Here is a 115,343-nt window from a genome sequence, read left to right on the forward strand (position 1 = left end):
GGCCGTGGCCGGTGGACTCGCCCTGCTGCTGCCCTGGGCCTGGTTGGGCGCCCTGGGCGGTGTACTGGAGACGGTCTGCGCGCTGCTCGCCTCGGCCGCGGTCGGCTGGCTGGCCGCCGCCATCCTGGATGGACGGTTCTGGGCCGGCTACGAACGACCGGCCACGAGCGGCGGCCCCGCCCCGGAACGCGCCGCGAACCGCGGTAGCGGCCCCGCCCCGGAACAGGTGACGAGCCACGGCGGCGGCCCGGCACCGGAGCACGCCGCGATCCACGGCGGCCCGGCACCGGAGCGGGCGGTGGGTGGGATCCGGCTGGTCCTGGTCGGCGGCCTGGTCGCCGGGGTGGCGCTGGCACTGGTCGCGGGCGGGATCGGCCAGTCCGGCGCGCAACTCGCCGCGCTGCTCGTCCTCCCACCGGCCGGTTTCGCGATCGCCGCCCTCCGGGTGACATCCCGGGCCCGGTCGACGGCCGGGACCGGCGCGGCGGAAGCCGGGCACCGGCCGGTCGGCTCCGCCCCGGTCGGTTGGCTGGTCGGCCTCGCCGCCGCCGGTCCGCTGGCCCTGGTCGACCCGGAGGAGATCACGCTGCTGCTCTCCACCGCCCGGGACGTGCCGTTCTGGGCCGCCGTCGCCGCCGGCTGCTCGCTCGCCGTCGCACTGCTGCTCGGCATCGGGTACGGCGTCGGCCTCGGCCGCCCCTCCGCACCGATCCCGCGCCGGCCGGTCGCCGCCGCCGTCGCCGGGGTCCTGCTGCTCGCCACCGGTGCGGTGTACGCCGGGCTCGGCGCCCCCGGTTGGCACGGTGAGCGGCTCTTCGTGGTCCTTCGGGAACAGACTGACCTGACCGCGGTGCCTGCGCTGACCGGGCCGGCCGGTCGACAGGCCCGGGGTCGGGAGGTGTACCGCCGGCTGGTCGAGACCGCCGAGCGTTCCCAGGCGGACCTGCGCCGGGAACTCGACCGGCTGCACCTGGACTACACGCCGTACTACCTGGTCAACGCGGTCGAGGTGGCCGGCGGCACGGCGGTACGGGCCTGGCTGTCCCGGCGGCCGGACGTCGACCGGGTACTGGTCAGCCAGCGGTTGCGCCCGCTGCCGGCCAGCGGGTCCCCGGAGCGTGGTGCCGAGCCGGCACCGGCGGTACCCAGCTGGAACCTGGGCCTGATCGGCGCGGACCGGGTCTGGTCGCAGCTCGGCGTCGACGGCTCGGGCATCGTGGTGGGGAGTTCGGACTCCGGAGTGGACGGCCGGCACCCCGCGCTCGCCGCCGGTTTCCGGGGCGGTGACGACTCCTGGTACGACCCGTGGAACGGCTCCCGATCCCCCACCGACCTGGGCGGGCACGGTACGCACACCCTGGCCACCGCCGTCGGCGGGCAGCGGGTCGGGGTGGCGCCGGGCGCGGAGTGGGTCGGCTGCGTGAACCTCGACCGGAACCTCGGCAATCCCGCGCGCTACCTGGACTGTCTCCAGTTCATGCTGGCGCCGTTCCCGCCCGGCGCGGACCCGTTCACCGACGGCCACCCGGACCGGGCACCCCAGGTGCTCAGCAACTCGTGGGGCTGTCCGGCGATCGAGGGCTGCGCGCCGGACACCCTGCAGCCGGCCACCTCGGCGCTCGCGGCGGCCGGCGTCTTCTTCGTCGCCGCCGCCGGTAACACCGGCTCCGCCTGCGGCTCGATCGACGACCCGCCCGCGCCGTACCCGGACGTCTTCACCGTCGGCGCGGTCGACCGGCAGCGCCGGGTCACCTACTTCTCCAGTCGGGGTCCGGTGCCCGGCGGGATGACCAAACCGGACCTGGTCGCGCCGGGCGACGACGTGCTCTCGGCGCTGCCCGGCGGCGGGTACGGCAAGCTGAGCGGCACCTCGATGGCGGCACCGCACCTGGCCGGGGTGGTCGCGTTGATGTGGTCGGCCAATCCGGCGCTGGTCGGCGACCTGGAGACGACCCGACGCATCCTGCTGGACACCGTCACGCCGGCCAGGCCGACCGCCGAGCCGGGCGAGCGCACCGACACCTGCGGCTCGATACGCAACATCACCGGTGCCGGCCTGGTCGACGCGTACGCGGCGGTCCAGGCCGCCCGGCAGGCCGGCCAGCCGAACCGGTAGCCGTGGCCCGGCCGTCGCCGCCGACCGGCGATCTCGGCGGGTAGGGTCGGCGACCATGACTGCCGCGCCGTCGCTGACCGAGTTGACCGACGACCAGGTGCCCGCCGTGGTGGAACTCTGCCGGGCGGCGCTGGATCTGCCCGACGACTCGGCCGAGGCGGCGGAGATCGTGGCCCGGCTCCGGGACGACTCGCCGCTGCCGGGTGCCGCCGGGCGACGCCGTACCGTAGGGGTGGTCGCCTGGCAGGACGGCGCGCTCGCCGGGGTCGCGCTCGGCTCGATGGCCGACCGGGGCTCGGACCGGTCCACCGGGCACCTCGACCTGGTCGCGGTGCATCCCGACCGGCGACGGCGGGGCATCGGCCGGGCGCTGGTGTCGCGGGTGGAGCAGGCCCTCGCCGGGCTCGGTGCGTCCCAGGTACGCGTCGTCGGCAATCCGCCGCACTACGTCTGGCCCGGCATCGACGTCCGGTACACCCCGGCGATCTGCACCGTGCTGGCCCTCGGGTACAGCCCCGAGGGCACCGCCTGGAACATGACCGTCGACCTCTCCACCGAGTCCGCTCCTGGGCTGCGTCCCACCGAGGCGGCCGAGCGACGGTTGGCGGAGCAGGGCGTCACGGTCCGCCGAGCCGAGCCGGCAGATCTGGAGATGTTGACCGGGTTCGCCCGGTCGACCTTCGGCGGCAGTTGGGACGTCGAGTTGCTGCACTCGGTCGGTCGAGCGGGCGCCGGCTGCCACGTCGCCGTCCGTACGCCCACCGGTGGCGGTACGCCGGAACTGCTCGGCTTCGCCGCGTACGGCTCGTCCCGGCCGAGCTGGTTCGGTCCGATGGGCACCGCACCCGCCGCCCAGGGGCTGGGGATCGGCGGCGTGCTGCTCCGCCGCTGCCTGCGCGACCAGTGGGCGGCCGGACATCTGCGGGTCGAGATCGGCTGGGTCGGGCCGGTGCCGTTCTACGCCGGCAGCACCGGGGCGCGGATCGAGCGGGTGTTCTTCCTCTACCGCAAGCAGCTCTAGTCGGATGTCAGCTGCACCGACGACGGCGGCCACGGTTTTCGACCGGCTGCGACGGGGAGAACCGGACCGAACGGCTCAGGTCACGCCTCGGGTGCGGAGTTACGCTGCCGGCATGCTGCCTGGCCCGGACATGCTGCCGCTGATCGGGCGCGATCGCGAGCTGGCGGTGGTGACCCGGGCGGTGTTCGGCGGCGGCCGCTGTGGCGCCCTGATCGCCGGGACACCGGGGGTGGGCAAGACGCGACTCGCCCAGGAGGTGGCGTCGGGCACCGAGGCGGCCGGCCACCGGATGCTGGTGGCTCGGCCGGCCGCAGGAAGTTCCCGACTGCCCCTGAGCGGGCTCGCCGGCCTGCTGCCCGCCCCGACCGGGGCACTCCCGCCGGACGCGGCCGCACCGGTCGGACTCGTCGAGCGCGGGCTGCACGTGCTGCGCGGGCTCACCCGGGGGACGCGCACCGTGCTTCTCGTCGACGACCTGCACCAACTCGACGAGATCTCGGCGATCGTGATCCACCAGCTCGTCGCCGAGCGTGCCCTCACCCTGCTCGCCACCGTACGCGCCGAAGCGGCCGTACCCGGTCCGCTCACCGCGCTCTGGAAGGACCACGGCGTTGTCCGGGTGGACCTTGACGCGCTCACCGCCGCCGAGACCGACAGGCTGATCGGCGCCGCGTTGGGCGGTCCCGTCGAGGGTCGCACGCTGCGCCAGCTCCGTGCGGCCACCGGAGGCAACCCGCTCTTCCTGCGCGAGTTGCTGATCTCGGCCCTGGACGGCGGCAACCTGCGCCTGGCGGACGGGGTCTGGCGGCTGACCGCCTCGCTCGGCCGGGCGGCGCGGCTGGTCGAACTGCTCCGCGACCGGCTCGCCGTCCGGGATCCGGCCGAACGGGACGCGTTGGAGACGCTCGCGCTCGGTGAACCCCTGCCGCTGCCGGTCGCGGTCGAACTCGCCGGTGAGGCCACCCTCGAAACGCTGGAGCGACGTGGCCTCGTCACGGTCGGCACCACCGGTCGGCGCCGCGTCGTCCGGCTCAGCCATCCGCTGTACGGCGAGTTGTTGCGCGCCGATCTGCCCGGGCTGGCCCGGGTGCGGCACAGCCGTCGGCTCGCGGACGCCATCGACGGCACCGGTGCGCGGCGCAGCGAAGACGTGATGCGGACCGCGATCTGGCGCCTCGACGGGGGTGGCACCGTACACCCGCAGCGGATGCTTCAGGCCGCCGAGCAGGCGGCCCTGATCCGGGAGTACGCGTTGGCCGAGCGGCTGGCCTGGCACGCCTACGACAACGGTGCCGGGGTCGCGGCAGGGTTGACCGAGGTACGCGCCATGCTCTGCCTCGGGCGCATCGACGAGGCCCTGCTGCGCTGCGCCGATCTGGCCGGCAAGGCCACGAACGCCACCGAGCGGCTGGAGATCGCCGTCCAGCACGCCGCCGCGCTCGCACATCATGCCGACGACCTGGCGGCAGCGCGGGTGGTCCTCGACGCGGCCGAGGTGGCCGGGCCGGAGTTGGCCGGACAGCTCGACGTGTCCCGCCTCTACCTGCGCTCGTACGGGTTGGACTGCGCGACGGTCGACGCGGCGCTGGCCGTGTTCGAGACGACGGCGCAGGGTGCTGGTCCGGGTTCGCCGGGCGACGACGCGGACCCGGTCGAGTCGCGGGTCACGGCGGCCAGCGCGGCCGCGGCGGCGCTGATGCTCGCCGGCCGGTACGCCGACGCGGCCGGGCTCATCGCGCGGGCCGTCCCACTGGCCGCGCGGCACACCGGCCCGAGCCTGGTGCACGCCGACAGCATGCGGCCGGCGGGCGGCTGGCTGCGTTGCGTCCTGGGTGACCCGGCCGGCGGGTTCGCCCAGACCGAGGCGTCGTACCAGTCGAGCCTGCATCCGCCGGACCGGACCGCGCAGGCGCTGAGCGCCTTCGCGCTCGGCATGATCGGCCTGATGCTCGGCCGGCCGGCGACCGCGTTGCGCTGGGCCAGGGAGTCCTTCGTCGTCGCCGAAGGGTCGCTGCGGCCGGTGTGCCGATGGGCGGCGGCGGTGCGGGTACAGGCAGCGGCGCAGTGCGGCGACGAGGAGGAGCTCGCCGCCGCCACCGCCGACCTGGACCGCTACCGGGGCGGCGAGCATCCCAACCGCCTGTTCGAGATGGAGGTGGCGCGCGCCCGGGCCTGGCGGGCCAGCGTCCGGGCCGATCCGGCGAGTGTGCGAACCCTGCTCGGCGACGAGATCGCTCGCCACGGTGCGGGCGGCGCCTTCGGCAGCACGACCCTCGGCGCCCTCGACCTCGTGCGGCTGGGCGCGGCCGACCTCGCGGTACGCCTGCTGACCGCCTATCCCCCACCGGCGGGATGGGTGCTGGGTGAGGTGGTCGTGCGGTACGCCGCCGCCGCATCGACCGGCGACGGGGCGGGGCTGCTCGCGACCGCCCAGCGGTTCGCCGGCTTCGGCATGCCCCTGCACGCCGCGGAGGCGGCGACGCTGGCGGCCGCCGCATGGCAACGAGCGGGCGAGCCCCGGGCCGCGGCCCGGGCCCGGCTGCTGGCCGTACTGCAGTCGAGGGCCGCCGAACCCGCCGGCACACCGGCGCTGGCGGCGGCCGGCCCGCTCATCGGGTTGACCGAACGGGAACGGGACGTCGTGCTCGCCGCGGCGCGCGGCGAGTCGACCCGAGCCATCGCCACCCGGTTGCACGTGGCCGAACGAACGGTGGAGAACCACCTGCACCGGGCGTACGGGAAGCTCGGTGTCTCCGGACGGACCGGGCTGAGGGACGTCCTCGGGCCGGCGGGCTGAGGTTGCTGACGGCTGCACCGGGTCCGCAACCGTCCGCTCGCCACGCCGGTCCGGTCGACCATCGTGCCGTCGCCGACCCGGCGCAGGCCGGCGCCTGAGTACCCGCCCCGCGCGATATGAGTGCCCCGGGACTCATGCCAGCGGCGCGGCGCTGTGCTGGAGTAGCTCGGTCCGGGGTGCGGTGCCCCCTCGCCGTGACCTGCCACCGTCGTTCCAGCCGAAGGTTGTTTCGTTGATGCGTGTCCCCACCTGGTTGCGTAGCCTGCTCGCTGCCCCCGGCGCCGCCGTCCTGCTCGCCGGTGGCCTCATCCTCGGCTCGGCGTCCCCCGCGCACGCCGATCCGCCCCCCATCACGTTGACCGAACGCTGCGGCGTCGCGGTGCTCAGCTGGGACACCGGCACGATCGGCGGCGAAGAGACGTGGGCGACGACCGTGCTGCGCAACGGTGTGGCGGTCGACCGGTTCGAGATGCGCGAGCGCGGCAACCGCCGGTACGGCGCCGCCGACCGGGACGCCTTCGTCGTGCGGCGTGCCGGGCTGCCGGACGTGAACCTGATGTTCCGCGAGCCTGACGGATGCGCGGACGTCCCCCGGCTGACGGTCACCGCCGGGGCCCAGTGCCACGTGCTCGAACTGCGCCTGTCGAACGAGGGCACCACCGCGGTCACCGGGCTGCGGCTGTACACCCCGGCGAGCCCGGCGGCGGAGGAGCTGGCACCGGTGCCGCCGGGCGCGGTGACGCTGGTGCGTCGGCTCGCCGACGGTGACAACTACGCGCTCGTCGGCGGGGCACCCGGGCCCGAGCAGGTCACCTGGATGGTGGGAACCTACCGGGAACCCGCGGGCTGTGGTCCGGACGCCATCGCGGTGGAGGTCGCGGACGCCTGTGCCGGGGTGCGGGTCGCACTGAGCAGTCGGGCCGACGGAGCCACCCGGGTCACCGTGCTGGTCGACGGCGTCGCGGCCGTGCACCGGGTGGTGCCGGCCCGCGCGAACGACACGTTCACCGTGCCGGCCGGGCCTGGTGCGGTCGTGGTAGTCCGGAACCCGGAACTCGGCCTGGACCTGGCCACGCACACGGTCCGGGCGGTGCCCTGCGGGTCACCGACCCCCGACGGCAGCGCCGGTCCGGGCAGCGGTCCGGGAGGTGGCGACGACGATGCCGGCGCGGGCGGTGGCCTGCCGGTCACCGGTACGCCGGCCGTCGCGCTGCTGGTGGCCGGAGGGCTACTGCTGGCCTCCGGTACGGCGGTCCTGCTGGTCGCACGTCGTCGCCGGATCCGCTTCACCGGTGGGGACTGAGCGGCGATGGCCCGGGAGCTGCCGGGGTACGCGGCGGCCGCCACGGCGTACGTCACCGTCTGGCTCCAGAGTGCACAGACGCCGCCCGATCCGGGGCTGGGTGAGGCTGTCCGTCAGCTGTCCGAGCTGATCCGGCGGCGACTCGACGACGACGACGCCATCGGCGCCACGTACCTGTTCCAGAGCCCGCGCAGCGGCAGGGCACGCCGCACGTTCGCCCGGGATGTCGAGCTGGCGGCGCAGGAGCACCCGGGATTCGCCACCGCGCTCCGCGCCGCGGTCGACGGACTCGGCGCGGCCCGAGGGCTCGAGTTCCTGCTCTCGTCCGGCGGGGCGGCCGTCGTCCACTCGGTCGTTAAGGGCGACCGGCGAAATCCCGACACGTTCCGGCCCGGCCTGGTTGCGGCGTTGGGCGGCGCGGCGCCGGATCTGATGCTCGGCGCCGCCGGCCAGGCGGCCGCCGCCGAGGAAGCCGCCACCCGCACCGGTACGGCGCCACGGCAGGCACTGTTCCGGACGCTGTTCTCGATCTCCGTCGTCAGTTTCACGGTGATGTGGGTCGCCGGTGTCCTCCGGGCGATGCCGCTCTGCTACGGCGCGGGCGTCGTGTTCCTCCTCGTCGCCACACCCACCGCCGTGTGGCATCGGACGCGGCGCCGGCGGGCCTGACTCCACCGCCGGCAGGAGATCCGGGTACGCGGTCGTCGTCGGCGTCGACGGTGCGGTCGCAGGGCGGCGTACATCGAGACCGCGCGATTTGCCGATGTAGCCGGCCCGCGCCTCCTACCGTTGCGGTGGAGGAGGAAGTATGACGGAGGACGACTACGGGGACGCCGAGTGGCGGGCAGCGGTTGACGGGGGCGACGACCTGTCTCCCGAGGAGCCGGTGGCGCCGGCGGACGACGCGCCGGTCTCGATCCGGGAACCGTTCAGCCAGGCGGAGAAACGACGGAACCAGCGGCGGATGCCGACATGACGAAGGGGCGGACCGCTGACGCGGCCCGCCCCCACGACGTGGAGCCTGGACTCAGAAGTCCATGTCCCCGCCGCCCGGCGCGGCCGGGGCAGCCGGGGTCTTCTCCGGCTTGTCCGCCACCACAGCCTCGGTGGTCAGGAACAGGGCCGCGATCGACGACGCGTTCTGCAGCGCCGAACGGGTCACCTTGGCCGGGTCGATGATGCCGGCCTGGAGCAGGTCGACGTACTCACCGTTGGCCGCGTTGAGGCCGTGCCCGGCGTCCAGGTTGCGGACCTTCTCGACCACGACGCCACCTTCGAGGCCGGCGTTGACGGCGATCTGCCGCAGCGGGGCGTCCAGCGCGATCTTGACGATCTGCGCGCCGGTCGCCTCGTCGCCAACCAGGTCCAGCTTGTCGAAGGCGGTCTTGCCGGCCTGCACCAGCGCGACACCACCACCGGGGACGATGCCCTCCTCGACGGCGGCCTTCGCGTTGCGCACCGCGTCCTCGATGCGGTGCTTGCGCTCCTTCAGCTCGACCTCGGTGGCCGCGCCGACCTTGATCACCGCAACACCGCCGGCCAGCTTGGCCAGGCGCTCCTGCAGCTTCTCGCGGTCGTAGTCGGAGTCGCTCTTCTCGATCTCGGCACGGATCTGGTTGACCCGACCGTTGATCTGGTCGGCGTCACCGGCACCGTCGACGATGGTGGTCTCGTCCTTGGTCACCACGACCTTGCGGGCCCGGCCCAGCATGTCGAGGCCGACGGCGTCCAGCTTGAGGCCGACCTCCTCGCTGATCGGCTGTCCGCCGGTCAGGATGGCGATGTCGCCCAGCATGGCCTTGCGGCGGTCACCGAAGCCCGGCGCCTTGACGGCGACGGACTTGAAGGTGCCCCGGACCTTGTTGACCACCAGGGTCGCCAGGGCCTCGCCCTCGACGTCCTCGGCGATGATGGCCAGCGGCTTACCCGACTGCATGACCTTCTCGAGGATCGGCAGCAGGTCCTTGACCGTCGAGATCTTGCTGTTGACGATCAGGATGTACGGGTCGTCGAGCACGGCCTCCATCCGGTCGGGGTCGGTCATGAAGTACCCCGAGATGTAGCCCTTGTCGAAGCGCATGCCCTCGGTCAGCTCCAGCTCGAGCCCGAAGGTGTTGCTCTCCTCGACGGTGATGACGCCTTCCTTGCCGACCTTGTCCATCGCCTCGGCGATGATCTCGCCGACGCTGGTGTCACCAGCGGAGATGGACGCGGTGGAGGCGATCTGCTCCTTGGTCTCGACGTCCTTGGCGAGCTTGCTCAGCTCCTCCGAGACGTTCGCGACGGCGGCCTCGATGCCCCGCTTCAGGGCCATCGGGTTGGCACCGGCCGCGACGTTGCGCAGGCCCTCACGGACCAGCGCCTGGGCGAGGACGGTCGCCGTCGTCGTGCCGTCACCGGCGACGTCGTCGGTCTTCTTGGCGACCTCCTTGACCAGTTCCGCACCGATCTTCTCGTACGGGTCCTCGAGCTCGATCTCCTTGGCGATGCTCACACCATCGTTGGTGATGGTGGGGGCGCCCCACTTCTTCTCGAGCACGACGTTGCGGCCCTTCGGGCCCAGCGTCACCTTTACGGCGTCGGCGAGGGTGTTCATGCCCCGCTCAAGGCCGCGGCGCGCCTCCTCGTCGAACGCGATCATCTTGGCCATACGGCGTTGTCCTCCTGGACACTCACGGCCGCCGGAGCCTTGTCGACCCCGACCTACCGCCTGGTTACGCACCTTCGGACGTCACTACGGCACTGGCGGACGGGGTCTGCCGACACCCAAGGGTGCCTGCTCGACTCCGTCGCGCTGTGCGACAGTGACGTCCGCCGGCCGGGCCGGACAGCCCGCGACGACCGGCCATGTGCCGCACACCCGCTCCACGGGCCCGCGACCGTGGCCCTACCGCCCCGACCTTGGCACTCACGGGGTGCGAGTGCCAACCACTTGTTTAGCACTCTCCCATGCCGAGTGCAAGCGAGTGGGTCGGTTGACCCGAGTCCCAGGGCGGGCCGGCGGCGGCCGGGGGATCGACGGGAGACCGGCGCCCGGACGGGACCGGAAGTAGGGTCGAACGGGCAGCCGAACTGGGCAGCCGGACCGGGGCGCCAGGACCGAACCCCGGGGGCCGGAACGTGGACCCGTCCAGCGTCCTGGCGCGGACCCGTCCCGCGACCTGGTCCGGCCGGACCGGCCCGCCGCGACCTGGCCCCGCAGTGGACCGGCCCGCAGTGGACCGTCAACCGGCCGGCAGTGGACCGTCAACCGGCCGGCAGGCGACCTCCGTTGTGCAGGCACACCTGCATGGCGTGTCGGCGCAACGGGGGGAGTCCGGACTGGGCCGGCAAGGGAATCCCCGACCGGGGGTGCACCGGCGGTGGGATGGTGACGGAACGGGGTCGAGCCCTCAGCGGCGGGCCGGTGGCCCGACAGCTCAGGCGATGACCCGGACCTTTTCCGCCTGCGGGCCCTTCTGCCCCTGGGCGATCTCGAACTCGACGCGCTGACCGTCGTCAAGCGCCTTGTAGCCGTCCATCTCGATCGCGGAGAAGTGGACGAAGACGTCCTGCCCGCCATCGACCGCGATGAAGCCGTAGCCCTTTTCGCTGTTGAACCACTTCACGGTGCCCTGCGCCACGGTGCACTTCCTTACTTCGGTCGCGTCGGAGCTGCCCGAGCTCCGGCGACGCCGTATGCCTGCCGGGGCCAACCGAGTCGCCGTTCTCCAAATGGATCATGTATTTGGAGTCCAACAAATCGAGCGGCCGAATCCGCACGGTACACCAAGGTCGGGTCGCAGCGCACTAGGCCAAAACGGTCACCGGTCCCCCATCCGGGCGGTCCTTTTCCGGCCCGACCCATTGGCGATCGTCGCTACGCAGCTCAACGGGCCCGTACAGAAACCGAACGCGGCACCGTCACCCCCCGGAACTGGTCGCCGTACGGCGTGCGACCATGACGGACGTGCCGGCTTCCATCCCGCAGACCGCCGCCGAGCCGGAGTCCGGGCACTCCACCGACCGGGCCGGAGCGGCTCCCCCGGACCGGTCCACCGGGACGGGCAGTTCCGGTCTCCGGCCGAACGCCAAGAGCGGGCCGGCGCCCGGCGCCGGGAAGGCCGGTGTCGGGTGTCCCGGCCGCGACCTGCCACCGGTCCGCCGGGTACGCCCCGCCGACGCCGCCCGGGTCCGGGCGATCCGCCTGGAGATGCTCGCGGACTCGCCACTGGCCTTCCTGGAGACGCTCGCCGACGCGGCGGCCCGGCCGCACGCCGAGTTCGCGGCCCGGATCGCCGGGATGTCGACCGGGCACCGGACGGCAGCCTTCGTCGCCGAGGTCGACGGTCGGGTCGTCGGGCACGCGGGTGGCCAGGCGGCGCCCGGTCAGCCGGAGCTCACGGTGGTCTTCGCGGTCTACCTCACCCCGGCCTGGCGGGGCAGTGGCCTGCTGGACGCCCTGGTCGAGGCGGTGGCCGACTGGTCGAGGGCGGCCGGTCGGCAGGAGTTGCTGCTGGAGGTGGTGGTCGGCAACGACCGGGCGGTACGGGGCTACGAGCGGCTCGGCTTCGTCGACACCGGGGTACGGGTGGCACACCCGACGGTGCCCACCCTCCGCGAGCTACAGATGCGCCGCGCCGCCTGACCCGGCACCCCACCAGCGCCCAGCCCGGTCGGGAAGGGGCCCTTCCGCTACCGGAAGCGATAGCGGGGGCCCTTCCTTACACGTGCCGGCGGGCCTGCACCACCCGGAACCGGCTGGCGACGTAGGCGCCGTCGGTCAGCGCGGCGTTCGCCGCCGGGTTGGCGCCGCTGCCGTGGAAGTCCGAGAACGCCGCCGACTGGTTGACGAAGACCCCGCCGGTGAGGTTGCAGGAGAGGTGCACCCCGGTCTCGATCGCCGCGCTCTCGGCCGCGTCCAGCACCCCCGGGTCGGTGGAGTAGACCGAGGCGGTCAACGCTCCGCGCTCACCGACGGTCTGCCGCAGGATCGCCAGGCTGTGCGGGGTGGAGTCGGTGGCGATCACGAACGAGATCGGCCCGAACCACTCCCGCCCGTACGTGCCGACGTCGTCCGCGCCGAGCTTAGCGATCAGCGGCGTACGCACCACCGCGCCCGGGTAGTTCGGGTGCTCGACCGGGCGGGACGGCAGTACCGGCTCACCGATCCCGGCGACCTCGTCCAGCCGGGCCAGCACGCCGTCGTTGACGATTGCGCCGATCAGCTCGACCGCCCGGGCCGGGTCGCCGGTGAGCTTGCCGACCGCCCCGGCGATGCCCTCGGCGACCTCGTCGAGACTCTTCTGCCCCTGGTCGGTCTCGATCCCGCCTCGCGGCACCAGGATGTTCTGCGGGGTGGTGCACATCTGCCCGCTGTAGAGGACCAGCGAGAAGCCGACGTTGCGGCACATCCCGGCGAAGTCGTCGGTCGAGTCGACCACGACCGTGTTGACACCGGCCTTCTCGGTGTAGACGACGGCCTGCCGGGCGTTGGCCTCCAGCCAGTCGCCGTACTCGGTGGAGCCGGTGAAGTCGACGATGCGTACCCGGGGGTGCAGCGCCAGGGTGGAGGCGAGCCTCTCGCCCGGCGCCTCCGGGGCGAGCAGCATCAGGTTCGGGTCGAAGCCCGCCTCGGCGAGCACCTCGCGGGCGTACCGGACGGTGATGGCGAGCGGTAGCACGGCCCGGGGGTGCGGCTTGACCACCACCGGGTTCCCGGTGACCAGCGAGGCGAACAGCCCGGGGTAGCTGTTCCAGGTCGGGAAGGTGTTGCAGCCGATCGCCAGGGCCACGCCGCGCGGCACCACGTGGAAGTTCTTGGTCATCCGCAGCGGGTCACCCCTGCCGGCCGGCTTCTCCCAGTCCGCCGTCGCCGGGTGCCGGGTCATCTCCCGGTATGCGTAGGCGAGCGCCTCCAGCGCCCGGTCCAGCGCGTGCGCGCCACCGGCCTGGAACGCCATCACGAACGCCTGCCCGCTGGTCGCGTGCACCGCGTTGGCCAGTTCGAAGATGTTGGCGTGCAACCGGGCGAGGATCTCCAGGCAGACCCCGACCCGGGTCTGCGGCCCGGCGTCCCGCCAGGCCGGCAGCGCGGCCGCGGCGGCGGCCAGCAGCACCTCCGGGTCGGCGTGCGGGTAGGTCACCCCGAGGTCGATGCCGAACGGGCTCGCCTCGGTGCCGACCCAGTCGCCGGTGCCGGGCTGGTCGAGCGGGAACTTGCCACCCAGGTACGCCCGGAACGCCGCCTCACCCTCGGCGGCGGCGGTCTCGCCGTAGACGCGAGGGCTGGGTGACTCCGGGTAGGCGGACCAGTAGGAGCGTTCGGTGATCGCGGTGAGTGCCCGTTCCAGGGTGTCGGCGTGCCGGGCGTAGTGGGGGTGCGGGGTCTCCGTCATCCCGCCATCATGCCGCACCGGCCCGGCCGGTCCCAGCCTTCCGCACCCGGGGCGGGCGGCGCTGGTCAGAGGGTTGCCTGCCAGCTGTTCATCCCGGCGACCGCACGGAATCCCAGCGCCTCGTTGATCGAGATCATGTGGCCGTTCACCGCGGCGTTGAAGGTGTCGAGGACCCGCAGCGCCGGCTCGTGCTCCCGGATGTGCCGGAGGTTGTCGACCTTGATCACGATGCCGAGGCGGTGTCCCCGGTGTGCCGGCTCGACCAGGGTGATCTGCTGGAACCCGTGCCAGTCGCAGCCGGCGCTCATGCCGATCGCGGTCCAGGCCACCAGGGTGCCGGTCGCGTCGTGCCGGGCAGCGCTGTTGTACCAGTGGTGGCCGCGCTCCTGGTGCGCCTGCTCCATCTCCCGCAACCGGGTCACCTCCGGTCGGGCCGCCTCCCAGGTGAGGTCGCCGAGCGGTGCGTCGCTGATCAGGCGGCTGTCGAGGTAGGCGATGTCCTCGGCGTACTCGTCGGGGGTCGGGCCCTGCCAGCGCACGACCGAGTAGCCCTCGGCCCGGGCCAGACCCTCGGCCAGCAGCCGGTCGAGTTCCGCGTCGTCGAGGGTGGTCAGGTCGAGCCGGCGGCGTACGTCGGCCAGCGCCGCCTTGGCGCCAATCGCGGCGGCGAAGGCGTCGCCCGGCGCCGTCGGGGCTGCCTCCGGGCTCGTTGTCGCCACCTCGCCGATGACCCGCTTGCGGCCCTCCTCCCGGACGATCCGCACCGCGTACTCGTAGAGAGCGCGGCCGACACCCCGGCGTCGGTACTCCGGGTGGACGGCGAGCACCAGCCCGGCGTTCTCCAGGTTCTCCCGCTGCGGCAGCGAGATCCCGAGGTAGCCCACGGCCACGCCGTCGAGATGACCCAGTGCGTGCCGGTCGTCGTCGCCCGGCCAGGGGCGCCGGAGTCCCGCGAAGAAGCGCTGCCGGGAGAGCCTGGGCAGGTCCGGCTGGTCGGCGGCCCTAGCGGCGGCCTCGATCTCGTACGCCCGCTCGGTGGCGGCGACGTCGGCGACGTCCAGTGGGGTGACCACGATGTCCATGGTCCTCGAGGGTGCCGGTTGACCGAGCCGGGCGCGACCGAATATCGAGGGAGCTAGGCGGGGGAATTCGATTGATCGACGTCGAAGGATGCGGGTCAGGGTTCGTTCGACGAATGCGCGTCAGGGGAGCCGCGTCGCGCAGAACGGCCGGGCGACGGCGTCGGCCCGGCCGGGAAGAATTTGGTCGGGAGGACGCCCGCACAACGCCTCCGGCGCTGGGTCGTTAGAGCTTTGAAAGTCTACGGCGGTGCGTCCTCCCGCATGGAGCATCTTGCGTCGTGCAGATGCAGGCGTCAAGCCCTCCTCCGTGCGTTTTCGTCACCCGTGGCAAAACAGCAGCTACGCACCGCATCTGTACCGCCGGGCCCGGCGTGCTCCCGGCGACACGGAACGACCTCACCTGCAAGTTGCACGTGCATCTGCCCGGGCAGGCCAGGGCCGGTGCCGAAAATTTCCCCGAGAAAAATTCAGCCGAGCAGCCCGGCCTCGCGGGCCGCCCGCAGCGACGGCTTGACCCGGTACGTCGGACCGACCAGCGCCGCCACCGCGTCGAGGGTCTTGAGTCCCTCGCCGGTGTTGTAGACCACCGTCTCGGCGTCCGGGTCCAGCCGGCCGCTCGCCACCAGCTTGCCGAGCACGGCGACCGTCACCCCGCCGGCCGTCTCGGCGAAGACTCCGGTGGTGCGGGCCAACTGCCGGATGCCGGCGCGGATCTCGTCGTCGTCGGCGTAGTCCATCCAGCCGCCGGTGCGGCGGACCGCCTCCAGGGCGTAGAGCCCGGCGGCCGGGTCGCCGATGTTGAGCGACTTGGCGATCCCGGTCGGCCGGACCGGGGTGATCACGTCGGTGTCGGCGTGCAGCGCGGCGGCGATCGGGTTACAGCCGGCCGACTGGGCGCCGAAGACCTTCCACCCGTTGGCCGGCGCCTCGACCAGACCGATCTCGACCAGCTCGCTGAACGCCTTGTCGATCTTGGTCAGCAGTTCACCGCTGGCCATCGGGATCACCACCTGCTCGGGAATCCGCCACCCCAGCTGCTCGGCGACCTCGTAGCCCAGCGTCTTGGACCCCTCGGCGTAGTACGGCCGGACGTTGACGTTGACGAACGCGGTGTCGGCGAACTCGTCGGTCTCGACCAGCTCCCCGCAGAGCCGGTTGACGTCGTCGTACGAGCCGTCGATGGCGACCACGTCACCGTCGTAGACGGCGGTGGTCACCACCTTGCCCTGCTCCAGGTCGCCGGGAATGAAGACGATCGACGGTACTCCGGCCCGGGCCGCGTGCGCGGCGACCGAGTTCGCCAGGTTGCCGGTCGAGGCGCAACCGAACCGGGTGAAGCCGAGACCACGGGCGGCGGTCAGCGCCACCGACACCACCCGGTCCTTGAACGAGTGGGTGGGGTTGGCGCTGTCGTCCTTGATCCAGAGCGGTGCCCGGATGCCCAGCTCGGCGGCGAGGCCGGCCGCCGGGACCAGCGGGGTCAGCCCGGGGTCGAGGGTGACCCGGGCGCTCGGGTCCTGGCCGGTCGGCAGCAGGGCGGCGTACCGCCAGAGGTTCTTCGGGCCGGCCTCGATGTCGGCCCGGGTGACCCGGGCCAGGGTCGCGGCGTCGTAGCCGACCTCCAGCGGGCCGAAACACTCGTAACAGGCGTGCTGCGCCACCAGCGGGTAGTCCGTGCCGCAGCCGCGACAGACGAGCACGCGGGCGGGGTTGGGGGTTACCTGGCTGGTCTGGCTGGGGGTCGCGTCGATGATCGACGTCATGGCGACTGCCGTCCTCTCATCTTTCCCTGGCGCCGCACCGCGCGGCGGGGACGGATTTGGCACCTGCTCCGCCGTGGAGTGGTTGCCGGGGCGTCGTCGGGCCGTATCCCTCAGCCCCTCTGGATGAGGTATGAAGTTGTGCCGTCAGTCTACGGGTCCGGGGGGCCGCTGTCCCGGGTCTGTTTTCGGTGTGAGCAAGATCCCGGTCCGGGGCGCCGGCTCAGAGCGCCCGGGACTGCCGCAGCAGGGCCCGACCCACCCCGGCCACCGCGACCACGCCGACCAGCCCGAGCAGCAGGAAGTACGGCCAGGCGCCGGCGAAGCCGCGCAGCAGCGCCTCGCGCAGCGCGGTGACCCCGTAGGTGACCGGGTTGACGGCGGCGAGGATCCGCTGCACCGGCCCCAGGTTCTCGATCGGATAGAACGACGGGCTGGCGAAAAGCAACACCGGGGCCAGCACGTTCACCAGCACGGTGAACCGCTGGAAGTCCTGCACCAGGGTGGCGAGCAGCAGGTAGAGCGCGTTGAAGGCCAGTGCGGCGAGCAGCGCCCCGCAGAGCAGCGCCACCCACCTCTCCGTCGGCCAGCGGCCCCGGAAAAGAGCCGCCGAGACCGCCAGCGCGGCGACGGTCTGGGCCAGTACCAGGGCGGAGCCGGCGAGCAGCTTGCCGGCGACGTACTGCCGGCGGGTCAGCGGGTACGACCACAGTTCCAGCGCCATCCCGCTCATCCGCTCCTGGAACAGCGCCGTACCCGAGGTGGTGGCGGCCGCCAACAGCGAGGAGAACATCAACGCCGGGATCGCGAAGTCCGGGTAGCTGACCGGCCGGCCCCGGTAGTTGACCTCGCCGACCAGCGCGGTGAGCGAGGTGGCGAAGAGCGCGATGTAGACGGCGGTCGGCACCACCGCGAGCAGCAGGTTGGTGCGGTTGCGGGTGAGCAGCAGCCACTCCCGCCGCAGCGTCGCGGTGAGCCCCGAGCCCTGCCAGGGCGGTGGGGCGGCGGCGTCCCGGTCGACCGGACCGGGTGTGGTCACCGGGCCGTCACCTCCGACCGTCGGGGTCACCGGGCCGTCACCTCCGACCGTCGGGGTCACCGGGCCGTCACCTCCGACCGTCGGGGTCACCGGACCGTCACCTCCGACCGTCGGGGTCACCGGGCCGTCACCTCCGATCGGGTCAGCGCCACGAAGGCGTCCTCCAGCGATGCCGTCGCCAGCTCCATGCTGTGCACGGGGATCTCCAGCTCGGCCAGTTCGGCCAGCAGCCGGGGCAGCCGCTGCCGCAGGTCCGGCCCGGTGAGCATGATGTCGTCGCCGCCCCTGACCGCCGCCAGGCCGAGCCGTCGCGCACCGGCGGCAACCGCCGGCCAGGCATCCTCCGATCCGGTACGCAGCCGCGCCCGTGCCTCGCCGCGTTCGTCCCGCAGCTGGTCCGGGCTGCCGTCCCGGACCAGGCGGCCGTGGTGGATCACCAGTACCCGCTCGGTGTTGCGTTCCACCTCGTCGAGGTAGTGGCTGGTCAACACGATGGTCAGCTCGTGCCGGGCCCGCAGCTCGTCCAGGGTGGCCCAGACCCGGCGCCGCCCCTCGACGTCGAGCCCGGCCGACGGCTCGTCCAGCAGCAGGATCCTCGGCACCCGCAGCAGGGCCCGGACCACCTGGAGCCGCCGTCGCTGCCCGCCGGAGAGGGTGAAGACGAGCTGCTCCTCGCTGCCGGTCAGCTCGAAGGCGCCGAGCAGCTCCTCGACCCGGGAACTGGCGCTTCGCCAGGACAGGCCCCGGAACGCGGCGGCGATCTTCAGGTTGTCCCGGACCGTCAGCATCATGTCGAAGGGTCCGGACTGGTGCACCACCGCCACGTCCCGCTTCGCGCCGGCGTCGGGGCGGCGGCCGTGCACCAGGATCTGCCCGGAGCTGGGCGGGCAGGCGCCGCAGACCATCTTGAGCAGGGTGGTCTTGCCTGCGCCGTTCGGGCCGAGCAGTCCGACGGACTGGCCGGGCGGCACGCTGAAGTTGAGCCCGTCGACGGCCGGGGTCGCGGCACCGGCGTACGTCTTGCACAGGTCGGCCGCGACGATCGCCGGGCTCATCGCGCACCGCCGATCGCCGGCTCGGCCGAGAACCCCGACGGCGGTACGCCGAGCGTGGCGAGGACGATCCGGATCTCGTCCTGCGGACCGGTCTCCCGCAGGGGTGGGCCGGTCCGCAGGTGGTGATCGACGTCCTCCGGGGCGACCACCGGTTCGACGCCGTCACTTCCGTCGCCCCATCCGTCGCCCCAAGCGGCGCCCCACCCGTCGCCCCAAGCGGTGTCGCGTCTGGTGTCGCGTTCGGTGTCGCGTTCGGTGTCGCGTTCGGCGGGTCCGGCTGCCGGGTGTGCTGCGGGCCGCCCGAACCGGCAGCCGAGCACGATGTCGAGCCGGTCCACCGGACGGGCCGGGCGGCTCCGGCCGACGAGCCCGGTACGCAGGTCGTCCACCGGTCGTACCGCCGCCGGGGAGATGCCGACGGTCACCCCGCCGAGCGCGTCGAGCGCGTCGAGCGCCCGGCGTACCCGGTCGGGGAGGGCGGAGCCGGCCGCGAGGTGGCGTACCCGGACCAGGGTCGCCGAATGGCTGGCCCCCGCTGCCGGGAGCCGGTGATCGGTCTCCGGTACCGCCCAGGCCGCCGCCCCGGCCAGCCAGAGCGTGACGCCGTCCGGGAGCGGTACCGCCGCTTCGGTACCGTCCCGGGCACCCGGGGCGCGCGCCGGGACCTGCGGCACCCGGCCGAGTACCGCCGCCCGGGGCACCGGTGGGTCGTACAGCGGCAGGTTGTCGCCGGCCGTCAGCAGGTGGTCCGGCCGCCAGACGACCACCCGGTGCACGACGATCCGCTCACCGTGCTGGTAGGCGACGACCTCGCCGGGGCGGAGCCGGTCGAACTCGACCGGTTCGACCACGACGGTTCCGGCCTGCAGCGCCGGCAACATGCTGGAGCCGCTGACCGGCACCCGGGCGGTACGTCCGGCGGCCAGCGCCGCCCGGACCAGATCGGCGAAGCCGGCTCCGCTCACCGGTCACCGTCCCCGCCGCCCGGCGCCGGTTCGGGGGTGCCGAGCAGGTTGCGGGCCTGGAGCAGCGCGACGAACTCGCGGACGTCCCGGCCGATGACGTCGCGTTCCCGCTCGTCGTCGCTGCCGAACTCGTCGGCCAGCTCGCGGATCACGGTCTCGACGTCACTGCCGGCGGCGAGCCGCCGCCAGATCAGCGCGGCGCTCGCGTTGAACGTCTGGAACTCACCGTCGTCAGGGTTGTAGAGCCGGACCTCGTCCTCGTTGTCGACCCAGACGATCTCGGGGTTGATTCCGACCGTCACGCGGCACCTCCCGCTCCGGTGACCAGCAGCGGCAGCGACCGGCGGGCCCCGGCGGGCGGGGACCAGGTGCGCCAGTCGTCGTACACCGGGTGCACCGAGCCGTCCCGGACCAGTCGGGGCACGGTCATCTCGGACTCCCGTTCCAGCAGGTCGGCACCGCCGAAACCGGTGGAGCGCCAGATGTTGGTGATCATCGAGTGCCGGAGGATCCGGCAGTGGTCGCGGCTGTTCCGCTTCACCGAGCCGGACTCGGCGGCGTGGTACGCCCGGCAGCCGCCGCCGCAGGCCGCCCGGATGTAGCAGCGCCGGCAGTCGGCGAGGTTCTCGCCCTCGAAGACGTTGTTCGCCCGCAGGTCGGCCAGGACGGGTGAGGCGAAGACCTCGCGCAGCGGCTGGGTCCGGACGTTGCCGGCCTTGTGCAGCGGGCCGGTGACCAGCTTGCAGGGGTAGACGTCGCCGAGCGAGTTGATGTAGATCTCGGTGCCACCGAGCCCGCAGTTGGCCCGGATCGAGCAGGGCTTGACCGCCTTCGGGCCCTCGGTGAGGATCTTCCGGGCCACCGGGTTCGTCCAGGTGAAACGCTGCACCGCGAGGTGGTGCTCCCAGCCGAAGTGGACGCCGTCGGAGGCGCCCCGGCCGATCCCGGTGTGGTTCATCATCCGGACCTTGCTGAACTCGATCCCGTCCAGGAACGACATCAGGTCGTCCAGCCCGGACAGGTTCTCCGGCGACACCACGTGGTTGATCGCCGGTTTGACACCGGCGGCGTTGAGCAGGGTCAGCCCGCGTACGGTCTGCGCGAAGGTGCCCTCGCCCCGGGTCTTCTCGTGCGTCTCGGCGGTGCCGCCGTCCAGGCTGACGGTGACGCTGGCGAAGGTGTCGGCGATCCGCCGGGCGGTGGCGGCGTCGCGGATCCGGGTCCCATTGGTGATCATGTTGACCCGCAGGCCACGGCTGCGGGCGTGGTCGGCCACGGCGAAGAAGTCGCGGCGCAGCATCGGCTCGCCGCCGGTCAGGATGAGCAGCTCCGCACCCATGTCCGCGATCTGGTCCACCAGGTCGAGGGACTCCGCCGGCTCCAGTTCGCCGGGGAGCTTGCGGGTGGAGGATGCGTAGCAGTACGGGCAACGCAGGTTACAGCCGTCGGTGATGGCGTAGTAGACCATCTTCAGCGCGGGTTCGGCCGGCCGGACCCGGGGCTGCTGGCCCGGCAGGTAGACCAGCCAGTTCAGCACCAGGGTGGCGAGCACCCGTTCGAGTTCGGTCCGCCCGCCCGGCTCGGTCGCCGCCGCGGTCGGTCCGGTGGCCCAGGCCGGCGGCGGGGCATCACCGGCGAGCGCCCGCAGCAACCCGAGTTCGTCCTCGGTGAGCACCGCCCAGGCGGCCAGGCCGGGATTCTCCACCAGATACCGGTCCCGGCACTGGAAATAGACGAGGTCGTCCGGGACGACCAGCGAGTTCCACATCGTCGACAGCCGCATGACCACTCCCTTCCCCGCCGGGGGAGCCGCCGTCGGGCGGCTCCCCCGGTCAACCGTCGGACGTGGCTACTGGGCCTGGCCGGAGCCGGCGCCGGCCAGCGCGCCACAGGCGCACGCGCAGCCGAGCTGGGCGGCGAAGTCGGCGGACTGGATGGCGGGCTTCACCCATTTGGTCATTGCGGTGTCCCCTCTTCCTGGCGAGATCCCGGGCGGCGGGGTCTGGCCCCACACGGTGAACCCGGGCCCCCGTGATCATCACTGACTGTGATCGACGTCTGCCAGAGAGCAAAAGTGTCGTCTTGACAGCCGGTCGACCCGGACCTAACGTCCGGTTTCTCCCGCCACCCGTCCCACGTTCCGGGTCCCCTCCCCGGCGGAAGGTAGGTGCCGTCTCCCGTGCCCGTGATCTCGGTCTCCGTGGTCGACGACGACCGGATGCTGCTGGACGGCATGGCCGCCTGGCTCGGCTCAGTACCCGACCTGCGGCTGCTCGGCACGGCTGCCACCGTCGACCAGCTCCTCGACACCGAGCCCGGCCGGGCCGACGTCGTCGTCCTCGACCTGCTGCTGGCGGACGGGTCGGCGCCGGTCGAGAACGTACGCCGACTCGTCGCCACCGGCCGCCCGGTGCTGGTGGTCAGCGTGGTACCGCACGTGGTGCACGGCGTGGACGTGATCCGGGCCGGCGCGTCGGGCTACCTCACCAAGGACCACGACCTGCCGAGCCTCGCCGAGGCGATCCGGACCGTCGCCCGGGGCGACGTCGCACACTCCCCCGAGCTGGCCTTCGCCTGGTCCTGTGACGAGCGGCCGGACCGGCCAAGGCTGGCACCCCGGGAACGGGCGGTGCTGGTCGCGTACGCCTCCGGGATGACGCTGACGGCCGCGGCCCGCAAGGTCGGGATCCAGCCGGCGACCGCCCGGCAGTACCTGGACCGGGTCAAGGCGAAATACTGCGAGGCGGGTCGGCCGACGTACACGAAACTCGACCTCGCCGACCGGGTCCGCGAGGACGGGCTGCACCGCTACCCGTCGGCGGCCGCCGGGGGTGGCACCGACCAGAGCAGCTCGACGCTGGTGCCATGACCGGGCTCGGAGAAGAGCCGCACCTCCCCGCCGATCTCGGCCATCCGGTCGACGATGGAGCGGCGCAGCCCGAACCCCGCACCGGTGGCGGTGGTGTCGAACCCGACCCCACGGTCGACGACCCGTACCCCGAGCACCTCGTCGTGCCAGTCCACCGTGAGCCACGCCTCGCCGGTCCCGGCGTGCCGGGCCACGTTGTTCAACGCCTCCCGGGCGGCGTCACAGATCGCCTGTACGACGTGTCGGGGCGGCTGCGCCGGCACGGTGCCGGAACGCAGGTGCACCCGCAGGCCGAGCGCGGTCGCGTCGGCCGCCACGTCGGCCAGGCTGGCGCCGAGCGTGCTCACCGCCGCCGTCCTGTCCTCGGTGACCAGCCCCCGGATGTAGTCGGCCTCCCGGCCGCAGCGCCGCCGCACGTCGTCGGCGCGATGGTCCAGCCCGCCCCGGGCGATCGCGGTCAGCGTCGCCAGCGCGGTGTCGTGCAGCCGGCGGTGGTGGTGCAGGCGTTCGGCGTACCGGGCCGACACGGCCGCCGCCGTCGTCTCGGCGGCGAGCCGGCGCTGGGTCGCCTCGTCGACCGCGCTGGCCTGTGCGCAGAGGTAACGGCGCATGAAGTGCAGCAGCAGCGCGAACCACAGGCTGGAGTTGACGTGGTTGACGAAGCCCGACTCCCAGGGCGGTAGCCCACCGATCTGCACCGACGCGGCGGCGACCGCGGTCAGCACCAGCAGCGCCAGCCCGACGAGCAGCGCCCGCAGGCTCAGCACCGCGCCGACCAGCGCCGCCGAGCCGAGGGCGAACTTGCTGGCCCAGTTCGCCGCCGACAGCTCGTAGCCGGGCAGGATGTTGACGTTGACCACCACCAGCAGCCCGCAGGTGATCGCCACGTCCACCGCGACGTGCCCGTAGCTGAACCAGCCCCGCCGCCACACGGCCGCGGCGAGGAGGACGTTCCAGAGCACCACGGCGAGCAGCAGCGCCGTGTTCAGCGCCGGGCTGTGGTAGCGGCCGGCTCCGCTGGTCATCCCGGCCAGCGCCGGCACGACGTAGCTCGCCCGCTGTCCGAAGAGCAGCACCGCGAGAAAACGCAGCGCCCGTTCCCGGCCGGGCATCGCGACCATCAGCCGGGCGTCCACCCAGCCCAGTCGCGCCTCGGCGAGGAACCGGCTGATCCGCCGGGGCGGTCGCCCGACCCGGGCGACACGGTCCAGCACCGAACCCCACCCCCGTCACAGAGTCACCGGACGGCCACCCACAGCCTCGAACCGCCGACTATAGGGCAGCCGCGCCGCCCCGCAGCGGGCCGAGTTCGCGTCGACCCGCTAGGACACCACGTCCTTGCGGGTGAAGCGCCAGAAGGCCAGTCCCCAGAAGACGGTGGCGTAGCAGATCGCCGAGATGGTCCCCTTGACGAGGTCGTCGGTCTGCACCGGGGTGGAGAGCAGGCCGAGCCAGGCCGAGCTGTAGTGCGTCGGCAGGAAGTCCCGGAGCACCCCGAGCGCGGTGATCTGGTCGAGGATGCTGGAGAGGATCCAGAGCAGCACCGCGCCACCGACCGCGCCGAGCGCCGCGTCCGTGGTCACCGAGAGCAGGAACGCCAGACCGGCCACGACCAGCAGTACCACCGCCAGGTAGCCGAGGACGCCGAGCAGCCGCAGCAGCCCCTCCCCGGCCGGGATCTGTGCGGCCACCGTGCTGGACAGCGGCGCCCAGCCGTACCGCAACGTGCCGGCGAGCAGCGCGGTGCCGGCCAGCAGCAGCAGGGCCAGCAGCGAGTACCCGAGCGCGACCACCAGCTTGACCGCCAGCAGCCGGGCCCGGGGCACCGGTACGGCCAGCAGGTAGCGCAGGCTGCCCCAGCTCGCCTCGCTGGCCACCGTGTCGCCACAGAACAGCGCCACCACCACGACCAGCAGGAACGACGAGGAGACGAGCAGCGCGAAGAGGGTGAAGTTCAGCCCGCCGGTGGTGGCCAGCTCGATCAGGCTGCCGAACTCACCGCCGCCGTTGTCGTCGTCGCCGGATCCCTCGAACTGGAACGCGACCAGGATGATCAGCGGCAGCAGCACCATGAAGCCGAGCGCGAACTGGGTACGCCGCCGCGACGCCTGCCGGCGCCACTCCGCGACGATCGACAACGTGGCCCGGGGCCGGTAACCGGCGGCACCACCGGACGCGTCCGGTGGTGCCGCCGGAGTCTGCGTCGCGGCCATCAGCGGTCCCCGCTTCCCCGAGAGTTCTCGCCGACCAGGGCGAGGAAGGCGTCCTCCAGGCGGCGGCGCGGCACCACCCGGTCCACCCCGACGCCGGCCCGGACCAGTTCGGCCACCACCGCGCTGCGGGCGGTGCCGTTGGTGTCGACCACCAGTGCCCCGTTGGTCTCCGGCAGGACCCGGACACCGTCGAGCCGGTCCAGCACCGCCCGGGCGGCGTCGACGTCGGAGACGTCGAACTGGGTACTCGGCGACTCGCCGACGATCTCCTCCACCGCGCCGGCCGCCACGATCTGCCCCTTGTGTACGACCACCGCGTGCGTACAGGTCTGTTCCACCTCGGCCAGCAGGTGGCTGGAGACGAGCACCGCCCGGCCGTCGGTGGCGTACCGGCGCAGCACCCGGCGCATCTCGGCGATCTGTGGCGGGTCCAGCCCGTCGGTCGGCTCGTCCAGCACCAGCAACTCGGGCAGGCCCAGCATCGCCTGTGCGATGGCCAGCCGCTGCCGCATGCCGTGGCTGTACTTGCGGGTCCTGCGGTGGATCGAGTCGCCGAGCCCGGCGATCTCCAGCGCCTCCTCGAAGTGCGCGTCCGCCTCGGGGCGCCCGGTGGCCCGCCAGTACGCCCGGAGGTTCTCCAGGCCGGTCAGGTGCGGCAGGAAGCCCGGCCCCTCCACCAGCGCGCCGATCCGGGACAGCACCGGCGAGCCGGGCACCAGCCGGTGTCCGAAGACGTGGATCTCGCCGGTGGTCGGCTGGGTCAGCCCCATCAGTACCCGCAGGGTGGTGGTCTTGCCGGCCCCGTTCGGCCCGAGCAGCCCCACCACCTGCCCCCGGTGCACCTCGAAGTCGATCCGGGAGACCGCGACGAAGCCGTCGGCGTACTCCTTGCGCAGGTCGCGGACGACGAGCGGGATGTCGGCGTACTCGGGATGCACCGAGGTGTCGTGCCGGCGGTGCCGGCGGCGCAGCACGGCGACCAGCACGACGAGCCCGAGCACTATCGCGGCGACCAGGCCGGCGAGCGCCCAGCGCCAGACCACCGCCGGGGTGGCGATCGGCTCGCCGGGCACGGTCGGCAGCGACACCTCGGCGCCGGTCAGCGCGGCCCCGGCCGGCAGCCCGGGTACGCCTCCGGTCGCCGGCCCGGCCAGCGCCACGGTGTAGGTGACCGGCTCGGCCGGGGTGGCGTAGCCCTGGTCGGAGGTGGCGACCACGATCCGCAGCCGGTGCCCGGCCTCGATCCGGCGCACGATCGCCGGCAGGGTGACCGTGACCGGGGTGGCCGCCGCGACGTCGGTGGGCAGCCCGGTCAGCCGGACCGGCGCGACCAGGCCGTTGGGGAGCGCGGCCGGGCCGTTCGGGTCGACGTCGTAGAGCTTGACGAAGAGCACCGCCTCGCCGGTCGGGGACGCGGCCCGGATGGTGACCGTCGGCGAGCCGACCACGTCGACGGCCCGGGGAAGCGGTGCCGACTCGAACCGGGCGTGCTGGCCGGGCAGGTCTGCGGCGACCCCTTCCAGCAGCGACGAGAAGCCGCTGGCGAACGGCAGCGCGGAGATCGCCGCCGGGTTGCCGGCCGGCGGGTTGGCGATCCGCTGCGCCGGCCCGGTCACCGCGATCGACTCGCCGGCGGTGCCACCGACGCCCGGGTAGTCGGCGACGGAGAAGCCGGAGGCGACCAGGCCCCGGTCCAGGGCGTCGAAGCCGGCGATCCGGGACCAGGTGAAGCTGGCCGACGGCGCCTCGCCGGAGCCCTTGACGTAGTGCTCCAGCCACTGCGCCATCAGGAAGCGCAGCCGGTCCCGGTCGGTCTGCGGGCCCTCGCCGCCGTCGTGCCCGCCGGTGAACCAGGCGACCCGGACCGGGGTGCCGCCGGCCGCGATGCCCCGGGCGTTGGCGTCCGCCTCGGCCAGCGGGAAGAGGGTGTCGGCCGCGCCCTGGATCAGCAGGGTGGGTGCCTTGATCCGGTCGAGCACGCCGGCCGGGCTGGACCGGCGGAGCAGCTCGACCGCCGCCGGGTCGGCCCGGCCGGTGGTGGCGATCCGCAGGTACGCGGCACAGACGTCGGCGGCGAAGCGCCCGCAGGCCGGATCCGCCGGGGTACCGCCCGGAGCCGCGCCCGGTGCGGCGCCGAGCACCGGGTCCCGGTCGCCGGCCGGACCGTCGTCGTCCTCCGGTCCCGAGTCACCGGCACCCGAGTCACCGGCGCCGGGGGCGCCGCCCGGTGCGGCGCCGAGCCCGCCCGGGCCACTCCCGTTCCCGCTGCCGCCGCCGAAGAAGATTCCGGCCCAGCCCCTCTTGAAGACGCCGTCGACCGGCTCCCGCCCGGTGGACTCGGGCAGGAAGGAGCGGGCCAGATCGTTCCAGGTGATCATCGGCACGGCGGCGTCGACCCGCTGGTCCTGGGCGGCGAGCAGCAGGGCCAGGGCGCCGCCGTACGAGCCACCGACCACGCCCACCCGGGGGTCACCGGCCGCGTCCTTGCGGACCTCCGGCCGTGCGGCGAGCCAGTCGAGCAGCCGGGACGCGTCGCGTACCTCGTAGTCGGGGTGGTCCAGGTGGATCTGCCCGCCGCTGCGCCCGAATCCCCGCGCGGTGTACGTCAGCACCGCGTAGCCGAGCTCGGCCAGGTCCTCGGCGTCGGACTCGACGGACCGTTTCGTGCCGCCGAAGCCGTGTGCCAGCAGGACCGCCGGTACCGGCCGGGTCGCGCTCGCCCGGTCCGGCAGGTAGAACCTGGTGTCCAGGTCGACCGGCTGGTCGCCACCGGGTCCGGAACGGACAGTGATCATGGAGTCCGTTGTGGAGAAGGGTGGATTCTCCGGCCACACCGCCCAGCCGACCAGCGCGGCCAGCAACACCAGCGCGGTCGATCCGGCGACCATTCGGCGCCGGGTCGGCCGGGCACGGCGCAGCCGCGCCAGCAGTCGGGAAGGCATGGATCACACCGTACGGTGCCGGAGCTGAGCGTTCGCTGAGATCCGCCGTACGGCTGTCCGGCTGGCCCGTTCGGACTCCGTGAGTCATCCTCCTCGTCCCACCAACGGGTATCCGGCGCAGCAACTTCGGATCCTGTGAATTCCGATCTTTCGTGCAGCGTGCCACTAATCAATACATGCGCCTGGGCAACTATGTACGAGGAGTCACAATTTCGGTCACCCGGTGTTACCCGTACCCAAGTGACGCATAACTGACTGCTCGGCCCGGATCGAGCGGGTCCGACGTCCACTAGTTTTCCGGTCCGGTGGACGGGACCGGGCGGCATCCCCACGCCCACTACCCGGATCGACCCCTCGCGCCGATGGAGATGGACTATGACAGTTCCCGCGCAACGGTCCCGGCGCGCGCCGAACCGGACCGGTACGGCGCTGCGAGTACTGCTCGCGATCGCCCTGCTGCTGCCGGCAGGCGTGCTGTTCAGCGCGGCTTGGCGCAGCAACGACGACCGGCTCACCGTCGCCGGACGCGAGCGGCACGGGGTCGAGTACCTGCGTTCCCTGGGACACGTGACGCTGGCCCTGGTCGACGCCCAGTCCGGTGCCGTGGCGGGCCGGGCGGCGGCGGCCGCCGCGCTGCGCAGCGCGGTCGAGCAGACCAGCGGGATCGACGTCCGGTACGGTGCCGAGCTGCGTACCAGCGAACGCTGGGCGGGGCTGCGTGCCAAGATCGAGGCGCTGCCGGACCGCCCGCCGGCCGACCCGCAGGACGCGTGGACGGTCTACACCGAGACCACCGACCTGCTGCTGGCGCTCTACGCCAAGGTGCGGGAGAGTTCCGGCCTGATCCGGGATCCGGAGTCGGACTCCTACCACCTCCAGGACGCGGTCGCCGAGGAACTTCCGGAGGCCCTGGTCGCGGCCGGGCGCCTCGCCGACCGCGCGGTACTCGCGGCGGACCGCTCCGGTGGCGACCGGGCACGTGCCGCCAGCGAGCTGGCCCTGGGCCGGGCCGCCGTACTCAGCCCGGCGGCCGACCTGGTCGAGAACCTGCGCGCGGCGGTGGAGAACACCGCCAGCCGGACGCTCGGCGGCAACCTGCTCAGCCGGCTCGACGGCTACCAGCGCGCGGTGGAGGACCTGGCCGCGCTCACCCGCGACTCGGCCGCACCCAACCCGATCCAGGTCGGCGCCGCCCGCGCCTCCGCCCAGCTCGCCGGATCCGGCCTGGCCACGATCATCCTGACCGAACTCGACATCCTGCTCCGGGAACGGATCGACGGGCTGACCGGTGAGCGGCGGATCGTGGTCGGCGCGCTGGTGCTGGCCGTACTGCTGGTGCTCGCCCTCGCCGCGCTGTCGGCGCTGGGAACCAGGTTCGGCGGCCGGTCCGCTGGCGCCGGCGAGCCGACCGTGCACGGGCTGCCCCCCGCCGCCGATGCCGAAGGGCCGCCGCTGACCGGACCGCCGCCGACCGGGTCACCGCTGCCGGTCGGGCCGCCGACCAGCGGGCGGCCGCCGCTGCCGGAACGGCGGCCGCGTCGGCCCGAGCCGGCGGACGCCCCGGGCCGACGGTCCCCGCTGGCGGACTGGCAGGATCCGGTACCCGCCGGCCAGGCCGGCCAGTCGACCGCGCCGGAGCGCCAGGCGCCGTGGGGACGTCCCGATGCTCGGTAGGCTCCGGATCCGGGGCCGGCTGGCCCTGCTCGTCATCCTGCCGCTGCTCAGCACCATCGGCCTCGCCGTCCCGGTGCTGGCCGACCGGGTCTCGTCGGCTCGGCGGGCGGCCGACACCGCCGACATCGTGCGCCGGGCCGGCCAGGTCGGCACCCTCCTACAGGACCTCCAGCGGGAGCGGCTGCTCTCCGTCGGCTACCTGCTGAACGTGGTGGACCGCTCCGAACTCGTCCAGCAGGGCGCGCAGGTGGGCGACCGGATCGCCGACCTGCGGGCCGACCTCGGCGGGCAACTGACCAAGGAGATCGACGACGCCATCACCGGCGTCGGGCGCCTCGCCGACCTGCGGACCGGCGTGCTGAGCCGACGGGCCAGGCCGGACCAGGTGATCGGCGGGTTCGGGCAGGTACACACCGCGATGATCACGTCGCTGGGACTGACCCGGTACGCGGACGCGACCACACCCGAGGGTCGCCAACTGATCGCCCTGGACGCGGTGCTCCGCTCCGACGAGGGGATCAGCGCCGCCGCCTGCCTGATCGTGCTGGTCGCCGCGACGAAGGCCCCGGCCGCCGGCATCGCGTACGTCGGCACCATGGCCAGGCTCGAAGCTCACCTCGCCCGGTTCCGCAGCTTCGCCACACCGGCCCAGAACGAGCTCTACAGCCTCATCGAGCGGGCCACGGCGGCGCGGACCAGCCCGGAGTTCCTCAGTGCCGGCGCCGCCGACCCGACCGAGGCGATCGCCGGGCTGAACCTGGCGGACCTGTTTCCGGCCGCCTCCTCGCTGATCACGCTGGGCCAGTTCATCGAGAAGAAGATCGTCACCGACGTGGTCGCCGAGGTGACCGACCAGCGCCAGCGGGCCATCGCCGGGGCGTACACGGTCGGGCTGCTGGTGCTGTTGATCATTGCGTTGATGATGCTGCTCAGCCTGGCGGTGGCGCGTACCGTCGCCCGGCCGCTGACCCGGCTGACCGTCTCCGCCGACCGGATGGCTCGGGCCGCCGAGGAGGAACTGACCCGGATCGTCGACGACGAGTCCGAGTCGTACCAGCCGATCCGGCTCGACCCGGTGGACGTGGACGGCCGCGACGAGATCGGTGACCTGGCCCGGGCCTTCGAGCGGGTGCAGGCCACCGCCGCCCGGCTGGTGGAGCGGCAGGCCGCCAGCCGGCGGAACGTGGCCCAGATGTTCGGGCACGTCGGGCGGCGTACCCAGAACCTGGTCGGCCGGCAGATCGCCCTGATCGACCGGCTGGAACATCAGGAGACGGACCCGGGCCGGCTCCAGCACCTCTACCGGCTCGACCACGTCTCCAGCCGGCTGCGCCGCAACGCGAGCAGCCTGGTGGTGCTCTCCGGCGGTGCCGGCGGGGACGGGCACGTCGCCCCGCTGCCGCTGGGTGACGTGGTCCGGCTGGCGCTCGGCGAGATCGAGGACTTCACCCGGGTCGACGTGCAGGTCCGGCTCGACGTCGGGGTGGCACCCGGAGTGATCGGCGACCTGGTGCTGACGCTGGCCGAGCTGATGGAGAACGCCACCGCCTTCTCCCCGCCGCACACCCGGGTCACCGTCCTCGCCGAGGTCATCCCGGGCGGGGTACGCCTCAACCTGGTCGACCACGGCATCGGGATGACCCCGGAGCGGCTGGCCGAGGAGAACGCCCGGCTGACCCGGCGAGAGCGGCTGGACCTGGTCCCGACCGAGGTGCTCGGATTGTTCGTGGTGGGCCGGCTGGCCCGCCGGCACGGCTGGCGGGTCACCCTCTCGGCGACGACCCCCGGCGGTGGGGTCACGGTCGGGGTGGAGATCGACGACCGACTGCTGGTCACCCGTCACCCGGAACCCGAGGTGCCGACGCCCCGGGCGAGCGCGTCGACACCGCTGCCGGTCCGGCCGGTGCGGGTCACCGAGAGCGGTCCGCCGGTCGGCCGGGCCACCGCCCCGACCGCCACGCCGGCACCGGTCGGGATCGCCATGCCGACCACGGCCGGGACCGGCACGCCGGCACCGGCCACGGCTCGGACTCCCGAGCCGGCACCCGTAAGCCCGGAACCGGCGCCCGCGATGCCCAAGCCGGTGGTCCCGGAACCGGTGCCCGCGATGGCCGAGCCGGTGGTACCGGAACCGGTGCCCGCGATGGCCGAGCCGGGGCCGGCGTTCCGGCTGCCCGAACTGATGCCGGTGGCGGCGCCGGCCGGACCGGTCTTCGACGAGGAGTTGATCAAACGCGCCACCCGGTCGCTCAGCTCCGGCCAGCCCTGGAACGCCTTCCTGACCCGCCCGGTGGCCACCGCCCGGCCCGGCACCACCGGAAGCGGAGCGGACCCGGCGGTACGACTGGCCGGCACCGCCCCGGCCGATCCGCCCGGCCGCCCGGACGCGGAAGGAGGTACGGCGTCCTCCGGTGCGCCGACGACGCCTTCCGTCGACAGCAGCCCGGGACCCGCCTCGCCCGGCCCCGGCACCGGGCTGCGCCAGCGGGTCCCGGGCGCCCAACTTCCGAACACCAGCAGCAGGGCCCGCCCCGAACCGACCCCGGCGGACCCGTCCGTCGTCCGGGCGCTGATCGAAGAGTTCGAAGCCGGGGTACGCCGGGCGCAGCGCGAGCAGCAGTCCAGGCAGGTCGGCCGGAACCAGCCGCGCGAGCAGCGGTCCGGGGCAGCCGGCCGGACCCAGTCCCCGGAGCGGACCGGCGCGGGCCCGGAGGGCGGTAGCGTCAGGGCCGCCGGAGGGTCGGCATCCCGAACCAACGGCACCGCGGCGGCAACCCCCGCCGCCACGGGCGCTCCACCGCCGCGACTCAACCGGCGGGTCCCCGGAGCCAATCTGAGCGTCCCGCCGCCGACCACCCCGCTCGGCCAGCCACCGTCCATCGCCATCGCCGCACCGGGCGACCCCGACCAGGTACGTGAGCTGATGATGCAGTTCGAGTCCGGTGTCGCCCGCGCGCTGAGCGAAGTCCGAACAGAAGACCGCCACGAAGAGGGAACCCCACGATGAGCACTCCCTTCATCCGTACCGAGCAGGACCAGCAGGGCGCGGGCACCGGCGAACTGAGCCAGGAGGCGCGTACCTTCAACTGGTTGCTGGACTCGTTCACGTCCGGCACGGCCGGCGTACAGGAGGCGATCGCGGTCTCCTCGGACGGACTGCTGATGGCCATGTCGTCGATCAAGGACCGGTCGAACGCGGAACGACTGGCCGCGGTGGTCTCCGGGATGACCAGCCTGGCCAGCGGCGCCGCGAACTGGTACACGCTGGGCGCGCTCAACCGGGTGGTGGTGGACATGACCGACGGTTACCTGCTGGTCAGCGCGATCAGCAGCGGCTCGGTCCTCGGGGTGGTCGCCGACCGGTCGGCCAACCTCGGCACCGTCGCCTACGAGATGACCCTGTTCGCCGGTCGGGCCGGAGGCGCGCTCACCCCTCGGCTGATCGTCGAACTGAAGAACTCCGTCCAGTCATGACCACGGGTGCCGTGGTGGGCGGCGGCCCGCCGCGCCGTACCCCTCGGAAGGCCCTCGGGCGGAGTGAGGAACCGGCATGACCGAGCGGAGCGAGGTGCCGGAGCCGGACGCCGAGCCGGAGCCGGACGTACTGCCTGCGGTCCGGATCCGTCCCTATCTCCAGGCCGTACTGCCGGAGGACGCGGCCGAGCCGGAGGCCGACACCGGGGAGTTGCCGACCGTGCCGCCGGTGCCGCTCGGGCTGCGCCCGTTCGTGCTGACCTCCGGGCGGGTCTGCGGGGCCGACCCGGCGATCGGGCTGGAGACCCAGGTGACGGCCAGGATCGACGCTTCGTCCTGGACCAACCCGGTCGACCGGCTCTCCTCGGAACTCCAGGAAATCGTCGCGCTGTGCGCCGAGCCGATGTCCGTGGCGGAGATCTCCGCGCGGCTCCGGATGCATCTCGGCGTCACCAAGATCCTGGTCGGTGACCTGCGGGCCGCCGGCCACCTCGACGTGCACGTCTGTCCCGTCGAGGATGCCCACGACCCCGACCTCATTATGCGAGTGATCGATGGACTTCGTGCGATCTCCTGACTGGCCCGCCTCGCCGACCGGCCCCCTGGCGAACAGCGCACCCGGCCGCTACGGAAGCCCGGCCGGACACGGTGTCGGGGGCGGTCGAACGCTTCCCGCCGGGTACGCCCCGCCCGCCCGGCCCGTGCCGCCCCGGCATGCCCGGGAGACCGGCACCGACCCGGCCGGGGCGCACCGGCCCGAACAGCGGCGCGGCGCCGCACCGCCGATCCCGGTGAAGATCCTGATCGCCGGCGGTTTCGGGGTCGGCAAGACCACCACGGTCGGCGCCATCTCGGAGATCGCGCCGCTGACCACCGAGGCAGAGATGACCACCGCCGGGATCGGCGTCGACGACCCGGGAATCCGCTCCGAGAAGACCACCACGACGGTGGCGATGGACTTCGGCTGCGTCACCATCGACCGCAGTCTCAAGCTCTACCTCTTCGGCACGCCCGGGCAGTCCCGGTTCGGCTTCATGTGGGACGACCTGGCCCGGGGTGCGCTCGGTGCGCTGGTGGTGGTGGACTCCTCCCGGCTCGACGACTGCTATCCCGCGATCGACTACTTCGAGCGGGCCCGTCTACCCTTCGTCGTCGCGGTGAACGCGTTCGACGGCCAGATCGCACACGACCTGACGGCGATCCGCTGGGCGCTGGCGATCGGGGAACACGTGCCATTGGTCCAGTTTGACGCCCGAGATCGACTTTCGGTACGCGATGCCTTACTGATCGTGCTGGATCGGGCTCTGGATCGAGCGATCCGGGAGCGGGAGACTTAGCCCGCGACGGGTCGGCCGCCACGGGTCGGCGGTTGGCCGGGAAGGGTGACACGATGAGGGGCGAACTGGACGACGCACTGGCACGGATGGAGCGCCGGGAGGCGCTGCAACGACGGCGGGCCCAGGAGGCGGCGGCCCGGGCCGGGTCACCGGTCGAGGAGGTGACCGACGCGGTCCAGCGGGTCGTCGCGCAGCATCCGAACGTGGCGGTCACGATGTGGGTCGCCGACGGGCCGAAGATCTCGGCGATGCACGTGGCCTGGTCGGACGGGGTGGTCACCGTACGCCCCGCCGCCGAGCCGGCGTTGCCGACCGCCGGAGAGCCACCGCGCTCCTGGCCGATGTCGGTGCGGACGGTGCCGAACTGGGCCGATCCGGAGGATCCACCGGCGCCGGACGCCGCCGCCCGGCTCGCCGACCTGATCCGCCGGGACCCGTCCCTGCTCGGCCCCGACGACCACGGCTGACTCCCGCGGGCGGACATCCTCCGGGTTTCGGCGAATCTGCCGCCCGTCTCCCGGTCGGTCCCGTCCTCGGCGGACGATGGAGTCAGACATTCTGCATTGGTAGATGTGTATGTGATCGATACCATCCTCGCCATGCGTGCTCGCCGCGTCACCGCCGTCTCCGTCCTCGCCGCGCTGCTGAGCCTGCTTGCCGTCGGCGTCGCCCGGGCCGACGACCCGCCGAGGCTGACCACCCCCGGCGTCCCGGTCGTGCTGGCCAACGAGCCGCACGCCCTCACCCTGACCTGGGCGCCCGCGACCTGGGCCAGCGAGCCGGCCGGCGAGGACCCGATCGGCTACGAGGTGCGGGTGCTGATCGGCACGAACGTCTACCGCAGCCTCGGCCGCACCGGCACCACCACGTTCACGGTGACCGACCTGGCGCCCGGCACCGAGTACCGGATCGCCATCGGCGCCTACGCGACCAACGCCTACTCCGACAACTCACCCGAGATCACCATCCGCACCGCGTACGGCCGGGCGAAGGTCAGTTACCTGAACCTGGACTGGGCCCCGACGAACAACCAGATCCACTACGCCCTCCAGATCGTCAACACCGGCAACGAGCCGCTCGACCTCAACTACGTCCGGGTGCGCTACCACCTGACCTTCGAGGGCGGCAACACCGACCTGGTGGGCAGGTGCGACTGGGCGGCGCTCGGCTGCGACCGGATCCGGCACACCCTGCAGTACTTCCCGCCGCCCGGGCCACCACCGCCGCCGCCCGGTGGGCCGAGCGGCGCGCCGACGCCGACCCCGACCGTGTTCCCGCCGCCGGGTACCCCGATTCCCGGTTGGGTGGAGCTGACCATCCCCGGCGCGGTGCTCGCCCCCGGCGCCTCGTCCGGCCCGATCTACCTGCGCTTCCACCGGCAGAGCTGGGGTGCCATCGACGAGCGCGACGACCGGAGCTGGCGGACCGCCACCGGCGCATGGATCGAGAACGGCCGAATCACCCTCGACGTCGACGGGGTACGCGAGTTCGGCGACACGTCCTCCTGAACGGCGCGGACGCCAGGTGGATTCCGGTCCGGCTCGCTCCCGGCCGGTACTCTCGGCCGGTGACTGGTCCGGATCTCACGCTCACCGCCAGCCTGCGGCCGGCCGCGCTGGACGCCCGCCGGGGCATCGTCCGGCTACATCCGGAGGTACTCACCGCGCTGGACCTGCACCCCGGCGCCCCGGTACGCCTCACCGGGCGCCGGACCACCGCCGGGATCGTGGCCCGGGCGGAGCCGTCGGCGAGCCGCGCCCTGCTCTACGCCGACGACCTGGTCCTCGGGAACCTCGGGGTACGCGACGGCAGCCAGGTCACCGTCACGCCGATCGCGGTGGTGGCGGCCCGCCGGGTGGTGCTGACCGGCCCGCCGGAGATCGTCGCCGTCGTCTCGCCGGAGATGCTCCGCCTCGCGCTGCTCGGCAAGATGGTCACCGCCGGCGACGACGTCTCCCTGCTGCCCCAGGACGTGCTCCCGGACGCCGCGGTGCGGACCCTGGTCGAGGCGGCCCGGCGCAGCCTGGCGAACACCGTCGGCTACGCCTGGACCAGCACCCTGTTGACGGTCGCCTCGGCGGAGTCCGCGGACGGGTCGGCCACCGGCGACGGCGGGCCGGACTCGGTGCTGGTGACCATGGACAGTGTGGTCGGCTGGCGGGACGGCCACGCCACGCACGGCACGACCACGGCCGAGCCGCATGCGGTCACCGGCGGCCGGAGTCCGCGGGCGGCGACCGGGCCGGCGCCCGATCCGGCGCCGGGCCTGGACGAGCTGCCCGGGCTGCGGGCCCAGGCGGAGGAGTTGACCGAACTCCTGGACCTCGGCTTCCACCACCACGAGGTGCTGGGTCGGCTGGGCACGACGGTCTCGCTCGGCGTACTGCTGACCGGCCCGGCCGGGTCCGGCAAGTCGGCGCTGGTCCGGGCGGTCTCCCGGAAGGTGGGCGCCCGGTTCGCCGCGATCTGGGCGCCCGAGGTCGCCGCGCTGACCAACGACGCCGCCGCCCGGCGGCTGCGCGAGGCCGTCGCCTCGGTCCGGGGCACGCCCCCCGCGGTGCTGCTGGTCTCCGACGTCGAGGCGCTGGCGTCGCGCGACACACCCGGACCGGTGGGTACGGTCTTCCGGCAACTGCTCGCCGAGACGGTACGCGCCGGTGCCGCCGTGGTCTGCACGACCAGCCGGCCGGAGTCGGTGGATCCCGCCCTGCGCTCCCCCGACCTGCTCTCGCTGGAGATCGCGATTCCGCTGCCGGACGCGGCGCTGCGCCGGGAGCAGTTGACGGTGCTGACCCGGGGCATGCCGCTGGCCGAGGACGTCCGGCTGGACGAGGTGGCCGCCCGTACGCCCGGGTTCGTCGCCGCCGACCTGGCCGCGCTGACCCGAGAGGCCGGGGTACGCGCCGCGCTGCGCCAGAAGGAGGCGGACGCCCCGACGGTGGCGATGGCGGACTTCTCCGCGGCGCTGGAGGTGGTCCGACCGACCTCGATGGCCGAGTCCTCGGTGCTGGAGCTGGCCAATGTGACCCTGGACGACGTCGGCGACATGGCCGAGGTCAAGGAGGTGCTGACCGAGTCGGTGCTCTGGCCGCTGAACTATCCGGACACCTTCGCCCGGCTCGGCGTGCAGCCGCCGCGCGGCGTACTGCTCTACGGCCCGCCGGGCTGCGGCAAGACATTCCTGGTCAGCGCGCTTGCCGGTACCGGGCGGGCGAACGTGCTCTCGGTGAAGGGCGCGGAGCTGCTCTCGAAGTGGGTGGGTGAGAGCGAACGGGCGGTCCGGGAGCTGTTCCGCCGGGCCCGGGAGGCGGCGCCGACCCTGGTCTTCCTGGACGAGGTCGACGCGCTGGCCCCGCTACGCGGCCAGGCCACCGACGGCGGCACCACCGACCGGGTGGTGGCGGCGCTGCTCACCGAGTTGGACGGGGTGGAGCCGCTGCGCAACGTGGTGGTGGTCGGCGCGACGAACCGGCCGGACCTGGTGGACCCGGCACTGCTGCGGCCGGGCCGGCTGGAACGGCTGGTCTATGTGCCGCCGCCGGACGCCGCCGCGCGGGCCGAGATCCTGCGGGCGGCGGCCCGGTCGGTGCCGCTGGCCGACGAGGTGGAGTTGGCGTCGCTGGCCGAGGAGTTGGACGGCTTCTCCGCAGCGGACTGTGCGGCGCTGGTCCGGGAGGCGGCGCTGGCCGCGATGCGGGAGTCGCTGGAGGCGAGCACGGTGCACGCCGGGCACGTGGCGGCGGCCCGGGCCCGGGTCCGGCCGTCGCTGGATCCGGGCCAGGTCGCCTGGCTGGCCGCGTACGCCGCGCAGCGGTGAGCAGGGGGCCGGCCCGGTGGTACGCACCGGCCGGCCGCCGAACGCCGTCAGGACTCGAACGCCGTCAGGACTCGAACGTCCGCAGCCAGTCGGCGACCGGGCGTACACAGCCGTTCGACGCCTGCTCGTCGGGGCAGTAGCCGTTGTTCCAGGACCAGAGCCACAGCACACCGAGCAGGATCACGAAGAAGGCGTGCATCCGGGCCGCGCGGGCGAAGGCCGGTGCGGCCAGTCCGGACAGCCGGGTCAGCCCGATCGCCAACTCCCCCACCAGGTCGCCGTAGCCGTAGGCCGCTCCCGGGGGCGAGCCGCCGGTACGTCGGTAGAGGTAGGAGACCAGCAGGTCCGGCAGGAGCAGAACGGCGCCGACCGCGACGGTCAGGACACCGAGCGCGCGTCCGACGAGCCGTCCCAGCCAGGGCAGTACCCGGCGCACCAGCAGTAGCAGGCCGCCGATCACCAGCACGACGAGCAGGGGGAGCCAGAGCACTCCGCGGGCCGCTCCGGGAAGTACCGGAACGTCCCGGATCCATCCCGCCAGCCCGTCGAGGGCGCCCATCGGAAACCCTCGGGACCCGCTCACGGTTCCTCCCCGTCGCCGCTCGCCGGCGGCGCGGCCCCGTCGTTCCGCTCCGGCGCGCTGGACAGCTCGCCGGCGATCCGGTTCGACATCGACTGGCCGCCGCCCTGCGAAATCATCCCCTTGAAGCGTTCGACCACCGCCTGCACGGCGCTGTCCATCTCACCGAGCCGGATCTGGTCCCCGTCCATGATCACCTTGAGTGCCTCCACGGCCAGCTTCTGATCCTGGTCATAGAGCGACATCATGAATTTGGCGGCCTCGGTCGCCTTCGTCGGATCCTGGGCCACGATGCTGCCGGCGAGCGCCGCGCCGCCACCGGAGAGCAGCCGCTCGTGGAACGCCGCCCGCTCCTGGTGCCGGGCCAGTTCGGCGTCCTGGTTCAGCTTGGTCAGGACGATACGGTCCGTCTCGGTACGCATCGCGAGCTGCTGCCGCAATGTCTGGATCTCCAGATCCTTGGCAAGCTGCCCCTGCTCGGCGTTGATGGTCAGCTCGACGCGCAGGTCGGTGATGCGCAACCCGTTCGCGAGGTCGGTCGGTGCCTCCGCCAACATCGACCTGATCGCCCGTTCGGCCGCCTCGGGCTGCATGGCGGTGAACTTGCGGGTGACGGCGCGCAGCGGATCCATCAGGTACCGCCGGCAGTCGGCGATCGGGTCTGAGACCTGCTCGCGGACCACACTCACCGGATCGGAGACGGCGAACGAGAACCGCACCGCCGCGTCGAAGAAGAGCGTGTCACCGGCGCACGGAAGCGTGCAGGTGAAGTACGCCGGCTGTGGCGACGTGTAGATCACGTAGACCGCTCGCGGCCCGCGCCACCACACGTCCCCGGTGGTGTAGGGATGGGCCGGCGCCACCAGTTGACCGCTGGACATCTGGAACACGAGCCGGGTACCCGGCTCGGCGATCGGCCGCCGTTGGAACGGCAGACGGCGGAGTTCCTTTCGTTCGAGGACGGGGCCACGAATCACCACACACCAACCCTTCGGCTCAGTAGGTTCAGCAATCTGGCCGCCAGGTCCGGCGCCAACGGCTGGGGATCGCGCCACCGGTTGGCGTGCGCGGTCAGCAGTCGCCGCTGCCGGTCGGTGCCCGCGGCCTCCATCAGCAGGCCCACCAGGACTGGACGAAGCACCGGGGCTTCCTCGGCCGCCTGGGCCCACCTGCGCAGTACGTTGTGAACGGCAGTGTCGACACCGGGGGCGACCAGAGCCCGCCCCCAGAGCCGGGCGACGATCCGGCCCGCCTCGGACCAGCCCTCGGCCAGCGGGACGGCATCGTCCGAAGATGTCACCGGTTGCCCACCGTCGCTGGCCAGCCAGAGCAGGGTCGGCCAGGCCACGTCGCCGTCCGGGGTCCTCTGGTTGGTCCAGAGCGTGGCCGCGACCTCGAGAAACCCCACCACACCCGCGTAGAGGCGGCCCGAGCGACGCTCCACCGACCACGCGTCGAGCAGCCGGAGCAGTTCGGTCTGCCGGTCGAGCGTCGCCTCGGCCATCAGCTCCGCGATGCTGTCCCCGATGGCGAGCTGGACGGCCGTCTCGGCGCCCTCCGCCAACTCGGCGAGATGCTCGTCGGGGCCGCCGTCGAGTACGGCGCCGACGCTCGCGCCCAGCGCCCGGGCTGCCGTCAGCCGCAGCGCGAGACTGTCCCGGTCCGCCCAGTCCAGGACGAGCCGGATGACCCGGCTGGCCGTCGCCGGCTCCCGGGCCGGCAACGCGAGGGCGGCAACCGCCCATTCCCGCTCGTTCCCCCGGCCGCTGCCGGCCCACGGCGTCACGATGTCCCGGCGGATGGTGTCGAAGGCGAACTGGCTCAGGTAGCCGATCGCGGTCGCCGCGCGGATCCCGACCGCGCCCTCCACGTCGTCGGCGATGCTCCTCAGCCAGTCCAGCAACAGCCTCCGGTCGTAGTAGTGCTCGTGCCAGAGGTGGTGGAGCAGCCGGCGCGGGTAGCTCGGGTCGACGAACGAGACGACCTCCAGCTCCGCCCAGCCGTACCGGGTGCGCCGTACCTCGTCGCCGATCCGGGCCCGGGCCGTCTGGAGCCGGCTGCGCCGGGTCTGCCGCGACCGTGGCGGTGCCGGTCCGTTGCCGGCCTCGTCCTCCCGCCACGCCTGTTCGAGCAGCGTGGCGGCCCGGGAGACCGCGTCGAAGGACATCCGGTCCAGTACGGCGATCGCGACGACCAGCGCACGCTCGTCGAACGTGGCGAGTTCGTCGTACCAGTCCTCGACGTCCCGGCGGGAACGGTCCTCGAACCGCGCCATGGCCTCCGCCACCGTGCCCGTACCGCCGGCCGCCTCCGCGAGGTCCTTCGCCAGTTCCACGAGCTGCGGCGCGTCGAACGACTCCGGCGCGATGTCGGCCAGCCGGGTACCGACATGCTCCTCCGCCAGCAACCGCTCTGCCTCGTTGTCCGAGCCAAGCAGCTCCGCCAGGTGGCTGGTGACCAGCTCCAGTGCCGCAGGCGGTGCGGCGATCTTCCGGGCCAGCCGGTCGACCGCGTGGTCAGGGGTGCGCGCCGAGTCGTCGACGATCACCACGAGCTTGCCGCGGCGCCGGGTCAGCCGCTCCTCCAGCATCGGCAGTTCGCGGGCATGTAGGGTGCCGAGCTGGTGCGTGGTCAGTCGTTCGATGACGAAGCCGCACCCCTCGGGCAGGTCCTCGATCGGCAGCGCGGAGAGCGCGTCGGCGAACCGCAGCTCGTGCACGGTCTCCATGTCGGAGAGCAGCCGGACGGCAGTCGTGGTGCTGCCCCAGCGCCGCCGCGCCCTGATCAGCAGTACCGGGCTGCTGTCCAGGGCGTCAGCGAGGTCGTCGAACCCGTCCGGCAGGACGTACACCCGGGCGGTGCCGGCGACGAAGCCGGCGGTGAAGGTGCTGAGTACGGCCCTGGACCGGTCCGCGCCGGACCGGCTGTCCCCGCCGGTGACCGGGCCGCTGAAGGTGTGCCCGTCGCCGACCACGATGACGCCGGAGGAGCGGCTTCCGAAGGAGTTGAGCGCCGCCGCCAGAGTTTTCCGGATCTCCTGCTGCTGCCAGGTCCGCTCCTCGTCGCCAGCCCCGTCGCCCGGCGACCGCGCGGCCGACCTGGCACCGCCGAGGCTCGCGGCGAACCCGTCGGCCGTGTCGCCGGAGGACCTCGCGTCCGGTCCGGATCCGTCGGCCGGGCCGGCGGCGGGAGGGCCGGGCGACGGACTGTCCCGGGCCGGCGCCCCGGACGCCTTGCCGGAGACGTCCGGGGCGGTCTGTGGAGGTCTCGCGAAACGGTCGGCCTTCTCAGGCATGGCTGTCACCGCCGGTGATCGGGCCGTTGAAGACCTGACCGTCGCCGGTGATGCGTACGGCGCTGTACCGGCCACCGGGCGGTGGCGCCGGAACGCCCTGGCTCGTCTCCGGGGTGGCGACGGATGCGGGGGCGGATCCGTTTCCCGAGCCCGAACCGGCGCGCGGCACGATCCTGGCCAGTTCGTCGACCAGTCGTTGGAGGTCGACCAGCAGGTTGCGGGTGTGCAACGGCAGGAACTGCCGGCGGGCCAGCCGCCTGATATCGGCGGGCAGTTCCTCCTCGGTCGGCATCCGCCCCCCGTCCAGCAGCACGGGGATGACCCGGATGTCCCGCTTGAGCGCCCGTCGGATCTCCCGGCGAACGTAGTCCTTCGGATCGTCGATCCGGCGATTGCCGGAGTCGTCGGTCAGTTGGAGCCAGCGGGGACCGATAAGCGCGAGCAACACGACGCTGCGCTTCAGGTGGTACCAGATCTCGGGCGGAAAGTCGAGGCCCGGTTCGAGCGAACGAGAATCCCGGAAGACGCGATCGTCACCGAATTCCCTCCGCAGCCGCTCGTCGATCACTGGTGCAGCGAATGTCTCATCACCGGTTCGATAGTTGATGAAAATCCCGGTCATCGGGTCGCCTTCCGGCCGAAGCGGTCGGGTACGTCGTGCCTATTGCCGAGGGATGAATTGCGACTGCGCGCCGTCATGCACGATTAGCGGACCGGCGCCTTCCGCCACAGTTCAGACTGTCAGTGCGGCAAGGGACTGGCAATATGTTGTCCTCGCCCATGCGGTCGGACAACAGCAAACGAGCGGTAGTCGGCGTGGCCGGGACGGGCCGCCCACAAACTGGTCGGCCAGTGGGCACCAATTCCGACGTATTACAGCAGGTAGTCTGAAGGTGGCTTACTGTCGCTACGAAGGACGTCCAAGAGAAGCGGCATGACCTCCCGGACCACCTTTTCGGTACGCCAGCGACGCAACGTTCGGCTGAGGTGCCGCAGGTCGTGCCGCACTGTCGCCGAGTCGACAGTCGACGCCTGGTCGAGCACCGATCGGACGACCTCGCAGGCCCGCTCCAACTCCCCGCTGCTGGCGAGCGCGAGCGCGAGGCGGGCGCCGTACCGGGAGCGGGTCCGGTGCATGGTGGCGGGCAGCCGGTCGAGTTCGGCGCCGAGGATTTCGGCGGACTCCGCCGGTCGGCCGAGGTCGAACAGGCACCACCCGGTCGCGAAGGCGACCGGGTCCCGCATGGTGATACTGCCCAGCACCGGTTCGGCACTCGTCTCGCCCGTGGCGTCGGTCACCAGCGTCACCGCCCGGTCGAGCGCCCGGCGACAGGCCCGCTCGTCACCGGCCAGGGCGTACCCCTGCGCAGCACGCTGGGCGGCGAAAGCCGCGACCCGACTGCTGGACGCCCGCTGCTCCGCCTGCTCGGCGAGCGCCACCACCGAGCGGGAGTCGTCCCGGTAGAGCGCCAGTTCCGCCCGGCGGACCAGGGCGTAGGCGGGTAGTTCGTGGTCTCCACCGGTCACGGCGAGTTCCACGGCGCGCTGGGTCCACCACCACGACGCAGCTTCGTCGCCCTGCTCCTGCGCCATCCAGCCGGTGTACTCCGCGAATCTGGCCGCCAGGCGCAACGTGGACGTCCGGGTCTCGCCCCGGGCTTCGGCGGCGAGCGTACGAACGCTGTTGGTGGCCCCGACCAACATATGGATCATGGTCGACGGATCCACCCCCTGGCCGAGCAGGCGCATCTGGTCGAGCCAGCTACGGAAGGTCGGCAGGGCGAACTCCGCCGCCTCCGGTCGCCCCCCTGTCGGGATAATTGCCCAACTCATCATCGAGGCGGCTGCGGTCAACACCGTACGCCGGTCGAAAGCTCTGAATTCGCCACTGCCGTCCGCGTTCATCCGCATCACCCAGACCTCGCTCGGAGTCGCTGTCTCCGGCGGCGGATCGCACGACGGTGCGTCGACCAAACGGGCGAGGGACCCACCGGCATTCAGTTCCTGATCGCATCGGCGCGCCAGGTCCACACTCGGCCGCTTGGCGCCGGATTCAATCTTGCTCAGGTGGCTCTTGCTGTAGTTGATCCGTCCGGCCAACTTCGTGAGGCTGACTCCCTCTCCGGTTCGCCGCCGGCGGAGTTCTCCGGCAAACGTTATCGGACCGGGTACCTCGCTCACCATGGCCACCACCGCGTTTCCATTGTCCGGCCGGAAAGGACGTGGACAACACTAACCGGCGACCACAAATGTCGCAGTCCCCAAACGCAATGTGCGTTCACATCAGCCTTGTGGATCTCCGCTACTGTGGTGACACCCCGACCGGTGCGCCAGGTGGGCGTGCCGGCATCTTCCAGGAGGCGCACTTGGCGCACGAGGACGAACTCCGGCTACGCCACCTCGCCGACGTGCAGGCGGCGGTCGCCCGGATGTCCCAGCATTCGTTCGTCATCCGCGGCTGGTCGGTCACGCTGGTGTCCATCGTCTTCACCGTGCTCGGCACCCAGGGGCAGAACCTTCGCCTGCTGGCGGTGGTGGCGTTGGCACCCGCAGTGATCTTCTGGGGACTGGACGCCTACTATCTGCGCCAGGAACGCCTCTTCCGGCGGCTGCACGCGGCGGTCGCCCGCCGGCTCCTCGACGGCGCGGACGCACCCGACGTACGACCGCTGGACATGGTCGTGGTGCGGTACCACGACGAGGTGCCGGGATTCTGGCGTACCGTCGTCACCCTGCACGTGCTGGCGATCCCGGCGACCCTGATCGTGCTCACCCTGGGCTACACGCTGCTGCTCGACTGACCGGCGGACACCCGGCTCACCAGGCGCCGGCCACGTCCTCGTTGACACCGAGCCGGATCTCCGCCCGGACCGCCGTGCCGTCACCGCAGAGCACCGCGCCGCACCGCGTCAACAGGTTCACCGCCGGCACGTTGTCCGGTTGGGTCTCGGCCACCACCCGTCGGGCGCCGGCCTCGATCGCCTCGGCGAGCAACAGCCGCAGTGCGATCAGTCCGACCCCCTGCCCCCGGGTGGACTTACCGAGCCACATCCCGGTCTCCAGCGTGCCCGGCTCGGCGTGCCGAGCCAGCCGGGCCATCCCCACCACGTCGCCGTCCTGGACGATCGCGTACATGAGGTTGCCGGTCGGCCCGTCCAGGCCACCGAAGTTGGCCCGGTGGAACTCCCGGAACGCCTCTCGCCGGGCCTGCGACCAGCCGGCGGGCGCCTCGACCGGCGGCATCACCTCGTCCGGCTCGGTCTCGGCCACCGCCACCGACAGCAGCGGTTCGAGATTCTGCTCGTCTACCGGCGTCAGCCGGATCTCACGGGTCACGATCTAGATGCTTCTCGCCGCCTCGCCGCCGCGTCCACCGGTTTACCAGACCCGCGCCGTTCGGGCCATCCCGACCCGACCGGGTGACCCCCTCACCGACTGGCTGGTCGTGCCGCCCCCGACACCGGCCGGCCGACCCCGATTAATCCGGCCATCAAGGCCGAAAGCGGGGGTCGGCGGACGATCGGGGACGACCCGTCAGGACGCGCCGATCACCGCCGCCACCACCGCCGGCAGCGGGTACGGGCGCTCGGTCGGGAGAAGCGCGGCTGCCCCGTCCCGATCACCGGCCCGCAGGCGGGTCCGGATCGCCCGCGCGGTGTCGGTGACGTCGCGCAGGCCGACGATCCACTCGTCGACATACCGGACAACGGCCGGGCCGGTCAACCCCACCTGGAGGGACCGGTGCGGCAGCGGTGCCAGCTCCAGGGAGCGCTCCGGATCCCACTGCACGCGTACCGGGCTCGTCCTCAGGAGCGCGGCCCAGTCCGCCCGGCTCGGGTACCGGTCCGGGTCGTGGTGGCTCAGGCAGGCGCGGCCCAGCGCCCACTCGAAGCCCTCCCGGGTGATCTCGACCGCGAGTACCCGCTCCTGACCGGGCTTCTCCGCCCAGCCGCAGCGGTACATCATCCACCGGAAGGACGGCTTGACCCAGGTCATCCGCTCCCGCTTGAACGGGGCCACGAACCGGCCGGCGACCAGCGCCGGCTCGGCGATCGACGGCGGGTACGCCTGGTAGACCGTGATCGTCTCGTCGGTGAAGCCGGCCCGGACCTGCCGCTGCGGAATCGACACGACGCCGATCGTCGCCGTACCCGAGACTCACCGCCACCCGGTTTCCACCCGGCACCCGCCGCCGGACCCGGACCGCCCGGGGCCAGCGCGACGCCGAGCCGGTGCCCCTGCCGAGCCGGTGCCCCTGCCGGGCCGGCGCTCAGTCCTCGAACTCGCAGAGCACGGCGGTCGCGTCGTCGTGCCGCTTGAAGCCGCTGCGACGCTGGCCGTCGCCGGCCTCGACCAGCCGGACCCGGCGGATCAGCTCGCCCGGCCCGGCCGCACTGAGCAGGTCGAGTAGCCCACGCCAGTCGAAGAGCCCGAACTGCTCGACCGCGACCGAGGCGCCGTCGGTGAGCAGCGCGGCCCGGCGGACCCGTTCCGGGCCGCGCAACGACAGGCTGCCGGCGACCGCGTGGTACGCCGCGTCCGGGTTGGCGGCAGCCACCCAGTAACCGTGCGATTGGTTCATCTGCTCCCGCTGCAACGCCACCGCCCGGCGGAACCGGGTCGCCCGGTCCGCCTCGCCGCCGACCCGGGCCAGATTCGCCTTCTGCCGCAGGTCGGCCATTGCCGTCCGGAGCCGCTCGTCGGAGATCACCTGGACCCGCGCGCCGAGGTCGAGCACCAGTGGGCTGTCACAGAGCACCAGGTAGTCGACGTGATCGCCGCCGTGCCGCAGCAGGCAGACGGTCGCCGACGGGGTGCCGGGATGGTCGAGGTCGCAGGCGCCCTCGTGGTCGGCGCGTACCGCCAGGATCGCGGCGGCGAGGTTCCCGGTCAGCGCGGCGGCGGGCCGGTCCGCGGCGGCCAGCCCGAGCCGCGCCGCGAGCCGTCGGACGTACCAGGCCGGTCCGTGTACGCAGCCGGTGTCGAAGCCCTCCGGCACCGTCGCCCCGTCGAGTACGCCGACCAGGTTCCCGTACCGGAAGACGTGGTCCTCGTTTTCCGGCCGCCCCGGGGCGGGTGCCGAGGCGGATCGGACGCGCATCATCGGTGCGGCTCCGGCTGCTTTCGACCAAGCGGTGTCATCGGCGGCTCCCCCAGCGCTTCCACGGCGGTTCCTCACCATGTCTACCGCGAATCGTCAGCCGGTCCAGCCGGAATCGACGCCGTCGCCGAGCGGTTCCGGTGCCGGTAGCGGGCCGCCGCTTGCCGATGCCGGTGCCCTCGGCGAACTCGGCCGACCGGAGCAAGCACGGCCGGGGCGGGTCAGGGAACCCGCTCGCGGTCCCGGCACCGGAACGCATCCAAGCAACTCGCCAACCAGCGGCGATTACCGACGGTAGCGTCGGTGGTGGGTTCGACGTGAGGGGGCGGCAGAATGTTGGAACACCTGCACCGGATGGGCCTGCGGGCCGAACACATGTACATGGCGGGGGCGGCCAGCATCGGGCTGTCGTTCCTGAGCTGGATGCTGTCGAAGCAGATGGAGAATGCCGGGATCGACCGGGCCGACCGGTGGGGCATCTTCATCGGCGAGTGGGCGCCGACCTTCATCGCACTCGGCAACGGGCTGCGCACGTACGAGAAGTGACCGCTACCGGGCGAAGCGCGGTCAGCGGCGGCGATTGCGGCTGCGGGCCGCGCGCAGCCGGCGGAGTCGGGCGACCAGCATCGGCTCGGCCTCCAGCGCGGCGGGATTGTCCAGCAGTCCGTTGAGGACCTGGTAATACCGGGTGGCGGAGAGGTCGAACGCGTCCCGGATCGCCTGCTCCTTGGCGCCGGCATGCTTCCACCAACGCCGTTCGAAGGCGAGGATCTCGCGCTCCCGCTCGGAGAGCGCCGGGTCGGCCGGCGGCGCCGGGGCGGGAATCCCGGGTGCCTCCGCCGACTCGGCACCGGGCGCGGACCGTGGCTGCGGGACGTGCGCGGCCTCGGCGGGCCTGCTCGCCTCGGCGGGCCTGCTCGCCTCGGCGGGCCCGGTCGCCTCGGCGGGCCCGGTCGCCTCGGCGGGCCCGACAGCGCCAGCGCGCCCGACAGCGTCTTCATTCCCCGCAGCCTCGGCGTGTCCGGTGATGTCGGCGCGCCCGACAGCGTCGGCGTCTCCGATGGTGTCGTCCGCCTCGTCGTCGGCCGGAGCAGAGGCGTTCCGCATGGTGCTCCTCCGGGAGTAGACACGGCCCGACCTGGAACTCACCAGCCTACCGACGCCCGGCCAGGACCGCACCGCTCGGCGCGGCGACGACCGTCACCCCGGAGGACCCGGCCCGGACGCAGTGCCGGGGACCATGCCCGGACGCGGTGCCGAGGACCATGCCCGGACGCGGTGCCGAGGACCATGCCCGGACGCGGTGCCGGGTTCCGCCTCGCCACCGCCCCCGGCGACCGCCGGGGGCGGCGCCCCCCGGCCGCCGCCCCCGACCCCCGTCACCCGGCCCCCGGACCGTGGCAGGTCAGGTGATGTCCCGCCGCCGCATCGACCAGATCGCCCCGCCCAGCACGACCACCAGCGCGACGGCGAGCAGGACCGAGGAGTTCTGCCAGGTGATGTCCTTGGTCAAGGGTTGACAGTCACCGGTGTACGACACCTGGCAGGCATCCCAGTCCTGCAACGTCACCTTCTTGTCCATCCAGGCCAGCAGGTACGTCGGCAGCAGCCAGCTCTCGATGAACTTGACCTTGGCCATCGCCATGACGACCCCGAGGCCGAACTGCCCGACCACCATCACCCCGAGCACCCCGCCGAGGGCCAGCGCGGTGTGCCGGCCGAGCGAGGCGAGGCCGAAGCCGAGCACCCCGGCCACCAGGATCAGGGTGAGCCCGCGCAGCCCGGTCAGGCCGATCGACTGCCAGGTCCCGGAGGTCATGCCCGTGGTGCTGCCCCGGAGGCTGCCGGTCGCCCAGAACGCCGCCGTCCAGAGCGCGCCGGTCAGCACGGCCACCCCGAAGAGCGCGGAGAGCAGCGCGCCCAGCTTGGTCAGGAGTACCCGGATCCGCTGTGGTCGCCAGAGCAGCAGGTTCATCATTCCGCCGGTGCTCCACTCGGCGCCGACGAACGAGGCACCCCCGACGAACGCCACCAGCGCGAGTACGGCGGTGAGCGTGGTGATGGTCCTGGGAAACTCCTCCCGGAAGTCGAAGCTGGCCGGCAGGTGCCAGTCGGACTGGAACGCCTCCCGGGGCGGCGGCTGGATGACCGCGCAGTCCTCGGGGAAGTTCTCCGCGGCGGCGTTTCCGGCCCCCTTCGCCCGCTCGCACGCCTGCCGGTGCTGCTCGGTCATCGCGATGCTCTGCTGGTAGTCCCGCTCCGCGGCACGTTCCGCCTCGGCGATCTGGGCCGGCCCGATCTTCTGGTTGGTGAGGAACATCCCGACCGCGACCGCAACCAGCACGAGCAGCCCGGCCAGGGTCAGGTAGCGGATGAACCGCCGCTTGGCGAGCCGGCGCAGTTCCGTGGTGTAGAGGTTCACACCCCCCACCCCCCGTTCCCCCTGGCGTCGGTCGCGGAGCTCGGATCGTCGACCACCACGGACTGGTCCACCTGACGGTGCTGGCCCGGCACCGGCGCGGTGGCGGTCAGCTCCAGGAAGACGCTCTCCAGGTCGACGGTGACCGGGGCCAGCTCGCTGACGTAGAGGTTGGCGGCGGCGAGCGTACGGGTGACGGTGGCGGGTTTGTCCACCTCGTACACCAGCAGGTGGTCGTCGTGCGGGCTGACCCGGGCACCCGCCCGGCGCAGCAGGTCGGCGGCGGCCGGCAGGTCGGTCACCGCCTCCAGCCGGACCCGCAGCCCGCCGCCGGAGTGCTCGGCCAGCACCTCGGCGACCGGACCGGCGGCGACCCGGCGCCCCAGCGAGATGATGGTGACCGAGTCGCAGATCAGCTGCACCTCGCCGAGAATGTGGCTGGAGACCACCACCGTCATGCCGGAGGCGGCGAGGTCGCGCATCAGGCTGCGCATCTCCCGGATGCCGCCCGGGTCGAGGCCGTTTGCCGGCTCGTCCAGGATCAGCAGCTTCGGCTTCTTCAGCAGGGCGGAGGCGACCGCGAGCCGCTGCTTCATGCCCAGCGAGTAGGTCTTGACCCGGTCCTTGGCCCGCTCCCGCAGCCCGACCAGCTCAAGCACCTCCATCACCCGGATCTGCGGCACGCCGCCGGCCCCGGCCAGCAGCGAGAGGGTGTCCCTGGCGGAGAAGTGCGGAAAGAACTGCGGGCTCTCGACGATCGCGCCGACCTGTCCGGCGACCGACGGCAGCGCGGCCGGCACCTCCTGGCCGAGGATCGCCATCCGGCCCCCGTTGGGCCGGATCAACCCGAGCAGCGTACGCAGGGTGGTCGTCTTCCCAGAGCCGTTGGGGCCGAGGAACCCGTGCACCTGGCCCGCCTCGACCCGCATGTCGAAGCCGTCCAACGCCTGCCGGGTCCCCCGGCGTCTGCTCCGGTAGGTCTTGCGCAGACCTTCGATCTCCAGTACGGCAGCCATCTCGGCCTCTCTGCTCTGTCCGCTGTCGGCTCTGTCCGCTGTCGGCGACACCGTACCACCGCTTTGCACGCTACCGCGTTATACACGCTACCTTCGCTGGCGATGGTCGAGTAAGCCGGCAGGCATCCGGGCCAGTCGGATCGGTCACCTGTACGCCAGAGGCGTTATCCGGGTCCGGTAACGCCTCTGGCGTACAGGTGAAGGGCGGTTCACGCTTACACCGCCCTTCGGTCGCGTCGACGGCCTACCGGTTGTCCGCTCTCCACAGCTCCCAGGCCAGCCAGGCCGAGCCGATCCCGATGAGCAGACCATGGGTGATCCGCACCGCGGCGGGCGTGAAGAACTGCGGCAGGAAGAGGGCGAACCCCAGCGCGAACGGAATCCCGCTGTGCCGGGTCAGCCTCGCCGAGCGCCAGACCGCCACCGCGGCCAGCACCGCGCCGACGCCCAGGGCCAGCAGTCCGATCACGAAGGTGGAGGCGGCGGCCGGGCTGAAGCGTACGGTCTCGACCGCGGTGAGCAGGTCGAACCGCTGACCGTCGGCTGCCTCGCGGGCGAGGGCGTGCAGGCCGAAGTCCTCGGCACCGTAGTACGGCAGGACCAGTCCGGCGCCGATCCACCCGGTCAGCAGCGCGGCGGTGGCCGGCCGTTCCCCCGCGGTGCCGTCGACCGCCCGGCGCAGCGCGAGGAGCCCGAGCGGCAGCAGGATGAAACCGACCATGGCGAACAGGTGCGACGCCACCCACGCGGTGGAACCCATCGCCGCGACCGCTCCGGCCACGGTGGATTCGTCGTCCCAGGGCCGGGTGGCCGGATAGAGGATGAACAGGGCGCCGGTGGCGGCGAGCAGCAGAGCACCGGGCCGGGTGCGGGCGGCAGCCGTCGCGTCGAGCCTCGGACTAGTCATAGCTAATAAGCTAATGATATTAGCCGAACGGTGTCAAGGTACCCGAGAGGGCGACGCTCACGCGCAGGCGACGCTCACGCGTACGCGACGCTCACGCGCAGACGACGTTCACACCGGCGTCCCGGAACGCCTGGAGCGTCGCCGGGTCGGCACCCGAGTCGGTGACCAGGGTCTCGACCCGCTCGATGGGGCAGATCCGGGCGAAGGCGTGCCCGCCCAGCTTGGACGAGTCGGCAATGATCACCACTCGTTTGGCCCGGGCCACCATCAGGTTGTTCATCGACGCCTCACCCTCGTGATGCGCCGCCGCACCGAGCTGCACGTCGATGGCGTCCACCCCGAGCAGCGCGACGTCCAGGGTGACCTCGCGGAGCAGCGCACCGCCGAGCGGGCCGACCAGCTCGAAGGACTGCGGCCGGACCACCCCGCCGGCCACCACGATCTTCATCCGGGACCGGACCAGCAGCTCGTTGGCGATGTTCAGCGCGTTCGTCACCACGGTCAACTGGGCACCGTCGGCGCTGCTGTTCAGGTCAGGGCGTACGGCCAGCCCCCGGGCCACCTCGGTGGTGGTGGTGCCGCCGTTGAGCCCGACCACCGTCCCCGGGGAGACCAGGGCCGCGGCGGCGGCACCTATCCGCTGTTTCTCGGCCGAGTGCTTGGCGGTCTTGTAGCGCAGCGGAAGGTCGTACGAGACGCCGTTTGCTACCGCCCCACCCCGGGTACGCGTAATCATCTGCTGCTGGGCGAGCTGGTCGAAGTCACGCCGGATGGTCGCCTGCGAGACGCCGAGCCGTGCGGCGGCGTCCTCGACGGTGACCCGACCGGCGTCGGTAAGCAGTTCGAGCAGCGCGTTCCATCTGGCGTAGCGATCCACTCCGGGCCTCCAACTGCATACGGTGCGGAGATTTCGTGCACAATAGTGCGCGAAACGCGCAGCCGCAAAGCATGGTCCTGCGCGAAGCTGCGCGCAGTTGCCACCACCGTCGTCTTTCGCGCAGAATGACGCGCGAAAGATCGTCAAACCGAGCCGTATTGCGCAGGCCGGTCCGCCGTCACATGGCGCCGCCCCGCCGGTGCGGTCTCCCGTCCGCGAGGAGCAGCGATGAGCCACGTCGACGCGGAGATCGCCAGCCAACCCGAGTGCTGGCGCCGGGCCGCCGGACTGGCCGCCGACTCCACCGCCGCACTGCCCCGACCCGGTCAACGGGTCGCCGTAATCGGCTGCGGCACCTCCTGGTTCATGGCGATGGCCTACGCCCGGCTGCGCGAGAGCGCCGGGCACGGCGAGACCGACGCCTTCCAGGCCTCCGAGTTCCCTCTCGACCGCCGGTACGACCGGGTCGTGGCGATCACCCGGTCCGGCACCACCACCGAGGTGCTGGACGTCCTCACCACGCTGGGCGGGCGCCGGCCGAGCACCGTGATCGTCGGCGACCCTGGCTCGCCCGCCGTCGATCTCGCCGAACAGGCCGTCGCGATGCCCTTCGCCGACGAACACTCGGTGGTGCAGACCCGGTTCGCCACCAGCGTCCTGGCCCTGCTCCGGGCCCACCTCGGCACCGGGATCACCACGCTGGCCGCCGACGCCGAGGTGGCGGTGCGCGCCCCGCTGCCGTTCGACCCCGCCCGGGTCGAACAGATCACCTTCCTCGGCCGGGGCTGGACGGTCGGGATCGCCCACGAGGCGGCGCTCAAGTGCCGCGAGGCGGCTACCGCCTGGGCCGAGTCCTACCCGGCGATGGACTACCGGCACGGCCCGATCTCGATCGCCGCACCGGGTCGGGTGGTCTGGGCGTTCGGTGAGGTCCCCGAGCGGCTGGCCGAGGACATCACGGCCACCGGCGCGGCGTTCGTGCACAGCCGGACCCACGGCGTACACGCGATGATCGGCGGCTGGGCCGCCGGCCGTACCCCGCTGGACCCGATGGCCGACCTGATCCTGGCGCAGCGCTTCGCGGTCGCCCTGGCCAAGGAGCGCGGTCTCGACCCGGACGCACCCCGGCACCTCACCCGCTCCGTGGTGCTCGCGTGACCGACCCCGCCGCGCCAGCGGGCGGAGCCGGGCCGACCGGCGAGGTGGTCGCGGGCGGCACGCCGGCCGGAGCGGTGGTCGTCGCGCTCGACGTCGGCGGGACCGGGATGAAGTGCGCCCTGGTCCGGCCGGACGGGCGCGTCGCGCACACCGAACGACACCACACCCGGGCCGAGCGGGGCCCGACGGCCGTGGTGCAGAGCATCCTCGACGTCGCCGAAGGGCTCGCCGGAAAGGCCCGGGCCGACGGGCTCACCCCGGTCGCGGTCGGGCTCGCCGTGCCGGGAGTGGTCGACGAAACCACCGGCCGGGCCGTCTGGTCGGCCAACCTGGGCTTCCGGGACGTACCCCTGCGGGAGCTGGTCACCGCGCGGCTCGGCCTGCCCACGGCGCTCGGCCACGACGTGCGCTCCGGCGGGCTCGCCGAGGCCCGGCTCGGCGCCGGACGGGGCACCCGGCACGTGCTCTTCCTCGCCATCGGCACCGGGATCGCCGCCGCGCACGTGGTGCACGGGTCGGCCTTCGCCGGCGTGCACGGCGCCGCCGGCGAGCTGGGCCACGTCGTCGTACGCCCCGACGGGCCACGCTGCGGCTGCGGCCGGCTCGGCTGCCTGGAGGCGGTCGCCTCGGCCGCCGCGGTAGGCCGGCGCTACACGACGCTGACCGGGACCCCGGCCACCGCCGCCGAGGTGGTCGCCCGGGCGGCCGGTGGCGAGCAGGCCGCGACCCTGGTGTGGCGGGAGACCGTCGACGCCCTGGCCGACGGGCTGGCCATCGCCCAGGCGCTCTACGACACCGAGGTCGTCGTGCTCGGCGGCGGGCTGGCCGAGGCCGGCGCCGACCTTCTCGACCCGCTCGGCGCGGCGCTGCGACAACGGCTGACCTTCCAGACCGAGCCCCGGCTGCGGCGCGCGGCCCTCGGCGACGAGGCCGGCTCCCTCGGCGCCGCGCTGCTCGCCCTCGACGCCCTGAACCGGCCGTGAACGGACGCACCACCCCACCGGCCGGCACCTCAGCGCTGCCGCCGGCACGTCAGCACCGCCGCCGGCACGTCAGCGTCACCGGCCGGCACGTCAGCACCGCCGCCGGCACGCCCCGGCTCCCGAGCCGATCCGGCCCACCGGCGCGACGGGAGGGCGACATGATCGAACCTGACGAGACCGTCGGTCCGTCCGGTCTGATATGTCATGGCGACGACGAGCGCAGCAAGGAGACGACATGACCGTCCGGGTCAGTGGCAAGGTGGTAACCCCGACCGGTGTGATCCGGCAGGGATGTGTGGAGCTGGACGGCGAGCGGATCTCCGCCGTCGCCGAGTACCCGTCGATCCGGGACGGACACTGGATCGTGCCCGGCTTCGTCGACATGCACAGCCACGGTGGCGGCGGGCACACCTTCACCACCGGGGACGCCGACGCGGCCCGGGCCGCCGCCGCGTTCCACCTGGCGCACGGCACCACCAGCATGATGGCCAGCCTGGTCAGTTCGCCGTACGAGCTGATGCGGGACGCCACCGAGGCGTTCGCCCCGCTGGTCAAGGAGGGCGTACTGGCCGGCGTCCACTACGAGGGGCCGTACCTGTCGGCGGTGCGCTGCGGGGCACAGAACCCGGCGTTCCTCCGCGAGCCGTCCCTGGACGAGTTGACCGAGCTGCTCGCCCTCGGCGACGGTACGGTCCGGATGGTCACCCTCGCCCCCGAACTGCCCGGCGCGCGCGCCGCGATCGAACTGCTCGTCTCCCGCCGGATCGTCGCCGCGATCGGGCACACCGACGCCAGCTTCGAGCAGACCGCCGCCGGGGTGGTCGCCGGGGCTACGGTGGCAACCCACCTCTTCAACGGCATGCCCAGCCCGCACCACCGGGAGCCCGGGCCGGTGTTCGCGCTGCTCGGCTCCCCCAACGTGGTCTGCGAGCTGGTCGCCGACGGCGTACACCTGCACCAGGGCACCCTGGCGTTCGCCGCCGGGGTGGCCGGTCCGGACCGGGCCGCGCTGATCACCGACGCGATGGCCGCCGCCGGAATGCCGGACGGCGAGTACGAACTGGGCGGCCAGCCGGTGGTGGTGGCCGACGGGACGGCCCGGCTCTCCACCTCGGACTCGACACCGGGTGCGATCGCCGGCAGCGTACTGACCATGGACGCGGCGCTGCGCGCGGCGGTGGAGGCCGGGATCCCGATGGTGGACGCCTGCCGGATGGCCGCGACCACCCCGGCCCGGGCGACCGGGCTCGGCGAGCGGGTCGGCGCGCTGATGCCCGGCTGGCGGGCCGACCTGGTGGTGCTGGACGACGACCTGAACGTCGTCCGGGTGATGCGCGGCGGCGAGTGGGTCGATTAGCCGGAGATGCCGCGCCTGGCGCCGCTCCCGCCGATGCTGAGCGGGTGCGACGCGCTCGGTCCAGAACTCGTGCGAGTCATGGTCGGGCCGGTGCGGATGGCCGGGTGGCCGGCTCGGCGGGGTCGCCGCCCCGAGGTGCCGTCCGACCGGGGCCGGCACCTCGGGACACGCTGGTCGCCCTATCCGTCGGACGTCTGCTGCCGGTCACGATCGGCCGGTGGCGCCGCAGGTTCAGTCCTGCCGGCCGATGCTTCGGGCTTGCCGACCGATGCCGAAACCGGAGCGGCGTGGCGGCCGGAGCGGGGCTCCGGGACACTGCCGTCGACCGCCGCCGCACGGGGACCGCGCAGTGCCTGGCGGAGGCCGACGATCACCAGCGCCAGGCCGACGACCAGGAGCGCGATCGGACCCCACAGTTTGACCGTCTGGAGCAGCCGCCGGTTGGAGCCCGCCGCCTCGGCGCTGCGCGCGATCGTGTCGTCGGTGTAGGTGAAGACCGCGTCGAGGATCACCGTCTCCTGCCCGTTGTCGCCGACGAGGTTCTTGCGCTGCGTCTCCTGCACCTTGATGAACTGGCCGGTGGTCGGCTCCACCCACACCGAGCGGGTGTTGCTGTAGCGGATCTGGCCGGTGGTGGCGCCGGGCAGCAGTTGGCTCGCCAGGAGTTGGAGGCGGTCGGCCGGCAACGGCTGCGTCGCGTCGCGGATCTCCTGGGTGAACTGGTAGGTCTCCAGCCCGTTGATCTGCTCGGTCTTGACGAAGTGCGCCGGCTGGGTGGCGTTGATGTCCCGGTCGAAGATCTGGTAGGTCTTCTTCTCGGTGCCGAACGGGAACTTGTAGATCTGGCCCGAGTAGTTGACCCGCTGCCGGTCGTTGCCGGTGTCGAGCCACTGCTTGTCCCAGGACCGGGCGGCGCCGGTCCGCCGGTCGAGTGCCAGGGCCGTACTGTAGGCGCTGATCAGATCCTCGGTGTCGGTCCGGATCACCTCCTGGCCGACCAGCCAGACGACGGCCTCGCCGTCGAGCGGGCCATCCAGGTTGGCGGTCTCCTTGGCGTCCGGCTGCACGGTGACGGTCGAGCGCAGGGTGGCCTGGTTCACCTCGGCCCTGCCTTCGGTGATCTGTAGGAAGCGGGCGTTGGGCGCCTCGGCGACGGACTGGGTGCGTTCCAGGTCGTACGGCAGGCGGTCGACCTGGGGAGCCACGACGAACGCGAGACCGCCGGCGAAGACCAACACGAGAACACCGACGCCGAACAGCGCCGCGCCGATGACGCGGGACCTCATAGTGCCTCCACGATTTTGGGACGGTTATTCGGCACGCGGACTGCTTGCCGGCTGCCAGAGGTTACTACCGAGTCACTTCCGGATGCGACCCCTGCACGGCTGGTTCCTGCTCCCGATCATCGGGTTTCGCGGTCTTGCGGAGCACCATCGTGAAGTTCCAGGTGAGCGTCTCCCGTAGCACGGGGACCCGGGCCACCCACCGCGCCCACCCCGGGTGGTACCGGGGCAGCACGTCGACGATGTCGATCGCGCCGGCACGCCGGGCAGCCCTGGCCCACCGCATCGCCCGCGCGGCGCTGACCGGAAACAGGGTGTGTCCGATCCGGTTCTTCGGTTCCCGGCCGTTGCGGCGCAGGTAGCGCCGCCGGGCCCGCTCGCCACCCAGGAAGTGCCACGGCGACGTCTCGTGGCCGCCCCACGGGGACAGCCACGGGGTGAACGACACGAAAACCGTGCCGCCGGCCCGGGTCACCCGGACCATCTCGGTCAGCATCGCCTCCGGTTCGGCGACGTGTTCGAGCACATTGGACGAATAGCAGACCTCCACCCCGCCGGACCGTACCGGCAGCGCCGTCCCACTGCCCCGCACCATGCCCGACACGGCGGCGCCGGCCGCGGCGAAGTCACCAACGGCCGGGTCCAGACCGACGTACGCCGCGCCGGCTCGACGGAACTCGGTGGCGAAGTAGCCGGGGCCGCCACCCACGTCGAGGACCCGCGCGCCGGCCAGGTCCAGGTAGGACCGCAGTTGCCGCACGGAGTCCTCGGCGAGCAGCGAGTAGAACCGGTCCGGATCGGACTGTTCGTGCAGGAAGCCCCGGAACAGCGCCACCGACCGACCGAGCGTCGCCCGGTGCCGCTGCCCGTCCGACGACTCCGGCGACTGCTCCAGCTCTGGCGCCGCCCGCCCGGCGACGGTGTCGATGTCGGTGCCGGTGCCGCTGTCGGACCCGGGTCGGGGGCCGGCGCCGGTGCCGGACCCGGGTCGGGGGCCGGCGCCGGTGTCGAACCCGGGTCGGGGGCCGGCGCCGGTGTCGAACCCGGGTCGGGGGCCGGTGCCGGCAACGGTGTCCGCGACGGTGTCGGCGTCGGCGTCGGTGCCTGCTCGGGGGCCGGTGCCGGGCTCGGTGCCGGTGCCGCTGTCGGACCCGGGCGGGCGGCCCGCGGTCGGCGCCACGGTCGCCGCGACGGCGCACACCGCAGCGAGCATCGCCGTCTGCACGACGGCGCCGTACACCCACTCCTGCCCGTGCCCCAGCAGCCGGCCCAGGACGGCCGCCGCGATGCCACCGGTACCGGCGACGACGGCTATCCCGGGCAGTGCACCCGGCCGCAGTAGGCGTACCAGCATGGCGGCGAGCAGGAGCGCGGCCGCCGCCGCGCCGCCGAGGGCGACCGCGAGCGCCACCAGCGGCACCACCACCCACCACCCGCCGGCGCCCGACGACCGTTCCGTCGCCCGGCCGCCGGCCGGTCGGCGGCGGCGAGCCGGCACGAGCGCGGCGAGTCCGACCAGGAGTACGGCGCCGGCGCCCGCCGCCAGCCCGGCCCGGTACGGCCGATCCGGGGCGAAGCTGAGCGTCACGGTGCCGCCGGCCCCGGCCGGCACCTCGAACGCCTGCTGCCAGCCGTCGACCCGTTCGGCCCGCAGCCGCTGACCGCCCAGCGTGGCGGTCCAGCCGGCGTTGAAGTTCTCCGGCACGACGAGCAGCGCGGCCTCGCCCGCGCCGATCGTGACCGTCCGTTCGGCGGCCCGCCACCGGTCGACCTGCACGTCGCGGGGGCGGATGGGCGCCGCCGGGCCGGTCCCGGCCGGCACGAGCGTCACCGAGTCCACCACGAACGCGTCCGACGGGACCGTACGCAGCCGGTGTTCGCCTGCCGGGAGCTGCACCCACTCACTCGCGAAGTCGTCGCAGACGGTCACCGTGAGCGACCGGCCGGCGCGCAGGTCGGCGAGGGTGCCGGAGACCGACGTCGGGTACCCGACGCCGTCGAGCGTCACCGTCGGCCCGTCCCCGCACGGCACCGCCACCGGCGGGTCGGCGTCGGTCGCCGCCAGCAGGTCGGCGAGCGCGGGGACCTCGACCTCGGCGACACCGACCGGCGCCGGCCACGCGCTGCCGCGGGGGTCGGCCACCGCGCCGTCGAACGCGGTCACCGTGATGTCCAGTCGGTCGGTGTTCCACTGCGGGAAGCGGATCCAACCGTCCGGGTCGACGTGCGCGCTGGTCGATCCGGTCCGGCTGCGCAGCAGGACCTGCCGGGGTACGGCGGAGACCGGCGCCGTCGGCGCGACCAGTCGTACCCGGTCGATCGTCCGCCGCTCCGTCCAGCGCAGCCGCAGCGTCGGCCGCTCGTCCACCGGCTCCGCCAGCCATGCCGTGGTCGGATCGCCGTCCACCGCCGCGTCGGCGCCGACCGAGACGTCCCCGGCGAGCACCGACGACGCCGACGCGGTCACCGGGCGCCGCACCGGCATCGACCCGTTCGGGCGCGGTCGCGCGGTCAGGCTCAGCGTGTACCTCGCCGCCACCGGCGTCGCGAAGAACCGGTGCACGCCGAGCGGCTCCTCGCCTGCCCGAGCCAGGAACTGGTCGCAGCGGAGTCCGTCCGAGCCGGTGAAGCAGGCGCCGCGCTCCTGCGGGGCGCGGCCGAACGCGTACGCCGGTGCCGGCCCCCCGGTCAGGTCGGCCGGGGCGCGCAGTGCACGGTGGGCCGTCAGCCCTGGAATGCCCAGCTCGCGCAGGGCCACCGCGCCGCCGCGGTAGCCCTGGCGAAGGGCGAGCACCGTCACCCGTACGGTCGTGGTCAGGCCGGGAAGCGTTTCGAGCCGGTGTGGCCCGGGGGTGTCGGGCAGTGCCCGGTCGACCTCGCCCTGGTCGGTGCCGACCCGTACCAGCCCGACCGGGAGCGCCGCCCGCAGGTCGTCGGAGAAGTCCACGGTCACCTCGGTCACCCGACGTGGCGTGTCCAGGGTGACCTCCAGCCACTGGCCGGGGGCGGGCTCGAACGGGTCGGAGCGCCAGGCGGTGCCGGTGTCGCCGTCGAGCGCCGCGAACGGCAGGTAGGACGGCTCGGTGCCGCCGAGCGAGTCGGCGAAGCTGGCACCGCTGGACGCGTCCACCGAACGGATGCCCTCGTACGCGGCGACGGTCTGGTGCCCGGCGGGGGCGAACGGCAGCAGGTCGCTACGCGGCCGTCCCTGCCGGGTCGCCTCGTCGGCGGTCAGGGTGTGGCTGATGTTGTCGCGCATCCGGCCCACGTTCAGCTCGCGTCGACGCAGCCCGTCGGTGACGATCCGGGGGCCGGTCGCGTCGGCCGGCTCCGCGTCGCCGGCCAGCAGGACCGGCTGCCGCGGGTCGAGCAGTCCCTGCTCGAGGACCCCGAGCAGCGACTCCGGTCCGCCGCTGAGCACCGGCACGTCGGCGCGGGCCGACGCCGACACGGTGGGCACGGCACGGTCGACCGCGAAGATCTCGATCGCGGGTACGGACACAGCCGCGTCGACCGGGCTGCGTCGCGGATCGTCGACGCCCACCGCCGGACCGAACGACGCGGCCCGGCGCAGCCCCGGGGAGTTCACGATCGCCTGCCGGATGACCGCGACCGGCGGTGCGCCGCTGGCCGCCCGGTCGATGTCATGCCGGACCAGCAGGTAGCGGTATCCGGAGCGGGCGAGGAAGTCGGCGAGCGCCGGTGAGCCACGGCCCTGCGCCAACACCGCCTCGACGGTGTCCATCACCCGGATGTTGCCCTCGGAGCCGAGCGGGATCTGGTGCCGGGTCGCCCACGGTGCACCGGCCAGCGGCTGGATCGGCTCGTCGACCGTCCGCCCCCAGGTGTGCTGCGCGAACCCGGATCCGGGGACGACCAGGGTGCGCGCCTGCGAATCCTGCCCGGCGAGCCAGTCGGCCGCCTGCCGCCAGTGGCTGGGCAGGTCCGTCCAGCCCGGACCCGGTCGCAGCATGAGCAACCACGCGGGCGCGGACGCGACAAGCAGCAGGGCCGCCACGGCCGGCGCCACCGGGACCCGTACCCGGGGTCGGACGATCCGCCGGCTGGCCGCGTGGGCGAGGCCGAGCAGCAGCGGCAGCCGCAGCACCGGCTCGAACTTGTGCACGTTGCGCAGCGGCGCGAGCGGCCCGTCGAGCAGGTCGCGGACGAACGGGGCGAGCGGGCTGTCCAGCGTGCCGAGGTAGCCGGCGGTCAGCAGGGTCAGCCCGGTCAGCATGCCCAGGACGAGGAACCGGCGTTCGGGCAGGCCGCGCAGTGCCAGCCCGACCAGCCCGACCAACGCGACCAGCGCGGTCGTGGCCATCAGCACCGGGTTGTCGACGAGCACCCAGCCGGCCGGCCACCACGGTTCGCCCTGTACGACGTAGCCGACCCACTGGTTGGTGCCGCGTACGGCCTGGAAGAGCGAGGTCACCGCGGTGGTCGTCGCCGACGACTCGATGTAGTCCAGGAACGGCAGGCTGTACTGCCCGAAGAGCAGCAGCGGCGCCACCCACCAGAGGGTCGCGCCGGCCACGAAGACGCACCACCAGGCGCCGAGCGCCGCCAGGTGCCGGTCCCAGCGCCGGGTCGCCAGCCAGAGAACGGGCAGCACCAGCGCCATCACGGTGGCGGCGGCGTTGATTCCGCCCATGAAGAGCACGGCCAGCCCGGAGAGGGCCGCCGCACGCCGGGCCGAGCCGATGCGGCGCACCGCCACCAACGGCAGCAGTACCCACGGCAGCACGACCACCGGCAGCATCTCCGCGGAGAGCGGACCGATCTCGGTCAGCATCCGGGGCGCGAGCGCGTAGGCCAGCCCGGCCAGCAGCCGGCCGGGCTCCGTGCCGATCCGCAGCGCCCGGGCGAGCAGCACCACGCCGAGGTATCCGGCGCAGAGCAGGAGGGCGCTCCAGGCTCGCTGGGTCACCCACGGCGGGAGGTTGAGCAGGTCACCTGCGGCGAAGAACGGGCCCATCGGGAACAGGTAGCCGTACGCCTGCTGCTGAAGCTCCCCCGAGGCCGCCTCCGGGTTCCACAGGTGCAGCGCCCGGGCCATGAACCCGATCGGGTCGACGGCCAGGTCCAACTTGGTGTCGAAGGTGACCTGGCCGGGGCGTTGCGCCACGGCGAGCACCACGAGCAGGAGCGCGCCCGCCCACGTGGCGAGCCGCCGCCGACGGCCGACCGGATCCGGGCCGCCGTGCACGTCTGCCGACGGGGTCGCGGCCGGCCCGGCGACGCGGTCCCGCGCGGTGGCCGTCATCGGCGGCACTTCGGCGGCAGGCAGCTGAACTCGGCCAGCGCGGAGAAGAAGATCTGCTGGATGCCGGACGGTCGCGGGGTCAACGCGACCCGGCCGCCCGTGGCGCGGGCGATCTGCCGGAGTTCGTCCTGATCGATATCTGGGCCGACACCGATGAACAGGATCGGCAGCGGACGGCGCTTGTCACGCAGCCCGGCCAGCTCGGCGAGCAGCTTCGACCGGCTGATCCCGCTGGCGTTGTCGTCCTTGCCGTCGGTCAGGACCAGCACCATGTTGATCCGTCCGGCGGTCCAGTTCCGGGTCGCGTCGCGGTACGCCGCCAGAGTGGTGTCGTAGAGTCCGGTCGCGCCGTTCGGCTTGACGCGCACCCGGTCGAGCGCCTTCGTGATCTCCGCCCGGCGCGGGCCGACCGGACCCACCGGGACCACCTCGCGGTAGTCGCGCTCGCCGTCCAGGTCGGTGGAGAACTCCCAGACGCCGAGTTCGGTGGTGCCGAGCAGCAGCTCCACGCCGCCCTTGGCGGCCTGGATGGTGGCGGAGATCCGGGTCTCCGCCGTACCCGGCAACCGCGCGGCCATCGACCCGGAGATGTCCAGGACCGCGAGCATCCGGGCGCTGATGTGCACCCCGCCCCACGCGTTGATCAGCGCGGTCGCGTCCGCCTCGCCGGGAAGCGGCACCGGCGGGTATCTCCCGGTACGGATCCCGTTCTCCGTGGTGATGCCGGCCGGTGGCCCGCCACTCGGGGTGCGCAGGCCGTGCCGGGTCACCGCCGCCGTGCCCTCGGCGGCGAGCATGCCGCGCAGGAAGGCGGCGGCACCCTCCCGGGGCGCACCGGCGGCGAGGATCGCGTACGGGTAGTCCGGGCCGGGCACGGGCGCCGGCGGGTATACGGCGACCTGTCGCCTGCCGTCAGCAATGGCCAGCAGGATCTCCTGCTCGGTGCTGACGACCGCGGTCTCGGCCGGCCCGGGTCCGGTGGGCACGGGTGCCGCACCGGGGAACGGGACGGTGCGGGTCGCCAGTCGACGCATGATCGCCGCCGCGCCGGCCGCGCCCCTGGACGGTTGGACGGTGTCGGCGAGCGCCCGGACGGCCACCAGCGCGCCGAAGCCGAGCGGGCTGGCCGTCGGGTCGGGCAGCGCGACGGGCAGCGGTGGTCGTTCGGCGGCGACCAGCGTGGCCCAGTCGAGGGTGCGGTCGCGATCGCGGTCGAGCCGGGCGTACGACCGCTCGTCCAGCGACAGCACGACCGGGGTGCTCGCGACCGAGACGCCCTCTGCCGGCACCTGGAGGGCACCGGCGGCGCGGGCCCGGCGCAGCCACAGGGTCGACTCCGGCAGCCAGGCATCCGGGGCAACGACGGCCGCCGCAGCGGCCGTGCTGGGCGGCGCGGGCGTCGTCGTGCCGGGCGGCGCGGCACCGTCGGCCGCCCGAGACGTGAGTTCGCGCAGCACGTCCGCGGACTCGCGCGCCTCCACCAGGATGTCGAGGCAGCGTTCCCGGGCAGCCAGGTCGCGCGCGACCTGCCGGGCGGGCGGTTCGACGCTCGGCGCCACCGCGATCCGGAGCGTGGTCCGTTGCCTACACGGCGGTTCCTGCCGGGTCCGCTCCAGGTAGCTGCTCGCACCCCATCCGCCGAGCACCGCTACCAAGGCGCCGCTCAGCAGCAGGACCGGCCAGAACTCCGGCCGGGTCCGCAGGCCGCCGTTCGTCACGTGTCCTCCTCAGTGACGTCACCATTGCGGATGTCTGCAGCGCGCCCTAGTGTGACCCAACCGCGAACCGTACTCGCTAGTAGGGGTGGATGAGTAGGCCATGACCTCCGGTCCGCACGTCCTCTTCCTGAGCTGGCGAGACACCCGCCATCCGGAGGGCGGCGGTTCGGAGGTCTTCCTCGAACGGGTCGCGGCCGAGTTGGCGGCGCGAGGCTACCGGGTGACCCTGTTCTGCCAGGCGCACGAGAACGGTCCCGCCCTGGAGGCGATGGCCGAGGGGGCCCACATCCTGCGTCGCGGTGGCCGCCACACCGTCTACCTGTACGCGGCCCTGGTCTACCTGGCGGGGGCCCTCGGCATCGGCCCGCTCGCCCGGCGGCGGCTGGGCCGGCCGGACGTGATCGTCGACGTGTGCAACGGCATGCCGTTCCTCAGCCGGGTCTACGCCCGCCGCCCGGTCATCGCGCTGGTCCACCACGTGCACCGTGAGCAGTGGCCGGTGGTCTTCGGCCCGCGGGTGGCCCGGATCGGCTGGTGGATCGAGTCGCGGCTGGCGATCCGGGTCTACCGGGCGTGCCGGTATGTCACCGTCTCCGAGTCGACCCGCCGGGAACTGGCCGGGCTCGGCGTGGATCCCGGGCGTATCACGGTGATCCACAACGGCACGCCGGACGTCGTCGGCCCGCCGGTGCCGCGTACCGCCCACCCGAGCCTGGTGGTGCTCGGCCGGCTCGTACCGCACAAGCGGGTGGAGCTGGCGCTGCGCGCCACCGCCCTGCTCGCCGCGGAGCTGCCAGAACTCGAGCTGGTGGTGGCCGGTCAGGGCTGGTGGGACGAACCGCTGCGGCAGCTCGCCGCCGACCTCGACATCACCGAGCGGGTCCGGTTCACCGGCTTCGTCGCGGAGGAGGGCAAACACGAGCTGCTGTGCCGTTCGTGGTTGTCGCTGGTGCCGTCGCTCAAGGAGGGTTGGGGGCTGACGATCGTGGAGGCCGGCGCCCGGGGCACCCCGTCCGTCGCGTTCCGCGCCGCCGGCGGCGTCGCCGAGGCGATGGCCGACGGGCAGACCGGCATGCTGGTCGACGACGAGGTCCAGTTTTTCCAGGCGGTCCGGGCGTTGTTGTTGGATTCGCACCGGCGCGCGGAGTTGGGCAGGGCGGCCGCCGTCTATGCGCGGCGCTTCACCTGGTCGGTGTCGGGGGCGGCATTCGCCGAGGTGGTTGCCGGGCAGTTGCCGGCCGCCACGTCGCGGCCAGCGGATCAGCGGTTGCCGTAGACGTCGCTGACGGGGGTGTCGGCGGTCTCCTCGGCGACGTGGTCAGCCGACGGGCTCACCGCGCCGACGGTCGCGAGGAGACTGATGAATCCCAGCGCCGCGCCGAGGACGGCAGCGACGGCGAACGTGGCCAGCTTGGCCATGGCTCTACCTCCCCGGGTTCACAGGTGGGCGGACCATACCACGATCGACGCCGATTGAGCAGCAGCGCCAAGAGAGCGATTACCACGACCGCCGCGGCGAGCAGATGTGCGGCGGCCGTGGGCCAGCGCCGCGCGGCGGGCGGCGGCGGGACGGCAGCCGGGTTCTCCCACAGTTCGAGGTGCGGGCCGGTGAAGACCGGACGCAGTCCGGCGAGGGCCGTCGCGGGCCGCTCGACGCCGGATTCGCGCCGGACCAGCACCCACCGGATCCCCAGTTCGGCGACGGGGCCGTCGGCATCGAGCACGGCGCGGACCAGCGCCGCCCGGGGATTCTCGCCGTCGACCGTCACGTCGCCGACCCGCAGCGCGTCGTTCATCAGCACCGGCGCGTCCAGGTAACGCGGCGCGGGATCGCGGACCACGGTGCCGTGCGCCCAGCCGTACCGCTGGTAGCCCTCGAACGGCAGCGAGAGCACCTCGCCGGGCGTGCCGGCGACCCGTGCCGCCACCGCGTCCCAGTCGGCCGGGTAGGCCACCGGCCGGAGCTGCCCGGCGGCGCCGAAGGCCAGGTCGGGCAGGATCGCCACCGGCAGCAGCGCTGCCGCGACCAGCACGACCCGGCCCGCCGCGGCGTCGAGGCGTCGCGCCAGACGGCCCGCCAGCACCTCGGCGCCGAGGGCCACCCCCAGCGCCAGCAGGACCGCGTACGGGATCAGGAACTTCTGCCCGTCACGCAGCATCCCGGCGCCCGGAACCGTGTCGACGAGCCGTTCCAGGACCGGCGCGCCGGGCGCGGTGCCCGCCGCGGCGAGCAGGAACGCACCGGCCGCGAGCAGCCCGAGCCGGCCGGCACCACCCGGCCACCGCCTGCGCAGTTCCCGCACCCCCACCACGGCCACGGCGAGCAGCACCAGCGTCGCGACCGGCACGAGCGGCGAGGCCCGGCTGACCGGAACCGTCTGGGCGTTCCAGATGCCGCCGGTGCCGGCCAGCGCGGCCCACGAGCCGCCCCAGTTCTCGGACCGCGCGGCGAACGCCGCGACGCCCTCCGGATCCGACCGGCCGTCGGCGGCGCTCGTCGCGGCGGCGACGAGCCAGGGCGCGTTGAGCGCGGCGACCGCACCGAGGGCGACGGCGGTGGCCCGGCGCCAGCCGGGGAAGCCACCGGGCAGCAGCACCGCGACGGTGCCCAGCGCGATCACGCCGCCGGTCGGAGTCACCGCGGCCGGCGCCGCCGCCAGCACCAGGCGGGCCAGCCCGCCGGGCCGGCGGGTGCGCACGTCCCGCGCCGCGGCGACCAGCCAGGGCAGGGCCGCGTACGCCAACAGGAGGCCCCACTGCCCGAGCAGCAGCCGCTCGGCGAGGTACGGCGTCCAGGCGTAGGCGAACGCGCCGGCCACCCGGGTGAGCGTCCGCCCGGTCGGCATCAGTCGGGCCATCCCGAGCGCCGCCAGGTAGACGATCGCGACCAGCGCGATCCGCTGCACCAACCAGCCCGGCGCGACGAGGTTGGCGGCCGACACCAGCGCGTCCAGCGGCACGGCGCGCGGCAGGGCATCGGCCGGCGCGACCATCTCCCAGCTCATCGGCTGGCGTGGCACGAAGACCATGTCGTAGCGCAGCACGTAGCCGGGCAGGGCCAGCGGGGCGAGTACCACGGCGGTGATCGTCGCCGCGACGGCGTGCGGCGCGGCGCGCGGAATCAACCGGTGGCGCACCGGCTATCCGACCGGCTGCGGCACCAGTGCGCCGATCTCGATCTCGTCGGTGCAGAACGTGGCCGCCGGGTCGGCCACCGTGAGCTGGACCGCGTCGCCGCCACCCGACACGAGCAGGAACATCGCGTTGAGCCCGCGGTGCACGTCGAACGGCACCACCTCGCCGCCGCCGAGTTGGAACGTAGCGGTGGTGTCCCGGTCGCTGAGGTAGGCGATCCGCACCGCCTGCCAGTAGTCGACGACCGTGCCGGCCAGGGAAATCCGCGCCGGCTGGCCACCCGTGACCTTGTATCCGCAGCCCGGCGCCGGCCCGGGTGCCGCTTTGACGCCCTTGACCCAGGCCGGCCGGATGTGGCCGGATTCATCGAAGATCCACAACTTCCGGGCCCTGGTGACGAAGACCGGTTCTTCGTCGAGCGGCGCGAAGAATCGCGACTGGAGGTTCCACGGGTGGGACAACCCGGGGACCACGGCCTCGGGCACCGGCTGGTCCATGAACACGGTTCCCGGCTCGGCGGCGGCCAGGTCGGCGCGGGCCGTGTGGAGATAGTCGCGCCCGGCCTTGGACTGCCAGTCGGCGCCGAAGTCGACGCCGCTGTAGACGCTGCTGCCGACCAGCAGGACCAGGCCGACGGCGAACGCGGTGGCGAACGCCTGGGGGTGGCGGCGCATCGGCGCCGGCTCGGCGTCAACGGCCGACTGCCTGACTCCGGCCGACTCCGTGGCTCCGGCGGGCTCGGCCCGGCGCAGGCCGCAGAGTGCCACGCCGACGCAGAGGGCCGCGACCAGCAGCACGTCGCCCAGATAGCGCGGTACCAGGCCGGCCACGCCGCTGAACCCGGACCCGAGCCGGGTGGCGCCGATCAGCCCGCCGGCCAGCGCGGAGTAGAGCGCCAGCAGGGTCCACGCCCGGACCGCCACCGCGCGGCGCAGCCACACCGTGCATCCGACGAGCGCCGCCACGATCGCCCACGAGACCACCTCGCCGGTCCGGGTCAGGGCGACGATGGCGGGACCGTCCGAGGCGTCGAGCCAGGTCCATGGGCCGCCCACCAGGCCGGCGGGGAGGGACTGCCCGTAGAACTGCTGGAGGAACGTGCCCACCTCGGCCGCCGAGACCGGCGCGCGCAACGTCGAGGTGGACGCCGACAGGTAGCCGGCCAGGTACACCACGGAGATCCCGCCGAGCACCAGCCAGGCGGGCCACCAGTGGCGGATCGTCGTCAGCACCGCCCGCAGCGGCCCGCCCGGTGCGTAGAGGCAGAGCGTCAGCAGGAAGACCGCCGCGACCACCAGCAGTGCCTTCTCGAAGAAGAGCAGGGCGACGACGACCGACGCGCCGAGCGTGACCAGATGACGGGTCCGGCGGGTACGGAGGTAACGCACCTGGGCCCCGATGGCCACGATCATGGCCAGTTGCATCGGCAGCAGGTTGATCCCCACCGCCCACCACGCGCTGTCCTCCAGCGTCAGCGGGTTGAACACGAAGAGGCAGAGCGGCCACAGCAACGCCCAGCCCGCCGGCAGCAGGAGACGCAACAGCCGGTAGAAGGCGATGCTGACGACCAGCTGACCGATCAGCATGAGCGAGGCGTACGGCCAGTACTCGTACTCGGTCAGCCGGTGGGTTGCCCAGGTGAGCAGCCGGGCGGCCGGCATGAAGTGGTTGTTGTAGAGCCCGAAGAGGTGCTCCGGGCTCAGGCCACCGGCGTCGGCCTGACCGATGATCGGGAAGTCGTCGGCGGTGAGGTAGCCGCGCGTGGTGATCGACGCCCGCCAGAGCACGCTCGCGGTGATCAGCACGACGGCGGCGATGTGGACCGGGTCGACCGCCCTGGCAAGAGCGCTGCCCGGCGCGGCCGATGTGCTGCGCGCGGCCGTGGTCCCCGGCTCCGTCATCGGGTCGGTTCCACGCGACGGAACAGGACCATGTTGACGTAGCGCGGCCGTGCGGCGACGATCCGTCGGGCGAGGCTCTGCGCCACCCGGCGGACCGCCGCCCGCTGGTGCGCGACCAGGTCGAAGTCGGCCAGCGGCACCCAGCGGTCGTCCGGCATGACGTACGGCCGGTAGCCCCACCCGTCGAGCAGCGTGAGCACCGGGTCGATCGGCTGGATCCGCTCCTCGACTTCGACGAGCAGCAGCGGGCCGTCCCGTCGGATGGTGCGCTCGGCGCCGCGTAGCGCCGCAAGCTCGTGGCCCTCGACGTCGAGCTTGACGAACCGCACGTCGGTGAGGCCGAGGCCGTCCACCGTGATCCGTTCGACGGTGACCGACGGGCCGTCGCCGTGCTCCACCGACGAGGTGCCGATGCCGGGGCCACCGGCGGGGACGAAGAGTTCTGCCGTGCCGGACCGGTCGGAGGCGACCGCCTCGACGACCCGTACGTCCGGGTAGGCGGCCGCCACCGACCGCGCCAGTTCGGCCGCCGGCTCCACCGCCACTACCCGGTCGGCCAGCCGCCGCAGGCCGCGCGTCCACGGCCCGTACCAGGCGCCGACGTCCACGGCGGTGCCGCCGCGCGGCGCGTAGCGGGGCAGCCTCGCGAGCTCCGGTTCGACCCGTGGATAGGCGAACCGGACGGTGGCGCCGACGACACGGGTCGGGAGCCTGGCGGCTAGCCGCGAGCTCAGGTCCGTGGACAGCGTGCTGGCCATGGTGTGGAACCTTAGACCGTTACCTTCGGTGCGCTTTAGTAGGTGCACGATTGGCAGTCCCGCCTTGCGGTGAGACGGTCCCGGTCTGACCGGCGGGTGCCGTGCCGGGTTCACGCTTCACAGCCACCCGCCCGCGTACGCGGGTCTTCTGGTCGGCTCCACGTGCTGCCACCGGGCCACTCCCGGCGGTGTCTACCTGAGCCGCGAGGGCGGCGAGGTTACCAGCGGCGTTGCGGTCGCGGTCGATGACCAGGCCACACGCCTTACACTGGTACTCGCGCTCGGACAGGGCCAGCTTGGTTTTCACCGCGCCGCATCCCGAGCAGGTCTTCGAGGACGGATACCAGCGGTCGGCTACCAGTAGCCGGCCACCGTTCCATTCGGTCTTGTATGCCAACTGGCGGCGGATCTCGGCGAACCCGGCGTCAGCGATGTGCTGGGCTAACCGCCGATTGGCAAGCATGCCGGTGACGTTGAGGTCTTCGACCACGACCGTGCCGTATTCGGCCGCGAGCCTGGTGGTGAGTTTGTGTAGGCCGTCGCGGCGCAGATTGCTCACGCGGGCGTGTGCGCGGCCGAGCCGGGCGGCTGTCCGCTCCCATCGCTTCGACGCACGTTGGCCGGTGCGCCGGTGGGGGCCGGTCTTGCGAGACAGCGCCCGGCCGAGTGACCGCATGCGCCGCTGCGCGGCCGCGAGGTGCCGCGGGTTGACGACCATCTCTCCGGTTGACAGCACGGCGAGGTGCGTGATCCCGACGTCGACGCCGACCACGGCGCCCGGCCGTGCCGGGGTGCGTTCGGCGCGTTCGACCTCGACGGTGAACGACACGTGCCAGCGTCCGCGGTCGCGTCGCACCGTGGCGGACATGATCCGCGCCGCGCCTACGTCGAGGCGACGGCCGAGTTTGCGTGCTGACTCGTGCAGCTTCAACCGGCCCAGCCGCGGCAGGACGACGTGCGTCCGGTCGGGCTCGACGCGGATCGCGCCGGTGGTGAACCGCACCGATGGTGTGGTACGGCGGCGGGACTTGAACCGAGGAAACCCCACCGGCCGTCCGGCGCGTTTCCCTGTACGGGAGTCGGCCCAGTTCTTCAAGCCGCGCGAGAGGGCGTCGAGGCCGGTGTTGAACGCCTCCTTGGACACCTCAGGCCACCACGGCGCAACGTCGGGCTTGGCGGCGTTCCACGCCTTGCGCAGGCCCGCGAGGGACCACGACAGCGACGGTGTCAGTTGCTCGTCCGGCACGCCGTACGAACGTTCGGCCGTGCGCTGGTCCATCACGGCCTTGACCTTTGCCAGCGCCCAGTTGTGCGCGACCCGGGCGGCCCCGGCATGCGCCAGGACGTCCCGCTCCTGGCCCGCGGTGAGGTCCAGCGCAAACCGGTACGCCTGGATTGTTTTCACGCCGGAGTCTCGGTCGCGGCCTCGACCGCACGCCGGGCACGATCCGCCGCCGCCCGGCGACCGTACAGGCGGGCACACAGCGACGTCAGGATCTCGGTCACGTCGCGGACCAGGTCGTCATCGACCTCAGCCGGGTCGACCACGAGTAAGCGTCGACCCTGCGCGGTCAGGGCGGCCTCGACGTACTCGGCGCCGAAACGAGCGAACCGGTCCCGGTGCTCGACCACGATGGTCGACACCTGTGGGTCGCGCAGCAGGGCGAGGAACTTCTCGCGATGCCCATCGAGCGCCGAACCGACCTCGGTCACCACCCGCGACACGGCAAGGTGCCGCCCGGTTGCCCAGGTGGTGGCCCGGGCAACCTGCCGGTCCAGGTCGGGTTTCTGGTCGGCCGACGACACCCTGGCGTACACCACGGTCAGCCCGGTATCGGGGGCCGCGCCGGTCAGCGGTTCACCGACCATGATCAGTCGGCCGAGCCGGTACGTGGGAACAGGCAGTGTCCCGGACTCGTATCGCCGACGCGCGGTCGCGTACGAGACGCCGGTGGCGGCTGCCCATTCCTTCAGGTTCAAGATAACGACTATAGCTCGCTGTTGAACGCTAGTGACGACCAACACGCCCACAGCGGTCGCCCCTTTCCTGCGGGTGGGTAGACCCGAGGTTTCCTCGCCAGTAACCTGCACTGACCAGCGGACGATTTCCGCGCCGGGCCGGCGGGAGGGTGCGGCGATGACAGAGGCGGCCGGTGTGGCGGTCGACGCAGCGGACGGCGTGGCGGTCGAGGTCTGCGTCGTGGGCGGCTGTGGACGGGTCGGCCTGCCGCTGGGCATCGCGCTGGCCTCGCGCGGCCTGCGCGTCGTGCTGTACGACATCGACGCCGCCGCGGTCGACCGGGTCAACTCCGGCGTACTGCCGTTCGCCGAGGCGGGCGCCGCAGAGCTGCTGACCGCCGCGCTGGCCGCCGGCCGGTTGCGTGCGAGCACCGAGGCGAGCAGCGTCGGCCTGGCCGACACCCTCGTCGTGGTCGTCGGCACGCCGGTGGACGAACACCTCAACCCGGACCTCGGCGCGGTGCCCCGTGCCCTGGAACGCTGCGCCGAGCACCTGCGCGACGGGCAACTGGTGGTCCTGCGCAGCACGGTCTATCCGGGCGTGACGGCGCTGACCGAGAAGCTGCTGGCGAGTCGGGGCCTCGGGGTCGACGTGGCGTTCTGCCCGGAGCGGATCGCCGAGGGCCAGGCGATGACCGAGCTGTTCACCCTGCCGCAGATCGTCGCGGCCCGGACGCCACGGGCCAGACAACGGGCCGAGCTGATCTTCCGCCGGCTCACGAACTCGATCGTCGCGCTGGAGCCGGAGGAGGCCGAGCTCGCGAAGCTCTTCACCAACACCTGGCGGTACGTCAAGTTCGCCACCGCCAACCAGTTCTGGATGATGGCCAACGACTTCGGCCTCGACTTCGCCCGCATCCGGCACGCTGTCGCGTTCGACTACCCGCGGGCGGCCGACCTGCCGATGCCCGGCTTCGCCGCCGGTCCGTGCCTGCTCAAGGACACCATGCAGCTGGCGGCGTTCAACCGGAACAACTTCGTCCTCGGCCACTCCGCGATGTTGATCAACGAGGGCCTGCCGCTGTACCTGGTCTCCCGGCTGGAGGACCGGTTCGACCTCGCCGCGATGACCGTCGGCATCCTGGGCATGGCGTTCAAGGGCGGCAGCGACGACACCCGCAGCAGCCTGGCCTACAAGCTGCGCAAGATCCTGACGCTCAAGGCGCGGCAGACCCTCTGCACCGACCCGTACGTGGTCGACGACCGGCTCCTCCCGCTCGACGAGGTACTCCGGCGCGCCGACCTGCTGGTGATCGCCGCGCCGCACGGCGACTACGCCGACCTCGACACCGACAAGCCGCTCATCGACATGTGGGGCCTGACCGGGCAGGGCGTGCTGGTGTGACGCCCCGGGTCTCGGTGGTCATCCCGGTCTACAACGAGGGCGCGGGCGTCGTCCGCTGCCTCGACCGCATCCTGCGCGAGGTGTTGCTGCCGGCCGAGGTGCTCATCGTGCACGACATGCCGGAGGACACCACCGTCCCGTACGCCCTGGAAGTCGCCCGCCGCGACCCGCGGGTCCGCCCGGTGCTCAACACGTACGGGCCCGGGCCGGCGAACGCGATCCGGTTCGGCATCGACGCGGCACGGGCCCCGGTCGCCGTGGTGACGATGGCCGACGGCTGCGACGACCCACGGCAGATCGACGAGCTGGCCCGGCTCGTCGACCGTGGGGTGGTGGTCGCTGCCGCGTCCCGCTACATGCCCGGCGGGCAGCAGGTCGGCGGGCCACGACTCAAGCGGATGGCCTCCCGGTGGGCCGGGCGCAGCCTGTGGCTGCTGGCGCGGGTCGGCACCCGCGACGCGACCAACAGCTTCAAGGCGTACGACACCGACTTCGTCCGCGAGGTCGGCATCGAGGCCCGGACCGGGTTCGAGATCGGCATCGAGTTGACCGCGAAGGCGACCCGGCTGCGCCGGCCGGTCGCCGAGATCCCGACCATCTGGCTGGATCGGCAGCTCGGTGAGTCCCATTTCGACCTCGGGCGTTTCCTGCCCAGCTATCTGCGCTGGTACTTTTTCGCCTTCGGTCGACGACTGACCGCGCAGCAGCTCGCCGCGCGTTGGGCGGCGCGGCGCCCGGCGTCGCCCGCGCCTGCGCCAGCGTCGCCCGCGCCTGCGCCAGACACCGCGACCGGCGATGTGGCGACCGACGAGGCGGCGCGGTAGAGGAGATACGGATGGCAACGGTGCTGGTCACCGGCTCGGCGGGCTTCATCGGCGGCTACCTGGTCGAGGAACTGCTCGGCCGCGGGCACGAGGTGGTCGGGCTCGACAACCACTCGAAGTACGGGCCGGTGGCGCACAGCTACGACGGCCATCCCCGCTTCCGGTTCGTCGAGGGCGACGCCCGCGACGCGGCGCTCCTCGCCGACCTGCTCGCCGGCTGCGACCACTTCGTCGCCGGCGCCGCGATGATCGGCGGAATCTCCTACTTCCACACGTACGCCTACGACCTCCTCGCCACCAACGAACGGATCATGGCGGCGTCCTGTGACGCGGCGATCGCGGCGCACCGGGCCGGCCGGCTGCGCAAGGTCACTTACCTCTCGTCGTCCATGGTGTACGAGTCGACCGACCGCTGGCCCAGCCGGGAGGGCGACGAGCGGCACGTCCCGCCGCCGCAGTCCTCGTACGGCTTCCAGAAGTTGGCGGTCGAGTACTACGCGCGGGCGGCCTGGGACCAGTACCGGCTGCCGTACACGATCGTGCGGCCGTTCAACTGCGTCGGCGTCGGCGAGGGGCGGGCGCTCGGCGAGGCGGAGGTGCTCTCCGGCAACGTCAAGCTGGCGATGTCGCACGTCGTCCCCGACCTGGTGCAGAAGATCGTCAAGGGGCAGGACCCGCTGCACATCCTCGGCACCGGCGAGCAGGTGCGGCACTACACCTACGGTGGCGACCTGGCGCGCGGGATCGCGGTGGCGATGGAGCACGAGGCGGCGCAGAACGAGGACTTCAACCTCTCGACCGCCGAGTCGACCACCGTGCTTGAGCTGGCCGAGCTGATCTGGCGCAAGATCAAGGGACCGGACGTGCCGTTCCGGTACGTCAGCGACGAGCCGTTCGCGCACGACGTGACCAGGCGGGTGCCGGACGTCTCCAAGGCCCGCGAGGTGCTCGGCTTCACCGCGACGACCGACCTCGACGCCATGCTCGACGAGGTGATCCCGTGGGTGACCCGGGCCGTGCACGACGGCCGCCTCTAGCGCCGTGCCGATGACCCTCGGCCGTCGGCACGGCGGCGGTGATCGGGCCGTGCCGACCTCCGCCCGGCGGCGCCTCGGCATGTCCGGGGCGGCGGTGGCCGTGGCGGGCGCGCTGACCAGCGGCCTCGGCTACCTGGTACCCGTCCTGGGCGCCCGACAGCTCGACCCCGACGACCTGGGCGCGCTGGCCGCCGTCCTGGCGATCGCGGCGATCGCCGGCGTACCCGGAATGGGGTTGCAGATCGCGGTCGCGATCCACCGGGCCCGTACGCCCGGCGCGGCGAGCGGCCGGATCGGCTGGCTGACCGCGGCCGTCTGCGCCGGGGCAGTACTGGTCCTGACGCCGGCGGCGAGCACGCTGCTGGACCTTTCGCCGGTCGTGCCGCTGCTGCTCGCCGTCTATACCGGCGCCGTGGTGGTGGCCGGCAGGTGGCTGGGCGAGTTGCAGGGCGACGAGCGATTCCTGCGCCTGGCGCTCGGCATGGTGGTGCTGGCCGTCTGCCGGTACGGGGGCCTGGTCGCCGGCCTGCTGGCCGGCGCCGGCCTGACCGGGTCGGTCCTGGCGGGTACGGCCGTCGCGCTGCTGATCCCGCCGGTCCTGGCCCAGTTGACCCGGTCCCGGATCGACACGTCGGGCGGCACCGGCATCACCACCCGGCAGGTCGTCACCGCCTGCTCGGCGACGCTCGCGATGCTCGTCGTCTCCTACGCCGACCTGCTCCTGGCCCGCCACCTGCTGCCCGCGGACGCCTCCGGCGCCTACGCGGTCGGCACGGTCCTCACCAAGGGCGCGCTGTGGGCGCCGCAGGTCGTCACGGTGCTGGCGCTGCCACGCCTGGCGCAGGGCAGCCGGCGGACCCTCCTGGTCGCTCTCGGGCTGGTGGCCGGCTGCGGCGCGTCGCTGGTGGCGGCGTCGGCGCTCGCCGGTGGGCTCGCGTTCCGGCTGGCGGGCGGCGCCGACTACGTCGTCCTCGGCCGCTACGCGCCGGTCTTCGCTGCCACCGGCGCCCTCTACGCGCTGGTCTTCGTGCTGGTCAACGCCCAGGTGGCGGCGGGCGCCCGGTGGCCGTCCGCGCCGTTGTGGGCGTCGACGGTCGGCCTGTTCGTGGTCGCCGAGTGGCTGGTGCCGCACACCTTCACCGCGATCATGTGCTGCGCGATCGGCACGGCCGCGGTGGCACTCGCGCTCACCGCGCTCACCGCGCTCGCGGGTCAGACGAGCCGGCGAATGTCGCCGTACGCCCGGTAGAAGCCGCCCCGCGAGGTCCGGCGGCGTCGCACCGGGGAAGATCCGCGAGGCGCTCGGTGGGACCCGGTGGCCATCCCTCGTACTTCAACGCGCGGCGGCTGCGGTGTTGGCATCGCTGGTTCTTTCCTTGAGCGCCTCGATGTCGCGCGCCATTCGCTGGCCGATGTGTCCGATGAGGCGGGTCAGGTCGGCGCAGTAGACCGATGGATTGAGAAAGCCGCTGCCGACCCGGTAGCGGTGCGGGTAGTAGCCACCGCCGCAGATTTTGTGGATCGGGCAGGCCAGGCAGGTGTCGCAGAGCGCGGCGGAGCCGCGCTGCCGGGCGACGACTCCGGGATGCAGCAGGGCGTCGTCGAGCGAGTTGTTGAAGATGTCCAGGCCGGTGGCCGGCGCTCCCTCGAAGGACGATTTGAGGGAGTCGACAAGTTCGAACGTGCCATCGGTCTCGATGACGATTATTCCGGCGGCGCCGAGCCCGACGGTCTCCGACCGACCGGTCCCGCCGAGGATGAGCGTCATGATCTCCTCGAAGAGGAAGATCCGGGTGGGCGGGGGCGCGGTGTCGTACCAGCGGTCGAAGATCTGAATCAGCCAGTCCGCGTGCGGTGTCGAGCCGGGATCTTCGCCCCGACCCGGTGGCGGCTCATTCCAGTTTCCGTGCGGCAGCAAGAAGTTGATCATCGGGGGCGAGCAGGCGAGCAGCGCTTCATACACGTCGATTGGGTCGTTCGCCGTGTCTACCGTGCACAGGACGCCGGCGAACAGGTCGCGGTAGGCGGGCCGACGCAACCGCTCCAGACCGCGCATGACGAGGTCGTAGCTGCCGCGCCCATCCGCGTAGCGGCGGTGCCGGTCGTGGCCTTCGCGGTCACCGTCGACGCTCACGCCGACTCGGATGTGGTGCTCCCGCAGCACCGGCAGCACGTTGTCGTCGAGCAGTACGCCGTTGGTCTGCATGGTGAGCGTCACCGGGCTGCGAGCGGTGGCCGCGTTTCGGAAGGCTGTCGCCGCGTACGCGAGCGTGGACGGGCCGGCGAGCAGCGGCTCACCGCCGTGAAGAATGACTTCCACTCGGGACAGTTCGTTGTGCGCTCTGATGTGTTCGCCGATTCGTCGCGCTGCCTGGTCGATCGTTTCCTGGGTCATCGCGACCGGCTTACCCCGCCAACTTTGGTCGGCGAGCTCGTACATGTAGCAGTAGTCGCATGATAGGTTACAGCGCCCATGTAGCTTGATGATGAATTGATAGAACGGCACTGGCCGCCAATGGGGATCGGCCAGTGCCTGCTTGACCACCTCCATCGTCGGCCACTCGTCAGGGTCCACCGCCGACCGTTCGGCCTCCTGCTGGTTCATCGACCCCTCCTACTTGTCGCCTGGTTGAATCCTTGTGCCAAGAATCCTTCTGCCGGCGTGCGACGCCATCCGGGCCGCACGTACCGGCAGAAGGCAGGCGGTCTCAGTCCACCGGAGCTACCGACTCGATCACGCCCCGCATGAGCGGCGCGATCAGTCGATAGGTGCCACCCCGTTGTCGAACGCCGGGTAGCCCTGCTGCGCCACCCCGTTGTCGAACGCCGGGTAGCCCTGCTGTGCCGCCCCCTCCTCGCCACCGCGGTTGAGGGTGCCGGCCGATTCGCCGACGACGCGGGCCAGCGCACGGCTCAGCGCCGTGTCGTCGGATGCCGCTGCCTGAGCGTTGCTCACCCCGACGCCGACGGCCGCGGCGGCCGCCGCAACCGCGGTCGCCGCGATGATCGCCGCCCGCCTGACCTGGTCCTGTCCGGTTCGTTCCGGCATTGAATTCTCCTCTCGCCGGTGCTACTGCTTCCTGGTTGACGCTCTGTAGACGCCGGCCTCTGCTGCCACGTGGCCCGGCGCGGGAGCGCCGCTGGCACAGCTTCACCCGTGAACCTTCAAGAGATCTTGTCCGATCCTTGAATTGCCCGGTCAACAGCGGTGTAGGCATCGACCGGCCCGAGAGCCGCGGCCTCGACCCGGCGCATCCGGCGGTGCAGCAACACCGCGCCGGTGAAGACCATCGGCGCGACGAGGGCCCGCAGCGAAGTGAACGGCATGCCGAGCAGCAGCCCGCTGGTGGCGCCGAACCCGATCGCGCTGGCCCGGTGCGCCCACACCGCCCGGAGCTGCCCACGGAACGTCGACGTCCCGTGGTGGTGCAGCGGGATCGCCAGCATCAGCAGTCCGACCAGGAATCCGTTGAAGACGGCGACCGTGCCGATCGCCACGAACACGTTGAGCCCCGGCACCAGCAGCAGGGGCACCAGCAGCAGCCAGCCGAGCTGGACCACCAGGGTAACCAGGACCGCCTGCCGGATGGCGACCCCGGACGCCCGCCACAGCGAGGGTGCCCGATCGGCCGTGACGGTGGGGGCGGTGAGCGGCTCGACCGGACCGAGCCGGCGCTCCAGCCGCCGGGCGAGCAGCACGTAGCACGGGGCGCCGAGCACGATGCTCAGCGGAAGGACGAGGTAACCGAGGGCGAAGTGCACGCCGACCCGTACGCCCCAGAGCAGGATCTCGCCGAGGATGTCGTGTATCCACTGTGGCCAGGTGTCGGCGAACCACTCGAACACGGCGGCGGTGCCAGCCTCGATCGTGTGCGCGATGCCGAACATCACCAGAGCCAGCAGCACCAGCGGAGCCACCGCGTAGGGCCAGAGTGAAGGGCTGCCGAGGAACCGCCCGGCGCCCCGGAAGAAGTAGCCGATCCCGGCACCGAGGTTCGCGATCGGCCGGGTGCCCTGATAGGCGGCGGTCCGCGCGGTCTGCGCCGCACCAGACGCCACCGAGGCAGCCGTCTGCGCCGCACCGGACGCCACGGAGGCCGCGGCCTGCGCGGCTTCGCCGGCCATCGCCCGGCCCACCCGGCGTACCGCCTCGACGTCCGGTACGGGCAGTTGCCGGGGAATCCACTGCCGCTGCGGATCGTCGGCCGAGGGCGGCTCCACCGGCACCAGTGCGGACGCCTCGGCCGGGACGACCTGGTGCGGCAGGGGATTCGCCACCGGTACGTCGGGCGGGGCGGCCTCCCCCGGACGGATCGGGATCGAAGGTTCCGGCTCAGGCGTACGCATCAGCCTCGACGACCTCTCGTTCATCGGGTAAGCCGTGACCGCGCTTGCCAGCGGGTTCGGGGGCTGCCCTGGCACATCTCAGACGGGGAGGATCTGGACTTCGTACTTCCGTATCTCGGGATCACGCGTGACCAGTGCAAGCTGCTCGCAGCGTGCCTGAGCGACCAGTATGCGATCGAATGGATCTCGATGTATCGGCGGCAGCCGACCCGCGGCCATGGCGTGGTCGGATGTGATGGGCAGCTCCCGGAAGCCGCTGCCCCGAATCCGCTCCGCCAGGTCGGCCGGCTCCTTGAGCTGGCCGATCGACTGCTTGACAGCGACCTCCCACACGGTCGCGGCGCTGACGTAAACGTCTGGCTCGTGGTCCAGCCGAGCCTTGAGGTGATCGGCCAGGGTCGGATCGTCGGTCAGCCACCAGATCACGACGTGGGTGTCCAGAAGCAGGTTCACCCGGTCATCCCGAAGTCCCGCGCGATGGCCTCGTTCACCTCGGGGGCGTCCCAGTCCTCCGTCGCGACGAGGCGACCCCGGAGGGAGCCTCGGCCGGTACGGTTCACCCGGTTGACCAGTGGAATCACCTTCGCGACCGGGGTGCCGGCCCGGCTGATGACGATCTCCTCGCCGCGTTCGACTCGATCGATGATCCGCGACAGGTTCGTTTTGGCGTCGTGGATATTGAACTGGGCGGCTTCGTGCGACATGTTCCCTCCTTAGCTAGGAGGTTAGCCCAGGTCTCTGCCGGCTGGTGGCTACGCTGGCCCGATGACGACGAACCCGGTCCGCCGGACAGGCGTACGCGGGGATCATCGGTGACGCAACGGGTCCTGGTCGTCGACGACGACGAGACTGTCAGTGATGTGATCTGCCGTTACCTGGAGCGCGCCGGCTACCGGGTCGACCACGTCGGGGACGGCGCCCTGGCCCTGACCGCCGTCGCGCGGCAGGCACCACATCTGGTGGTACTCGATCTGATGCTGCCCGGGGTCAGCGGGCTACAGGTGTGTCGCGAACTGCGGGCACGACCGGACAACCTGCCGATCATCATGCTGACCGCGCTCGGCGACGAAGCCGACCGGATCCTCGGCCTGCAACTCGGCGCGGACGACTACCTGACCAAGCCGTTCTCGCCCCGGGAGCTGGTGCTCCGGGTGGGGTCGGTGCTCCGCCGCGCCAGCGGGGAACCACCAACCGGGCGGTCGGAGGTGCTGACCGACGACGGTCTGGTGCTCCGCACCGGACCTCGGAAGGCCCACCTGGACGGCACCGAGCTGGCGCTGACGCTGCGAGAGTTCGACCTGCTCGCGCACTTCCTGCGGCAACCGTCCCAGGTGTTCACCCGTGCCGAACTGCTGCGGCGGGTCTGGGGATGGGACTTCGGCGACCACTCGACGGTCACGGTGCACGTACGGCGGCTCCGGGAGAAGATAGAGGTCGACGCGGCGGCCCCGCGGCGGATCGTGACCGTGTGGGGCGTCGGTTACCGCTACGATCCGGCCGATGCGTGACGTCGCGCTGATCTTCGTGATCGCCCTCGGCGCCGCGGTCGTCGTCGGCTCGGCCGGCGCGGTCCTGCTTCGTCTGCTCCGCCGCAGCTCGATCACGGTGCACCTGTGTGTCCTGCTGACCATCACGGTGCTCGCGGTCGTCGTCGGCGTGGCCGCCGTCGCGGAGGCGATGTTCCTGTCCCCGCACGACCTGGAGGTGGTCCTGATCACCGTCGCGGCGGCGGCGACGGTGAGCCTCGCCGTGGGTTGGCACTTCGGACGGCGACTGGCCGCCGCGGCGGTCTGGGCGAAGCAGGCCCGCGATCGGGAGCGGCATCTGGAGAAGGGGCGCCGCGACCTCATCGCCTGGGTGTCGCACGACCTGCGCACCCCGCTCGCCGGGCTGCGGGCGATGGCGGAGGCGCTGGAGGACGGGGTCGTCAGCGACCCGGCGACGACCGGGGAGTACCACCGACGGATCCGGGCCGAAACGGACCGGATGACTCGCCTTGTCGACGACCTGTTTGAACTGTCCCGGATCAACGCCGGGGCGCTTGCCCTGTCCCTGACCACGGTTTCGCTCCGCGAGGTCGTCTCGGACGTACTGTCCAGCACGGCGCCACTGGCCGCCGCACGACGGATCCGGCTGGTCGCGACGGAAACCGGCTGGCCGACGGTGTCGGCCAGCGAGCCGGAACTGACCCGGGTGGTGGCCAACCTGCTGGTCAACGCCGTCTGTTACACCCCGCAGGACGGAACCGTCCGCATCGAGGCAGGCCGCGAACGGGAGTCCGCCTGGCTGTCGGTGTCCGACACCTGCGGAGGCATCCCACCGGCGGACCTGCCCCGCCTGTTCGACGTGGCGTTCCGGGGCGAGCCCGCCCGCACCCCCCGGCAGACCAGCGCGGGCGCGGGCGCCTCGGGCGGACTGGGACTCGCGATCGTCCACGGATTGGTCGAGGCGCACGGCGGCCAGGTGGAGGTACACAACACCGCCGAAGGATGCCGTTTCGTCGTCCGACTGTCGGCCGCCTGATCCATATCAACCGGGCCACGCCGCCTGCCGTCCGGGTCGCGGGGAGGTCACCGGTCAGGTGGCTCGCAGTTCCGCCGCCCCGAACGAGACCGCGAAGCGCTTGCACCAGATCGAGACGCTGCGGAAGTCCGCTGGATCGAACGAGCGCGGAAGCTCGTACACCTGGTTGCCGCGATTGCCCTTGAGCCGCGCCACCTCCAACCACTCACCGTCGTCGAACAGCCGCCAGCCCGCCTTACCCGCCACCACCGGCTGGTCGGTCAACCAGACCCGCAGGTCCGGCCCATTCGACGTGTCGAGATCATGCAGTACGAGCAGGTGCTGACCGTCGGGCCGTCGGATGATCTCCGCTCGCCCCGTCGTCGTGTGCTCATGGGTGATGAAGGCACCCCTGGCCAGTACCTGGTTCGACGCCGGGGAAGCGGACCCGGCAGGGGCCGGAGTCGTCGTACCGGAAACGCTCGGTGCCGCCGAGGTCGTCACGGGCACGATGGGAAGGGCGTCGTCGACCTGGCTGTCCGTGACCAGCTTCCAGGGCTGGAACCAGTAGAGGCCGAACGCTGCCACGATGCCGAGAACCACCACACCGGCCCAAGCGAACGGTGATCTGAAGACCCGCTTCAACATGCGTCGAATGTACGGCGACGGCACCTGCGGAAACGCCCGACGCGTCTTGCGAAACCCTTACGGTCCCGATCCGCTGCCCTGTCCGGAGCCACCTCGGTCGGCCGGGTCGAGGTGGGTTCCGCTCACCACCGCCCTCGATTGGGCGTGGGCCGGGACGGGTCGACGAACCAGCAGCGGTAGTGCCGGCTCTGCCAATGCAACATGGCCTGCCGGAAGCGCTCCGCCTCGGTGCGGGCGACGCGCTCCGCCCGTCGCAGGTGCTCCAGTTCGTCGGCGAGGCGGCCGAGGTAGTCGTACACCTCTTCCGGGTCGAGGCCGCGCCACCGCGAACGGAACGCGGCCGCGCGGACCTGGGCCGGCTGGATGCGCCGCCCGGCGCGATAGCTCATCGCCGCTCTCCGGCCGCTGCCGGCGGATGGGTGTGTCGCACGTCGGTCCTCCGTCAGGGATGGCATGGGCGGCACCGAGGCGGGCGGGGTCGGCCGTCGGCTGCCCGGACAGCCGACGGTCGGAGCCCGGCACCCGCCCCGGGCCCTTCTCCCGCTTCCGGCCGCCGTGCCCCCACAGCGCCCGGAAGAGGCTCTAGCTGGTCGCGCCGGTCAGCCGATCGGTGTACGACGCCAGCGCGCCGGCCGCCTCGGTCAGGCTGGCCGTCATCAGGCCGAGCTGCTCGGCGGCCTGCGACCACTGCTCGGTCACGGTGTCGGTGGAACAGTCGGGGTCGCCCGCGTCCCGCAGCCGCTGCCCGGCGCCCCGGAGCCGGTCGGGCAGCCCGGCGATCCGCTCGGCCACCTCGGCGAACTGGGTCTGTGACACGGTCAGCATGCCGGCGACCTGCCCGATGCTGGTCACGTCATCCCGGCCGAAGCGTTCGTGCACCCGCCGGATGCCGCCGCCGACCAACTGTTCCGCGTGGTTGGCCAGGTCGAGCGCGTCCTCGGTGCAGCGGCGGGCCTGCCGCAGCTCCGGGTGCGCCGAACCGGCCCCGGTCCGCTCCAGCAGCGCGGCCGCCGCCGAGACGGTCAGGTAGGCGTCCCGCAGCTCGCCCGCGACCTGCTCGGCCGCCCACGCCGCGCTCGCCTCCGGCGTGTCCGTCGGGATGTCCTGCGGTGTGGCGTCCGCCGTCCGCGCTTCCGGGACCGTCACCGCACACCTCCGGTGGGTGCGTCGGTGGCCCACTGCTCGGAGAGTGAGCCGACGTCGGCCAGGAACCGCGACAGCTCGTCCTCCGACAGCGGCTTGAGCAGGCTCCGGAGGAGCAGCATCTCCACCTCGATGACGAGGTTGGGGTCGAGCTGCTCCACCTGGCTGATGTCGCCGGTCGTCGCGCTCTCGATCAGGCTCTCGGCGACCTTCGCATCGAAGTCGAAACGGGTGCGCACGATCTCGATGCGGGTGTCGGCGACGAACTGGATGATCGCCGCCCGGTCCGAGAACGCCGCCAGGTGCCGCCGGGCCGCCAGGAAGAACCCGGCCCCGACCACAAGTCCCAGCTCACCCCAGCCCTGCTCGTCCAGCTCCGCACAGCGCTGGCGGTATGCCTCCGCGTCACTCCGGGCCAGCTCCCGGATGAGTTCGAGGTAGGTACTCCGGTCGGCTGTGGGTGTGCCGGCCACTTCCGTCACTGTCACCTGGGCCCCTTCCACGAGGTGTGATTGGCGTGCCGGGGCAGCCCGAACCACCAGGTCAGGTTCGGGTCCACTGATCGGTGGCCCGATGGCCACCCCGACACGTTTCCGGGCCGTACAACCCGGGGGAAGCGGAACACCAGGCCGCCGAGCGAGGAGTTCCACGCCGCTAAACGTACAGAACTTAGTTACCTGGGTCAACAACCATCTTGTAGATACCTACGCGGTCATGGTCAGATAGGGGTGCCGAGCGAGGAGTACCACCAGATGACCAGTCGACCTGCTGACTACCTACGTGTTGTCGAAGCCATAACCGACCAGATCCGCAGCGGAGAGCTGACCCCTGGCGACAAGCTGCCCAGCTACTCGCAGCTCGCCGGGGAGTACAACGTCAGCATCTCCACCACGCAGGCCGCGTTACGGATCCTTCGTGAGCGAGGTCTGGTCGAGGGCCACCAGGGCAAGGGCACCTACGTGACCCAAAATCCGCCACTGGCGTAGGCACGCTACGTCCTTGGCGATTGCCTACTCGTGCGAGCCGACGGCCCGGAGGTAGCCCCGCAGACTGTCTTGCGAGAGACGGAGAAGGCTGCATGATTCCTCGACAGCCCTCCGGGCCCCGCTGAGCTGACCGTTAATCCGCTGGAGAAGATCCGCGCGGCCACCCGCCAGCACCATCATCAGCCGGCCGTGGTTGTCGCGGACGGTGTAAAGCAACCTGAGCTGACCCTGATGATTCTGGTCAATCGCCTCGATAATCCGTTTGATCTCCCCGGCAATGTCGCCGACGCTGGCCGCACCCGATCGGGCACGTCGAGCGGCCCGGCGTTCCTTGAGAGTGTCAAATGCCGCCGTCACAGCGGCTTTGGCTCCCGCGCCGACCGCTGCACCCAGCACCACCCCAACTCCGCCAAGCAGGTGCGCCGAGACTGGTAGTCCCTGTTTGGCCGCCGCCGTGCCAGCGGCCAAGCCGAGGACGGCTCCGCCCCACTCGCTCAACTTCTCCAGAAGCTTGCCCAAGCCTTCCTTGGGTGCCTCGTAGCGCAGGTTGCGAAGGTAGCCGCTCTCTGGCCGGCTCCCGCCGCGATAGCCACGCCGCCGGTAGTTCACAGTTCTACGACGGGATCCAGGAACGCGCACTGTGTCGCGATCATCATCGGCAGGTTGACCGCGACCTCCCGGGCGACCTTCTCGGCGGTCAGGCCGATCGGTTCCTCGCTCTCCTCCAACTCCTCCTCATCCGCGCGTGCGAAGTAGTCGCACGCCTCCCACAGGTTCGGGTGCAGGAAGGAGAAGGCCCACATCACGTACGCGTCGTTGTGCACCGCGACCAGGGGTCGACTGTGATGGCCCATCTGGTGAAACTCGGGTTCCTCCGGGGTGGTGCCCATCCCCTCGGCGGTCGGGAACAGACGGTAGCGCCGGAACAGCCCCTCCAACGGCCCGTCGGGGTCGAACTCCAGCAGCAGTCCTCTGTCGATCAGGCCCTCGACCAGGCGCGCGGCGTCCGGCTCGGGATTTGGTGCGGTCAGCAAGGACTCAACAAGTCGGTCGCGGTCGACCCGCAGCTTCGAGTGACCTTCCACATCGAGGAAGGCTGCGCCGTAGACACCAACCTCGGCCGAGTCCAAGTCCACCATGTCGCCGCCAACGTGGATCGTCCAGGTTTCCGGCTCGGGGTCCGCTGGGCGAACGTACCTGTGCTGCGGTCCAAGGCTGAAGCCAACTGGAACGATGACGCGGGCCATGCGGGTCCTTCCGGCGATGCTGGTGCCGCCGACCATACCGAAGTAGACACGCCCCGTCAGCCCTCAGGCGACGGGCGGTAACTCAGCAGCCTGACTTCCGTGGCTCCCAGTACGGCTCGCCGGGCCTCAACACCCGATTTCATCCATAGACGAAACGCCGTACCCTACTGACCCGAACGTCCTTCATGTACCGAAGACCTGGGGAAGTAGCTACGTGATCACTGGTGAACTGAAGGGCCGGATCGACCGGATCTGGGACGCCTTCTGGTCGGGCGGCATCTCGAACCCGCTTGAGGTGATCGAGCAGATCACCTACCTGCTCTTCATCCGACGGCTGGATGACCTGCACACGCTCGCCGAGAACAAGGCCCTGCGAACGGGCAAACCGATCGAGCGCCCCGTCTACCCGGACGGCACCGATCCGCAGGGCAGGCCGTACAAGGATCTGCGCTGGTCGCGCTTCAGGCACGCCGAACCTGGTGAGATGTTCGAGATCGTCGGGCAACACGTCTTCCCGTTCCTGCGCACGCTCGGCGGCGACGGCTCCACCTACTCCACCCACATGAAGGACGCCCGATTCACCGTCCCCAACGCCGCCCTGCTGTCGCGGGTGGTCGACATGCTCGACGGCGTTTCGATGGACGACCGGGACACCAAGGGTGACCTGTACGAGTACATGCTCGGCAAAATCGCCACGGCCGGTCACAATGGACAGTTTCGGACACCGCGACACATCATCCGGCTCATGGTCGAGATGGTCGGCCCCGGACCGGACGACACCATCTGCGACCCGGCCTGCGGCACTGCCGGCTTCCTCATGGAGGCGAGCGAATACATCCGGCGCGAGCACCCGGGCGCCTTCCACGACCCCAAGCGCAACCACCACTTCCACCACGACATGTTCCACGGCTTCGACTTCGACAGCACGATGCTCCGAGTCGGCAGCATGAACATGCTGCTACACGGTGTCGAGCACCCGGTGATCGAATACCGCGACTCGCTCGCCCAAAGCGTCAGCGACGAGGCCGAAAAGTACTCGATCATCCTGGCCAACCCACCGTTTGCCGGGAGCCTTGATTACGAGAGCACCGCGAGGGACCTGCTTCAGGTAATCAGGACCAAGAAGACGGAGTTGCTGTTCCTGGTACTTATCCTACGGCTACTCAAGCCTGGCGGCCAGGCTGCGGTGATCGTGCCCGATGGAGTGCTCTTCGGATCAACCAAGGCGCACAAGGAGCTTCGCCGAATGCTAGTGGACGACCACAAGCTCGACGCCGTGGTCAAGCTGCCCGGAGGGACCTTTAAGCCATACGCCGGGGTGTCGACTGCGATCCTCTTCTTCACCAAGACCAACAGCGGCGGCACAGACAACGTCTGGTTCTACGAGGTAACCGCCGATGGCTTGAGTCTCGACGACAAGAGAACCCCTTTACTAGCAACCGAAAAGCTTGGCCCAACACCCTTGGGTGAGTTCTCCGAGGCTGACCACGTCAGGAACAACCTACCGGACGCCCTGGCCCGTTGGACAGAACGCAACGACGCCGAAAGGAAGCGGGCACGCAACGAGCAGAGCTTCTGCGTTCCTAAGGATGACATCGTCGCTCAGGATTACGACCTTAGCCTCAACCGCTACAAAGCGGTGGCTCACGAAGAGATCGAACACCGCCCACCTCTAGAGATTTTTGCTGAACTCGAACGCCTTGAAGTCGAGATTCAGCAGGGCATGGCCGATCTGAAGGCGTTGTTCAAGTGATGAATAATGGATGGGAGATCGCCCCTCTAGGCAAAGTAGTCGATTTTTTCGCCGGCTCAAGCTTACCGCCTGGAGAATCCTACGGGTCGCAAAGTGGCGGCTACTTCCTCATGCGGGTTTCGGACATGAACCTTCCAGGAAACGAGGTAGAGGTGAGGGCTTGCCGAAACTGGAGCCCTATGCCTGGAGCCCGATCGGCGACTTGCCCTGCGGGATCATTGATCATCCCGAAGCGAGGCGGTGCTATATCAACGAATAAGAAACGGATGACGACGAGGCCATCCATTCTTGACCCCAATCTCATGGCACTATGGCCACATCCAGGCAAGGTTGACCTTAGGTTCTTGTACCAATGGCTTCAACGTTTCGACCTCGCAAGTCTTACTACCGGCAGTTCGGTCCCTCAGCTCAACAAAAAAGACCTTGATCCACTACCGTTTCCGTTGCCCCCGTTGGAGGATCAGCAACGGATTGCAAGGGTGCTGGATCGGGCCGATGAACTGCGAGTTAAGCGGCGGAGTGCGCTCGCCCATCTAGGAGAGCTAACCAAGTCCATCTTTCTCGATATGTTCGGCAATCCGATGGATAACCCGCGAGGTGACGAAGTTCGTCCACTAGTCGAATGGGTCGATGTAAACCGACCGATCACATACGGAATCCTGAAGCCGGGCGAGAACCGGGCCGACGGGGTAAAGTACATCCGCGTTGTTGACATCAAGGATGGCGCAATCGATCTGACCGACATTCGCAGCACCACATCTGAAATCTCGCACCAATATAGGAGGTCGACATTGCGACGCAATGACCTCTTGATGTCGATTCGCGGGCACGTCGGTCGCCTAGCACAGGTCCCGGCAGCACTAGAAGGAGCCAACATAACCCAGGATTCGGCAAGGCTTGCGGTAAACGAAGATTCTGCTCGTTACGTAATGGAGTGCCTCCGATCTTCCGGGCTTCAACGTTGGATGAAGCAACGAGTAAAGGGGGCCGCAGTACAGGGGATTAACCTAGCCGACGTCAAGATGATCCCGCTTCCCACCCCGCCTCTTGCGCTCCAACAAGAGTTCGCCCATAAGGCGATCACCATAGATCATCTAAAGTCTAAACATTCGGCGAGCTTGTCCCAGTTGGACGAGCTGTTCGCGTCGTTGCAGGATCGGGCTTTCCGCGGGGAGCTGTGATGTGTCAGTATCGAGGGTTGCCCACCTCCGGGGGAGATCATCTTCGATGAGCAACTTCGCGTTCCTGCACACCGAGTGGCCCGAGCTGTTCACCGAGGCGAGGCGGGCCGAGCGCTACGTCTACGCCGACACCCGGATGACCTGCCTCTATGCCCGTCGGTGCCTGGAACACGCGCTGAAGTGGCTCTACCGTGCTGACGGCACGCTCCGGATGCCGCGCAGGGACACGCTCGATAACATGATCACCGAACCGACCATGCAGCACCTGGCCGGTCCCCCGATCACCACGAAGATGCACCTCATCCGGCGGCTGGGCAACAAGGGCGTGCACGATTCTCGCGTCGTACCCGAACGGGAAGCTGTCGCGGCCGTCCGCGAGCTGTTCCATGTGACGTACTGGATCGCCCGCCGCTACACCCGCGACCCGGCGGCGATGCCACCCAGCGGGCTTGCCTTCGACGCCTCGCTCATCCCCCGCCCGACGGACGTCCGGGCCCAGTCCCGGGCCGAGATGCAGGCGCTCAACGACCGGCTCACCGCCCAGGACGAGGCGCTGGCCAAGGCCGAGACGGCAAAGGTCGACCTGGACGCCGAGATCGCCAAGCTGCGTAAGGAGATCGCGGCGGCCAAGGTTGCCAACGAGCGCCGGCCGGACACCCACGACTACGACGAGAAGCAGACCCGGGACCTCTACATCGACCTGTTGCTCGCCGAGGCCGGCTGGCGGCTCGACCAGCGACGCGACCGCGAGTTCCCGGTCACCGGCCTGCCCGGCGGCTCCAGCAACGGTCGGGCCGACTATGTCCTCTGGGGTGACGACGACAAGCCGCTCGCCGTCATCGAGGCGAAGCGGGCCCGGCACGACCCGATCAGCGGCCAGCAGCAGGCCCGGCTCTACGCCGACGCGCTCGAAGCCACGTTTGGCCAGCGCCCCGTCATCTTCTACACCAACGGCTACGAGATCTGGCTCTGGGACGACGCCGCCTATCCGCCCCGGCAGGTGCAGGGCTTCTACACCAAGGACGAGCTGCAACTGCTGGTGCAGCGCCGGTCCACCCGTCGGCAGCTCTCCTCGCAGCCGATCAACTCCGAGATCGTCGAGCGGCCCTACCAGCATCGGGCCATCCGGCGGATCACGGAGACCTTCGAGCAGGACCGGCAGCGCAAGGCGCTGGTGGTGATGGCGACCGGGGCCGGCAAGACCCGCACCGTCATCGCCCTGGTCGAGCTGCTGATGAAGGCCAACTGGGTCAAGCGGGTGCTCTTCCTCGCCGATCGGAAGGCGCTGGTCAAGCAGGCCACCAACGCCTTCAGGGCGCATCTGCCGGAGGCGACCGTCGTCAACCTTCTCGATGACAAGGTGACGCCGGGCCGGGTCTGCGTCTCGACGTACCCGACGATTATGGGCCTGATCAACCAGACCGACGGTGACCTGCGCCGGTTCGGGCCGGGCTACTTCGACCTGGTGGTGATCGACGAGGCGCACCGGTCGGTCTACCAGAAGTATCGCGCCATCTTCAGCTACTTCGACTCGCTCCTGGTCGGGCTGACCGCCACCCCCAAGGACGAGGTGGACCGCAACACCTACAGCCTCTTCGACCTGGAGGACGGCGTCCCCACCGACGCCTACGACCTGACGGAGGCGGTCGGCGAGGGCTGGCTCGTCCCGCCGAACGTCGTCGCCGTCGAGCTGCGGATTCAGCGCAAAGGGCTGCGCTACGACGACCTCAGCCCGGAGGAGAAGGACCGCTGGGACGAGTTGGAGTGGGGCGACGAGGACGGCGAGATCCCCGACGGGGTCGACCCGGAGGCGGTCAACAAGTGGTTCTTCAACGCCGACACCGTCGACAAGGTCCTCGAATACCTGATGACCCGGGGGCACAGGGTCGCCGGTGGCGACCGGATCGGCAAGACGATCATCTTCGCCAAGAACAACAACCACGCGAAGTTCATCGCCCAGCGCTTCGACGCCAACTTCCCGCACTACAAGGGCGACTTCGCCCGGATGATCACCCATCAGATCGAGGACAACCAGGACCTCATCGACAAGTTCTCGAACCCGGAACGGACCCCGCACATCGCGATCTCCGTCGACATGCTGGACACCGGCATCGACGTACCCGAGGTGGTCAACCTCGTCTTCTTCAAGATCGTGCGGTCGAAGACGAAATTCTGGCAGATGCTCGGCCGGGGCACCCGGCTCCGACCGGATCTCTTCGCCCCCGGCGTCGACAAGAAGGACTTCCTCGTCTTCGACTTCTGCGGCAACTTCGAGTTTTTCGGCCAGAACCCGACCACCACCGAGGGCTCGGTCAGCCCGACCCTGACCGAACGGATCTTCAAGGCCAAGGTGGAGCTGGTCAGCCAGCTCGACCAGCGCCTCACCACCGACGGCGGCCCGGCCGACGACACCGACGGCACGCACAGCGAGGCCGGCCTCCGCCGGGACCTGGCCCGCGACCTGCACCGCCGGGTCCGCGCCATGCGCCTGGACAACATCGTCGTACGCCCACACCGCCGCACGGTCGAGTACTTCTTCGACTTCGCCAACTGGCAGACCCTCAGCGGTGAGGCGGCCGAACGGCTCACCCACGAGCTTGCCGGCCTGCCGAGCGAGGTGAAGGACGACGGCGAGGAGGCCAAGCGGTTCGACCTGATCATCCTGCGGCTCCAGCACGCGGTGATCACCGGATACGGCCGGCACTTCGCCAAGCTCCGCGCCAACGTGCAGGAGATCGCCTCGGCGCTGCTGGAACAGACGACCATCCCGGCCATCCGGGCCGAGGTGCGGCTGCTCGACGAGGTGGCCACCGACGAGTGGTGGCAGGACGTCACCCTGCCGATGCTGGAACTCGCCCGACGACGGCTCCGCAACCTGGTCCGGCTGGTACCCAAGGCGAAGCGGCGCATCGTCTACACCGACTTCGCCGACCAACTCGACAGCGAGACCGAGCTGGCGTTCGTCGGCGTGAGCGTCGGCACCGACCGGGAGCGGTTCCGCGAGAAGGTACGGGTCTACCTGCGTGCCCACGAGGACCATGTCGCCCTGCGGAAACTGCGACGCAACCGGCAGCTCACCAGCACCGACCTGGCCGAGCTGGAGCGGATGCTCGCCGGGAGCGGGGTCGGCGACCGGCAGGACATCGACCAGGCGCGGCGGGCCGCCGAGGGCCTCGGACTGTTCATCCGGGGCCTGGTCGGGCTCGACCGGGAAGCGGCCCAGGAGGCGTTCGGCGAGTTCCTCGACGGTCGTACGCTCAACGCGTCCCAGCTCGACTTCGTCAACCTGATGATCGGCGACCTGACCGCGAACGGCGTGATGAAGCCCGAGCGCCTCTACGAGTCCCCGTTCACCGGAGTCGCACCACGCGGCCCCGAGACGCTCTTCGCCTCCGACGAGGTGGACGAGCTGATTTCGATCGTCAATGCGGTACGGGCTAGGGCGGTTCCGAGAGCCGAGGTCGCGTAGTACGCGCAGCCCTTGCCCACCCGACAGATCACAGAACCTGACGTGCCAGCGATCGACGGTGCTCTGCCACCGTGCCGGTGGCCTCGTCGAGGACGAACTTCGACCCTGCCCCGACGGATCCCGTCGATGCCCAGCGCCTCGACAGGTCGTTGAGCCCTTTTGTGCCCCAAGATCCGCCACTCGCCCAGGGTAGAGCGCCTACCCGAGCGCGACGTTTTAGCTCTTCGGACGATGTCGCGTCATGATCCGGATGGTGAGCATGAGTCGTTCTTGTGTTCATAATCTTGGAGGAACCATGCGAACGCCTCGGGGCTTGCGCTCAACGGTCATCTCGGCCGTCGTCGGAGCGGCCTGCCTCGCTGCCCCGACAACCGCCTGGGCAGCAGGAACCCTTCCGGAGCGCCAGCTGGGCGGCAGCGTGCTGGCCGCCGATCCGGCGGGCGCCAACGGAACGGTGAAGATAGACGGCATCCCGCTCGACGACGGCGTCGCCAACGAGCCCCATGTCACCTGCGACTTTGAGGTCGCCTTCTTCAACTTCGACGAGGGCGAGCGGGCCAACATCGTCTTCACCGTGCACCCGCCAACCGGGTCGGGCACTGAACTGTTGCGCCGGGACAACGTACTGGTCAGTGACGACTCGAACGGCGGAGCTGCCCCCGACCCGGACGAGACCTTCAGATTCTCCGCGGACCAACTCGGGCTGGAGGGCTACCCCGCCCACCCGCAGCAGGGCTACCACGTCAAGCTGACCGTCGAGCGGATCGACGCACCGGGGGCTGGCAAGCACAAGGTGTTCTGGCTCGCCCCATGCCAGGGAGGGGAAACTCCCACCACCCCGCCGGCAACTCCCACCACCCCGCCGGCAACTCCCACCACCCCACCGGGTACGCCCAGCACCTCCGTCCCGGGTGGCGACAATGGCGGCTCGGCTGGCGGGGACGGCAGCCTGCCGCTCACCGGGCCGGCGGTCGGCGGCCTCGCCCTACTGGGCGTGGCACTCGTCGGTGCCGGCGCGACTTTGGTGATAATGCGCCGCCGCCGAAAGATCACCTGGACTGCCTGACCGCCACCCCTCGACGCCTAGAACAGCAACGCGCTGATGTCCCATGGGGGCATCAGCGCGTTGCTGTTTCGGGGCTCAGACTCTTCGGCCGTACTCCCACGCCTTGATTGTCACGTCGCGCAACCCGCTGGCGTCGAACGCTACGGCACGTCGATCGCGGAAGAACCGCCGCTGCTTCGGCTCGACGGTCCGCCGCACCATCTGTCGCGCACGCCATCGATAGTGCGTCGGCGTGAGCGTCGGCACCGACCGGGAGCGGTTCCGCGAGAAGGTACGGGTCTGCCTGCACGCCCACGAGGACCATGTCGCCCTGCGGAAACTGCGGCGCAACCGGCAGCTCACCAGCACCGACCTGGCCGAGCTGTCATCGGACACGCACCACTTCCTGCGGGCGTTGGAACCGCGATAGCCCTTTCCTTCGCTGATGGGAGGACCGGACGGCACGGGGCGGCCCAGCCCTCCCACCGTGCAGCCCTACTATTCCTTCGGGGTCACCGTGACGATGCGGCGGCGCCGGGCCAGCACGTGGAGCAGGACGCCGAGCGCGATCACCGCGGCTCCCACCCCACCGGCGAGGCCGGCCTTCACCCCGGTGATGGGAAGACTGCCGCCACCGCCACCGCCGCCCGTCACGTCGATCGACAACGGCGCCACGTCGTTGCTCGGCTCCGGGTCCTTCGACGCGCCACGGCTGGTGACCTTGATCGTGCCGTCGTCGCCCGGCGTGGACGTGATCCGCACCTTGATGGCGCCGGTCACCGTACCCGAGCCGGACGCCTTCGCCGGCCAGAAGCTCTCGATGCTGCACCACGTCTCGGGCGCCTCGTCGGTCACGTGGCCGTTTTCGTCGTGGAAGTAGCACCACCGGTCGCCGCCGCGGACCAGGACGGTGCCGCTCGGCGCGACGATGTACCAGGTGGCGGCACCATCCGAAGGACCGTGGTTGACCAGGGTGTACGGCACGGTCACGACGTCGCCGATCGCACCGGTCACCGGCTTCGCGGACACCGCGAAATCATTGGTGTTCGCCTTGGTCCACACCTTGTAGTAGGTAACGTTGTCCTCGGTGTCGACCTCGCGCGCGACCGATGCCGCCGCCTTCTTGGTGCTCCGGAAACCGCTCACCGCGTCGGCGAAGGACTTCCCCTTGCCCTTGCGGGTGGTTACCCGCGCCGCGCTCTCCCCCAGGTCGTCCAGGAGCCCGACCTCGAGGTAGCCGTCAATCTCGGTCGGACCCTCCAGGTTCTTGCCGAAGGCGGCGGTGAAGATGGTCTCGCCGGTCTCCGGGTCGAAGAGGAGGAAGCCCTCGTCGGGTGCGAGCGTCAGCGGCGCGGTACACACCACCTCGGACGGTCCGTAGACGTATCCCTCGGGGTGTTCACCCGGCCAGTAGTCGGTGTAGGTGCAGTCGTCGTACTCCTCGACCCACCGGCCACCGGTCGGGGTCTGGATGCGGACGTAGAAGCCCTCGGCAGGGCTGTCGCCGTCGTTGTAGAGGGCGCCCCGGAACCCCCGCTTGTCTCCGGGGCCGACCCGGTCGTCCGCGGTGTTGAGGTCGGCCGCCTCGGCGACCAGATCGGGGCCGGTCGGCACGACCGTGACCTCGAGATCCCCGCCACCGGTGTAGGTGGTGCCGTCGGGCGCCACGCCCCGGATCGTCGCCTTCACCGCGCCTGCCGGCCCCGGCTCCGAACGCGGCTTGCTGGCCAGCGTGAACGGATAGACCGACTCGACCTGGCCGGGCGCGAGGTTGGGGTATTCGCAGGTCACCACCGCGCCCGCGAGCTTGCACTCCTCGGCGTACTCCCACGCCTTGATCGTCACGTCGCGCAAGCCGCTGCCGTCGAAGGCCACGGTCACGTCGGTCGCGGGGGCATCGCCGTAGTTGTATAGGTAAACCGGGACGATCGTCTCGGTGTTGTCGATGTTCGCGTCGATGCCGTACGACACGAAGAGGTCGGGACTTGCCGCAGCCGCCGCCGATGGTGTGACGACCCCAGCCGAAAGGCCGGCAAGGATCGCGGCAGCCAATGCGGCCGCCCATCTGGTTTTGCTTGAGGACATGCAGCGGGAACTTACCGGAGCTGCACGCTGCCCGCTGTCCTTTTAGGCGCGCTTGGAGAACGCGACAATTGGACCCCGGTCGGCTCACGGTTGACGCGGGGCGGCCGGGCAGGACAGTTCTCTCGACCGTTGGTCTGCCGCCGCGCGATCCGCCGCCGCACAGCGTCGATAGAATCGTGCTTCCGCATTGCCAGCCGGAGGCGAGGAACGATGACCGACCCCGAACCGCCGTCCGAGCAGCCGCCGGCCTCCCCACCGGGCCCGCTGCCCCCGGGTCACGCCGCGCCCTCCGGCCCGCTGCCGGCGCCCGGACCTGCCCCGGCGCCACCGGGATACCCACCGGTTCCGGCCCAGCCCGGACATCCATCGGCCGGACCGCCGCCGAGCTACGGCACGCCGCCGATCCCGCAACAGGGTTACGGCGCACCCCAGCCCGGCTACGGCCAACCTCCCGTCCCGCCGCCCGGCTACGGCCAGCCCGGATATCCGCAACAGGGCGGGCAGCCGGTGCCGCCCGTGAAGTCGGGGTCGCGTACCGGGATGATCATCGGGATCGTGGCCGGCGGGGTGGCGCTGCTGCTCCTCCTGATCTGCGGGGTGGGCGGGTTCGTCTGGTACCAACAGCGGGACGACGGCGGAGACCTCTCTGCGGTGATCAACTACCGGGAGACGAACCCGGGCGCGCTCTCGACGGACCACGTGCAGGAGCCGGTGAGCTACCCGATGACCCCGCCGGCCGGCGGGCCGCACTTCCCGCGCTGGCAGAATTGCAACGGCGACGTCTACACCGCGCCGATCGTGGACGGCCACGCCGTGCACAGCCTGGAACACGGCGCGGTGTGGATCACATACCGGCCGGGTCTGCCGGCGTCCGATGTGGGCAAGCTGGTCGACCGGGTACGCGGGTTGTCGCACATGATGCTGAGCCCGTACCCGGGACAGTCGGCACCGATCTCGCTCCAGGCGTGGGGTTACCAGCTCACCGTCGAGGACGCCGACGACAAGGCGATCGGCGCCTTCATCTCGGCCTACCGGCAGACCGCAGCGATCGAGCCCGGCGCACCCTGCGGAGGCGGGATCACCACCACCCGGTAGCAACGGACAGCGCCTGGTGGCCTCACCGACGGCCTGCTGCCGTCCGGCCCCGCCACCAGGAACGCGCGGTCAGCCCGATCAGTACCGCGGCGGCGACGCCCGGACCACAGTGGACCAGCAGGACCCCGGCCAGGCTCGGTCCACCCCAGTCCTCCCGATAGCTGGCGGGATCGGTCATGTCGATCACGAACAGCTCGGCGACCGCACGAACGATCAGATAGAGCCCGAACAGGATTCCGACGGCACCGAGGGACTTCTTCATACGTCCAGAGGTTAGGAGAAGAGCCCCGACCTCCGCGTCACCCGCCGGTGGCACCGCCGGCCTCGTACCAGAACGGTACGTCGCCGGTGCCGACGGGTACTCCGGCGGGCGGACTCCTGCGCCGACACGACAATCCTGCCACCCGCGCCCCCACGGGGTGCCGGTCGAGGTCATTAGGTGGCGCGTTCCGCCGTGATACGCAGGGCGCGCTCACACCGTTCGCGGAAGTCGGTTGGCGCGGGCAATCGCGTCCCGGTGCGCAGTACGTCGACCGTCGGGTCGTGGCCCCGACATCGGACCCACTCCTGCACCACGTCGAGGCGGTCCTTGAGAACCGCGATCAAGACCCTGGCGTCGTAGTGGTAGTCACCAGACCCCTCGATCGGCGGTACCGGTAGCTGCGGGTTTGCCAGGACGATGCGAACCAGCAGTGTCGGCTCGCCGTCGCGCCACAGGCCCTCCGCCCCGCCAGGACCGTGATGCCCGGGCAATCTACCGCCCACCTGAACCCGGTCGGTGAACGCCACCTCCAACGCGTCGAGCAGGTCCGGCTGGTTGGTGCTGCTCAGCAGCTCGGCGACCGCGTCGCGGGCCGTGGCGTCCTCGATCAACGGGGCGGCGTCGACAAGCCAGCGGGCGACATCTCGGTGGAAGCCCGCCACAGGACCCCGGAAGTGCCGTGTCGTCGGGCTCAGGAGTCCGACCAGCCGAACGGCGGGAACGTGGGGCGTCGAGGCTGGATTCGACAGCGGGGTGAGCAGGAACGACACCGCAGCCGGGGTCAGCCAACCGGCCGGCGAGGTCGACATCCCGGCTGGGAGTGTGTGCACGAAGCAGTCGAGCAGATTCCGCAGCACCCGATAGTCGGTCGGCGTCGGCTCCAGGGCTCGGGCGGCCCGGCGCACCGACCATGTGTCCGACGACCAGGACAGCACGGCGGCGACAGTCCAAATCCGGCGGAATGGGTCGGCATTGCGTGGCTCCAGCCTGTCGTCGGCGTCCAGGAGAGAGTCGGACCGACGACGTGCACGCACGTCCAGTGCCCGTCGCCGCGACTGCCGTCGCCGGTTTCGGCTCCGTACCCGTCGCGCCGCCCGGCCGAGGTCGCTTTCGAACCGCCAGCAGAGCCACCAGGTGGCCGCACGGGCACCGAGGCGCCGTACCGGCCCGCCACTGCGGAGCGCTCGGGCCACCATCCCGCCGGCACCGGCCCGGTAGCCGAACGGAGGTACGCCGAAATCGTAGAGGAGCCGCAGCGCTATGCCGGCGCCGAGCAGCGCGATGGGAATCCCGATGGGAATCCCGGCAACAGGTACCGGACGAGGACCCAGTCGGTGCGCCGTGTCGTACAGGACAGTGATGCGGTCGTCAGGATCGCCCGCCCACCGGTAGGTGGTCATCTCCGTCACCCGAGAGTCGACGCAGGACAGACGGTAGACGTACCCGCTTGCGGTGTCCGACACCCACTTGCTTCGCACGTCGAGCACCGTGCAGACCGTGACGGCGCCCCGGTGCTCCAAGAGCCGGGGCTCGATCGCCTCCGACGAAGTCAGCAACGCGGCAAGGAGCAGGAAACCAGCGCCGAAGAAGACGACCGCTCTCGCGTACCAGACCTGGGTGAACAGGACGAGGACGAGTCCCGCGAGCCAGAGCAGGAAGAGCAGCGCCCGGCCCGCCGGGTTCTCCGCCAGCAGCGCGGGGCCGTACGCGGTGAGTAGTGGTTTCGCCGCAGTCAGCGCCATACCTACGACCGGGACGCCGACCGACAGGACGACCGCAGCCGGCAGCCGATCGAGGCACCGGCGTCGCGCTGAGACGCGTCGCCCTCCTACCCGCTCTCCCCGATCGCTGTCCATATCGATCCTCTGGTCGTTACGGGGGCCTCCAAGTCTATCGACGAAAATCGAAGGCGCGCCCGGTCACCGACGCCCTGCGGCTGCGCGTGACAGGACGCGGACCGCGTAGCCGAGCGCGCCGACGGCGAGCACGGCGAAGCCGGCCAGCACGTTGCCGACCGGCAGGGTGACCGCGAGCAGCAGGCAACCGGCCAACCCGAGACCGGCCAGGAACCGCACCGGAAGCCTGCGGCCCGGGTCCCGGCCGAGGGTCAGCGCGGCGGCGTTGGTGATCGCGTAGTAGATCAGCACCGTGAAACTGGAGAAACCGATGGCGTCCCGGACGTCACCGAGCACGACCACCAGGACCACCGCACCGGCAACGGCGAGTTCAGCCCGGTGCGGCACCCGGTAGCGAGGATGCACGGCGGCCAGCGCACCGGGCAGGTCACGGCGGCGCGCCATCGCCAGCGTGGTCCGGCCGACCCCGGCGACCAGCGCCAGCAGTACGCCGAGCACCGCCACCGTGGCCCCGGCCCGGACCAGCCAGCCCAGTCCGGGCAGCCCGGCGGCGTCGACCACCTCGGCGAGCGGCGCGGCCGAGTCCGCCAGCCGGGCCGGCCCGAGCACCGAGAGCGCGACCACGGCCAACCCCAGATAGATCGCCAACACCAGCCCGAGCGCGACCGGTACCGCCCGGGGAATGGTGCGCTCCGGGTCGCGTACCTCCTCGCCGAGGGTGGCGATCCGGGCGTATCCCGCGAAGGCGAAGAAGAGCAGTCCGGCGGCGGTGAGGATGCCGGCACCGGCCGGTCCGCCGACGGCGTCACCGAGCCGTACCGGCCGGAACTGCCCACCGAGGAGCCCCACCACCGCCACCAGGGCGAGTACGCCCAACGTGACCGCCACCAGCCACCGGGTGACCCGGGCGGTCTTCTGCACGCCGCGCAGGTTCACCCCGGTCACCGCCAGCACGGCGGCCACCGCGACCGGTCGGGCGTACCCCGGCCACAGGTAGGCCCCGATGGTCAGCGCCATCGCGGCGCAGCTCGCGGTCTTGCCCACCACGAATCCCCAGCCGGCGAGGAACCCGGCGAACGGGCCGAGCCGCTCCCGGCCGTAGACGTAGCTGCCGCCGGACTCCGGATAGCGGGCGGCGAGCCGGGCCGAACTGGTGGCGTTGCAGTAGGCGACCAGGCCGGCGACGGCCAGCGCACCCAGCAGACCGGACCCGCTGCCGGCGGCCGCGGTCGCCGGGCCGAAGACCACGAACACCCCGGCCCCGAGCATCGACCCCAGGCCGATGACCACCGCATCGGGTACGCCCAGCCGGCGCTCCAGCTCCTGCACGACCCGAGCCTAGAGGTCGTCGGTGAACACTCCACGTCGGTGCACCCCGCCGGGCAGGGCCGGCAGCGGTAGGTCGTCCCACGGCACCCGGTCGAGTATCCGGCCGAGAACGAGCCCGAGCAGCAGCCCGGCGACCGAGTCGGTGAGCCAGTGCCAGCCGAGGTAGATGGTGGTGCAGAAGACGATTGCCGGCGGGGCGATCCGGATGGCCCGGTAGAGCCCCACCGGGGCGTCCGGCCGGCCGAGCGTACGCAGTAGCGCGGCGAGCAGAACCGCGATCGCGGCGTACCAGACGATGGCGTTGCCGACGTGTCCAGACGGGTACGACAGGTCGAACTCGTCGGGCGGCAGGGTGGCGAAGATCCGCACGGACTGCTCGGGCGGCAGGTCCGAGCTTGGCGCGGCCCGATCGGTCCAGAGCTTCACCGGGCCGATGGTGAACGAGGTGAGCACGAACGCCCCCACACCGACCAGCAGCGGTCGGATCGACCGGGTACGCAGCGCGACCACCGCCCCCAGCCCGAACGCGAGTGGCATCAGCACCCAGCCGCCCTGACCAAGGAAGTTGAACACCACCGCCACCCAGTACGCCGGCTCCGGCCGGTGCGCATTGACCCAGTCCCGTACCGCCAGGTCGAGGCCGAGCAACTGACCGGCGGCGAGCGCGGCGGTCAACGCGACCACGGCCACGACCAGTACCCCGTCCAGCCACCAGCCCGACGGACGGACGGGGCGCGGCCGCAGCGGTCGGCGTACCGTCGTGGTTTCCCGCATTCCGCCCACGCTACCGGTCCGCCGCCCGGAGCCGGCGCAGGACGGCGGCCGGCGCGGGACGGCGACCAGCGCAGGCGCAGGACGGCGGCCGGCGATGTGTGCCCGCACACGTGAGGCAGCGCGGGGCGGCTCGGAGCGGCATGCTTGTTGCCGTGCGGATCACCTCGGCCCTCGTCGACCCGGCGCTGCTCGACCTCCCCTGGTCGACTCCGCTGGAGCAGTGGCCCGCCGACCAGTTGGTGGCGCTACCCCAGGGAATCTCCCGGCACGTCGTCAGATTCGTCCGTCTAGCCGGAACCGTGTACGCGGTCAAGGAGACCGGCGAACGGGTCGCCGAGCGGGAGTACGACCTGCTCCGCGCGCTGGAGCGGATCGACTTCCCGTCGGTGCGGGCGGTCGCGATCGTCGCCGACCGGCACGACGAACGGGGCGAGCCGCTCGACCCGGTGCTGATCACCCGACACCTCCAGTTCTCCCTCCCCTACCGGGCGCTCTTCTCGAACACGCTGCGTCCCGGGACACTCAACCGACTGCTCGACGCGCTGGCCGCGCTGATCGTCCGGATGCACCTGACCGGCTTCTTCTGGGGCGACTGCTCGCTGTCGAACACTCTTTTCCGGCGGGACGCCGGCGCCTTCGCCGCCTACCTGGTCGACGCCGAGACCGGCGCGCTGCGCGCTCGGCTCTCCAACGGGCAGCGGGAGGAGGATCTGGAGATCGCCCGGGTGAACATCTTCGGCGAGGCGCTGGACCTGGAGGCGGCCGGGCTGCTGCACCCCTCGATCGACCCCGAGGTCGTCTGCGAGGAGGTGGTCCAGCGCTACCAGCGGCTGTGGCACGAAATTACCTACGAGCAGCAGATCGAGCGGGAGGCCCGGCACGACATCGAGGGACGGATCCGCCGGCTCAACGAACTTGGCTTCGACGTCGCGGAGGTGGCGATGTCGATGGTGGACAACGGGCGCTACCTGGTCCGGCCCAAGGTGGTCGACGCCGGCTACCACAGCCGCCGGCTGCTCCGGCTGACCGGGCTGGACACCGAGGAGAACCAGGCCCGGCGGCTCCTCAACGACCTGGACACCTACCGGGCGGAGAGCGACCTCACCGACGAGCAGCAGGCGGCGCACCGCTGGCTGACCGAGGTTTTCGAGCCGGTGGTCCGGGCGGTACCGGCACACCTGCGCGGAAAACTCGAACCGGCCGAACTCTTCGCGCAGATCATCGAGCACCGCTGGCGGCTCTCCGAGCGGGCCGGCCGGGATGTCGGGCTGGCCCCGGCCGTGCAGTCGTTCCTCGCCGACGAGTTGGTGAACCGCCCCGACGAGCAGGCCATACTCGGCGTCGAGATCGGCTGACCGCCGCCCGCCCGGCGACGAGCCCCGGGAGCCGAGCGGCAACCAGGCCGGGAGCCGAGCGGCAACCAGGCCGGGAGCCGAGCGGCAACCAGGCCGGGGTAACCCGGCACCGAGCCGACCGGTAACCCGGCTCTCAGTGCGGGGGTTCGGGTCGGCGGACCGGCGGCGGGTTCGGCTGGCTCCGCCGAACCGTCCGGCCGGGCTGGCTGCGAGTGCCGGCCCGGCCCGGCTGACCGGCCTGCCGGGGCACGGTCCGCCGGCTCGGCCGGCTCGGGTCCGAGGACCGGGCCGCCGATTCACCCGGTCGGGCCGCCGATTCACCCGGTCGGCCCGCCGGTTCACCCGGTCGGCCCGCCGGTCCCCCGCTCGGCTCCGGTGGCGGTGGCGGTGGCAGCGGGGTACTCGCCTCCCTGAGCAGCCGGTTCAGCCCGGCCCGCCGGACCACCACGGTCACCACGTCCCCGGGCCGGAGTTGGTGCTCCGGCGGCGGGGACCACTCGGCGCGCCGCTGGCCGGCGCCGGTCAGCGCGAGCACCCGGACCCACTCCACCTGGCTGACCACCCGCAGTTCCTGCCCGGCCAGTGCCGCGCCGGCCGCGATCGGCACCTCCGCGACCAGCAGCGCGTGCCGGGCGACCGGGATCGTCGCGATCACCGCCCGGTTGAGCAGCGCCGCGGAGAACGACGGCGCCGCCAGGTAGGAGACGCTGCGGGAGACGCCGATCCGGAAGGTCTTCTGGATCCGCTGCGCGAAGTCGCCGTCGAAGAGCCGCAGCACCACCTGTAGGTCACTGCGGAGCGCCCGTCCGTTCAGCGCCGCCTGGAGGTTGGTCACGTCGTCGGTGGAGACCACCACCAGGGCCTGGGCGGTGCCGACCGAGGCGGCGTCCAGGGTCTCCTCCCGGGCGGCGTCCCCGACGATCAGCGGGATGTTCAGCCGCCGGGCGACCGCCGCACCCCGGGCATCCGGGTCCTTGTCGATCGCGACCACCTCGATGCCGAGGTCGTGTAGCTGCCACATCACCCGGGTACCGACGTTGCCCAGCCCGACCACCACGACGTGCCCGTCGCGCTCCCCCGGCAGCAGTCCGGCGTCCAGCGCCAGCCGGGCCTTGACGATGCCGTCCACCACCGCGGCGGTGATCAGCGGGATCAGCGCCAGCCCGGCCAGGTTCAGCACGACCTGCAGGACCTGGGCCGCCGCGCCCTTGTCGAGGTCCGGGTCGGCACCGACGATCGTGGTCACCATCGTCAGGTAGATCGCGTCTCCGATGCTCTTGTGCTCGGCGGAGGAGAGCAGGAAGCCGAGCACGACCACCACGATCAGCACCGCGATGGTGGCCATCCCGATCTTTCGGGTGGCGAACGAGCGCATCGCCCGGAGCAGCACGGCGGTGCGGCGCCGCCGCCACCCCGGGGTACGCAGCAGCCGCCGGGTGCGCAACAGCCGCCGCCGGGTCGCCTGCTCCTCTCCGGCCTGCCCGTTCTGGCCGACCGCCTCGGCCAGGACCAGGTCGGCGTCCGACGGATCGGCGGGCAGCACCACCGGGTGGTTCGAATCCCGGGTGTCGGCCAGGCCGCAGACCACCTGTTCCGGCCGGACCTCGGCCCGGGACGCGACGAAAAGGGTACGACCGCCGTGCCGGAAGTACGTCGGTGCGACCTCGCCGAGCGCCGCCGCGACGAACGCGGGTGCGGCCATCGAGGCGTCGGAGAGTACCGCGCTGTTCGGGAAGAGTTGCCGGATCCCGTTGCCCAGACTCATGTTGAACATCCGCAGCACCACCCGGAGGTCCGGCTCGACCTCCTGGGCGCAGAGCGCCGCGTGGATGTTGCCCACGTCGTCCTGGTGCAGCAGCGCCAGACCGGTCGCCCCGACCAGCCCGGCCGCCCGGAACGTCTCCTCGTCGAGCCGGTCCGACTGGATCACCCGGACGCCCCGGATCGACCGGATGTCCGGCCCGTCCGGCCGTCGCCGGTACGGCACGATGACGGTCACCCGCATGCCGCTGCCCTGCGGATCGTTGCCCAGCAGCTCGGTGACGAGGTGTACGGCGAGGGCGTCCTGGCCGCACACCACGTAGTGCGGGCGGTGGTCCCCGTTGGTCCGCAGGCCGTCCCGTAACCGGGTCTCGAACGCGCGCCGGGCCCGGGTCCGCCAGAGATCCGCCATGCCCGGATGGTAGTCACTGTGATCAGTGCGCGGGAGCCGGCCGGAACGGGACGGGACGGGAGAATCACCCCGCGTGTCGAAGAATGGAAGGCCCGGTCACGGGTAGTGCACTCCGGTGCAGACCTTCCTGCCGTACCCGGACTTCGGGCAGACCGCCCGGAGCCTGGACCAGCTGCGGCTGGGCAAGCAGCGGGTCGAGGCGATCCAGGTGCTGCGCGGCCTGGTCCGCCCCGGCTACGGCTGGCGCCACCACCCGGCGGTGAAGATGTGGGCCGGCTACGAGGAGGCGCTGGTCCGGTACGGCCTGGACATCTGCGCCGAGTGGGTCTCGACCGGCCGGGCCGACACCTGCGCCGGCACCCTGGTCGCCGACCTCGCCGCCGGCTGCGGCCTGAGCACCGTACGCCGGCAGGACGAGTTGGCCGCCGCCGGTGAGCTACCACCCTGGATCGGCCGGGACGACCTGCACCTGAGCCACCGCTCGGCGCTGCTGCGCAAGGACCCGGTGCACTACGGACCGATCTTCGGCGAGGTGCCCGAGGTGCCGTACGTCTGGCCCTCCTCCGACCGCCCACCCGGCTGCCGCCCACCACCACCCGCACCGGCCGGGCGGTCCTGATGCGACGGTCGCCGGAGCGGGTACGGCGGGAGACCGACGCCCTGGTGGTCGGTGGCGGCGTCGCCGGGATCTCGGCGGCGGTCGTGCTGGCCGAGCGCGGCGTCCGGGTCACCGTGCTGGAGGCCCGACCCCGGCTCGGCGGCCGGCTCGACACCCGGGCCGCGACCCTGGCCGACGGCACCGTCGCGCCGGTCGACCACGGATTCCACGCCTTCTTCCGGCAGTACCACCAGTTGCGCGCGATCCTGCGCCGGATCGACCCGGCACTCACCCTGCTCCGGCCGGTACCCGGTTATCCGGTGCTGCACGCCGACTGGCCGGCCGAGGACTTCGGCCGGCTGCCGGCGAGGCCGCCGTGGAACCTGCTCGCGCTGCTGGCCCGCAGTCCCAGCCTGCGCCTGCGTGACCTGCGCCGGATGGACGGCCGATCGGCCCTGCCGCTGCTGGCCTACCACCCCCGGCGCACCTACGCCGAACTCGACGGCAGCAGTGCCGAGCAGCTGCTCGACGCGCTGCGGCTGCCGGACCGGGCCCGGGCGATGCTCTTCGAGGTCTTCTCGCACTCGTTCTTCAACCACGAGGCCGAACTCTCCGCCGCCGAACTGGTGGCCAACTTCCACTTCTATTTCCTCGGTAACCCGGAAGGGCTCGGCTTCGACGCACCGGATCGGGACTACGAGTCGGCGATCTGGCGTCCGCTCGCCGATCACCTGCGGCGGCACGGTGCCCGGATCCTCCTCGGAGCGCCGGTGACGGCGGTAACGCCCGACGCCGACGGCTGGCGGCTCGCGACCGGCACCGGGGAACACCACCGGGCCCGCGACGTCGTACTGGCCGTGGACCCGCCGGCCCTGACCGCGCTGCTGGCCGACTCGCCGGAGCTGGCCGCCCGGGCGCCCGTACTCGCCGGACAGGTCGCCGGGCTCGGCACCGGCCCGCCGTACGCGGTCGCCCGGTACTGGCTGGCCGGCGACGTGGCACCGGATCGGGCGGTGTTCAGCGGGGTGTCCCGGCAACCCACCCTGGACTCGGTGACCCTCTACCACCGGCTGGAGTCGCAGGCCCGCCACTGGGCCGCCCGGACCCGCGGTGCGGTGCTGGAACTGCACGCGTACGCCTGTCCGGACGGCGTGCCCGCGCCGGAGCTGGCCCGGCGGATGTTGGCCGAGCTGGCCGGGCTCTGGCCGGAGATCGCCGATCTGCCGGTGCGGGACCTGCGCTGCCGGGTCGAGCGGCGGGCCCCGGCGTTCCGGCCGGGCTGCTCGGCCGACCGGCCGGGCGTGCTCACCGACGCGGACCGGCTCTACCTGGCCGGCGACGGCATCCGCACCGAGCTGCCCAGCGCGCTGCTGGAGCGGGCCGCCCTGACCGGAGTACTCGCCGCCAACCACATCCTCCGGCGCGCCGGTGCCGCCACCGAACCGGTCCGGACCATCCCCCGGTACGGCCTGCTGGCCCGCCGCTCCCGCCGGCAGCCCTGACCCGGCGAAGTGAACGGTCGGCGGGGTGTCGACGGTCGCCGTGGTGCCACCGGTCGCCGTAGTGCCAACGATCGGCAGGCAGTCAACGGCCGGCGGGCAGTCAACGGTCGGCGGGGAGCCGGTCGACGATGTGCCGGGCGATCTCGAACGAGCTGGTCGCGGCGGGGGACGGCGCGTTGAGCACGTGCACCTGCCGCGCCGCCTCCACGATCAGGAAGTCGTCCACCAGTCCGCCGTCCGGGCGTACGGCCTGGGCGCGTACTCCGGCCCCGGCCGGGACGATGTCGGCCTCGGTCAGCTCGGGCACCAACCGGGCCAGGCTCGCGGCGAAGCGTTTCCGGGACAGTGACCGGATCACCTCGGTCAGCCCGTACCGGTAGTGCCGGCGGGCCAGTGCCCACAGGCCGGAGTAGCCGACCTGCTCCCGGACGTCGCGCGGGTCGAACCGGCGCCACGAGTAGCCCTCCCGGGCGGTGGCGAGCACCGCGTTCGGGCCGGCGTGCACCGTGCCGTCGATCATGCGGGTCAGGTGTACGCCGAGGAACGGGAACCGCGGGTCGGGGACCGGATAGATCAGTCCGCGCACCAGCTTCCGCCGCTGCGGCACCAGCTCGTCGTATTCGCCCCGAAACGGCACGATCCGGGCCGGCGGGTCGATGCCGGCCAGCCGGGCGATCCGGTCGGCGTGCAGCCCGGCGCAGTTCACCAGGACGTCGCCGGTCACCTCGCCCGCGCTCGTGCTCACCACGAGGCCGCCGGTCCGGTTCCGGATCCCGGTGACCCTGGTGTTCAGGCGCAGCTCGGCACCGCTTGCCGCGAGGAGTTCGGCGAGCCGCCGACAGACCGCGCCGAAGTCGACGATCCCGGTCGAGGCGACCCGCAGCGCGGCGACGGCGGCGACGTGCGGCTCGTGTTCGGCTGCCTCGATCGCGTTGAGCAGGGTGGCCGGCAGTCCGTTGGCGACGGCCCGCTCGTGCAGGGCGTGCAGCCGGGGCAGTTCGGCGGCCTCGGCGGCGACGATCAGCTTGCCGCAGACCTCGTACGGCAACTCCTGCTCGGCGCAGAACCGCACCATCGAGGCGCTGCCGGCCCGGCACAGGGTCGCCTTGAGACTGCCCGGCGGGTAGTAGACACCCGCGTGGATGACCCCGGAGTTGTGGCCGGTCTGATGGGCGGCCCAGCCGGACTCCTTCTCCAGCACGGTGACCGTGTCCCGAGGCCGGTCGGTACGCAGCCGGTGCGCCACCGCGAGCCCGACGATCCCGCCGCCCACGATCACGTACCTGGTCATCCACGCTCCCCGGCCGGTGGCATCGGAGCCGATGGTATGCGCCCCTCCGGTTCCGGTATATCGGCACGAACGCACCGGCCCTGGCGTGTCCCGGTGCGACACTGTCCGGTTCACGACTGTTTCTTCCGCAAATTGTAAGTCGCGACAAATATCGATACTAACCTGGATCGCCCAGACTTATAGAACTATTCACAATAGGCAGGTTCGATGCTGACCTATGCGCAATTGCCCGCGCGACCATGGTGGGGGAGTGTGGCGGCGGCCCGGAAGCCCACGTCCGGTGACCGGGCGACAGGACGGCTGGCGGAACCGGGCACCCCGGCGAGCTGACGTGTGGGCGAACTGGCAAATCTCGTCCCGTCCGGCGGCTTCGGTGCCGTCGGCGTCGGAGGGCTGCTCGTCATGATCGTTGCGTACCTGCTCAACGCCAACCGGGCCGATCGCAAGGAGTACCAGGAGGCGATCGACCGCGCCGAGAAGCGCGCGGACGACGCCGCACGCCGGACCGATGCCGCCGAGCAGCGGGCGGAGGGACTGCAACAGGCCGTCGACGAGGCCCGCCGGGCGCGGCGGGCCGCCGAGGACGCGCTCGCCCTCCTCGAACGCGAACTGCACCGCTACCGCTCGAACGGCCCGGCCTGACCTCTCACGAGCTCCGGTGCGACGAGGAGAGACGATGACCGAGGAGACGGAGATTTTCCGCCGGCGGATGGACCGGCGCATCCGGCGGCGCCTCGTCATCGTGGTCGTGGCGACCGCGCTGGTCGCGGCGACGGCCGGCTGGGCCTGGGCCCGGCTCGACCAGCAGGCCGCCGTGCAGCAGCGCCGGGCGGCGACCGCCGTCTCCGGCGCCGAACAGCTCTGCCAGCAGGTACGCCAGCTCGGCGGCGAGTGCGTCGTCGACCCGGCCGACCTGCGCCCCGCCCAAGGTCCGGCCGGGCCGGAGGGTCCACCCGGGCCACCGGGACTACCCGGTCGGGACGGCGAACCCGGCCCGCCCGGCGAACCCGGGCCACCAGGCGAACCCGGGCCAGCAGGGGATCCCGGGCCAGCAGGGGATCCCGGGCCAGCAGGGGATCCCGGGCCACCCGGCGAGCCCGGCCCGGAGGGTCCACCCGGCCCGGAGGGTCCACCCGGCCCGGAGGGTCCACCCGGCCCGGAGGGTCCCGCCGGCCCGTCGGGCGAGCCGGGTATGCCCGGTCCGACCTGCCCCACCGGTACGACGCTGCTGACCCTCTCGGTAGCGACCCCGGAGGGGCCACGGCAGATCGCTGCCTGCGTCGTCGATCCGACCCCGCAGGCCAGCACGCTCGCCCTGCCAGGTCGGCTCTTCTTCAGCCCGGTGACGGCTGGTGACCAGGCTTCCGGCCGTCGGCACCGGGCCGCACCCTGAGCCGCCTCGGCATGCCCACCCTGGCCATCCTCCCGGTGGCAGGCGGCACGTTGGAGCCCCCGGTCGGACTCGAACCGACGACCACTCGCTTACAAGGCGAGTGCTCTGGCCAACTGAGCTACAGGGGCGCGATGTTCGTGGTCAGCATAGCTACTGATGGGCTCCTACCATGGACGGCACCGATTCCGATAGCCGACACCGACGACCCCGCATGCGGTTGGTGGCGGACCATGCCCGGATGCCCGAAATGTTCGTCAGATACGTCCCAGGAATAGCCCCCGACCTTGGCATGTGAGAAAAACCCGTTTACCGTGGCGTGACGCGGATGACACCCCAGGCTGCCCAGCGCCGCCCGGATGCCCTCCACGGACCGGTGCGGTGACGCCCCGGTCGCACTTTCACTCGGATCGTCCGGCACGTTCCTGCCGGTGAAAGGAAGCGCTGCACCATGGCTACGGTCACCTACTCGAAGGCCACCCGGATCTACCCGGGTACCGAGCGCCCAGCGGTCGACCACCTCGACCTGGAGATCGGCGACGGCGAGTTCCTCGTCCTGGTCGGTCCCTCCGGCTGCGGCAAGTCCACCAGCCTGCGGATGCTCGCAGGGCTGGAAGACGTCGACGACGGCTCGATCTACATCGACACCCGGGACGTCACCCACCTGCCGCCGAAGGCCCGCGACATCGCGATGGTCTTCCAGAACTACGCGCTCTACCCGCACATGACGGTCTACGAGAACATGGCGTTCGCGCTGAAGCTCCGCAAGACCTCGAAGTCGGAGATCGACCGGCGGGTCAAGGAGGCGGCCGCGCTGCTCCAACTGGAGGAGTACCTCAGCCGCAAGCCCAAGGCGCTCTCCGGTGGTCAGCGCCAGCGGGTCGCGATGGGCCGGGCGATCGTCCGCGAGCCCCAGGTCTTCCTGATGGACGAGCCGCTGTCCAACCTGGACGCCAAGCTCCGGGTGCAGACCCGTACCCAGATCGCGACCCTGCAGGCCAAGCTCGGCGTCACCACCGTCTACGTGACGCACGACCAGGTCGAGGCGATGACCATGGGGCACCGGGTGGCGGTCATGCTGGACGGCGTGCTCCAGCAGGTCGACACCCCGCGTGAGCTCTACGACACCCCGGCCAACGTCTTCGTCGCCGGCTTCATGGGCTCGCCCGCGATGAACATCAAGACGGTGCCGCTGACCGATAGCGGGGCGATGTTCGCCGACCTGGCCATCCCGCTGACCCGGGAGCAGGTGGCCGCGGCCAGGGCCGAGGGTGGCAACGGCAAGGTGACCGTCGGCTTCCGTCCCGAGGACTGCGACCTGGTCGCGCCGAGCGAGGGCGGCCTCGCCCTCGTCGTCGAGCTGGTCGAGGACCTGGGCTCGGACGCGAACATCTACGGCCACGCCGCGATCGACGGCAGCTCGGAGCGGTTCGTGGTGCGTACCGACCGTCGGAACATGCCGAACATGGGCGACACCGTCTACGTCAAGCCGCGCGCCGGCCGGAACCACGCGTTCCACGCCGTGACCGGTCGCCGGATCTGACCGCACCCCCGTGGTGTCCTCGGGCCGGTCGCTCTCCGGAGCGACCGGCCCGGGTTTTTGGTCGGGGCGTTTCCGCTGGTCGCATTCCCAGTAGCGGACCACCGACCCGTATACACGACTCGGATCGGCCACCACCATGATCGATATCCTGCTAGCCTCCCGATCTTCCGGACCTTGACGTCCGAAGATCACAGAGGAGCACGATGCAGAAAACACGGGGATGGCTCTCGATCTTCCTCGGAGTGACGACCGCAGCGATGGCGCCAGCCGTCGTCGGGCCGGTCGGCTCCGCACAGGCGACATCCACAGCACCCAGCGTCCAGGCCGCGCAGACGCTCACCGTCCAGGCTGACGCCGACACCACGTACACGCCGGTCACCGCAGATGGTGACAACGGCGTCAAGACGACCCTGGCCTCCTGTCCGCAGAGCTGCGAGGGCAACCCCGACGGGGAGCGTCAGCCGGTGCTCGGCTTCACCGTCAGCGGCCTGCCCAGCACGGCGACGAACATCCGCGCCAGGCTCGAGGTCTACACCTGGACCGCGGCCACCGCCGGGGTGACCGCCTATCCGGCCAGCGGCGGCGCGAGCGGCCCCGGCACCTGGGCCAACCGGCCGACGCTCGGCGCCGCGCTGGCGTCCACGCCCAGCGTGGTGGCCGGGCACAACGGCTTCGACGTCTCGCGGGCCGTACCCGGAAACGGTACGTTCGCCTTCGCGCTGCGCCAGCAGACGCCGACCACCCGCACCTACTGGGCGTCCCGGGAACACGCCAACACCGCGATCCGCCCCCGGCTGGTGATCACGTACGACACCGGGTCGCCGTGGACGCTCGCCTGGTGGGACGAGTTCGACGGCAACTCCCTGGACACCAGCAAATGGAACGCCCGGAACAACAGCTATGTGGACTACGACCGGGCCTGCATCACCAGCCGGCCGGAGAACGTCTTCGTCTCGGGTGGCCTGCTGACCATGCGGGTCCGGAAGGAGCAGTACACCTGTGGCGGTGGTGGCACCCGCCAGTACACCACCAGCTACCTGGCCACGGACCGCGGCAAGGCGTCGTTCACGTACGGCCGGTTCGAGGTACGGGCGAAGTCGCCGAACGGACCGACCAACTCGAAGGGGCTCTGGCCGGCGTTCTGGATGCGGCCGGACGACGGCGGCACCGGCGAGATCGACGTCGTCGAGCTGCCCGGTGGCTCGCAGTACTACCGGGCCGCCACCCAGGCGATCTTCTACGACTACACGCCGATCAAGCAGGACCACCGGCACACCTTCGCCACCGGCTACCCGGGCGACGGATTCCACACCTACACCACCGAGTGGGAGCCGGGCGTGCTCCGCTGGTACATCGACGGGGTGCTGGTGTGGCAGCGGGACCGGACCACCACGACCTGGTTCGACGAGGTGTTCAACAAGCCGTACCACCTGCGGTTGAACTACCAGGTCGGCGGCTGGCTGGGCGATCCGGACGCGACGACGGTACTGCCGGCGGACTTCCAGGTCGACTACGTACGGGTGTACCAGCGGTCCGGGACCTCCTGACCGCCTCCGCCCCGCGGTGAGGGTCCGGCCCGGCGTCGTCGTCGACGGCGCCGGGCCGGAGGCGGAATCACATCCACGCCGCACACGGTGTCGGCGGGGCACCTCCGGTCGGTCACTCGACCGTGGGTGCCCCGCCATCCGCTACAGACCGATCCGGCCGGTACCCGCGCCGCCGGTCACGATCGACTTCACGCTGCTGGCGTTGTCGAGCTGGTACGAGTACGGGATCCCCGCCACGCTCCCGCCACCGCTCTGCGGGGTGCCGGAGCCGACGAAGTAGTTGTTGCGCTGCACGATCGCGCCGGGGTCGGAGCTGGCGTACCCGACCAGGGTCGGGTCTTCGACGTTCTCGAAGTAGTTCCCCTCGACCAGCACCCCGGCGCCCATCGTGGAGGCGACGCCGTACTCGTTGTCGTAGTAGTAGTTGTTGTAGACGTGCACCGGGTTGCCGAACCGCACCCGGGGGTGCCGGGTCCCGGAGCCGTCGAACCAGTTGTGGTGGTAGCTGACCCGCAGGTGCCCGACGTCCTGGCTGGCGTTGTCGTCGCTGTGTCCGAGCAGCATCGACTTGTCGTGCCCGTACACCCGGTTCCAGGAGACGGTCACGAAGTCGGAGCCGCGCTTGATGTCGACGGCACCGTCGTACCCGTCGGTGAAGCTGTTGTGGTCCACCCAGACGTTGGTGGCCCCGGTCTCGACGTTGATCGCGTCATCGTCCCAGCTGCGGAAGTTCAGGTTGCGGATGATGACGTTGCGGTCACCGTTGATGGTGAAGCCACAGCCGGAGATGGTGGCGTTCGACCCGACGCCGACGATGGTCTTGTTGGAGCGGACCCGGAGCATCCCGGAGCAGGAGATGGTGCCGGAGACCCGGATCACCGCCGCGCTGCTGGAACCGACCGCGCTGGTCAGCGCCGATGCGCTGGTCACCGTCGTGGCACCGGCGTTGCCGCCGCCGGAGGTACCGCCGTTCTGGGTGGCCCAGCCGACCAGCCCGGTCTGCGGCGGCAGCGTCGGACCGGTCGTCGGCGGCGGGGTCGTCGGCTGGCCGGTCGGCGGTGAGGTCGTCGGCTGGCCGGTCGGCGGGTTGGTCGGCTGCGAACCGACCGTGTCGACGCTGACGTCGTCGAAGGTGGCGCTGGCGTAGACGGTCACCAGGGCGATCCGGCCGGCGGTCTGGGCCGAGTTGCTGCCCGAACCGACCTGCGTACCGTTGACGAAGCCCTGGATCGAGCTGCCGTTGACCACCAGCCGCAGGGTGTACCAGCTGCCCGTGCCCACCGAGAGCGACGCCGAGCCGATCACCGTGATCGAGCTGCCGTTGACCGCCTGTAGCTCGGCCCGGTTCGCGTTGATCAGCGCCAGCCGGTACATCCGGGTCGCGCTGCTCACCCGGGCGGCGATCGCGACCAGCCGGTTCGAACCGTTGAACGACAGCGGTTTGACCCGGGCCTGGACCTGGTAGTTCGTCCAACCGGTGTCCCCGGCGAAGCCCCGGGCCAGCTCGCTGCCCGCGTTGCTCTGCCGGTACGCCGGGGACCCGTCGGTGGCGACCGCCCAGTCGCCGCCGGACTTCGACCACCCGTCGGCGTTGCCGTCGTCGAAGTTGTCCGAGAACAGGGTGGCTGCCCGGGCCGGGCCGGTGATGACTCCGATGGTCAGCGCGACGGCCAGCAGGCCCGCGCCGGCCGCGACCAGCAGGCCGCGACGGGTTCTTCGGTTCCGCACCTTTGCCTCCAATTGTCCGTGCTCGCCGCGGCGCGCGCGGCGTGCGGTGGTGGGACGGTGGCCGCCGCCGGCGCGGCGACGGCGGTGGTGTGGGGGTACCGCGTTCCAAGGCGGCGCCGCGCCGCCGCGGGTTGGGCCCGGCGGGACGGCCGGGCCAGCGTTCACACCGGCATCCGGCCGGCTCCGGCCAGCGCCTGCACCACCAGCGGTACGAGCGGGGCGGGCAACACCGGCCCGGCCCGCAGGGTCGGCGTCCAACCCGCGTCGCCGCCCAGGTCGGGGTCGTGCTCGGCGTTGTACGCGGCCAGCAGGCTCACCGGCCGGGCCGGCTCGCGGCCCTCGCGTACCCAGTTGTCCCGCTCGGTGATCACCGTGCCGCCCCAGTCGTGGAGCAGGTCCGCCGCGGTCAGGCCGGAGCCGAGGGTGAAGTGGTTGCGCTCGGCGTACACCGCCGACTGGACGCCGACCCCGATCGCGTAACCGAACGCGTCACCGCCGAGCCGGTAGGCGTTGTTGTAGATGTCCACCTGGCCGAACCGCACCCGGGGCAGCCGCTGCATGGTGCCGTCGAAGAGGTTGTGGTGCAGCGTGACGTCGAGCCGGCCGACGTCCGGGCCGACGGTGTTCGACGAGCCGATCAGCATCACCTTGTCCCGGGCCAGGAACCGGTTGTACGAGGCGGTCACCCGGCTGGCGGTGTGGGTGATGTCGAGCGACCCGTCGTGCACCATGTACGGCCGTCCGAAGTAGACCGGCAGCCCGCTGTCCGGGTTGTCGCCGTCGGTGAAGGTGTTGTGGTCGACCCAGACGTTCTCGCTGCGCCGTACCGACATCAGGTCGAACTGGGAGTTCCAGTTGCCGGCGTCGCCGTCGGTTGGCGACCATGCCGGGAAGCAGTCCCGGGCGTCGGCGAAGGTCAGGTTGCGCACGATCACGTTGTCGGCGGTGTCCACCATCAGGGTCAGCCCGGCGAGTGTCGCGCCGCGCAGCCCGACGATGGTGGTGTTCGGCCCGACGTTGATCTGCGTCTGCCGGGTCTGGTTCGCCACCGACCGGATCCGGGCCTGCTCCAGCGGCCCGGACGGCGGCACCCGCCCCCAGGTCGCCGGATCGTGCGTCGCCAGGTAGGCGTCCAGCGAGTATTCCGGATCCGCCAGGTCGGCGCAGTCGAGCGGTCGCCCGTCGGCCGCCTCGAAGCCGTCGATGTCTCCCCTGACGTAGATGATCTTCGGGGTCGCGTTGTTCCTGTTCGTGGCGTTGTCGCCACCGAGGGCCCGGACCAGTTCGGCCCGGGTCCGGACCACGTGCACCTGGTCCGGGCTGGCCGCCGAGCCGCCGGTGGTGCCGGGTCCTGCGGCGGCCCAGCCGTCGCCGGCCGGCAGCGCCTGCCGGCCCAGCAGCCCGGCCGCCCAGGACAGTCCGTCTCCGCCGTGCGCGCTGGCCACCGCCGGCGCCACCACCAGGGCGCCGGAGACCACGAGAAGACTACCGACCACGGCGGCGGTCAACCTGCTCGATCGCATCCTATTCTCCGCGTCTGTCTACCGTTTGGCCGAATCTCGTAACGGTCACGAAATCCTCTTGTAAATGAACGGTAGGTAAGCGCGATTAAAAGTGTCAATGCGTTCTGTTTGCAGGTATGTTGCATAAATTGAGGACAATGATGATTTGCTC

Annotated in this window: 98 protein-coding genes, 1 tRNA gene and 1 riboswitch (1 of these 100 cut by a window edge); of the genes, 43 read left to right on the forward strand and 56 right to left on the reverse strand. The window is 71.8% G+C overall.

All coding sequences use genetic code 11. From position 1 onward, the window contains the following. The 6 genes from ABNF97_RS14500 to ABNF97_RS14525 all read left to right on the forward strand — a co-directional run. Window positions 1–2,116, forward strand: the 3' portion of a protein-coding gene (locus ABNF97_RS14500; protein WP_349338843.1) for a S8 family serine peptidase. Its footprint begins 455 nt before the window's first position; only the last 2,116 of its 2,571 coding nucleotides appear in the window; its start codon lies off the left edge, out of view; it ends in the stop codon at window positions 2,114–2,116. Window positions 2,117–2,171: 55 nt separating this feature from the next. Beyond that, entirely contained in the window at window positions 2,172–3,137 is a 966-nt protein-coding gene (locus tag ABNF97_RS14505) for a GNAT family N-acetyltransferase (RefSeq protein ID WP_130465269.1), read from the forward strand. A 112-nt stretch (window positions 3,138–3,249) separates the two neighbouring features. Next, the gene (locus ABNF97_RS14510) at window positions 3,250–5,934 is read left to right on the forward strand and encodes a LuxR C-terminal-related transcriptional regulator (protein ID WP_349338844.1); all 2,685 of its coding nucleotides are present in this window, start codon (window positions 3,250–3,252) and stop codon (window positions 5,932–5,934) included. A 235-nt stretch (window positions 5,935–6,169) separates the two neighbouring features. Further along, a complete protein-coding gene (locus ABNF97_RS14515) occupies window positions 6,170–7,237 on the forward strand; it encodes an LPXTG cell wall anchor domain-containing protein (protein ID WP_349338845.1) in 1,068 nt (355 codons plus the stop codon). Window positions 7,238–7,243: 6 nt separating this feature from the next. Next, window positions 7,244–7,906, forward strand: coding sequence for a hypothetical protein (locus tag ABNF97_RS14520; RefSeq protein ID WP_130465272.1), 663 nt, complete (start codon window positions 7,244–7,246; stop codon window positions 7,904–7,906). Window positions 7,907–8,045: 139 nt separating this feature from the next. Next, window positions 8,046–8,213: a hypothetical protein gene (locus tag ABNF97_RS14525; RefSeq protein ID WP_165436884.1), complete on the forward strand. Its 168-nt coding sequence runs from the start codon at window positions 8,046–8,048 to the stop codon at window positions 8,211–8,213. A gap of 51 nt (window positions 8,214–8,264) precedes the next feature. Here the strand turns inward: ABNF97_RS14525 and groL are convergent, their stop codons facing one another. Together groL and ABNF97_RS14535 are read right to left on the reverse strand one after the other, a co-directional pair. Then, window positions 8,265–9,887: a chaperonin GroEL gene (groL, locus tag ABNF97_RS14530; protein WP_130465273.1), complete on the reverse strand. Its 1,623-nt coding sequence runs from the start codon at window positions 9,885–9,887 to the stop codon at window positions 8,265–8,267. Between the two features lie 769 nt (window positions 9,888–10,656). Beyond that, window positions 10,657–10,860, reverse strand: a complete 204-nt coding sequence (locus ABNF97_RS14535) for a cold-shock protein (protein WP_033342363.1) — start codon at window positions 10,858–10,860, stop codon at window positions 10,657–10,659. A gap of 506 nt (window positions 10,861–11,366) precedes the next feature. On the opposite strand from ABNF97_RS14535, the gene ABNF97_RS14540 reads away from it, so the two are divergent. Further along, window positions 11,367–11,864 (forward strand): GNAT family N-acetyltransferase, encoded by a 498-nt coding sequence (locus ABNF97_RS14540; protein ID WP_349338937.1) that lies wholly within the window; start codon window positions 11,367–11,369, stop codon window positions 11,862–11,864. Window positions 11,865–11,940: 76 nt separating this feature from the next. Here ABNF97_RS14540 and paaN read toward each other — a convergent pair whose 3' ends face one another. From paaN to stsA, 9 genes are all read right to left on the reverse strand, one after another. Then, complete coding sequence (gene paaN, locus ABNF97_RS14545) at window positions 11,941–13,614, reverse strand: phenylacetic acid degradation protein PaaN (RefSeq protein ID WP_349338846.1); 1,674 nt, start codon at window positions 13,612–13,614, stop codon at window positions 11,941–11,943. Between the two features lie 65 nt (window positions 13,615–13,679). After that, entirely contained in the window at window positions 13,680–14,696 is a 1,017-nt protein-coding gene (locus ABNF97_RS14550) for a GNAT family N-acetyltransferase (RefSeq protein WP_349338847.1), read from the reverse strand. 467 nt (window positions 14,697–15,163) lie between these two features. Further along, a complete protein-coding gene (gene thrC / locus ABNF97_RS14555; protein WP_349338848.1) occupies window positions 15,164–16,459 on the reverse strand; it encodes a threonine synthase in 1,296 nt (431 codons plus the stop codon). Window positions 16,460–16,472: 13 nt separating this feature from the next. Then, window positions 16,473–16,589: riboswitch (SAM riboswitch) on the reverse strand. 90 nt (window positions 16,590–16,679) lie between these two features. Beyond that, window positions 16,680–17,615 (reverse strand): ABC transporter permease, encoded by a 936-nt coding sequence (locus ABNF97_RS14560; RefSeq protein WP_349338849.1) that lies wholly within the window; start codon window positions 17,613–17,615, stop codon window positions 16,680–16,682. After that, window positions 17,612–18,550: an ABC transporter ATP-binding protein gene (locus tag ABNF97_RS14565; protein ID WP_349338850.1), complete on the reverse strand. Its 939-nt coding sequence runs from the start codon at window positions 18,548–18,550 to the stop codon at window positions 17,612–17,614. Before ABNF97_RS14565 ends, ABNF97_RS14560 begins: the two co-directional genes overlap by 4 nt. Further along, complete coding sequence (locus tag ABNF97_RS14570; RefSeq protein ID WP_349338851.1) at window positions 18,547–19,515, reverse strand: S24/S26 family peptidase; 969 nt, start codon at window positions 19,513–19,515, stop codon at window positions 18,547–18,549. Before ABNF97_RS14570 ends, ABNF97_RS14565 begins: the two co-directional genes overlap by 4 nt. Beyond that, window positions 19,512–19,817, reverse strand: a complete 306-nt coding sequence (locus ABNF97_RS14575) for a PqqD family peptide modification chaperone (protein ID WP_165436885.1) — start codon at window positions 19,815–19,817, stop codon at window positions 19,512–19,514. Before ABNF97_RS14575 ends, ABNF97_RS14570 begins: the two co-directional genes overlap by 4 nt. Continuing rightward, a complete protein-coding gene (gene stsB / locus ABNF97_RS14580) occupies window positions 19,814–21,298 on the reverse strand; it encodes a StsB family radical SAM/SPASM domain sactipeptide maturase (protein WP_130465279.1) in 1,485 nt (494 codons plus the stop codon). Before stsB ends, ABNF97_RS14575 begins: the two co-directional genes overlap by 4 nt. 66 nt (window positions 21,299–21,364) lie before the next feature. Beyond that, complete coding sequence (gene stsA, locus ABNF97_RS14585; RefSeq protein WP_349338852.1) at window positions 21,365–21,475, reverse strand: StsA family sactipeptide RiPP; 111 nt, start codon at window positions 21,473–21,475, stop codon at window positions 21,365–21,367. Window positions 21,476–21,694: 219 nt separating this feature from the next. On the opposite strand from stsA, the gene ABNF97_RS14590 reads away from it, so the two are divergent. Continuing rightward, complete coding sequence (locus ABNF97_RS14590) at window positions 21,695–22,384, forward strand: response regulator (protein WP_349338853.1); 690 nt, start codon at window positions 21,695–21,697, stop codon at window positions 22,382–22,384. On the opposite strand, the gene ABNF97_RS14595 is transcribed toward ABNF97_RS14590, so the two are convergent. The 3 genes from ABNF97_RS14595 to ABNF97_RS14605 form a co-directional block, all read right to left on the reverse strand. Beyond that, window positions 22,324–23,598: an ATP-binding protein gene (locus tag ABNF97_RS14595; protein ID WP_130465280.1), complete on the reverse strand. Its 1,275-nt coding sequence runs from the start codon at window positions 23,596–23,598 to the stop codon at window positions 22,324–22,326. The two genes, ABNF97_RS14590 and ABNF97_RS14595, sit on opposite strands and share 61 nt — an antisense overlap. Before the next feature lie 108 nt (window positions 23,599–23,706). After that, entirely contained in the window at window positions 23,707–24,597 is an 891-nt protein-coding gene (locus tag ABNF97_RS14600; RefSeq protein WP_130465284.1) for a DUF2705 family protein, read from the reverse strand. After that, window positions 24,597–27,539, reverse strand: a complete 2,943-nt coding sequence (locus ABNF97_RS14605; RefSeq protein WP_349338854.1) for an alpha/beta fold hydrolase — start codon at window positions 27,537–27,539, stop codon at window positions 24,597–24,599. The genes ABNF97_RS14600 and ABNF97_RS14605 overlap by 1 nt, the downstream gene beginning before the upstream one ends. A 375-nt stretch (window positions 27,540–27,914) precedes the next feature. On the opposite strand from ABNF97_RS14605, the gene ABNF97_RS14610 reads away from it, so the two are divergent. From ABNF97_RS14610 to ABNF97_RS14645, 8 genes are all read left to right on the forward strand, one after another. Beyond that, the gene (locus ABNF97_RS14610; protein ID WP_349338855.1) at window positions 27,915–29,213 is read left to right on the forward strand and encodes a hypothetical protein; all 1,299 of its coding nucleotides are present in this window, start codon (window positions 27,915–27,917) and stop codon (window positions 29,211–29,213) included. Further along, a complete protein-coding gene (locus ABNF97_RS14615; RefSeq protein WP_349338856.1) occupies window positions 29,203–32,220 on the forward strand; it encodes a sensor histidine kinase in 3,018 nt (1,005 codons plus the stop codon). The genes ABNF97_RS14610 and ABNF97_RS14615 overlap by 11 nt, the downstream gene beginning before the upstream one ends. Further along, window positions 32,217–32,687, forward strand: a complete 471-nt coding sequence (locus ABNF97_RS14620) for a roadblock/LC7 domain-containing protein (protein WP_349338857.1) — start codon at window positions 32,217–32,219, stop codon at window positions 32,685–32,687. Before ABNF97_RS14615 ends, ABNF97_RS14620 begins: the two co-directional genes overlap by 4 nt. Window positions 32,688–32,763: 76 nt before the next feature. Further along, window positions 32,764–33,264, forward strand: a complete 501-nt coding sequence (locus tag ABNF97_RS14625; RefSeq protein ID WP_349338858.1) for a DUF742 domain-containing protein — start codon at window positions 32,764–32,766, stop codon at window positions 33,262–33,264. Then, window positions 33,242–34,024, forward strand: coding sequence for a GTP-binding protein (locus ABNF97_RS14630; RefSeq protein ID WP_349338859.1), 783 nt, complete (start codon window positions 33,242–33,244; stop codon window positions 34,022–34,024). The genes ABNF97_RS14625 and ABNF97_RS14630 overlap by 23 nt, the downstream gene beginning before the upstream one ends. A gap of 53 nt (window positions 34,025–34,077) precedes the next feature. Beyond that, window positions 34,078–34,491, forward strand: a complete 414-nt coding sequence (locus ABNF97_RS14635; RefSeq protein WP_130465290.1) for a hypothetical protein — start codon at window positions 34,078–34,080, stop codon at window positions 34,489–34,491. Window positions 34,492–34,623: 132 nt separating this feature from the next. Then, complete coding sequence (locus tag ABNF97_RS14640) at window positions 34,624–35,532, forward strand: cellulose binding domain-containing protein (protein WP_349338860.1); 909 nt, start codon at window positions 34,624–34,626, stop codon at window positions 35,530–35,532. A gap of 59 nt (window positions 35,533–35,591) precedes the next feature. After that, the gene (locus ABNF97_RS14645; protein ID WP_349338861.1) at window positions 35,592–37,841 is read left to right on the forward strand and encodes an AAA family ATPase; all 2,250 of its coding nucleotides are present in this window, start codon (window positions 35,592–35,594) and stop codon (window positions 37,839–37,841) included. Window positions 37,842–37,905: 64 nt separating this feature from the next. Here the strand turns inward: ABNF97_RS14645 and ABNF97_RS14650 are convergent, their stop codons facing one another. From ABNF97_RS14650 to ABNF97_RS14670, 5 genes are all read right to left on the reverse strand, one after another. Then, the gene (locus tag ABNF97_RS14650; RefSeq protein WP_130465293.1) at window positions 37,906–38,424 is read right to left on the reverse strand and encodes a hypothetical protein; all 519 of its coding nucleotides are present in this window, start codon (window positions 38,422–38,424) and stop codon (window positions 37,906–37,908) included. Then, window positions 38,421–39,398 (reverse strand): hypothetical protein, encoded by a 978-nt coding sequence (locus ABNF97_RS14655; RefSeq protein WP_130465294.1) that lies wholly within the window; start codon window positions 39,396–39,398, stop codon window positions 38,421–38,423. Before ABNF97_RS14655 ends, ABNF97_RS14650 begins: the two co-directional genes overlap by 4 nt. After that, window positions 39,395–41,716, reverse strand: a complete 2,322-nt coding sequence (locus ABNF97_RS14660; RefSeq protein ID WP_349338862.1) for an ATP-binding protein — start codon at window positions 41,714–41,716, stop codon at window positions 39,395–39,397. The genes ABNF97_RS14655 and ABNF97_RS14660 overlap by 4 nt, the downstream gene beginning before the upstream one ends. Then, entirely contained in the window at window positions 41,709–42,338 is a 630-nt protein-coding gene (locus ABNF97_RS14665; protein WP_349338863.1) for a toll/interleukin-1 receptor domain-containing protein, read from the reverse strand. The genes ABNF97_RS14660 and ABNF97_RS14665 overlap by 8 nt, the downstream gene beginning before the upstream one ends. A 251-nt stretch (window positions 42,339–42,589) precedes the next feature. Further along, the gene (locus ABNF97_RS14670; protein WP_502930485.1) at window positions 42,590–43,900 is read right to left on the reverse strand and encodes a helix-turn-helix domain-containing protein; all 1,311 of its coding nucleotides are present in this window, start codon (window positions 43,898–43,900) and stop codon (window positions 42,590–42,592) included. A gap of 182 nt (window positions 43,901–44,082) precedes the next feature. Between ABNF97_RS14670 and ABNF97_RS14675 the strand changes: the two genes are divergently transcribed. Then, the gene (locus tag ABNF97_RS14675; protein WP_349338865.1) at window positions 44,083–44,517 is read left to right on the forward strand and encodes a hypothetical protein; all 435 of its coding nucleotides are present in this window, start codon (window positions 44,083–44,085) and stop codon (window positions 44,515–44,517) included. Between the two features lie 16 nt (window positions 44,518–44,533). On the opposite strand, the gene ABNF97_RS14680 is transcribed toward ABNF97_RS14675, so the two are convergent. The 3 genes from ABNF97_RS14680 to ABNF97_RS14690 form a co-directional block, all read right to left on the reverse strand. Next, window positions 44,534–45,052: a GNAT family N-acetyltransferase gene (locus tag ABNF97_RS14680; protein WP_130465298.1), complete on the reverse strand. Its 519-nt coding sequence runs from the start codon at window positions 45,050–45,052 to the stop codon at window positions 44,534–44,536. Window positions 45,053–45,250: 198 nt separating this feature from the next. Beyond that, window positions 45,251–45,847, reverse strand: a complete 597-nt coding sequence (locus tag ABNF97_RS14685) for a DUF4291 family protein (protein WP_130465299.1) — start codon at window positions 45,845–45,847, stop codon at window positions 45,251–45,253. A gap of 139 nt (window positions 45,848–45,986) precedes the next feature. After that, the gene (locus ABNF97_RS14690) at window positions 45,987–46,820 is read right to left on the reverse strand and encodes a hypothetical protein (protein WP_349338866.1); all 834 of its coding nucleotides are present in this window, start codon (window positions 46,818–46,820) and stop codon (window positions 45,987–45,989) included. Between the two features lie 330 nt (window positions 46,821–47,150). Here ABNF97_RS14690 and ABNF97_RS14695 point away from each other — a divergent pair, with 330 nt between their 5' ends. Beyond that, a complete protein-coding gene (locus ABNF97_RS14695; RefSeq protein ID WP_101369286.1) occupies window positions 47,151–47,363 on the forward strand; it encodes a hypothetical protein in 213 nt (70 codons plus the stop codon). 21 nt (window positions 47,364–47,384) lie between these two features. Here the strand turns inward: ABNF97_RS14695 and ABNF97_RS14700 are convergent, their stop codons facing one another. The 5 genes from ABNF97_RS14700 to ABNF97_RS14720 all read right to left on the reverse strand — a co-directional run bounded on the left by ABNF97_RS14700 (window position 47,385) and on the right by ABNF97_RS14720 (window position 52,036). Next, window positions 47,385–47,924 (reverse strand): DUF3263 domain-containing protein, encoded by a 540-nt coding sequence (locus ABNF97_RS14700; RefSeq protein ID WP_349338867.1) that lies wholly within the window; start codon window positions 47,922–47,924, stop codon window positions 47,385–47,387. Window positions 47,925–48,222: 298 nt separating this feature from the next. After that, on the reverse strand, window positions 48,223–49,239 hold the full coding sequence (locus tag ABNF97_RS14705) for an ABC transporter permease subunit (RefSeq protein ID WP_130465301.1): 1,017 nt from the start codon (window positions 49,237–49,239) through the stop codon (window positions 48,223–48,225). After that, a complete protein-coding gene (locus tag ABNF97_RS14710; protein WP_349338868.1) occupies window positions 49,236–50,252 on the reverse strand; it encodes an ATP-binding cassette domain-containing protein in 1,017 nt (338 codons plus the stop codon). The genes ABNF97_RS14705 and ABNF97_RS14710 overlap by 4 nt, the downstream gene beginning before the upstream one ends. Before the next feature lie 244 nt (window positions 50,253–50,496). Then, entirely contained in the window at window positions 50,497–51,159 is a 663-nt protein-coding gene (locus ABNF97_RS14715; RefSeq protein WP_349338869.1) for a hypothetical protein, read from the reverse strand. 91 nt (window positions 51,160–51,250) lie between these two features. Then, the gene (locus ABNF97_RS14720) at window positions 51,251–52,036 is read right to left on the reverse strand and encodes a DeoR family transcriptional regulator (protein WP_130465304.1); all 786 of its coding nucleotides are present in this window, start codon (window positions 52,034–52,036) and stop codon (window positions 51,251–51,253) included. A gap of 228 nt (window positions 52,037–52,264) precedes the next feature. Here ABNF97_RS14720 and ABNF97_RS14725 point away from each other — a divergent pair, with 228 nt between their 5' ends. The 4 genes from ABNF97_RS14725 to nagA are packed head-to-tail and all read left to right on the forward strand — an operon-like array spanning window position 52,265 to window position 55,534. Next, window positions 52,265–53,194, forward strand: coding sequence for an SIS domain-containing protein (locus ABNF97_RS14725; protein WP_349338870.1), 930 nt, complete (start codon window positions 52,265–52,267; stop codon window positions 53,192–53,194). Between the two features lie 44 nt (window positions 53,195–53,238). Further along, window positions 53,239–54,177 (forward strand): ROK family protein, encoded by a 939-nt coding sequence (locus ABNF97_RS14730; protein ID WP_349338938.1) that lies wholly within the window; start codon window positions 53,239–53,241, stop codon window positions 54,175–54,177. Continuing rightward, window positions 54,174–54,416: a hypothetical protein gene (locus ABNF97_RS14735; RefSeq protein ID WP_349338871.1), complete on the forward strand. Its 243-nt coding sequence runs from the start codon at window positions 54,174–54,176 to the stop codon at window positions 54,414–54,416. Before ABNF97_RS14730 ends, ABNF97_RS14735 begins: the two co-directional genes overlap by 4 nt. Continuing rightward, entirely contained in the window at window positions 54,413–55,534 is a 1,122-nt protein-coding gene (gene nagA / locus ABNF97_RS14740; RefSeq protein WP_130465306.1) for an N-acetylglucosamine-6-phosphate deacetylase, read from the forward strand. The genes ABNF97_RS14735 and nagA overlap by 4 nt, the downstream gene beginning before the upstream one ends. A gap of 179 nt (window positions 55,535–55,713) precedes the next feature. Here nagA and pgfA read toward each other — a convergent pair whose 3' ends face one another. From pgfA to ABNF97_RS14755, 3 genes are all read right to left on the reverse strand, one after another. Continuing rightward, window positions 55,714–56,820 (reverse strand): cell envelope lipid trafficking protein PgfA, encoded by a 1,107-nt coding sequence (gene pgfA / locus ABNF97_RS14745; RefSeq protein WP_130465307.1) that lies wholly within the window; start codon window positions 56,818–56,820, stop codon window positions 55,714–55,716. Window positions 56,821–56,884: 64 nt separating this feature from the next. Next, a complete protein-coding gene (locus tag ABNF97_RS14750; protein ID WP_349338872.1) occupies window positions 56,885–62,083 on the reverse strand; it encodes an alpha-(1->3)-arabinofuranosyltransferase domain-containing protein in 5,199 nt (1,732 codons plus the stop codon). Next, on the reverse strand, window positions 62,080–63,801 hold the full coding sequence (locus ABNF97_RS14755) for a substrate-binding domain-containing protein (protein ID WP_349338873.1): 1,722 nt from the start codon (window positions 63,799–63,801) through the stop codon (window positions 62,080–62,082). Before ABNF97_RS14755 ends, ABNF97_RS14750 begins: the two co-directional genes overlap by 4 nt. A 100-nt stretch (window positions 63,802–63,901) precedes the next feature. Here ABNF97_RS14755 and ABNF97_RS14760 point away from each other — a divergent pair, with 100 nt between their 5' ends. Then, the gene (locus tag ABNF97_RS14760) at window positions 63,902–65,077 is read left to right on the forward strand and encodes a glycosyltransferase (protein ID WP_130465309.1); all 1,176 of its coding nucleotides are present in this window, start codon (window positions 63,902–63,904) and stop codon (window positions 65,075–65,077) included. Window positions 65,078–65,132: 55 nt separating this feature from the next. On the opposite strand, the gene ABNF97_RS14765 is transcribed toward ABNF97_RS14760, so the two are convergent. The 5 genes from ABNF97_RS14765 to ABNF97_RS14785 are packed head-to-tail and all read right to left on the reverse strand — an operon-like array spanning window position 65,133 to window position 71,575. Then, window positions 65,133–66,938, reverse strand: a complete 1,806-nt coding sequence (locus tag ABNF97_RS14765; RefSeq protein ID WP_349338874.1) for an MmpA family trehalose lipid delivery protein — start codon at window positions 66,936–66,938, stop codon at window positions 65,133–65,135. Between the two features lie 3 nt (window positions 66,939–66,941). Continuing rightward, window positions 66,942–68,837 carry a hypothetical protein gene (locus ABNF97_RS14770; protein ID WP_130465310.1) on the reverse strand — a complete coding sequence of 632 codons (1,896 nt, stop codon included), beginning with the start codon at window positions 68,835–68,837 and terminating at the stop codon, window positions 66,942–66,944. Beyond that, window positions 68,834–69,595, reverse strand: coding sequence for an FkbM family methyltransferase (locus tag ABNF97_RS14775; RefSeq protein WP_349338875.1), 762 nt, complete (start codon window positions 69,593–69,595; stop codon window positions 68,834–68,836). Before ABNF97_RS14775 ends, ABNF97_RS14770 begins: the two co-directional genes overlap by 4 nt. A gap of 19 nt (window positions 69,596–69,614) precedes the next feature. Then, window positions 69,615–71,000 carry an IS607 family element RNA-guided endonuclease TnpB gene (gene tnpB / locus ABNF97_RS14780; RefSeq protein ID WP_349338876.1) on the reverse strand — a complete coding sequence of 462 codons (1,386 nt, stop codon included), beginning with the start codon at window positions 70,998–71,000 and terminating at the stop codon, window positions 69,615–69,617. After that, window positions 70,997–71,575 carry an IS607 family transposase gene (locus ABNF97_RS14785; protein WP_349338877.1) on the reverse strand — a complete coding sequence of 193 codons (579 nt, stop codon included), beginning with the start codon at window positions 71,573–71,575 and terminating at the stop codon, window positions 70,997–70,999. The genes tnpB and ABNF97_RS14785 overlap by 4 nt, the downstream gene beginning before the upstream one ends. Window positions 71,576–71,732: 157 nt before the next feature. Between ABNF97_RS14785 and ABNF97_RS14790 the strand changes: the two genes are divergently transcribed. The 4 genes from ABNF97_RS14790 to ABNF97_RS14805 are packed head-to-tail and all read left to right on the forward strand — an operon-like array spanning window position 71,733 to window position 76,069. Further along, window positions 71,733–72,959 carry a nucleotide sugar dehydrogenase gene (locus tag ABNF97_RS14790; RefSeq protein ID WP_349338878.1) on the forward strand — a complete coding sequence of 409 codons (1,227 nt, stop codon included), beginning with the start codon at window positions 71,733–71,735 and terminating at the stop codon, window positions 72,957–72,959. Continuing rightward, a complete protein-coding gene (locus tag ABNF97_RS14795; RefSeq protein ID WP_349338879.1) occupies window positions 72,956–73,783 on the forward strand; it encodes a glycosyltransferase family 2 protein in 828 nt (275 codons plus the stop codon). Before ABNF97_RS14790 ends, ABNF97_RS14795 begins: the two co-directional genes overlap by 4 nt. A gap of 11 nt (window positions 73,784–73,794) precedes the next feature. Next, window positions 73,795–74,820 carry an NAD-dependent epimerase/dehydratase family protein gene (locus tag ABNF97_RS14800; protein WP_349338880.1) on the forward strand — a complete coding sequence of 342 codons (1,026 nt, stop codon included), beginning with the start codon at window positions 73,795–73,797 and terminating at the stop codon, window positions 74,818–74,820. A gap of 10 nt (window positions 74,821–74,830) precedes the next feature. After that, window positions 74,831–76,069 carry a polysaccharide biosynthesis protein gene (locus ABNF97_RS14805; protein WP_130465315.1) on the forward strand — a complete coding sequence of 413 codons (1,239 nt, stop codon included), beginning with the start codon at window positions 74,831–74,833 and terminating at the stop codon, window positions 76,067–76,069. Window positions 76,070–76,153: 84 nt separating this feature from the next. On the opposite strand, the gene ABNF97_RS14810 is transcribed toward ABNF97_RS14805, so the two are convergent. The 5 genes from ABNF97_RS14810 to ABNF97_RS14830 all read right to left on the reverse strand — a co-directional run bounded on the left by ABNF97_RS14810 (window position 76,154) and on the right by ABNF97_RS14830 (window position 79,871). Further along, window positions 76,154–77,425: an FxsB family cyclophane-forming radical SAM/SPASM peptide maturase gene (locus tag ABNF97_RS14810; protein WP_130465316.1), complete on the reverse strand. Its 1,272-nt coding sequence runs from the start codon at window positions 77,423–77,425 to the stop codon at window positions 76,154–76,156. Between the two features lie 153 nt (window positions 77,426–77,578). After that, entirely contained in the window at window positions 77,579–77,869 is a 291-nt protein-coding gene (locus ABNF97_RS14815) for a hypothetical protein (RefSeq protein WP_130465317.1), read from the reverse strand. Between the two features lie 116 nt (window positions 77,870–77,985). Then, window positions 77,986–79,167 (reverse strand): EI24 domain-containing protein, encoded by a 1,182-nt coding sequence (locus ABNF97_RS14820; protein ID WP_349338881.1) that lies wholly within the window; start codon window positions 79,165–79,167, stop codon window positions 77,986–77,988. A gap of 78 nt (window positions 79,168–79,245) precedes the next feature. Next, the gene (locus ABNF97_RS14825) at window positions 79,246–79,620 is read right to left on the reverse strand and encodes a type II toxin-antitoxin system VapC family toxin (RefSeq protein ID WP_349338882.1); all 375 of its coding nucleotides are present in this window, start codon (window positions 79,618–79,620) and stop codon (window positions 79,246–79,248) included. Continuing rightward, complete coding sequence (locus tag ABNF97_RS14830) at window positions 79,617–79,871, reverse strand: type II toxin-antitoxin system Phd/YefM family antitoxin (RefSeq protein ID WP_349338883.1); 255 nt, start codon at window positions 79,869–79,871, stop codon at window positions 79,617–79,619. The genes ABNF97_RS14825 and ABNF97_RS14830 overlap by 4 nt, the downstream gene beginning before the upstream one ends. 108 nt (window positions 79,872–79,979) lie before the next feature. On the opposite strand from ABNF97_RS14830, the gene ABNF97_RS14835 reads away from it, so the two are divergent. Both ABNF97_RS14835 and ABNF97_RS14840 read left to right on the forward strand, forming a co-directional pair. After that, entirely contained in the window at window positions 79,980–80,675 is a 696-nt protein-coding gene (locus ABNF97_RS14835; protein WP_349338884.1) for a response regulator transcription factor, read from the forward strand. Next, entirely contained in the window at window positions 80,668–81,690 is a 1,023-nt protein-coding gene (locus ABNF97_RS14840; RefSeq protein WP_349338885.1) for a sensor histidine kinase, read from the forward strand. Before ABNF97_RS14835 ends, ABNF97_RS14840 begins: the two co-directional genes overlap by 8 nt. A 54-nt stretch (window positions 81,691–81,744) precedes the next feature. Here ABNF97_RS14840 and ABNF97_RS14845 read toward each other — a convergent pair whose 3' ends face one another. From ABNF97_RS14845 to ABNF97_RS14860, 4 genes are all read right to left on the reverse strand, one after another. After that, entirely contained in the window at window positions 81,745–82,317 is a 573-nt protein-coding gene (locus ABNF97_RS14845) for a DM13 domain-containing protein (RefSeq protein ID WP_349338886.1), read from the reverse strand. Window positions 82,318–82,439: 122 nt separating this feature from the next. Further along, window positions 82,440–82,706, reverse strand: a complete 267-nt coding sequence (locus tag ABNF97_RS14850; RefSeq protein ID WP_349338887.1) for a DivIVA domain-containing protein — start codon at window positions 82,704–82,706, stop codon at window positions 82,440–82,442. 193 nt (window positions 82,707–82,899) lie between these two features. Beyond that, on the reverse strand, window positions 82,900–83,463 hold the full coding sequence (locus ABNF97_RS14855) for a hypothetical protein (protein ID WP_349338888.1): 564 nt from the start codon (window positions 83,461–83,463) through the stop codon (window positions 82,900–82,902). Then, entirely contained in the window at window positions 83,460–83,948 is a 489-nt protein-coding gene (locus ABNF97_RS14860; RefSeq protein WP_349338889.1) for a hypothetical protein, read from the reverse strand. The genes ABNF97_RS14855 and ABNF97_RS14860 overlap by 4 nt, the downstream gene beginning before the upstream one ends. Before the next feature lie 264 nt (window positions 83,949–84,212). Between ABNF97_RS14860 and ABNF97_RS14865 the strand changes: the two genes are divergently transcribed. After that, window positions 84,213–84,446 (forward strand): winged helix-turn-helix domain-containing protein, encoded by a 234-nt coding sequence (locus ABNF97_RS14865; RefSeq protein WP_349338890.1) that lies wholly within the window; start codon window positions 84,213–84,215, stop codon window positions 84,444–84,446. 24 nt (window positions 84,447–84,470) lie between these two features. Here the strand turns inward: ABNF97_RS14865 and ABNF97_RS14870 are convergent, their stop codons facing one another. Together ABNF97_RS14870 and ABNF97_RS14875 are read right to left on the reverse strand one after the other, a co-directional pair. Further along, a complete protein-coding gene (locus ABNF97_RS14870; RefSeq protein WP_349338891.1) occupies window positions 84,471–85,055 on the reverse strand; it encodes a hypothetical protein in 585 nt (194 codons plus the stop codon). Then, on the reverse strand, window positions 85,052–85,693 hold the full coding sequence (locus tag ABNF97_RS14875; protein ID WP_349338892.1) for a hypothetical protein: 642 nt from the start codon (window positions 85,691–85,693) through the stop codon (window positions 85,052–85,054). Before ABNF97_RS14875 ends, ABNF97_RS14870 begins: the two co-directional genes overlap by 4 nt. Before the next feature lie 214 nt (window positions 85,694–85,907). On the opposite strand from ABNF97_RS14875, the gene ABNF97_RS14880 reads away from it, so the two are divergent. From ABNF97_RS14880 to ABNF97_RS14900, 5 genes are all read left to right on the forward strand, one after another. Next, the gene (locus ABNF97_RS14880; RefSeq protein WP_349338893.1) at window positions 85,908–87,446 is read left to right on the forward strand and encodes a type I restriction-modification system subunit M; all 1,539 of its coding nucleotides are present in this window, start codon (window positions 85,908–85,910) and stop codon (window positions 87,444–87,446) included. A gap of 266 nt (window positions 87,447–87,712) precedes the next feature. Further along, window positions 87,713–88,627: a restriction endonuclease subunit S gene (locus ABNF97_RS14885; protein ID WP_349338894.1), complete on the forward strand. Its 915-nt coding sequence runs from the start codon at window positions 87,713–87,715 to the stop codon at window positions 88,625–88,627. Between the two features lie 46 nt (window positions 88,628–88,673). Next, a complete protein-coding gene (locus ABNF97_RS14890; protein ID WP_349338895.1) occupies window positions 88,674–92,096 on the forward strand; it encodes a DEAD/DEAH box helicase family protein in 3,423 nt (1,140 codons plus the stop codon). Window positions 92,097–92,409: 313 nt separating this feature from the next. After that, window positions 92,410–93,162, forward strand: a complete 753-nt coding sequence (locus ABNF97_RS14895) for a hypothetical protein (RefSeq protein ID WP_349338896.1) — start codon at window positions 92,410–92,412, stop codon at window positions 93,160–93,162. Window positions 93,163–93,394: 232 nt separating this feature from the next. After that, entirely contained in the window at window positions 93,395–93,571 is a 177-nt protein-coding gene (locus ABNF97_RS14900) for a hypothetical protein (protein WP_349338897.1), read from the forward strand. A 68-nt stretch (window positions 93,572–93,639) separates the two neighbouring features. Here the strand turns inward: ABNF97_RS14900 and ABNF97_RS14905 are convergent, their stop codons facing one another. Beyond that, complete coding sequence (locus ABNF97_RS14905) at window positions 93,640–95,112, reverse strand: COG1361 family protein (protein ID WP_349338898.1); 1,473 nt, start codon at window positions 95,110–95,112, stop codon at window positions 93,640–93,642. A gap of 324 nt (window positions 95,113–95,436) precedes the next feature. Between ABNF97_RS14905 and ABNF97_RS14910 the strand changes: the two genes are divergently transcribed. Then, window positions 95,437–96,321 (forward strand): DUF3105 domain-containing protein, encoded by an 885-nt coding sequence (locus tag ABNF97_RS14910; RefSeq protein ID WP_349338899.1) that lies wholly within the window; start codon window positions 95,437–95,439, stop codon window positions 96,319–96,321. A gap of 22 nt (window positions 96,322–96,343) precedes the next feature. On the opposite strand, the gene ABNF97_RS14915 is transcribed toward ABNF97_RS14910, so the two are convergent. From ABNF97_RS14915 to ABNF97_RS14930, 4 genes are all read right to left on the reverse strand, one after another. Continuing rightward, window positions 96,344–96,583, reverse strand: a complete 240-nt coding sequence (locus ABNF97_RS14915) for a hypothetical protein (RefSeq protein WP_130465337.1) — start codon at window positions 96,581–96,583, stop codon at window positions 96,344–96,346. Between the two features lie 173 nt (window positions 96,584–96,756). Further along, window positions 96,757–98,325 (reverse strand): hypothetical protein, encoded by a 1,569-nt coding sequence (locus ABNF97_RS14920; protein WP_130465338.1) that lies wholly within the window; start codon window positions 98,323–98,325, stop codon window positions 96,757–96,759. A gap of 177 nt (window positions 98,326–98,502) precedes the next feature. Further along, the gene (locus ABNF97_RS14925) at window positions 98,503–99,768 is read right to left on the reverse strand and encodes an amino acid permease (protein WP_130465339.1); all 1,266 of its coding nucleotides are present in this window, start codon (window positions 99,766–99,768) and stop codon (window positions 98,503–98,505) included. A 9-nt stretch (window positions 99,769–99,777) separates the two neighbouring features. Beyond that, window positions 99,778–100,542: a phosphatase PAP2 family protein gene (locus tag ABNF97_RS14930; protein WP_130465340.1), complete on the reverse strand. Its 765-nt coding sequence runs from the start codon at window positions 100,540–100,542 to the stop codon at window positions 99,778–99,780. Window positions 100,543–100,640: 98 nt separating this feature from the next. Here ABNF97_RS14930 and ABNF97_RS14935 point away from each other — a divergent pair, with 98 nt between their 5' ends. Beyond that, window positions 100,641–101,897 carry a DUF4032 domain-containing protein gene (locus ABNF97_RS14935; protein ID WP_486484877.1) on the forward strand — a complete coding sequence of 419 codons (1,257 nt, stop codon included), beginning with the start codon at window positions 100,641–100,643 and terminating at the stop codon, window positions 101,895–101,897. A 133-nt stretch (window positions 101,898–102,030) separates the two neighbouring features. Here the strand turns inward: ABNF97_RS14935 and ABNF97_RS14940 are convergent, their stop codons facing one another. Next, complete coding sequence (locus tag ABNF97_RS14940; RefSeq protein ID WP_349338900.1) at window positions 102,031–104,070, reverse strand: NAD-binding protein; 2,040 nt, start codon at window positions 104,068–104,070, stop codon at window positions 102,031–102,033. A gap of 115 nt (window positions 104,071–104,185) precedes the next feature. Between ABNF97_RS14940 and ABNF97_RS14945 the strand changes: the two genes are divergently transcribed. After that, entirely contained in the window at window positions 104,186–104,689 is a 504-nt protein-coding gene (locus ABNF97_RS14945) for an MSMEG_6728 family protein (protein WP_349338901.1), read from the forward strand. After that, window positions 104,689–106,170, forward strand: coding sequence for an FAD-dependent oxidoreductase (locus ABNF97_RS14950; protein ID WP_130465344.1), 1,482 nt, complete (start codon window positions 104,689–104,691; stop codon window positions 106,168–106,170). The genes ABNF97_RS14945 and ABNF97_RS14950 overlap by 1 nt, the downstream gene beginning before the upstream one ends. A gap of 100 nt (window positions 106,171–106,270) precedes the next feature. Here the strand turns inward: ABNF97_RS14950 and lhgD are convergent, their stop codons facing one another. Then, the gene (lhgD, locus tag ABNF97_RS14955; protein WP_349338902.1) at window positions 106,271–107,461 is read right to left on the reverse strand and encodes an L-2-hydroxyglutarate dehydrogenase; all 1,191 of its coding nucleotides are present in this window, start codon (window positions 107,459–107,461) and stop codon (window positions 106,271–106,273) included. A gap of 333 nt (window positions 107,462–107,794) precedes the next feature. On the opposite strand from lhgD, the gene ABNF97_RS14960 reads away from it, so the two are divergent. Beyond that, the gene (locus tag ABNF97_RS14960) at window positions 107,795–108,103 is read left to right on the forward strand and encodes a hypothetical protein (RefSeq protein WP_130465346.1); all 309 of its coding nucleotides are present in this window, start codon (window positions 107,795–107,797) and stop codon (window positions 108,101–108,103) included. 34 nt (window positions 108,104–108,137) lie between these two features. Next, a complete protein-coding gene (locus ABNF97_RS14965; protein ID WP_165436889.1) occupies window positions 108,138–108,854 on the forward strand; it encodes a hypothetical protein in 717 nt (238 codons plus the stop codon). A 51-nt stretch (window positions 108,855–108,905) separates the two neighbouring features. Here the strand turns inward: ABNF97_RS14965 and ABNF97_RS14970 are convergent. Beyond that, window positions 108,906–108,982: transfer RNA gene (locus ABNF97_RS14970), tRNA-Thr, on the reverse strand. Window positions 108,983–109,302: 320 nt separating this feature from the next. Between ABNF97_RS14970 and ABNF97_RS14975 the strand changes: the two genes are divergently transcribed. Next, a complete protein-coding gene (locus tag ABNF97_RS14975) occupies window positions 109,303–110,394 on the forward strand; it encodes a sn-glycerol-3-phosphate ABC transporter ATP-binding protein UgpC (protein WP_130465347.1) in 1,092 nt (363 codons plus the stop codon). A 203-nt stretch (window positions 110,395–110,597) separates the two neighbouring features. Then, window positions 110,598–111,941, forward strand: a complete 1,344-nt coding sequence (locus ABNF97_RS14980; RefSeq protein ID WP_349338903.1) for a family 16 glycosylhydrolase — start codon at window positions 110,598–110,600, stop codon at window positions 111,939–111,941. 141 nt (window positions 111,942–112,082) lie between these two features. On the opposite strand, the gene ABNF97_RS14985 is transcribed toward ABNF97_RS14980, so the two are convergent. Together ABNF97_RS14985 and ABNF97_RS14990 are read right to left on the reverse strand one after the other, a co-directional pair. After that, on the reverse strand, window positions 112,083–113,669 hold the full coding sequence (locus ABNF97_RS14985) for a pectate lyase family protein (RefSeq protein ID WP_349338904.1): 1,587 nt from the start codon (window positions 113,667–113,669) through the stop codon (window positions 112,083–112,085). Between the two features lie 161 nt (window positions 113,670–113,830). Beyond that, window positions 113,831–115,192, reverse strand: coding sequence for a pectate lyase family protein (locus tag ABNF97_RS14990; RefSeq protein ID WP_349338905.1), 1,362 nt, complete (start codon window positions 115,190–115,192; stop codon window positions 113,831–113,833). Between the last annotated feature and the right edge of the window lie 151 nt (window positions 115,193–115,343).

Source organism: Plantactinospora sp. B6F1, from assembly GCF_040120695.1.
GTDB lineage: Bacteria > Actinomycetota > Actinomycetes > Mycobacteriales > Micromonosporaceae > Plantactinospora.

Bases quoted from the DNA above. Each gene is read 5' to 3' on its own strand.
- ABNF97_RS14505 (WP_130465269.1), top strand. From the start codon at position 2,172: ATGACTGCCGCGCCGTCGCTGACCGAGTTGACCGACGACCAGGTGCCC.
- ABNF97_RS14510 (WP_349338844.1), top strand. From the start codon at position 3,250: ATGCTGCCTGGCCCGGACATGCTGCCGCTGATCGGGCGCGATCGCGAG.
- ABNF97_RS14515 (WP_349338845.1), top strand. From the start codon at position 6,170: ATGCGTGTCCCCACCTGGTTGCGTAGCCTGCTCGCTGCCCCCGGCGCC.
- ABNF97_RS14520 (WP_130465272.1), top strand. From the start codon at position 7,244: ATGGCCCGGGAGCTGCCGGGGTACGCGGCGGCCGCCACGGCGTACGTC.
- ABNF97_RS14525 (WP_165436884.1), top strand. From the start codon at position 8,046: ATGACGGAGGACGACTACGGGGACGCCGAGTGGCGGGCAGCGGTTGAC.
- groL (WP_130465273.1), bottom strand. From the start codon at position 9,887: ATGGCCAAGATGATCGCGTTCGACGAGGAGGCGCGCCGCGGCCTTGAG.
- paaN (WP_349338846.1), bottom strand. From the start codon at position 13,614: ATGACGGAGACCCCGCACCCCCACTACGCCCGGCACGCCGACACCCTG.
- ABNF97_RS14550 (WP_349338847.1), bottom strand. From the start codon at position 14,696: ATGGACATCGTGGTCACCCCACTGGACGTCGCCGACGTCGCCGCCACC.
- thrC (WP_349338848.1), bottom strand. From the start codon at position 16,459: ATGACGTCGATCATCGACGCGACCCCCAGCCAGACCAGCCAGGTAACC.
- ABNF97_RS14565 (WP_349338850.1), bottom strand. From the start codon at position 18,550: ATGAGCCCGGCGATCGTCGCGGCCGACCTGTGCAAGACGTACGCCGGT.
- stsB (WP_130465279.1), bottom strand. From the start codon at position 21,298: ATGCGGCTGTCGACGATGTGGAACTCGCTGGTCGTCCCGGACGACCTC.
- stsA (WP_349338852.1), bottom strand. From the start codon at position 21,475: ATGACCAAATGGGTGAAGCCCGCCATCCAGTCCGCCGACTTCGCCGCC.
- ABNF97_RS14600 (WP_130465284.1), bottom strand. From the start codon at position 24,597: ATGGCCGCGACGCAGACTCCGGCGGCACCACCGGACGCGTCCGGTGGT.
- ABNF97_RS14605 (WP_349338854.1), bottom strand. From the start codon at position 27,539: ATGCCTTCCCGACTGCTGGCGCGGCTGCGCCGTGCCCGGCCGACCCGG.
- ABNF97_RS14610 (WP_349338855.1), top strand. From the start codon at position 27,915: ATGACAGTTCCCGCGCAACGGTCCCGGCGCGCGCCGAACCGGACCGGT.
- ABNF97_RS14615 (WP_349338856.1), top strand. From the start codon at position 29,203: ATGCTCGGTAGGCTCCGGATCCGGGGCCGGCTGGCCCTGCTCGTCATC.
- ABNF97_RS14620 (WP_349338857.1), top strand. From the start codon at position 32,217: ATGAGCACTCCCTTCATCCGTACCGAGCAGGACCAGCAGGGCGCGGGC.
- ABNF97_RS14625 (WP_349338858.1), top strand. From the start codon at position 32,764: ATGACCGAGCGGAGCGAGGTGCCGGAGCCGGACGCCGAGCCGGAGCCG.
- ABNF97_RS14630 (WP_349338859.1), top strand. From the start codon at position 33,242: ATGGACTTCGTGCGATCTCCTGACTGGCCCGCCTCGCCGACCGGCCCC.
- ABNF97_RS14635 (WP_130465290.1), top strand. From the start codon at position 34,078: ATGAGGGGCGAACTGGACGACGCACTGGCACGGATGGAGCGCCGGGAG.
- ABNF97_RS14640 (WP_349338860.1), top strand. From the start codon at position 34,624: ATGCGTGCTCGCCGCGTCACCGCCGTCTCCGTCCTCGCCGCGCTGCTG.
- ABNF97_RS14660 (WP_349338862.1), bottom strand. From the start codon at position 41,716: ATGCCTGAGAAGGCCGACCGTTTCGCGAGACCTCCACAGACCGCCCCG.
- ABNF97_RS14665 (WP_349338863.1), bottom strand. From the start codon at position 42,338: ATGACCGGGATTTTCATCAACTATCGAACCGGTGATGAGACATTCGCT.
- ABNF97_RS14670 (WP_502930485.1), bottom strand. From the start codon at position 43,900: ATGGTGAGCGAGGTACCCGGTCCGATAACGTTTGCCGGAGAACTCCGC.
- ABNF97_RS14690 (WP_349338866.1), bottom strand. From the start codon at position 46,820: ATGATGCGCGTCCGATCCGCCTCGGCACCCGCCCCGGGGCGGCCGGAA.
- ABNF97_RS14695 (WP_101369286.1), top strand. From the start codon at position 47,151: ATGTTGGAACACCTGCACCGGATGGGCCTGCGGGCCGAACACATGTAC.
- ABNF97_RS14700 (WP_349338867.1), bottom strand. From the start codon at position 47,924: ATGCGGAACGCCTCTGCTCCGGCCGACGACGAGGCGGACGACACCATC.
- ABNF97_RS14710 (WP_349338868.1), bottom strand. From the start codon at position 50,252: ATGGCTGCCGTACTGGAGATCGAAGGTCTGCGCAAGACCTACCGGAGC.
- ABNF97_RS14715 (WP_349338869.1), bottom strand. From the start codon at position 51,159: ATGACTAGTCCGAGGCTCGACGCGACGGCTGCCGCCCGCACCCGGCCC.
- ABNF97_RS14725 (WP_349338870.1), top strand. From the start codon at position 52,265: ATGAGCCACGTCGACGCGGAGATCGCCAGCCAACCCGAGTGCTGGCGC.
- nagA (WP_130465306.1), top strand. From the start codon at position 54,413: ATGACCGTCCGGGTCAGTGGCAAGGTGGTAACCCCGACCGGTGTGATC.
- pgfA (WP_130465307.1), bottom strand. From the start codon at position 56,820: ATGAGGTCCCGCGTCATCGGCGCGGCGCTGTTCGGCGTCGGTGTTCTC.
- ABNF97_RS14750 (WP_349338872.1), bottom strand. From the start codon at position 62,083: ATGACGGCCACCGCGCGGGACCGCGTCGCCGGGCCGGCCGCGACCCCG.
- ABNF97_RS14760 (WP_130465309.1), top strand. From the start codon at position 63,902: ATGACCTCCGGTCCGCACGTCCTCTTCCTGAGCTGGCGAGACACCCGC.
- ABNF97_RS14770 (WP_130465310.1), bottom strand. From the start codon at position 68,837: ATGACGGAGCCGGGGACCACGGCCGCGCGCAGCACATCGGCCGCGCCG.
- ABNF97_RS14775 (WP_349338875.1), bottom strand. From the start codon at position 69,595: ATGGCCAGCACGCTGTCCACGGACCTGAGCTCGCGGCTAGCCGCCAGG.
- ABNF97_RS14790 (WP_349338878.1), top strand. From the start codon at position 71,733: ATGACAGAGGCGGCCGGTGTGGCGGTCGACGCAGCGGACGGCGTGGCG.
- ABNF97_RS14800 (WP_349338880.1), top strand. From the start codon at position 73,795: ATGGCAACGGTGCTGGTCACCGGCTCGGCGGGCTTCATCGGCGGCTAC.
- ABNF97_RS14805 (WP_130465315.1), top strand. From the start codon at position 74,831: ATGACCCTCGGCCGTCGGCACGGCGGCGGTGATCGGGCCGTGCCGACC.
- ABNF97_RS14810 (WP_130465316.1), bottom strand. From the start codon at position 77,425: ATGAACCAGCAGGAGGCCGAACGGTCGGCGGTGGACCCTGACGAGTGG.
- ABNF97_RS14815 (WP_130465317.1), bottom strand. From the start codon at position 77,869: ATGCCGGAACGAACCGGACAGGACCAGGTCAGGCGGGCGGCGATCATC.
- ABNF97_RS14820 (WP_349338881.1), bottom strand. From the start codon at position 79,167: ATGCGTACGCCTGAGCCGGAACCTTCGATCCCGATCCGTCCGGGGGAG.
- ABNF97_RS14830 (WP_349338883.1), bottom strand. From the start codon at position 79,871: ATGTCGCACGAAGCCGCCCAGTTCAATATCCACGACGCCAAAACGAAC.
- ABNF97_RS14840 (WP_349338885.1), top strand. From the start codon at position 80,668: ATGCGTGACGTCGCGCTGATCTTCGTGATCGCCCTCGGCGCCGCGGTC.
- ABNF97_RS14845 (WP_349338886.1), bottom strand. From the start codon at position 82,317: ATGTTGAAGCGGGTCTTCAGATCACCGTTCGCTTGGGCCGGTGTGGTG.
- ABNF97_RS14850 (WP_349338887.1), bottom strand. From the start codon at position 82,706: ATGAGCTATCGCGCCGGGCGGCGCATCCAGCCGGCCCAGGTCCGCGCG.
- ABNF97_RS14865 (WP_349338890.1), top strand. From the start codon at position 84,213: ATGACCAGTCGACCTGCTGACTACCTACGTGTTGTCGAAGCCATAACC.
- ABNF97_RS14875 (WP_349338892.1), bottom strand. From the start codon at position 85,693: ATGGCCCGCGTCATCGTTCCAGTTGGCTTCAGCCTTGGACCGCAGCAC.
- ABNF97_RS14885 (WP_349338894.1), top strand. From the start codon at position 87,713: ATGACGACGAGGCCATCCATTCTTGACCCCAATCTCATGGCACTATGG.
- ABNF97_RS14890 (WP_349338895.1), top strand. From the start codon at position 88,674: ATGAGCAACTTCGCGTTCCTGCACACCGAGTGGCCCGAGCTGTTCACC.
- ABNF97_RS14910 (WP_349338899.1), top strand. From the start codon at position 95,437: ATGACCGACCCCGAACCGCCGTCCGAGCAGCCGCCGGCCTCCCCACCG.
- ABNF97_RS14915 (WP_130465337.1), bottom strand. From the start codon at position 96,583: ATGAAGAAGTCCCTCGGTGCCGTCGGAATCCTGTTCGGGCTCTATCTG.
- ABNF97_RS14920 (WP_130465338.1), bottom strand. From the start codon at position 98,325: ATGGCGCTGACTGCGGCGAAACCACTACTCACCGCGTACGGCCCCGCG.
- ABNF97_RS14930 (WP_130465340.1), bottom strand. From the start codon at position 100,542: ATGCGGGAAACCACGACGGTACGCCGACCGCTGCGGCCGCGCCCCGTC.
- ABNF97_RS14940 (WP_349338900.1), bottom strand. From the start codon at position 104,070: ATGGCGGATCTCTGGCGGACCCGGGCCCGGCGCGCGTTCGAGACCCGG.
- ABNF97_RS14950 (WP_130465344.1), top strand. From the start codon at position 104,689: ATGCGACGGTCGCCGGAGCGGGTACGGCGGGAGACCGACGCCCTGGTG.
- lhgD (WP_349338902.1), bottom strand. From the start codon at position 107,461: ATGACCAGGTACGTGATCGTGGGCGGCGGGATCGTCGGGCTCGCGGTG.
- ABNF97_RS14965 (WP_165436889.1), top strand. From the start codon at position 108,138: ATGACCGAGGAGACGGAGATTTTCCGCCGGCGGATGGACCGGCGCATC.
- ABNF97_RS14975 (WP_130465347.1), top strand. From the start codon at position 109,303: ATGGCTACGGTCACCTACTCGAAGGCCACCCGGATCTACCCGGGTACC.
- ABNF97_RS14980 (WP_349338903.1), top strand. From the start codon at position 110,598: ATGCAGAAAACACGGGGATGGCTCTCGATCTTCCTCGGAGTGACGACC.
- ABNF97_RS14990 (WP_349338905.1), bottom strand. From the start codon at position 115,192: ATGCGATCGAGCAGGTTGACCGCCGCCGTGGTCGGTAGTCTTCTCGTG.